98 protein-coding genes and 4 tRNA genes (1 of these 102 only partly in view) are annotated in these 115,343 nt (G+C 62.7%); 60 read left to right on the top strand and 42 right to left on the bottom strand.

What is annotated here, in order from left to right:
• From glmM to phoR, 8 genes are all read left to right on the top strand, one after another.
• Positions 1–531 carry the 3' end of a phosphoglucosamine mutase gene (glmM, locus tag BCA01S_RS08340; RefSeq protein WP_027776523.1) on the top strand. The gene continues 828 nt to the left of window position 1, outside the view, so 531 of the gene's 1,359 nt are visible here — the last part of the coding sequence; the start codon falls outside the window, past its left edge; the stop codon is at positions 529–531.
• A 339-nt stretch (positions 532–870) separates the two neighbouring features.
• Positions 871–1,902, top strand: coding sequence for a phosphate ABC transporter substrate-binding protein PstS (gene pstS / locus BCA01S_RS08345; protein ID WP_027776524.1), 1,032 nt, complete (start codon positions 871–873; stop codon positions 1,900–1,902).
• Between the two features lie 197 nt (positions 1,903–2,099).
• Positions 2,100–3,101, top strand: coding sequence for a phosphate ABC transporter permease PstC (gene pstC, locus BCA01S_RS08350; RefSeq protein ID WP_027776525.1), 1,002 nt, complete (start codon positions 2,100–2,102; stop codon positions 3,099–3,101).
• The gene (gene pstA / locus BCA01S_RS08355) at positions 3,098–3,994 is read left to right on the top strand and encodes a phosphate ABC transporter permease PstA (protein ID WP_027776526.1); all 897 of its coding nucleotides are present in this window, start codon (positions 3,098–3,100) and stop codon (positions 3,992–3,994) included. Before pstC ends, pstA begins: the two co-directional genes overlap by 4 nt.
• 17 nt (positions 3,995–4,011) lie before the next feature.
• Positions 4,012–4,860 (top strand): phosphate ABC transporter ATP-binding protein PstB, encoded by an 849-nt coding sequence (pstB, locus tag BCA01S_RS08360; protein WP_020069440.1) that lies wholly within the window; start codon positions 4,012–4,014, stop codon positions 4,858–4,860.
• A 29-nt stretch (positions 4,861–4,889) separates the two neighbouring features.
• Positions 4,890–5,594: a phosphate signaling complex protein PhoU gene (phoU, locus tag BCA01S_RS08365; protein ID WP_020069441.1), complete on the top strand. Its 705-nt coding sequence runs from the start codon at positions 4,890–4,892 to the stop codon at positions 5,592–5,594.
• Between the two features lie 26 nt (positions 5,595–5,620).
• Positions 5,621–6,322 (top strand): phosphate regulon transcriptional regulator PhoB, encoded by a 702-nt coding sequence (gene phoB / locus BCA01S_RS08370; RefSeq protein WP_006051991.1) that lies wholly within the window; start codon positions 5,621–5,623, stop codon positions 6,320–6,322.
• Between the two features lie 54 nt (positions 6,323–6,376).
• Positions 6,377–7,690: a phosphate regulon sensor histidine kinase PhoR gene (gene phoR / locus BCA01S_RS08375; RefSeq protein WP_027776527.1), complete on the top strand. Its 1,314-nt coding sequence runs from the start codon at positions 6,377–6,379 to the stop codon at positions 7,688–7,690.
• 93 nt (positions 7,691–7,783) lie between these two features.
• Here the strand turns inward: phoR and ppk1 are convergent, their stop codons facing one another.
• Positions 7,784–9,847, bottom strand: coding sequence for a polyphosphate kinase 1 (gene ppk1, locus BCA01S_RS08380; protein WP_027776528.1), 2,064 nt, complete (start codon positions 9,845–9,847; stop codon positions 7,784–7,786).
• Positions 9,848–10,145: 298 nt separating this feature from the next.
• On the opposite strand from ppk1, the gene ppx reads away from it, so the two are divergent.
• A complete protein-coding gene (gene ppx, locus BCA01S_RS08385; RefSeq protein ID WP_408255223.1) occupies positions 10,146–11,675 on the top strand; it encodes an exopolyphosphatase in 1,530 nt (509 codons plus the stop codon).
• Positions 11,676–11,788: 113 nt separating this feature from the next.
• On the opposite strand, the gene BCA01S_RS08390 is transcribed toward ppx, so the two are convergent.
• The 7 genes from BCA01S_RS08390 to BCA01S_RS08420 all read right to left on the bottom strand — a co-directional run bounded on the left by BCA01S_RS08390 (position 11,789) and on the right by BCA01S_RS08420 (position 16,480).
• Entirely contained in the window at positions 11,789–12,601 is an 813-nt protein-coding gene (locus tag BCA01S_RS08390) for a GNAT family N-acetyltransferase (RefSeq protein WP_027776530.1), read from the bottom strand.
• Between the two features lie 196 nt (positions 12,602–12,797).
• Positions 12,798–13,256: a phosphohistidine phosphatase SixA gene (gene sixA / locus BCA01S_RS08395; protein WP_027776531.1), complete on the bottom strand. Its 459-nt coding sequence runs from the start codon at positions 13,254–13,256 to the stop codon at positions 12,798–12,800.
• 315 nt (positions 13,257–13,571) lie between these two features.
• Positions 13,572–13,648 (bottom strand) — tRNA-Pro (locus BCA01S_RS08400).
• A 73-nt stretch (positions 13,649–13,721) separates the two neighbouring features.
• On the bottom strand, positions 13,722–13,880 hold the full coding sequence (locus BCA01S_RS36975; protein ID WP_020069447.1) for a DUF3309 family protein: 159 nt from the start codon (positions 13,878–13,880) through the stop codon (positions 13,722–13,724).
• Between the two features lie 387 nt (positions 13,881–14,267).
• Positions 14,268–14,444 carry a hypothetical protein gene (locus BCA01S_RS38455; protein WP_020069448.1) on the bottom strand — a complete coding sequence of 59 codons (177 nt, stop codon included), beginning with the start codon at positions 14,442–14,444 and terminating at the stop codon, positions 14,268–14,270.
• 378 nt (positions 14,445–14,822) lie between these two features.
• Complete coding sequence (locus BCA01S_RS08415; protein ID WP_027776532.1) at positions 14,823–16,175, bottom strand: MATE family efflux transporter; 1,353 nt, start codon at positions 16,173–16,175, stop codon at positions 14,823–14,825.
• On the bottom strand, positions 16,172–16,480 hold the full coding sequence (locus BCA01S_RS08420; protein WP_027776533.1) for a DUF2288 domain-containing protein: 309 nt from the start codon (positions 16,478–16,480) through the stop codon (positions 16,172–16,174). Before BCA01S_RS08420 ends, BCA01S_RS08415 begins: the two co-directional genes overlap by 4 nt.
• A gap of 113 nt (positions 16,481–16,593) precedes the next feature.
• Between BCA01S_RS08420 and BCA01S_RS08425 the strand changes: the two genes are divergently transcribed.
• Positions 16,594–17,334, top strand: a complete 741-nt coding sequence (locus BCA01S_RS08425) for a pentapeptide repeat-containing protein (protein ID WP_027776534.1) — start codon at positions 16,594–16,596, stop codon at positions 17,332–17,334.
• 835 nt (positions 17,335–18,169) lie between these two features.
• Here the strand turns inward: BCA01S_RS08425 and BCA01S_RS08430 are convergent.
• From BCA01S_RS08430 to BCA01S_RS08440, 3 genes are all read right to left on the bottom strand, one after another.
• Positions 18,170–18,496: a hypothetical protein gene (locus BCA01S_RS08430; RefSeq protein WP_027776535.1), complete on the bottom strand. Its 327-nt coding sequence runs from the start codon at positions 18,494–18,496 to the stop codon at positions 18,170–18,172.
• Positions 18,497–18,679: 183 nt separating this feature from the next.
• Positions 18,680–19,396 carry a peptidoglycan DD-metalloendopeptidase family protein gene (locus BCA01S_RS08435; protein WP_027776536.1) on the bottom strand — a complete coding sequence of 239 codons (717 nt, stop codon included), beginning with the start codon at positions 19,394–19,396 and terminating at the stop codon, positions 18,680–18,682.
• A gap of 172 nt (positions 19,397–19,568) precedes the next feature.
• Complete coding sequence (locus BCA01S_RS08440; RefSeq protein WP_027776537.1) at positions 19,569–20,477, bottom strand: aldose epimerase family protein; 909 nt, start codon at positions 20,475–20,477, stop codon at positions 19,569–19,571.
• 631 nt (positions 20,478–21,108) lie between these two features.
• Here BCA01S_RS08440 and BCA01S_RS08450 point away from each other — a divergent pair.
• Positions 21,109–21,939 (top strand): undecaprenyl-diphosphate phosphatase, encoded by an 831-nt coding sequence (locus tag BCA01S_RS08450; RefSeq protein WP_027776538.1) that lies wholly within the window; start codon positions 21,109–21,111, stop codon positions 21,937–21,939.
• A 68-nt stretch (positions 21,940–22,007) separates the two neighbouring features.
• Positions 22,008–22,084, top strand: a tRNA-Arg gene (locus BCA01S_RS08455).
• A gap of 74 nt (positions 22,085–22,158) precedes the next feature.
• On the opposite strand, the gene BCA01S_RS08460 is transcribed toward BCA01S_RS08455, so the two are convergent.
• Together BCA01S_RS08460 and BCA01S_RS08465 are read right to left on the bottom strand one after the other, a co-directional pair.
• The gene (locus tag BCA01S_RS08460) at positions 22,159–22,542 is read right to left on the bottom strand and encodes a DUF427 domain-containing protein (RefSeq protein WP_027776539.1); all 384 of its coding nucleotides are present in this window, start codon (positions 22,540–22,542) and stop codon (positions 22,159–22,161) included.
• A 235-nt stretch (positions 22,543–22,777) separates the two neighbouring features.
• Positions 22,778–24,355: an acid phosphatase gene (locus BCA01S_RS08465; RefSeq protein ID WP_027776540.1), complete on the bottom strand. Its 1,578-nt coding sequence runs from the start codon at positions 24,353–24,355 to the stop codon at positions 22,778–22,780.
• 306 nt (positions 24,356–24,661) lie between these two features.
• Between BCA01S_RS08465 and BCA01S_RS08470 the strand changes: the two genes are divergently transcribed.
• A complete protein-coding gene (locus BCA01S_RS08470) occupies positions 24,662–26,011 on the top strand; it encodes a cytochrome-c peroxidase (RefSeq protein ID WP_042318309.1) in 1,350 nt (449 codons plus the stop codon).
• Between the two features lie 72 nt (positions 26,012–26,083).
• Here BCA01S_RS08470 and BCA01S_RS08475 read toward each other — a convergent pair whose 3' ends face one another.
• Positions 26,084–26,323: a hypothetical protein gene (locus BCA01S_RS08475; protein WP_027776542.1), complete on the bottom strand. Its 240-nt coding sequence runs from the start codon at positions 26,321–26,323 to the stop codon at positions 26,084–26,086.
• 346 nt (positions 26,324–26,669) lie between these two features.
• Between BCA01S_RS08475 and BCA01S_RS08480 the strand changes: the two genes are divergently transcribed.
• Both BCA01S_RS08480 and BCA01S_RS08485 read left to right on the top strand, forming a co-directional pair.
• Positions 26,670–27,059 (top strand): RT0821/Lpp0805 family surface protein, encoded by a 390-nt coding sequence (locus BCA01S_RS08480; protein ID WP_027776543.1) that lies wholly within the window; start codon positions 26,670–26,672, stop codon positions 27,057–27,059.
• An 82-nt stretch (positions 27,060–27,141) separates the two neighbouring features.
• Positions 27,142–27,591, top strand: coding sequence for an NUDIX domain-containing protein (locus tag BCA01S_RS08485; RefSeq protein WP_027776544.1), 450 nt, complete (start codon positions 27,142–27,144; stop codon positions 27,589–27,591).
• Between the two features lie 193 nt (positions 27,592–27,784).
• Here the strand turns inward: BCA01S_RS08485 and BCA01S_RS08495 are convergent, their stop codons facing one another.
• The gene (locus BCA01S_RS08495; protein WP_027776545.1) at positions 27,785–29,494 is read right to left on the bottom strand and encodes a glutamine--tRNA ligase/YqeY domain fusion protein; all 1,710 of its coding nucleotides are present in this window, start codon (positions 29,492–29,494) and stop codon (positions 27,785–27,787) included.
• A gap of 478 nt (positions 29,495–29,972) precedes the next feature.
• Here BCA01S_RS08495 and ggt point away from each other — a divergent pair, with 478 nt between their 5' ends.
• Positions 29,973–31,745: a gamma-glutamyltransferase gene (gene ggt / locus BCA01S_RS08505; protein WP_027776547.1), complete on the top strand. Its 1,773-nt coding sequence runs from the start codon at positions 29,973–29,975 to the stop codon at positions 31,743–31,745.
• An 81-nt stretch (positions 31,746–31,826) separates the two neighbouring features.
• Entirely contained in the window at positions 31,827–32,387 is a 561-nt protein-coding gene (locus tag BCA01S_RS08510) for an RBBP9/YdeN family alpha/beta hydrolase (RefSeq protein WP_027776548.1), read from the top strand.
• A 40-nt stretch (positions 32,388–32,427) separates the two neighbouring features.
• On the opposite strand, the gene BCA01S_RS08515 is transcribed toward BCA01S_RS08510, so the two are convergent.
• On the bottom strand, positions 32,428–33,648 hold the full coding sequence (locus BCA01S_RS08515) for a CaiB/BaiF CoA transferase family protein (protein ID WP_027776549.1): 1,221 nt from the start codon (positions 33,646–33,648) through the stop codon (positions 32,428–32,430).
• 345 nt (positions 33,649–33,993) lie between these two features.
• Here BCA01S_RS08515 and alaS point away from each other — a divergent pair, with 345 nt between their 5' ends.
• Positions 33,994–36,618, top strand: a complete 2,625-nt coding sequence (alaS, locus tag BCA01S_RS08520) for an alanine--tRNA ligase (protein ID WP_027776550.1) — start codon at positions 33,994–33,996, stop codon at positions 36,616–36,618.
• 233 nt (positions 36,619–36,851) lie between these two features.
• Here alaS and BCA01S_RS08525 read toward each other — a convergent pair whose 3' ends face one another.
• Positions 36,852–37,859: a LysR family transcriptional regulator gene (locus BCA01S_RS08525; protein WP_027776551.1), complete on the bottom strand. Its 1,008-nt coding sequence runs from the start codon at positions 37,857–37,859 to the stop codon at positions 36,852–36,854.
• Between the two features lie 192 nt (positions 37,860–38,051).
• Here BCA01S_RS08525 and BCA01S_RS08530 point away from each other — a divergent pair, with 192 nt between their 5' ends.
• From BCA01S_RS08530 to BCA01S_RS08570, 9 genes are all read left to right on the top strand, one after another.
• Positions 38,052–39,629, top strand: a complete 1,578-nt coding sequence (locus BCA01S_RS08530; protein ID WP_027776552.1) for a YbfB/YjiJ family MFS transporter — start codon at positions 38,052–38,054, stop codon at positions 39,627–39,629.
• A gap of 255 nt (positions 39,630–39,884) precedes the next feature.
• Complete coding sequence (locus BCA01S_RS08535) at positions 39,885–40,916, top strand: threonine aldolase family protein (protein ID WP_027776553.1); 1,032 nt, start codon at positions 39,885–39,887, stop codon at positions 40,914–40,916.
• Between the two features lie 85 nt (positions 40,917–41,001).
• On the top strand, positions 41,002–41,532 hold the full coding sequence (locus BCA01S_RS08540) for an NUDIX domain-containing protein (protein ID WP_027776554.1): 531 nt from the start codon (positions 41,002–41,004) through the stop codon (positions 41,530–41,532).
• 129 nt (positions 41,533–41,661) lie between these two features.
• Complete coding sequence (locus tag BCA01S_RS08545; protein WP_027776555.1) at positions 41,662–42,117, top strand: acyl-CoA thioesterase; 456 nt, start codon at positions 41,662–41,664, stop codon at positions 42,115–42,117.
• Positions 42,118–42,121: 4 nt separating this feature from the next.
• Complete coding sequence (locus tag BCA01S_RS08550; RefSeq protein WP_027776556.1) at positions 42,122–43,060, top strand: branched-chain amino acid ABC transporter permease; 939 nt, start codon at positions 42,122–42,124, stop codon at positions 43,058–43,060.
• Positions 43,053–44,369 (top strand): branched-chain amino acid ABC transporter permease, encoded by a 1,317-nt coding sequence (locus BCA01S_RS08555; protein WP_027776557.1) that lies wholly within the window; start codon positions 43,053–43,055, stop codon positions 44,367–44,369. Before BCA01S_RS08550 ends, BCA01S_RS08555 begins: the two co-directional genes overlap by 8 nt.
• On the top strand, positions 44,366–45,118 hold the full coding sequence (locus BCA01S_RS08560) for an ABC transporter ATP-binding protein (RefSeq protein WP_027776558.1): 753 nt from the start codon (positions 44,366–44,368) through the stop codon (positions 45,116–45,118). Before BCA01S_RS08555 ends, BCA01S_RS08560 begins: the two co-directional genes overlap by 4 nt.
• Positions 45,115–45,828: an ABC transporter ATP-binding protein gene (locus BCA01S_RS08565; RefSeq protein ID WP_027776559.1), complete on the top strand. Its 714-nt coding sequence runs from the start codon at positions 45,115–45,117 to the stop codon at positions 45,826–45,828. Before BCA01S_RS08560 ends, BCA01S_RS08565 begins: the two co-directional genes overlap by 4 nt.
• 298 nt (positions 45,829–46,126) lie before the next feature.
• Positions 46,127–48,346, top strand: a complete 2,220-nt coding sequence (locus tag BCA01S_RS08570) for a hypothetical protein (protein WP_027776560.1) — start codon at positions 46,127–46,129, stop codon at positions 48,344–48,346.
• A gap of 106 nt (positions 48,347–48,452) precedes the next feature.
• On the opposite strand, the gene iolB is transcribed toward BCA01S_RS08570, so the two are convergent.
• From iolB to BCA01S_RS08605, 7 genes are all read right to left on the bottom strand, one after another.
• Positions 48,453–49,253 carry a 5-deoxy-glucuronate isomerase gene (gene iolB / locus BCA01S_RS08575; RefSeq protein ID WP_027776561.1) on the bottom strand — a complete coding sequence of 267 codons (801 nt, stop codon included), beginning with the start codon at positions 49,251–49,253 and terminating at the stop codon, positions 48,453–48,455.
• The gene (iolE, locus tag BCA01S_RS08580; RefSeq protein WP_027776562.1) at positions 49,250–50,200 is read right to left on the bottom strand and encodes a myo-inosose-2 dehydratase; all 951 of its coding nucleotides are present in this window, start codon (positions 50,198–50,200) and stop codon (positions 49,250–49,252) included. Before iolE ends, iolB begins: the two co-directional genes overlap by 4 nt.
• A gap of 10 nt (positions 50,201–50,210) precedes the next feature.
• On the bottom strand, positions 50,211–52,190 hold the full coding sequence (gene iolD, locus BCA01S_RS08585; RefSeq protein WP_027776563.1) for a 3D-(3,5/4)-trihydroxycyclohexane-1,2-dione acylhydrolase (decyclizing): 1,980 nt from the start codon (positions 52,188–52,190) through the stop codon (positions 50,211–50,213).
• On the bottom strand, positions 52,187–54,235 hold the full coding sequence (locus tag BCA01S_RS08590) for a bifunctional 5-dehydro-2-deoxygluconokinase/5-dehydro-2-deoxyphosphogluconate aldolase (RefSeq protein WP_027776564.1): 2,049 nt from the start codon (positions 54,233–54,235) through the stop codon (positions 52,187–52,189). The genes iolD and BCA01S_RS08590 overlap by 4 nt, the downstream gene beginning before the upstream one ends.
• 63 nt (positions 54,236–54,298) lie before the next feature.
• Positions 54,299–55,138 (bottom strand): ATP-binding cassette domain-containing protein, encoded by an 840-nt coding sequence (locus BCA01S_RS08595; RefSeq protein ID WP_110404913.1) that lies wholly within the window; start codon positions 55,136–55,138, stop codon positions 54,299–54,301.
• A 13-nt stretch (positions 55,139–55,151) separates the two neighbouring features.
• A complete protein-coding gene (locus BCA01S_RS08600; RefSeq protein WP_027776566.1) occupies positions 55,152–56,324 on the bottom strand; it encodes an ABC transporter permease in 1,173 nt (390 codons plus the stop codon).
• 140 nt (positions 56,325–56,464) lie between these two features.
• The gene (locus BCA01S_RS08605) at positions 56,465–57,511 is read right to left on the bottom strand and encodes a sugar ABC transporter substrate-binding protein (RefSeq protein ID WP_020069486.1); all 1,047 of its coding nucleotides are present in this window, start codon (positions 57,509–57,511) and stop codon (positions 56,465–56,467) included.
• A 277-nt stretch (positions 57,512–57,788) separates the two neighbouring features.
• Here BCA01S_RS08605 and BCA01S_RS08610 point away from each other — a divergent pair, with 277 nt between their 5' ends.
• From BCA01S_RS08610 to BCA01S_RS08625, 4 genes are all read left to right on the top strand, one after another.
• Positions 57,789–58,670 (top strand): MurR/RpiR family transcriptional regulator, encoded by an 882-nt coding sequence (locus BCA01S_RS08610; protein ID WP_027776567.1) that lies wholly within the window; start codon positions 57,789–57,791, stop codon positions 58,668–58,670.
• A complete protein-coding gene (iolG, locus tag BCA01S_RS08615; protein ID WP_027776568.1) occupies positions 58,663–59,682 on the top strand; it encodes an inositol 2-dehydrogenase in 1,020 nt (339 codons plus the stop codon). Before BCA01S_RS08610 ends, iolG begins: the two co-directional genes overlap by 8 nt.
• Complete coding sequence (locus BCA01S_RS08620; protein ID WP_027776569.1) at positions 59,679–60,725, top strand: Gfo/Idh/MocA family oxidoreductase; 1,047 nt, start codon at positions 59,679–59,681, stop codon at positions 60,723–60,725. The genes iolG and BCA01S_RS08620 overlap by 4 nt, the downstream gene beginning before the upstream one ends.
• 132 nt (positions 60,726–60,857) lie before the next feature.
• The gene (locus tag BCA01S_RS08625; RefSeq protein ID WP_027776570.1) at positions 60,858–61,085 is read left to right on the top strand and encodes a sulfurtransferase TusA family protein; all 228 of its coding nucleotides are present in this window, start codon (positions 60,858–60,860) and stop codon (positions 61,083–61,085) included.
• Positions 61,086–61,203: 118 nt separating this feature from the next.
• Here the strand turns inward: BCA01S_RS08625 and galU are convergent, their stop codons facing one another.
• Together galU and BCA01S_RS08635 are read right to left on the bottom strand one after the other, a co-directional pair.
• On the bottom strand, positions 61,204–62,085 hold the full coding sequence (gene galU / locus BCA01S_RS08630; protein WP_027776571.1) for a UTP--glucose-1-phosphate uridylyltransferase GalU: 882 nt from the start codon (positions 62,083–62,085) through the stop codon (positions 61,204–61,206).
• Between the two features lie 70 nt (positions 62,086–62,155).
• A complete protein-coding gene (locus BCA01S_RS08635; RefSeq protein ID WP_027776572.1) occupies positions 62,156–65,035 on the bottom strand; it encodes a valine--tRNA ligase in 2,880 nt (959 codons plus the stop codon).
• Between the two features lie 187 nt (positions 65,036–65,222).
• Here BCA01S_RS08635 and BCA01S_RS08640 point away from each other — a divergent pair, with 187 nt between their 5' ends.
• Both BCA01S_RS08640 and BCA01S_RS08645 read left to right on the top strand, forming a co-directional pair.
• A complete protein-coding gene (locus BCA01S_RS08640) occupies positions 65,223–67,586 on the top strand; it encodes a UvrD-helicase domain-containing protein (protein WP_020069494.1) in 2,364 nt (787 codons plus the stop codon).
• Positions 67,583–68,392, top strand: a complete 810-nt coding sequence (locus tag BCA01S_RS08645) for a 5'-methylthioadenosine/adenosylhomocysteine nucleosidase (protein ID WP_027776573.1) — start codon at positions 67,583–67,585, stop codon at positions 68,390–68,392. The genes BCA01S_RS08640 and BCA01S_RS08645 overlap by 4 nt, the downstream gene beginning before the upstream one ends.
• Before the next feature lie 29 nt (positions 68,393–68,421).
• On the opposite strand, the gene BCA01S_RS08650 is transcribed toward BCA01S_RS08645, so the two are convergent.
• Positions 68,422–70,329 (bottom strand): propionate--CoA ligase, encoded by a 1,908-nt coding sequence (locus tag BCA01S_RS08650; RefSeq protein WP_027776574.1) that lies wholly within the window; start codon positions 70,327–70,329, stop codon positions 68,422–68,424.
• A 201-nt stretch (positions 70,330–70,530) separates the two neighbouring features.
• Positions 70,531–71,808, bottom strand: coding sequence for an MFS transporter (locus BCA01S_RS08655; RefSeq protein WP_027776575.1), 1,278 nt, complete (start codon positions 71,806–71,808; stop codon positions 70,531–70,533).
• 505 nt (positions 71,809–72,313) lie between these two features.
• Between BCA01S_RS08655 and BCA01S_RS08660 the strand changes: the two genes are divergently transcribed.
• Positions 72,314–73,996, top strand: a complete 1,683-nt coding sequence (locus BCA01S_RS08660) for a methyl-accepting chemotaxis protein (RefSeq protein WP_027776576.1) — start codon at positions 72,314–72,316, stop codon at positions 73,994–73,996.
• 67 nt (positions 73,997–74,063) lie between these two features.
• Here BCA01S_RS08660 and BCA01S_RS08665 read toward each other — a convergent pair whose 3' ends face one another.
• Genes BCA01S_RS08665 through BCA01S_RS08680 form a run of 4 tightly spaced genes read right to left on the bottom strand, consistent with a single transcriptional unit; the run spans position 74,064 to position 79,008 of the window.
• The gene (locus BCA01S_RS08665) at positions 74,064–74,924 is read right to left on the bottom strand and encodes an efflux RND transporter periplasmic adaptor subunit (protein WP_027776577.1); all 861 of its coding nucleotides are present in this window, start codon (positions 74,922–74,924) and stop codon (positions 74,064–74,066) included.
• Positions 74,925–74,937: 13 nt separating this feature from the next.
• Positions 74,938–75,138 carry a DUF1656 domain-containing protein gene (locus tag BCA01S_RS08670; protein WP_020069500.1) on the bottom strand — a complete coding sequence of 67 codons (201 nt, stop codon included), beginning with the start codon at positions 75,136–75,138 and terminating at the stop codon, positions 74,938–74,940.
• The gene (locus BCA01S_RS08675) at positions 75,128–77,338 is read right to left on the bottom strand and encodes an FUSC family protein (protein WP_027776578.1); all 2,211 of its coding nucleotides are present in this window, start codon (positions 77,336–77,338) and stop codon (positions 75,128–75,130) included. Before BCA01S_RS08675 ends, BCA01S_RS08670 begins: the two co-directional genes overlap by 11 nt.
• An 11-nt stretch (positions 77,339–77,349) precedes the next feature.
• Positions 77,350–79,008 carry an efflux transporter outer membrane subunit gene (locus tag BCA01S_RS08680; RefSeq protein WP_027776579.1) on the bottom strand — a complete coding sequence of 553 codons (1,659 nt, stop codon included), beginning with the start codon at positions 79,006–79,008 and terminating at the stop codon, positions 77,350–77,352.
• Between the two features lie 154 nt (positions 79,009–79,162).
• Here BCA01S_RS08680 and BCA01S_RS08685 point away from each other — a divergent pair, with 154 nt between their 5' ends.
• Entirely contained in the window at positions 79,163–80,101 is a 939-nt protein-coding gene (locus BCA01S_RS08685) for a LysR family transcriptional regulator (RefSeq protein WP_027776580.1), read from the top strand.
• A gap of 188 nt (positions 80,102–80,289) precedes the next feature.
• Positions 80,290–80,448 (top strand): hypothetical protein, encoded by a 159-nt coding sequence (locus tag BCA01S_RS38460; protein WP_169740521.1) that lies wholly within the window; start codon positions 80,290–80,292, stop codon positions 80,446–80,448.
• A 68-nt stretch (positions 80,449–80,516) separates the two neighbouring features.
• Here the strand turns inward: BCA01S_RS38460 and BCA01S_RS08695 are convergent, their stop codons facing one another.
• The 4 genes from BCA01S_RS08695 to wrbA all read right to left on the bottom strand — a co-directional run bounded on the left by BCA01S_RS08695 (position 80,517) and on the right by wrbA (position 83,907).
• Positions 80,517–81,335, bottom strand: coding sequence for a metallophosphoesterase (locus BCA01S_RS08695; protein ID WP_027776581.1), 819 nt, complete (start codon positions 81,333–81,335; stop codon positions 80,517–80,519).
• Positions 81,336–81,402: 67 nt separating this feature from the next.
• Positions 81,403–82,827 carry an FAD-binding oxidoreductase gene (locus tag BCA01S_RS08700; protein WP_027776582.1) on the bottom strand — a complete coding sequence of 475 codons (1,425 nt, stop codon included), beginning with the start codon at positions 82,825–82,827 and terminating at the stop codon, positions 81,403–81,405.
• Between the two features lie 73 nt (positions 82,828–82,900).
• Positions 82,901–83,308, bottom strand: a complete 408-nt coding sequence (locus BCA01S_RS08705; RefSeq protein ID WP_027776583.1) for a DUF2069 domain-containing protein — start codon at positions 83,306–83,308, stop codon at positions 82,901–82,903.
• On the bottom strand, positions 83,305–83,907 hold the full coding sequence (gene wrbA, locus BCA01S_RS08710; protein ID WP_027776584.1) for an NAD(P)H:quinone oxidoreductase: 603 nt from the start codon (positions 83,905–83,907) through the stop codon (positions 83,305–83,307). The genes BCA01S_RS08705 and wrbA overlap by 4 nt, the downstream gene beginning before the upstream one ends.
• Positions 83,908–84,071: 164 nt before the next feature.
• Between wrbA and BCA01S_RS08715 the strand changes: the two genes are divergently transcribed.
• The gene (locus tag BCA01S_RS08715) at positions 84,072–85,385 is read left to right on the top strand and encodes a YihY family inner membrane protein (protein ID WP_084166827.1); all 1,314 of its coding nucleotides are present in this window, start codon (positions 84,072–84,074) and stop codon (positions 85,383–85,385) included.
• Positions 85,386–85,422: 37 nt separating this feature from the next.
• Here the strand turns inward: BCA01S_RS08715 and BCA01S_RS08720 are convergent, their stop codons facing one another.
• From BCA01S_RS08720 to BCA01S_RS08730, 3 genes are all read right to left on the bottom strand, one after another.
• Positions 85,423–85,743: an Mpo1-like protein gene (locus BCA01S_RS08720; protein ID WP_027776586.1), complete on the bottom strand. Its 321-nt coding sequence runs from the start codon at positions 85,741–85,743 to the stop codon at positions 85,423–85,425.
• A 237-nt stretch (positions 85,744–85,980) separates the two neighbouring features.
• The gene (locus BCA01S_RS08725; RefSeq protein WP_027776587.1) at positions 85,981–86,814 is read right to left on the bottom strand and encodes an alpha/beta fold hydrolase; all 834 of its coding nucleotides are present in this window, start codon (positions 86,812–86,814) and stop codon (positions 85,981–85,983) included.
• The gene (locus tag BCA01S_RS08730) at positions 86,811–88,190 is read right to left on the bottom strand and encodes an O-acetylhomoserine aminocarboxypropyltransferase (RefSeq protein WP_042318258.1); all 1,380 of its coding nucleotides are present in this window, start codon (positions 88,188–88,190) and stop codon (positions 86,811–86,813) included. The genes BCA01S_RS08725 and BCA01S_RS08730 overlap by 4 nt, the downstream gene beginning before the upstream one ends.
• Between BCA01S_RS08730 and BCA01S_RS37920 the strand changes: the two genes are divergently transcribed.
• From BCA01S_RS37920 to BCA01S_RS08750, 5 genes are all read left to right on the top strand, one after another.
• Positions 88,189–88,338 carry a hypothetical protein gene (locus BCA01S_RS37920; RefSeq protein WP_156955037.1) on the top strand — a complete coding sequence of 50 codons (150 nt, stop codon included), beginning with the start codon at positions 88,189–88,191 and terminating at the stop codon, positions 88,336–88,338. The two genes, BCA01S_RS08730 and BCA01S_RS37920, sit on opposite strands and share 2 nt — an antisense overlap.
• A gap of 93 nt (positions 88,339–88,431) precedes the next feature.
• Entirely contained in the window at positions 88,432–88,890 is a 459-nt protein-coding gene (locus tag BCA01S_RS08735; protein ID WP_020069514.1) for a CBS domain-containing protein, read from the top strand.
• Positions 88,891–89,082: 192 nt separating this feature from the next.
• Positions 89,083–91,074, top strand: coding sequence for an MFS transporter (locus BCA01S_RS08740; protein WP_027776589.1), 1,992 nt, complete (start codon positions 89,083–89,085; stop codon positions 91,072–91,074).
• Positions 91,075–91,176: 102 nt separating this feature from the next.
• A complete protein-coding gene (gene aroC, locus BCA01S_RS08745; RefSeq protein WP_027776590.1) occupies positions 91,177–92,277 on the top strand; it encodes a chorismate synthase in 1,101 nt (366 codons plus the stop codon).
• Positions 92,278–92,327: 50 nt separating this feature from the next.
• Entirely contained in the window at positions 92,328–93,803 is a 1,476-nt protein-coding gene (locus tag BCA01S_RS08750) for a tetratricopeptide repeat protein (protein WP_027776591.1), read from the top strand.
• Positions 93,804–93,884: 81 nt separating this feature from the next.
• On the opposite strand, the gene BCA01S_RS08755 is transcribed toward BCA01S_RS08750, so the two are convergent.
• On the bottom strand, positions 93,885–95,558 hold the full coding sequence (locus tag BCA01S_RS08755) for an electron transfer flavoprotein-ubiquinone oxidoreductase (RefSeq protein ID WP_027776592.1): 1,674 nt from the start codon (positions 95,556–95,558) through the stop codon (positions 93,885–93,887).
• Between the two features lie 187 nt (positions 95,559–95,745).
• Here BCA01S_RS08755 and BCA01S_RS08760 point away from each other — a divergent pair, with 187 nt between their 5' ends.
• Both BCA01S_RS08760 and BCA01S_RS08765 read left to right on the top strand, forming a co-directional pair.
• Complete coding sequence (locus BCA01S_RS08760; protein WP_027776593.1) at positions 95,746–96,522, top strand: SDR family oxidoreductase; 777 nt, start codon at positions 95,746–95,748, stop codon at positions 96,520–96,522.
• A 231-nt stretch (positions 96,523–96,753) separates the two neighbouring features.
• The gene (locus BCA01S_RS08765; RefSeq protein WP_027776594.1) at positions 96,754–97,197 is read left to right on the top strand and encodes an acyl-CoA thioesterase; all 444 of its coding nucleotides are present in this window, start codon (positions 96,754–96,756) and stop codon (positions 97,195–97,197) included.
• A 122-nt stretch (positions 97,198–97,319) separates the two neighbouring features.
• Here BCA01S_RS08765 and BCA01S_RS08770 read toward each other — a convergent pair whose 3' ends face one another.
• On the bottom strand, positions 97,320–97,865 hold the full coding sequence (locus BCA01S_RS08770; RefSeq protein ID WP_020069520.1) for a LuxR C-terminal-related transcriptional regulator: 546 nt from the start codon (positions 97,863–97,865) through the stop codon (positions 97,320–97,322).
• A 240-nt stretch (positions 97,866–98,105) separates the two neighbouring features.
• Here BCA01S_RS08770 and BCA01S_RS08775 point away from each other — a divergent pair, with 240 nt between their 5' ends.
• The 16 genes from BCA01S_RS08775 to BCA01S_RS08850 all read left to right on the top strand — a co-directional run bounded on the left by BCA01S_RS08775 (position 98,106) and on the right by BCA01S_RS08850 (position 113,601).
• On the top strand, positions 98,106–98,810 hold the full coding sequence (locus BCA01S_RS08775) for a CoA transferase subunit A (protein ID WP_020069521.1): 705 nt from the start codon (positions 98,106–98,108) through the stop codon (positions 98,808–98,810).
• Between the two features lie 2 nt (positions 98,811–98,812).
• On the top strand, positions 98,813–99,454 hold the full coding sequence (locus BCA01S_RS08780) for a CoA transferase subunit B (RefSeq protein ID WP_020069522.1): 642 nt from the start codon (positions 98,813–98,815) through the stop codon (positions 99,452–99,454).
• Between the two features lie 265 nt (positions 99,455–99,719).
• Positions 99,720–100,631: an alpha/beta fold hydrolase gene (locus BCA01S_RS08785; protein WP_027776595.1), complete on the top strand. Its 912-nt coding sequence runs from the start codon at positions 99,720–99,722 to the stop codon at positions 100,629–100,631.
• An 81-nt stretch (positions 100,632–100,712) separates the two neighbouring features.
• On the top strand, positions 100,713–101,066 hold the full coding sequence (locus tag BCA01S_RS08790) for a RidA family protein (protein ID WP_027776596.1): 354 nt from the start codon (positions 100,713–100,715) through the stop codon (positions 101,064–101,066).
• Between the two features lie 69 nt (positions 101,067–101,135).
• Positions 101,136–103,379 (top strand): RelA/SpoT family protein, encoded by a 2,244-nt coding sequence (locus BCA01S_RS08795; protein ID WP_027776597.1) that lies wholly within the window; start codon positions 101,136–101,138, stop codon positions 103,377–103,379.
• Between the two features lie 130 nt (positions 103,380–103,509).
• Positions 103,510–103,586: transfer RNA gene (locus BCA01S_RS08800), tRNA-Val, on the top strand.
• A gap of 251 nt (positions 103,587–103,837) precedes the next feature.
• Positions 103,838–105,745 (top strand): threonine--tRNA ligase, encoded by a 1,908-nt coding sequence (thrS, locus tag BCA01S_RS08805; RefSeq protein ID WP_027776598.1) that lies wholly within the window; start codon positions 103,838–103,840, stop codon positions 105,743–105,745.
• A gap of 49 nt (positions 105,746–105,794) precedes the next feature.
• Positions 105,795–106,319, top strand: coding sequence for a translation initiation factor IF-3 (gene infC / locus BCA01S_RS08810; RefSeq protein ID WP_074263967.1), 525 nt, complete (start codon positions 105,795–105,797; stop codon positions 106,317–106,319).
• A 246-nt stretch (positions 106,320–106,565) separates the two neighbouring features.
• Positions 106,566–106,763: a 50S ribosomal protein L35 gene (gene rpmI / locus BCA01S_RS08815; RefSeq protein ID WP_006052501.1), complete on the top strand. Its 198-nt coding sequence runs from the start codon at positions 106,566–106,568 to the stop codon at positions 106,761–106,763.
• Between the two features lie 29 nt (positions 106,764–106,792).
• On the top strand, positions 106,793–107,152 hold the full coding sequence (rplT, locus tag BCA01S_RS08820) for a 50S ribosomal protein L20 (protein WP_006052502.1): 360 nt from the start codon (positions 106,793–106,795) through the stop codon (positions 107,150–107,152).
• Between the two features lie 158 nt (positions 107,153–107,310).
• Positions 107,311–108,324: a phenylalanine--tRNA ligase subunit alpha gene (gene pheS, locus BCA01S_RS08825; protein WP_020069527.1), complete on the top strand. Its 1,014-nt coding sequence runs from the start codon at positions 107,311–107,313 to the stop codon at positions 108,322–108,324.
• Between the two features lie 191 nt (positions 108,325–108,515).
• Entirely contained in the window at positions 108,516–110,951 is a 2,436-nt protein-coding gene (gene pheT / locus BCA01S_RS08830) for a phenylalanine--tRNA ligase subunit beta (RefSeq protein WP_027776599.1), read from the top strand.
• Between the two features lie 69 nt (positions 110,952–111,020).
• A complete protein-coding gene (locus tag BCA01S_RS08835) occupies positions 111,021–111,431 on the top strand; it encodes an integration host factor subunit alpha (RefSeq protein ID WP_027776600.1) in 411 nt (136 codons plus the stop codon).
• 46 nt (positions 111,432–111,477) lie between these two features.
• A complete protein-coding gene (locus tag BCA01S_RS08840) occupies positions 111,478–111,891 on the top strand; it encodes a MerR family transcriptional regulator (RefSeq protein ID WP_027776601.1) in 414 nt (137 codons plus the stop codon).
• A gap of 61 nt (positions 111,892–111,952) precedes the next feature.
• Positions 111,953–112,029 (top strand) — tRNA-Pro (locus BCA01S_RS08845).
• 96 nt (positions 112,030–112,125) lie between these two features.
• Positions 112,126–113,601, top strand: a complete 1,476-nt coding sequence (locus tag BCA01S_RS08850) for a DUF6538 domain-containing protein (protein WP_027776602.1) — start codon at positions 112,126–112,128, stop codon at positions 113,599–113,601.
• 691 nt (positions 113,602–114,292) lie between these two features.
• Here BCA01S_RS08850 and BCA01S_RS08855 read toward each other — a convergent pair.
• Entirely contained in the window at positions 114,293–114,991 is a 699-nt protein-coding gene (locus BCA01S_RS08855) for a GIY-YIG nuclease family protein (protein ID WP_027776603.1), read from the bottom strand.
• Between the last annotated feature and the right edge of the window lie 352 nt (positions 114,992–115,343).

Below are 115,343 nucleotides of genomic sequence, written 5' to 3' on the forward strand. Positions count from 1 at the left end.
ATCGCGACCGACGGCAAGGTCGAAGGCGCGGTCGGCACGTTGATGACCAATATGGCGGTCGAAGTCGCGTTGCAGGCGGCAGGCGTCAAGTTCGTGCGCGCGGCAGTCGGCGACCGCTACGTGCTGGAACAGTTGCGGGAGCACGGCTGGCAGCTCGGCGCGGAAGGGTCGGGCCACATTCTGTCGCTCGACCGCCATTCCACTGGCGACGGCATCGTGTCGGCGCTGCTCGTGCTTGCCGCTATGAAGCGCAGCGACAAGACGCTGGCCGAACTGCTCGACGGCGTCACGCTGTTCCCGCAGAAGCTGATCAATGTGCGGATGAAACCGGACGCCGACTGGAAGAGCAGCGACGCGATCCGGCGCGCCATCGCCAGCGCTGAAGACGCGCTCAATGGCCGCGGGCGCGTGCTGATTCGCGCATCGGGCACCGAGCCGGTGCTGCGGGTCATGGTGGAAGCCGAACACGTCGACGATGCGCTTCGCCATGCCGAATCCATAGCTGCTGCGGTGAAGCAGGCGACGGCTTAAGCGGGCGTCTGAATGCGCGGGCGGGGCCGACCACAGACGGCCCCGCCCGCGCATGCTCGAGTTTCATTGCGGCGAGCTGATGCGCCCTCACGCATCGTTCAACCCCCACGCTCCACCCCACCCGCACGCAAACACCCACCCCATCTTTTTCGCCTACTCTATACAGGCACCGGGCAACGACGCCGCCCGCTCAGCGATTTACCCGCCGGAACGCCTTTCACCTTAGTAAACCCACTGTCACATACGTTTCACGGTCAGTCACGTTACTGTCACAAAGAGACCCTAAGCTTCGCGGTGTTCGTCTTACTCGCTCACACCGCTCACACCTTGGAGGTTTCGATGAAATTGATGCAAACCGTGTTCGCTGGCGTCGCTGGCGCGCTCTTCGCGATCGCAGCGCAAGCCGCAGACATCACCGGCGCGGGCAGCACCTTCGCAGCACCGATTTATACGAAGTGGGCCGACGCCTATCAGAAGTCCGGCGGCGGCAAGGTTAACTATCAGGGAATCGGTTCGTCGGGCGGCGTGAAGCAGATCGTTGCCAAGACCGTCGATTTCGCAGGCTCCGACGCCCCGCTGAAGGACGACGAACTCGCCAAGGACGGCCTGTTCCAGTTTCCGACGGTGGTCGGCGGCGTGGTGCCGGTCGTCAACGTGCCGGGCGTGAAGCCGGCTGAACTCGTCCTGTCGGGCGAAGTGCTCGGCGATATCTATCTGGGCAAGATCAAGAAGTGGAACGATCCCGCGATCGTTGCACTGAACCCGAAGGCGAAGCTGCCGGACACGGACATCGCCGTGGTTCGCCGCGCCGACGGTTCGGGTACCAGCTTCATCTGGACGAACTACCTGTCGAAGGTCAACACGGAATGGAAGTCGAAGGTCGGTGAAGGTTCGACGGTCAACTGGCCGACGGGTACGGGCGGCAAGGGCAACGACGGCGTCGCCGCTTTCGTGCAACGTCTGCCGGGCGCAATCGGCTACGTCGAATGGGCCTACGCCAAGCAGAACCACATGACCTACGTCGCGCTGAAGAATTCGACGGGCACGGTGGTCGAGCCGAAGACGGAAACGTTCAAGGCAGCGGCAGCAGGCGCGGACTGGTCGAAGTCGTTCTACCAGATTCTGACGAACGAGCCGGGCAAGAACGCATGGCCGATCGTCGGCGCGACGTTCGTGCTGTTGCACACGACGCAGGAAAAGGCACCGCAAGGCAGCGAGACGCTGAAGTTCTTCGACTGGGCATTCAAGAACGGCACGCAAGCCGCGAACGACCTCGACTACATTTCGCTGCCGGAATCGGTCGTGTCGGAAATCCGCACGCAGTGGAAGTCGAAGGTCAAGGACGCAGCGGGCAAGCCGCTCGCCGAGTAAGCGCTGCCCCAGAGGAAGTAGCGGGCAACGGCTGTACGTAACACATTGGCCGTCCTCGCGTGAGGACGGCCAATGGCATTGACCGGCACGTCCCGGCGACGTACCGGCACCAGGCAACACTAATCAGTTGGTACTCACGCATTACCGGCCGCGCGGCATACGTCGCACGGCAACTGGAAAAGGTCCATCAGGCTCTTATGTCCGATATCCAACTCGCTTCAGGCGCTCCGAGGGCGACGCCGCCCGGCAGCGCGTCGCAGCAGAAAGCGCCCAGCCGCGCCGGCGACGTGATCTTCGGCGGCCTTGCGCGCCTCGCCGCCATCGTCACGCTGTTGCTGCTCGGCGGCATCATCGTTTCGCTGATCGTCGCGTCGATGCCGTCGATCAGGCAATTCGGCCTCGGCTTCCTGTGGAGCGCGCAATGGGATCCGCCGAGCAAGCAGTTCGGCGCACTCGTGCCGATCTACGGCACGATCGCCACATCGATCATTGCACTCATCATCGCGGTGCCCGTCAGCTTCGGCATCGCACTTTTTCTGACGGAACTCTCGCCCGCGTGGCTGCGCCGGCCGCTCGGCATCGCGATCGAACTGCTCGCCGCGATTCCGTCGATCGTCTACGGCATGTGGGGCCTGCTCGTGTTCGCGCCGATCTTCGCGGCGTGGTTCGAGAAGCCGCTCGGCGCGGTGCTCGGCGGCATTCCGGTGATCGGCGCGCTGTTCCAGGGCGCGCCCATCGGCATCGGCATTCTGTGCGCGGGAGTGATTCTCGCGATCATGATCATTCCGTACATCGCTTCGGTGATGCGCGACGTGTTCGAGGTCACGCCGGTCCTGCTCAAGGAATCGGCTTACGGCATCGGCTGCACGACTTGGGAAGTAATGTGGAAGATCGTGCTGCCCTTCACGAAGAGCGGTGTGATCGGCGGCGTGATGCTCGGCCTCGGCCGCGCGCTCGGCGAGACCATGGCCGTGACCTTCGTCATCGGCAATACGAATCTGCTCGATAACGTGTCGCTCTTTTCGCCGGGCAACAGCATCACGTCGGCGCTCGCCAATGAATTCGCCGAAGCGGATCCGGGCCTGCATACGTCGGCACTGATGGAACTCGGCCTCATCCTGTTCGTGATTACATTCATCGTGCTGGCGATTTCGAAGATCATGCTGCTTCGTCTCGAGAAAGGGGAGGGCGCCAAATGAGCCGGTCCACCTTGAACATGCCGGGTTCGAACGACGCAGCCGCGCTCGAAAAAATGCGCGTGCGTCTGCAAGGACGCCGACGCATGAAGAACGCGATGGCGCTGACGTTGTCGCTCGCCGCGATGGCCTTCGGTCTGCTGTGGCTGATCTGGATTCTTTACACGACGCTGCGCCTCGGTCTCGGCGGTTTGTCGATCGAGCTGTTCACGCAGTCCACGCCGCCGCCGAACACCGATGGCGGCGGTCTCGCCAACGCGATCGTCGGCAGCTTGATGCTGGTTGTGCTCGCAACGTTCGTCGGCACGCCGATCGGCATTCTTGCAGGCGTGTATCTCGCGGAATACGGACAGAAAGGCTGGCTCGCGAGCGTCACCCGGTTCATCAACGACATTCTGTTGTCGGCGCCGTCGATCGTGGTCGGTCTGTTCGTCTACGCGCTCGTCGTCGCGAAGATGGGGCACTTCAGCGGCTGGGCCGGCGTATTCGCGCTCGCGCTGCTGCAGATTCCGATCGTGATCCGCACGACCGAAAACATGCTCAAACTCGTGCCGAACGCACTGCGTGAGGCGGCGTTCGCACTCGGCACGCCGAAGTGGAAGATGGTGTTGTCGATTACGCTGAAGGCATCCATTGCGGGCATCGTCACAGGCGTGCTGCTCGCCGTCGCGCGTATTGCCGGCGAAACGGCGCCGCTGCTTTTCACCGCGTTGTCGAATCAGTTCTTCTCGGCGGATCTGGGCCAGCCGGTCGCGAACCTGCCGGTCACGATCTACAAGTTTGCGATGAGCCCGTTCGCGCAGTGGCAATCGCTCGCGTGGGCCGGCGTCTTCCTGATCACGCTCGCGGTGCTGGGACTGAACATCCTCGCGCGCACGATCTTCACGAACAAGTAAGGGCGGAGTGTAATCCGATGAATATGGCAGAAACTCAACTCAATCCGATCTCGCGTCCCACTGCGCCCGCCGGTTTCGATCCCGCACAGGGCGGCCAGGAGCCGTCGCCGTCGCGCCCGAAGATCGAGGTCAACGACCTGAACTTCTTCTACGGCAAGTATCACGCGCTGAAGAACATCAATCTGCAGATTCCCGAAGGCAAGGTCACCGCGTTCATCGGCCCGTCGGGCTGCGGAAAGTCAACGTTGCTGCGTACGTTCAACAAGATGTACGCGCTCTATCCGGAGCAACGCGCCGAAGGCGAAATCCTGATGGACGGCGAAAACCTGCTGACCTCGAAGCGCGACATCTCGCTGCTGCGCGCGCGCATCGGCATGGTGTTCCAGAAGCCGACGCCGTTTCCCATGTCGATCTACGACAACATTGCGTTCGGCGTGAAGATGTTCGAAACGCTGCCGCGTTCGGAAATGGACGACCGCGTTGAATGGGCGCTCACGAAGGCCGCGTTGTGGAACGAAGTGAAGGACAAACTCGGCCAGAGCGGCTACGGTTTGTCCGGCGGCCAGCAGCAGCGTTTGTGCATTGCGCGCGGCATCGCGATCCGCCCGGAGGTGTTGTTGCTCGACGAACCGTGCTCGGCGCTCGACCCGATTTCGACGGGCCGTATCGAAGAACTGATCGCCGAACTGAAGAGCGACTACACGGTGGTGATCGTCACGCACAACATGCAACAGGCGGCCCGCTGTTCGGACTACACTGCCTACATGTACCTTGGCGAGCTGATCGAATTCGGCGACACGGAAAAGATCTTCATCAAGCCGGTCCGCAAGGAAACCGAAGACTACATTACGGGCCGCTTCGGCTAATCCGCCGGGCAAAAACAACGGAGTACGACATGTCCGACAAACACCTGTCCAGCCAGTTCGACGCCGACCTGAACCTGGTTTCCTCGAAGGTGCTCGAAATGGGCGGCCTCGTCGAATCGCAGATCGTCAAAGCGATGCAGGCGCTCAACGAGTTCGATCTCGACATCGCCGAGCAAGTGATCGCGGCAGAAGACCGCCTGAACACGATGGAAGTGGAGATCGACGAGGAATGCAGCAACATCATCGCGCGCCGTCAGCCGGCCGCACGTGATTTGCGCTTGCTGATCGCGATCTCCAAGACCATCACGAATCTGGAGCGTGCTGGCGACGAGGCCGAGAAAATCGCCAAACGCACCAAGCGTCTCATGGAAGACGGCGCATCGCGCACCATCAATATCGCCGAAATCAAATTGTCGGGCGAAATGGCGGTGTCGATCCTGCGCCGCGCGCTCGACGCGTTCGCGCGTCTCGACACGGTCGCCGCTGCGCAAATCGTGCGCGACGATAAAGCGATCGACGAGGAATTCCGCGCGTTCGTGCGTAAGCTGATTTCGTACATGACCGAAGATCCGCGCTCCATTTCGGTGGGCCTCGATTTTCTGTTCATCGCGAAAGCCATCGAGCGGATCGGCGACCATGCGAAGAACATCGCCGAGTTCATCATTTACATCGTGAAGGGTACGGACGTGCGGCACAAGTCGCGCGACGCGCTCGAACGCGAAGCACTCAGTTAATCCAGAGATAAGGACCAGAGGTGCCGATGCCCAGCAGCATTCTCGTCATTGAAGATGAGCCCGCGATTTCCGAACTGATTTCGGTCAATCTTCAACACGCCGGACACTGCCCGATTCGCGCGTACAACGCCGAGCAGGCGCAGAACCTGATCAGCGACGTATTGCCCGACCTCGTCCTGCTCGACTGGATGCTGCCGGGCAAGTCAGGTATTGCGTTCGCACGCGACCTGCGCAACAACGAACGTACCAAGCACATTCCGATCATCATGCTGACCGCGCGCGGCGATGAACAGGATAAGGTGCTCGGCCTCGAAATCGGCGCCGACGACTACGTCACCAAGCCGTTTTCCCCGAAAGAATTGATGGCGCGCATCAAGGCGGTTCTGCGCCGCCGCGCGCCGCAATTGACCGAAGACGTCGTCGCGATCAACGGATTGAAGCTCGATCCGGCAACGCATCGTGTCGCGGCGCACGCGGAAGGCAGCGAGATCAAACTCGATCTCGGCCCGACCGAATTCCGTTTGCTGCATTTCTTCATGACGCATCCCGAGCGTGTGCACAGCCGCACGCAACTGCTCGATCAGGTATGGGGCGACCACGTGTTCGTCGAAGAACGCACGGTGGACGTGCACATCAAGCGTCTGCGCGCGGCCCTCAAGCCGGCCGGCTGCGATGCTATGATCGAGACGGTCCGCGGCAGCGGCTACCGGCTGGCCAAAAGCGCTTGATCGCTTGATCAATGGGTAGCGGCGCGCTCGCCGCTCTCTTCGAACGTTTAGACCATGAACATCATCTGGGCGCGCTCCATCGTTTCGATCGTGCTGCTCGCCATACTGTGCGTGGTGGTCGGCGCATTGGTCAATGTGAAGGCAGCATTGATCCTCGCGGTCGTAATGCTGCTTCTGCAAAGCTTCTTCGGCACCTTTCATAAAGAGCGTTTGTGGCGTTTGCTCGACGCGCCGGTTTATGGCGAAGTGCCGAGCGCGCCCGGCATCTGGGGCGAAATCTATTACCGTTTGCACAAGCTCGCGAAGCGCTGGCATGCACAGGTTCGCCAGGTCGAGCAGCAGCATTCGCGTTTCATTCAGGCAATTCAGGCGTCGCCGAACGGCGTCGCAATGCTCGACGACCACGATCAGATTGAGTGGTGCAACGCCATTTCCGAAGTGCATTTCGGGCTCGATGCGAAGCGCGATTTGCGTCAACACATCACGCATCTGGTGCGCCAGCCGGACTTCGTGCGTTATCTGAACTCGCATCACTACGAAGAAATGCTGATCATGCGCGGCATGGGCGAGAAGCGGCAGAACGTGCTCTCCGTGCAAGTGTTCCCTTATGGCGAGAACCGCAAGCTCGTGCTGTCGCAAGACATTACCGAACTTGAGCGCACCGACGCGATGCGGCGCGACTTCGTCGCCAATGTGTCTCATGAACTGAAGACGCCGCTCACGGTGCTCTCCGGTTTTCTCGAGACGATGCGCGAGTTGCCGTTGGCCGAAACCGAGCGCGCGCGTTATCTGGAGTTGATGGAGCAGCAGGCGTCGCGCATGCGCCATATCGTGAACGATCTACTCGTGCTTGCCAAACTCGAAGGCGACAACAAGCCGCCGAGCGATCAGATGATCGATATGCGCGCCGTACTGCGGCATTTGCGCGACGACGCGCAAAGCCTGTCGAGCGATCACCATAAGATTACTTTTGACACCGACGAAGGGCTCACGGTGACCGGCGTCGAAACGGAAATTCTGAGCGCGTTAGGCAACCTGGTGACCAACGCCATTCGCTATACGCCCGACGGTGGCGCGATCAAGGTCAGCTGGCAGGCGCAAGGCGGCGCTGCGGTGTTCTCCGTGACGGATAGCGGCCTGGGTATTCCGGCCGCCGACATTCCGCGGCTAACCGAGCGCTTTTATCGCGTCGACCGCAGCCGCTCGCGCGACACGGGCGGCACGGGCCTCGGACTCGCGATCGTGAAGCACGTGCTGCAACGGCACGATGCGCAACTCGACGTGAAAAGCGAGGAAGGGCGCGGCAGCACTTTCACCGTGAGATTCCCGGTATATCGCACGACGCGGCGGCAACCGGCGCATGCGTGAGAAGCACTCGCTTCAAAGAAAAGCCCGCTGGAAAGCGGGCTTTTTTCATACACGTAACAGCCTTCACCCGCTCGACGCGGAGTGCGCCGGCCTTCACGGACAAAACTTCGTCAACAGACTCATTTGCGCATTGCGCGAGGACTTGCCGGGACGCCGCCGACGATAGTGCCCATCGCTTTGCATCAGCCACGCGGACTGATTGTCGCCGAGAAACGCCGACAGGCCTTCTGCAATCACACGCCGTTTGAGCCGCCGATTGTTGATGGGGAACGCGACTTCCACGCGGCGGAAGAAGTTGCGATCCATCCAGTCCGCGCTCGACAGATACACCTGCTCGCGGCCGTCGTCGTAGAAATAGTAGATGCGATGATGTTCGAGAAAGCGCCCGACAATCGAGCGCACCGTGATGTTTTCCGACAGGCCCGGCACGCCCGGCTGCAACGAACACACACCACGCACGATCAAGTCGATCTTCACGCCCGCCTGCGATGCTTCGTATAACTCTGCGATCACCGTGGGTTCGAGCAGCGCGTTCATCTTCGCCACAATGCGCGCTTTCTTGCCGGCGCGCGCATGCTCCGCTTCTGCGCGAATCGCCTCGACGAGTTTCGGATGCAGCGTGAACGGCGACTGCCATAACTCGTGCAGCTTCAGTTCGCCGCCAATGCCGGTCAGTTGCTGAAAAACGTGGTGCACGTCTTCGCAGATTTTCTGATCCGCGGTCATCAGGCCGAAGTCGGTGTAGAGGCGTGCAGTGCGCGGATGATAATTGCCGGTGCCCAGGTGCACGTAGCGCTTGAGCGTCATCTTGCCGCCCACCGTTGCGCGCCGCACGATCAGCATCATCTTTGCGTGGCACTTGTGGCCCACCACGCCGTACACCACATGCGCGCCGACAGCTTCGAGCTGCGAGGCCCAGTTGATGTTCGTCTCTTCGTCAAAGCGCGCAAGCAGTTCGACCACCACCGTCACTTCCTTGCCGTTGCGCGCGGCTTGCATGAGCGCGTCCATCAGCGGCGAGTCGGTGCCTGTGCGATAAATCGTCTGCTTGATGGCGACGACGTTTGGATCTTTCGCAGCCTGCAGCAGCAGTTCGAGAACCGGTTGAAAACTTTCGTACGGATGATGCAGCAGCACGTCGCCCTGATCGATCACGTCGAACATGCTCGCTGCGTTGGCGACGGCGGAAGGAATCGCGGGAATGTGAGGCACGAACTTAAGATCGGGCCGATCCACCATCTCCGGCAATTGCATCAGACGCACCAGATTGACGGGGCCGTCCGCGTAATAGCAGTCCTTGTTCGACAGGCCGCTCTCGTCGAGCAGGCGCCGCACGACATGCGCGGGTGTCTCCGCTGATACTTCGAGGCGTACCGCGTTACCCAGATGCCGCGCGGGAAGTTCGCCCTGTAGCGCGACGCGCAGATTAGTGATTTCGTCTTCGTCGACGAACAGTTCGCTGTTGCGCGTAATGCGAAACTGATTGCAACTGCGCACGACGAGGTTCGGAAACAGCTCGCCGACAAAGCGCTGCAATAGCGAACTCAACAGCACGAAACCATGCGGGTAGCCCGACAGTGCCTGCGGCATCCGCACGAGACGCGGCAACGCGCGCGGCGCCTGCACGATGCCCATCATCGCCTGACGGCCGAATGCGTCTTTGCCTTCGAGTTCAACGACGAAGTTCAGGCTCTTGTTCAGCACACGCGGAAACGGATGCGCCGGATCGAGGCCGATCGGCGTGAGCACGGGAAGGAGTTCGTCGAAGAAGTAGTTGCGCGCCCATTCGGTCTGCGCTTCGCTCCAGGCTTCGGTGCCGTGAAAGTAGATGCCTTCTGCTTCCAGCGCGGTGAACACGGTGTCGTGCAGCATCGTGTACTGCCGATGCACGAGCTTTTGCGCCCGCTCGACCACGAGGTCGTAGACATGCTGCAGCGACATGCCGTCGGGCGACAGCGCACCGGGGTTGTCGCGCATCTGCTCCTGCAGTCCGGCCATGCGGACTTCGAAAAATTCGTCGAGATTGCTACTGGTGATGCAGATGAAGCGCAGGCGTTCGAGCAAAGGGACGGCGGGGTCGGCGGCTTGCGCCAACACACGCTCGTTGAAACCAAGAATGCCCAGCTCGCGATTCAATAAGGGGTAGCGGATGGACATCGGCAGCGAGAATGGAATGTCAGATATGGAGGCAGAAAGACGCTCGGAAATTCTCACAGTATGATGACGTTGTTATGACATTCTCAATGTTATAAATTCTACGCTGTATTCCTCGCCTGTCGTCAATATGACGCGGTCCGTATGGGACCATGGGGCACCCCCATCTCCGCGAGGTGACATCGTGAGCTCCGGTACGCTTAGAATGGCGTCTTTGAACAGCGCGGCCGGCCGCAAGACGAAAGGAACCTCGCATGAGGGTCCCGCCTTGCTCACATCGACCGCTGCCGCGCTCGCGCGCATGGAGTCCGCATACCCGATGGTCAATACCCCACAACTCCTTGCTGCAGTCGACCTTGGTTCGAACAGCTTCCGGCTGATCGTCGGCCGGGTCGAGGAAACCGACGCGGGCAGCCAGATTTATCAGGTCGATGCATTGCGTGAGCCGGTGCGGCTCGCCGCCGGTCTGTCGCGCGACAAGATGCTCGATCGCGCGTCACAGGTCCGCGGCTGGGATGCACTGAAGCGCTTTGGCGAGCGGCTGCGCGATTTTCATCCCGACCACGTTCGCGCGGTCGCGACCAACACATTGCGTATCGCGAAGAATGCTGGCGAATTCCTAGGCGAAGCCCAAGCTGCGCTAGGCTTTCCGATCGAGGTGATTGCCGGCCGCGAGGAAGCGCGGCTGATTTACGCCGGGGCAGCACACTCCGTGCCCGCGAGCCCGGGCAAGAGGCTCGTGGTCGATATTGGCGGCGGCTCGACGGAGTTCATCATCGGCTCGCACTACACGCCGATCAAGATGGAAAGCCTGTATATCGGCTGCGTGAGCCATAGCCGGACGTTTTTCCCGTCAGGCAACGTCGACGAATACACGATGCGTCAGGCCGAGCTTGCAGCCGGCCGCGAAATCCAGATCATTTCGGCCGAATACAAGAAAACCGGCTGGGAACAGGCAATTGGCTCGTCGGGCACGGCGCGCGCCTTGGCCGAACTCGTCGAGGCAAACGGCTTTAACGATGCCGGCATCACGCACGGCATTTCGCGCGGGGGCCTCGAGCGTTTGAAGCGTGCGTTGATTAAGGCGGAGAACGTCAATCGTCTCAAGCTGATTGCGTTGAAGGGCGACCGGATTCCAGTGCTGGCGGGCGGCCTCTCGATCATGATCGCGGTGTTCGACGAACTGGGCGTCGATTACGTCGATACGACAGATGGCGCATTGAGACTCGGCGTTCTCTACGATCTGCTCGGCCGTTCGCAACACGAAGACATGCGCACGGTCACAGTGGAAGGCTTCATGCGCCGCTATGGCGTGGATCGTCCGCAGGCCGGACGCATCGGCGAACTGGCGGTGCGCTTTTACGATCAGTTCGCAGAGCCAGACGAAGAGCGCCGCCTGGAGAACCGCATGTTTCTCGGCTGGGCAGCGGCATTGCACGAAATCGGCTTGTCTATCTCGCACAGCGCCTATCACAAGCATTCGGCCTATATCGCGAGCAATGCAGACATGCCCGGCTTCTCGCGCACCGACCAGGCGCGGCTTGCGGCGCTCGTGCTCGGTCATGCAGGCAAGCTCGGCAAGCTGTCGCAAACGCGCGAAGTGGAGTGGCCGCTACTGTTCTGTTTGCGGCTCGCCGCACTGCTATGCCGCCGGCGGGCGGATGTCGGTCTGCCTGGCATCACGGTCGCGCAGGCCAACGGCGGGTATGAGGTGCGTTTGCCTAACGAGTGGGTCGCCAATAATCCGCTTACGGACTACAGCCTGATCCAGGAAGCCGCGGAGTGGGAAAAGGTTGGGATTCCGTATCGAGTCGTCTATACGGACGAGTGACGTGTCGACGTCTGGTTCTGTCATTACGTAGGCAGAGCATGCGGCACATGGAGAAAAGCCCGGTTTTCACCGGGCTTTTCCGTTTCTGCTTGTGCACGCGCGCTCAAGCGTTGTCAGCGCGGCAATGCATCGCCGAGGAAGTGGCGCGCATAGCGAGCGTTGATGTCCGACAGACGGAACAGTGTCAGAAAATCGGCGGTATTGAAGTCGGGATCCCATGCGGGTGCGCCGCAAATCTTCGCACCTAGTCGCAGATATCCTTTGACGAGCGGTGGCGGTGCGACATTCGCGCCGGTCTGCAATTCGTCGACGGGCAGCGGCGTGTGCGGGAATGCGCGATATTCCGGCGCTGTCAGCGCGCTATCGCGCAGCGAGCAATAGAGATTCGCTGCATAGTGCCCGCCGTCGACCATCGCGACGCTCGCGCAGCCGAGCATCGTCTCGTAACCGTTGTGCTTCATATAAGCCGCGAGTCCAGCCCATAGCGACATGATGACGGAGCCGCTGCGATAGTCGGCGTGTACACACGAGCGGCCGACTTCGACCATCTTCGCGCGCAGGTGAGTGAGACGCGAGACGTCGAACTCGCTTTCCGCGTACAGACGCCCGATGCGCGCCGCCTGGTGCGGCGGCAACGCGCGGTAGGTGCCAACCACTTTCAGTGTGTCGAGATCGCGCACCAGCAAGTGATCGCAGTACGAATCGAACGGATCGACGTCGAGTCCTGCGGGGCCGGTCAGGCGAGCGCCCATTTCGTCGGCGAACACGCGGTAACGCAGGCGCTGCGCCTCGCGAAGCTCTTCGTCGGTGCGAGCCCACGTGACTCGCAGCCGGTGCTGGGCGGTGACCGTCTCTTCGGCGCGGGGCAGGCGACGCGACTCGAAGATCGAAGCGAGGGGCAGGGTAGGCGTCGGCAGTTCTCGCATTGGGGCGTCCTGGTCGAAAAAAGGATGAGTCTTTTTTCGCCAATGTAGTAACGCCCGATGACGCTCGCATGGCAAAGCCATGACGATTGGATGACTGTATGAAAGCTGCGTGTGCCGCGTCTCTTGCCGGTTGGCGTTCCGTGTACGCGCCGCGCCGGGCTTGCGGACGTTGGCGGCGCGCAGTTCGCCGAGCGGATCAGACGAGTTCGGGCGTCATCGCTGCGTGCAACACCGCCTGGTCGTCGCCGTGGCGCTCGCGGCTGGCGATCCACCATAAGCCCGCTTTCTTGAGCGGCCAACTGGCGTCGCTGTTGGCAAGCAGCTTTGCGGCAACGTGGCCGAGCGTCGGCTGATGACCCACGATCACCACCGTTTCGGCGATGCCCTTCGGCCAGCCGGATGCGTTGAGCACGTCTTGCGCGCTTGCATTCGGCGCGAGCTCGCGCACGACACGGTACTGATCGCTCAACGTCTCGGCGGTCTGGATGGTCCGCACCGCGGGGCTGGCGAGGATCACGGCGTCGTCGGGCAGACGCGTGCGCAGCCATTTGGCGACGTGTTGCGCCTGCTTGCGGCCGCGAGTGGTGAGTGCGCGGGCGAGATCCGTGGCGGCATAGTCCTCGGCTTCGGCGTGACGCCAGAGAATCAGATTCATGCGTGGCTCCTCGAGTCTGGATGCGGGGTGTTGCAGTGCTTTGCACGGCGCGCTGCACGGTTCCAACGCCTGGGCGCGGCTTGAAGTCTAGCGGGGAGCTTGCTCCATGCGTACGGTCGGTGCTTTTCGACGTCGATTCATCCCGGTCACTTCGTCTATTACTGTGCCCTGGCTGAATCGCGCTTCGGATGCAATTGTTTTAGCAGATCGCGAGCCTGGTCTCGCGCTCGTCTGGGTTCATTCGGACGCAAAAAGCAAAAACCCGCGAAGCCGGAGGCGACGCGGGTTTTTGTGATGCCGTTGCTGCTTTTTTCGTGGTCGGAGCGAAAGGATTCGAACCTTCGACCCTCTGATCCCAAATCAGATGCGCTACCAGGCTGCGCTACGCTCCGACGAATCCGAGATTCTACGTGGCTTTAGGTGCCAGAGTCAATCGCGAATTGCGTCGGAGTGAAAATAGCCGCGTCATATGCGTCCCATGAGCAGCAACACGATGACGATAATCAGCACAACGCCGAGCAGGCCGGTCGGGCGGTAGCCCCAGCCGCTGCTGTACGGCCAGGTCGGCAACGCACCGATCAGCAGCAGAATGAGCACGATGAGAAGGATGGTTCCGATCGTCATTTGAGTTCTCCCTGTCCGGCCCCAACGAATGCCGGGCCGCATGGTTCGTTGATCCGACGCAAATTGCCCGGCGCGATGAGCGGCGTGCAACGTGCGCTGCTTGCAGCCAGCCAAGCAGCAATGCACGTGCCTAAGCTTGAACTGCCGGCTGTAGCCCTGCGCGCAACGTTAGAGAGAGGCAGTGCCTGACGACGCGGACAAAATGGGGTGCAACGAAGGCAGTCGGTGAGGTCGGCGAGCGAAGAAGAGCATGATAAGGCTCAGGCGTAACAGGGCCAGCCGTGGCGCAACAATCGCAACATGACCGAACCACGCACCTCGAACGACACGACGACGCCCCGCCCGCAACCGCGGGACAACCTGCAATGGAACGAGGCACAAAAACCTTCAGTGCCGGCGGCGCTTCCAGTGCGGCATGTGCACGTGCTGATGAGTCAGCCAGTGATGCAGCATGCCTTCGCCGTGTTCGCGTCGATATGTCTTCGATTCAAAAATCGAAAGTGCGAGCAGCACGGCGAGGCCTATTCCGAGTCCGACCAGACCGGCGACCGATTCAGCGTCCATGGCAGTCTCCTTTGACGTTCTGCTGTGACTTTATAGTAGGTCACGCATCCAGAAACGGCAGAGCAGACTGCGCGCGCCGCGTCATGGAACGAGCGTTGCGGGTAGACTCTCGCGCTCCGTAGCTCCGTAGCTCCGTAGCTCACGCCTTGCGTTCCTTCCCATAAGAGAGACTACCGTCCATGTTCCGTGTTTCGATGATTGTCTTGTTCCTGAGCGCCAGTGTCGTGGGCTGTGCAAATGAACCGTCCGGCCACCACGCGGCCCCGCCGCAGGATCCCGCCGATTATCATGGTGTGCCCACCGACACCCGCCCGCCCGCGATGGTGCCCGCGCCGGTAGCGCGTTGATCGCGAGCGGAAAACCGACGCGCCCTCGCCGCTACACCCCCACGCTCGCAACCACTTTCGTCAGATGACGCGCAAGCGTCACCCCGCGCGCGGCCATGAAGACCAGCATCGCGGCCCACAGACCATGGTTGCCGTACAGCATGAGCAGTGGCCACGAGGCGCCGACGAAAATCGCGAACGACAAGACCATCGACGTCATCAATTCTCGCGTGCGCGTCGCGCCGATAAACACGCCGTCGAGCACGTACCCGCCTACCGATACCACCGGCGAGAGCGCCGCCCAAGGCAGATAGCGCTCGGCCATGGCGCGCACGGCTGCCTGATCGGTCAGGCAGCCGACGATCCACGAACCCAGCCCCGCATACACGAGGGCGAAGCCGAGCGCGCCGAGCGCCGACCATAGCGCCGTAACCTTGATGGCCTGGACGAACCCGTGCCGGTCGCGCGCGCCGATTGCCGCGCCCACCAGCGCCTCAGCGGCGTGTGCGAAGCCGTCGAGTCCGTAAGCCATGAAGGTCTGAAAGTTCAGCAGCAGCGCGTTCGCTGCGAGCGTCGCGTCGCCCTGTTTCGCCCCGAGGTGCGCAAACCAGCCGAACGACAGCAGCAGGCACAGCGTGCGCAAAAAGATGTCGCGATTGAGAACGATCAGGCGTCGCAGCGCTGCGGCGTCGAAGAGCGCCTCCCGGTTGAGGGCGGGCAGGCCGCGCGACCTGCCGTGCCACAGCAGCGCGGCGCCGAGCACGAAGCCGAGCGCGTCGGCGGTGGCAGTGGCCGCGCCGATTCCCGCGACGCCCCAATTGAACACATACACAAACAGGAGCACCGCGACGATGTTCACGCCGTTGATAAACACTTGCGACAACAGCGCCAGACGCACGCGCTGCGTGCCGAGCAACCACCCCAGCACCACGTAGTTGCCGAGCGCGAGCGGCGCGGCCCAGATGCGCGCATGGCAGTAGAGGCGTGCGTTGCGCTGCACGGCGTCGCTTGCGCCGATGGCGCGCAAAGCGTAATCGATCAGCGGCACCTGAAGCGCGAGTATTGCGGCGCCGATCGCGGCCGCGAGCAATAGTGCTCGCACGACGTTATCGCGCAATGCCGCGTGGTCGCCCGCACCGTGCGCCTGTGCGACGAGGCCGGTCGTGCCCATGCGCAAAAAGCCGAAGCCCCAGAACACGAAGTTGAAGAAGAGTCCGCCAAGCGCGACGCCGCCGAGATACGCCGCTCCGTCCAGATGACCGGCGACGGCGGTATCCACGGCGCCGAGAATCGGCTGCGTCAGATTGGCGAGAACGATCGGAAATGCAAGCGCGAGCACGCGGCGATGCCAGCGCACCGGCAGCGCGGGCGCCGTATGTTCGGCCCCAGACGCCGCTTCGCTCAAAGGCGTTCCTGCACGCAAATCCACGGAGAAACGACCACGGCCCAAAGGTCAGGGTCGCGCGCGGCGAAGTCCGCGGCGGTTTCGGACTGCACTCGCTCGACAAGTCCCGCCGACAGCCATTGCGTGATCTGCGCGGTGTCGTCGCTGGCGATGGCTTCGGCCACGCTCACGAGATCGAGGTCGCTCGCGACGCGTAACAGCATGCCCCGCGCGAAGAAGCGTTCCAGTTCCGGCCAGCCGATTTTCGCTGTTTCGGCGAGGAGCTTGGCGTACAGGGGGCTATGGGCGGCGTCGTTGGAAGTCATCGTAAGCGGGTTCTGGCGGGGGTCGTTACTATAAACCATCGGCGCAAGCAGCCGGCGCGGCACGCATTCCGGTACGCTTAGGCCCTTCGCAATCCGTCCGATTCTGAACCTTCATGTCACTCGATTCAACCGCGCCGGCTCCGGGCGCGCCAGTTCACGAAGTGGCCAACGCCACGCTCGCTCGCGCCGACGTCGAGCAACTGATCGCGGCAAGCGCCGTCGCAAACAGGCAGGCAAGCGGCGCGCCGCTCGTCTTCAACGATTGCGATCTGGAAGGCGCCGATCTGTCGCGGCTCGACTTGCGCGGCGCGCAGTTCCAGCGCTGCGCGCTTGCCGAGGCTTCTTTTTTCGGCGCAACGCTTGCGCAGACACGCTGGGTTCGGTGCCGTGCTCGCCAGGCCGATTTTGCATCGGCGGATCTCGTGGATGCGGCATTCCAGTCGAGTGATCTGAACAACACGAACTGGCGGCGCGCCAAGCTCGCGTCCGCGTCGTTTCGCGGCTGCAAGCTGACCGGCGCGAACTTCGAGGCGTGCACGGCGCTGGGCCTGAGCTTCGTCGAAACGCTGCTGGTCGGCGCGCATTTGCGCGGCCTGTCGTTTCGTAAGGCCACGCTGCATCAGCTCGATTTCTCCGACGCCGACCTCGCGGGCGTCGATTTCCGCGAGGCGATTTTCGATGGCGGCAGTCTCAAGGACGCACACTTGAAGGGCGCGCGGTTCGACGGCGCCGATCTGCGCGAAGCTGACTTGAGCGGCGTGCGGCTGGTAGACGCGGCCCTCTTCAAAGGCGCGACGATTTCGCATCTACAGGCTGCGGTGCTCATCACCGAGCTGGGATTGCGAGTCATGTAAAGCCTTCGCGCACCCCGGCCGGATTATGACTTTCGGCCGACTTGTGCGGAACCGCACGAAGACTAACATCTGATTTATTCAACGCATGAAACCGGGATTTTAAGCGGCTTATTTGTCGGTGGATTTGAGGCGAGTTTAGAGTTTCGCCATTCGCGGATTCTCAAGAGGGGTTATTGGACGTGAGTAGGCACGCGGATTCCGATTATTTAATTGAATTGGTGCGGTGGCGCACCAAGCGTTTCTGACACCAGCCGTGCGCGAATAAGGCGAGCCGCCAGCGCTGTAAACGGAGGCGCGTTATTTGTCAGCCTTGTTGCGGTGAAGTGATCCGGAGCCTTGCTGCAAAATGGTTTGCGGGCGCATTAACACGCTTCAACCGCCAGCCTAATAACCTGCCGACTGCCGAGCCGGCCTGATTTATTAGGCGGTTATTGCCTATGGTTTGGGTTCACATGATGCGAAATCCGTGCGTCTCATCACATTGCCCTCGAAATTAAGATATTGCGCTTGTAAAACCGGGTTGTTAAATTTCGTTCTGGCGCATGGTGAACCGGTCCTTTGCCGATATGCGCCGAACCCCCGTTAGCCCGGCCTCGCGCCGGGCTTTTTTTTGGCAGACTTTTAATTGCCGTCACCGCGATTACACACGTTGCGCGGATCATAAAAGCTTACCTTTCCTTTCTTCGGTTATGAACTGGGTAATCATATTCGTTGCCGCGTGGCCAATTGCATTCGGAGTACTGCTGGCCTTCGCCGCACGCATCGAACCGCGGTCGGGGCGTTGGGTGCGCGGCCGGCCGCACTTCGTGCAACCCGGCAGCGCGGTGCGCATGCCTTACTGCTTGCAGCGAATCACCATCGAGCGGTTTTTCACGTTCGCCCCAAAAATTCCGCCGACGGAGCCGCCCGAAGTGGCGCCGTTATCGACGTCTTTCGATACGACGTCGTAGCCATAATTGCCGCAGACTTCGCCCGCGCGCTTGTAGCATTCGGCCCAGCTCGTGCTGGCGTCGCTGCCGCTGCAGTTGATCGCAAACCCGGTCTCGCCGCTTGGCAGATAAGTCATGGTCGTGGTGGTCGAGCAGCCGCTGAGGCTGCCTAATGTCAGCAGGCCCACGCCGATCGCTGCGGCCGTCGCCACGGACGCAAATGCGCTCTTCATTGCAGATTCCCTTACAGATGACATGAAAGACGTGGCACGAAACCACGCGTGTCGGATTGAGCGTTTATAGCACGCAGGGTTCCCCTGTCAGTCCGTGTAACGCGGTGCTCCGGATGCGCGGACTGTAGCTCCGCGCACCAGACGGCGCGCCAGCTGCAGGCTGTCGCCACGCCTACGCCACGTCTAACGCGGGGGCAGCGCACGCGACGGGTCGATCGAGCGGCCCTGATAGCGCAGCTCGAAGTGCAACATGACCCGATTGGTATCGGTGTCGCCCACCTCGGCGATTTTCTGGCCTTGCGCGACGGTTTCGCCTTCCTTCACGAACAGCACGCGGTTGTGCGCGTAGGCGGTCAAATACTCCGCGTTGTGTTTGAGAATCAGCAGATTGCCGTACCCGCGCAGCCCGTTGCCCGCGTAGACGACTGTGCCGGCCGCCGCCGCGACCACCGGCGTGCCCGCTGGAGCGGAAATGTCGATGCCCTTTGAATTGCCGCCGTCAAAGCCGCGAATGACATTGCCGTTGGTCGGCCACACGAGCGAGATCGACGAGGCTGGCGCGGAAGAGGGCGCGCTCTCGACCGGCGCGGAACGCGGCGCAGCCGAAGCACTCGCGCTCCCGTTGCCGCTGCTGCGCACGGCGCCGTTCGTCGAAGCCGCGCCGTTTGGCGGATCGACACGCAGTACTTGCCCGACCTCGATGCCGTCGGGGTTCGTCAGGTTGTTCCAGCGCACGATGCTTTGCACCGACTGGTGATGACTACGCGCGATCTTCGACAGTGTGTCGCCCCGTTCGACGCGATAAAAGCCCGGCCCCACCGGCGCCGACCCGCACGCGGCGATGAGCGCCACCAACGACACGCACGCGAGTCGTTTGATAATTCTTGTTGGTTCAGACATTGGACCTCGCAAAGCGCTGCCGCGCGCCGATCCCGATCACGCGGCAGGTAGATACAAAGCGTCCGATTCTAACGGTTTTGCGTTGCAGCATCGGAAAAACGGGCATTGGGCGCGCTCGGCACCTCGCGCAATGGAGCCGCGCGCGTTACCGCTGTGCCCGTTTGCGCCGCAATTAGTCGAGATTTCCGACGCTGATGCGCAGTGCGGCGATCTCGGTCTTGCCCGGATCGAGCCAGCGCAGCCCCATGCCGTTATGAATCGCGTCGGGCAGGCCAAGCCACGGTTCGACGCAGTAGAAGTCTGACTCCGCCGCTTCCGTCCATGTCGTCACCGCGTACCAGGGCACGGAGTTCGGCCGCTGCAGATCGATGGTGATGACGCGACCGAGGCCCGGCGCGATCAGCCGTACCGGTCGTTCCGGTGCGCCCTTGAGGCAGTGGAAGCGGTCATGAATGCGTGCTTCGTCGAGTGTGTAGCGCGCTTCGCCCGGCTCGGCCGCGCTGATCGAGCCGTCTGCCTGCTGGAAGCGCCGTTCGGTACGCGGCAATTCCAGCGACGTCTCGGCACGTTGCCGGTGCGGCAGCGTGAAGTAGAAGTGATGGCCGGCGTAATAGGGCAGCGGCGCATCGCCGGTGTTGGTGGTCGTCAGCGTGACTTCGAGCGTGTGCGCGTCGATCAGCGTGTAGGCCGCCTCGAAGCGGAAGCCGAACGGATAACCGCCGCGCGTTGCGTCGCTATCGGTGAGCACGAGGCGCAGGCCCGCGCCGTGCACGTCGGCGTGAGCGTCGAACGGGAGGTCGCGTGCGAAGCCGTGCATGGGCAGCTCGCGAACCGTGCCCTGCGCGTCTCGCCAGTAGCCGATCTTGCCGTCCACGCGATGGCGTCCGAGAAACGGGAACAGTAGCGGGTTGCCGCCGCGGATGCGCGCGGGCTGACTCCAGTCGGCATGCTCGGGCCAATGGATCACCTCTTCGCCGTCGATGATCCACGAAAGCAGACGGCCGCCGGCTTGCGGCGAGAAGCGGAGCACGGAGGCGTCCTGAGCGATCTCGAGAATGTCCTGCTGCGGTGAAAGAGGCATGGTCGATGGTGTGATGGAGTAAGTGGTAGACGCGCCGGACGCGACAGCCGATACCGGCGGAAACGACGATTTTGCTCTGCTTTACGCTACGGGGAAACCCTTCTCGGGAAATTGCGGGTGTCGCAAGCGGCCGATCGTTGCCGATAATCCGTCTCACTGCCCGGTGATGTCTACCGCCGGGCGAGATCGCTCAGGAGGGGTTATGGATCTCGCAATGGCAATGGGTGTCTCTCTCTTCGGCATGTTCACTGCAAGCACGGTCTACTTCTTTTACAAGCTCGAGCGCTGATCTGCGTGCTCGCCCGTTGTGGCTCGCCCGCTGCGAACGATGCGTCGCGTCGCCCATGCGAGCGGCTTGCACTTCGTAAGCTTGACGACTTCGCGAACGCGCTAATCCGCGTTTCGCCGTTAGACAATTGAAAGGGCTGCTGTCTCCCAGCGGCCCTTTTCGTTTGCGTTTCGCGTAGCAACCGTCTTATGTCGTGACGCAGCGCGTCAATATCTCCCCGAATGTGGCCCAAATGCTTGGCGCTGACTTGCCAGCCAGGCATAATCGGTGCGCCTTTTTAACGCGCCGGGTAATTCGTTGTGCGGCGCGCTGTCCCGACATCTTCCTTACAAGGACTGCCGCGTGAATCTGTCGTTTCTTATCTTCCTGAGCGTGCTGCAAGGCGTGACCGAACTTTTTCCGGTGAGCAGCCTCGGTCATACGCTGCTCGTGCCAGCATTGTTCGGCATGCATATCGATAAACACGCGCCGCAGTTGCTGCCGTTTCTCGTCGCCTTGCACCTCGGTACGGCCTTCGCGCTGCTGTGGTATTTCCGCGAGCGTTGGTGCGCACTCGTGCGCGGCTTCTTCGCGTCGTTCGGCGGCCGCCGTAACGACGATGCTCACATGATGTGGGCGCTCATCATCGGCACGATTCCGGCCGGGCTCGTCGGCCTGCTGCTCGAGAAGCGGCTCGAACGGATTTTCCACGACCTGCGCATCGTTGCGATTGCGTTGATCGTCAACGGCGTGCTGTTGTGGGTGGGCGATCGCCTGCAGCGCTCGCGCGCGCATCAGGCGCCGGAGAAAATGGGTTTCGGCCAGGCGTTCCTTGTCGGGCTCGCGCAGGTCGGCGCGCTGATTCCCGGCTTCTCGCGCAGCGGCCTCACGATGATCGCTGGCAATGCTGCTGGCCTCACGGCGGAGAAAGCCGCGGAGTTCTCGTTCCTGCTCGGCACGCCGATCATTTTCGCAGCCGGTTTGCTCGAGGTGCCGAAGCTTTTCCATGCACCGGGCCAACTCGCGGACGCACTGCTCGGCGGCGTGCTGACCGCCATCGCCGCGTATCTGAGCGTGCGTTTTCTGATGCGCTATTTCGAAGGCCGCGGACGTCTTGCTTCGTTCGGCGTGTACTGCGTGATCGCGGGCATCGTGTTCCTCGGCTGGTTTGCGCTGCATCCGCAGCCGGTCTGATAATGTGCGATGTGCCCGCCGCGTTCTGGCGGGCATGAGGCGATCGGTTATAATCCGGGCCGACCTTTGCGGCGGTAGCTCAATTGGATAGAGCACAGGTCTTCTAAACCTGAGGTTGTGAGTTCGATCCTCGCCCGCCGCGCCATTGCCCGCATGTCAAGAATCCCATCTACCGGATCCGGTGATGGGATTTTTTTATTGCCTTGCGTTTACCCGCCCTTACGACAGCGCTTGCACGTCGATTGAATCGACGCGGTCGGGATAGAACGCGAGATGTTGCGCTATCTCTTTCACGGCCGCATACGGCGACTCGTAGGTCCACACTGCATTGACGGCACGCTCCCCACCCGGCGTGATGCTGTAGTACGCACAATCGCCTTTATACGGACAGTAGGTCGTGTGCTCGGTGCGCACGAGCAGGTTCATGTCGGCGTCGTTGCGCGGAATGTAATACACCGCCGGATAAGACGCTTCGCGCAGCACGAGCGCCTTTTCCGTATCGGCGATCACGCGGCCCGCCACCGTCACGACAACGCGAGCCCGCGCGGGCTCGACGCTAATCGGATGATCGGCGCCGGGGACCTTGATGGTTCTTTCAGTCATGCTGTCGAACTCCTGATGATCGGGCGAAATGACGTCGACGCAAAACGTCGAGCGCTCTAGCGCAGCATACGCTCGTCGAGTGCGATCCGCCGTGCCGAAGGTCACCGGTCATGGGGCCCATGTCACGGCTTCGGGTCTATGCGTCGCGCCAATAAAAATGGGCAGCCGAAGCTGCCCGTCGAAAGCCGCGCCGCAAGGTCGGCTGTTGCTTACCGGTGCCGCTGCGCTGTCGCGCTTACTGCCTGACGTTCAGTGCGGCGGTCAGATCGCCCATCGGCTTGCCGCCGTTGGCGACGAGCGCCGAGTCGCGCGCCGCGATGCCCGGAAGCGTCGGCAGCGAGAAACGGTGCGCGATGAAGCGAAGGATCGAAGTCGTATCGTATTGCGTGTGATCGACGAAACCCTTCTTCGCGAACGGCGAGATGATGAGCGCCGGAATACGCGTGCCCGGACCCCAGCGATCCGCCTTGGGCGGCGCGACGTGATCCCAGAAGCCGCCGTTTTCGTCGTAAGTGACGACGACCAGCATGTTGTTCCACTGCGGGCTCTTCTGCAGATGCGAAATCACGTCCGCGATATGCTGGTCGCCCGACGCGACGTCGGTATAGCCCGGGTGTTCGTTCAGGTTGCCTTGCGGCTTGTAGAACGTCACTTGCGGCAGCGTGCCGCTGTCGATCGCCTTGATGAACTCCGAGCCGCCGAGGCCGCCGTCCAGCAGATGCTGGGAGCGGTTTGCCGTGCCCGGCGCGAGATCCGCGAAATAGTTGAATGGCTGATGATGCGGCTGGAAATTAGGCGCCGTCAGATTCGCGCCGTAAATCACGTTCGACGTGCCGTTCTGGGCGGCGCTCAACGCCGCGCCCCACGCGCCGCCGTACCATGCCCACGACACCTTCGCGTTGTTCAGCAGATCGCCGATGTGTTGCTGCGTCTGCGCGGGCAACGTGGTGGCTGCGCCCGGATCGGCGAGATTCGCGTCGCCGCCAGAGGCCGCCTTGTTGCCGCTCGGCTGATACGGCGGCTGCATCGTGTTGATCGCGTAGAAGTCAGGCGTGAGATTGCCGGACAGCACGAACTTCGGCGGCCCATTGAGCGACGAAGCCGGCGAATTGGACGCAACCTTGAGCGTCACGCCGTCGCTTTCGACGGCCGAAATTGAGCCGGCCGCCGGGCTCTTGTCCGCGTTCGGATAGGTCGGCGTGCACGCGCACACGAGCCACTGGTGATTGAGAAACGAGCCGCCGAATGCGCCCATGAAGAAGTTGTCGGCGAGCGTGTACTGCTGCGCGATTTTCCACAGCGGCAGCTTGTCCGCATTGAGCGTGTAATGGCCCATGACGAGGCCGCCCGAATCGGCCCATGCGGCGAACTTGTCGTTCTTGCCGCCGTCGATCTGCATCTGGTTCTCATAGAAGCGGTGATAGAGATCGCGCGTCGTCGCGGTGATCGGCGTGTTGAAACCGTTGGGGTCGTCGATCGCGAACGGGCTGTTCGGCAAGTTGGCCGTCATGGCCTGCGTGACGACCGGCGTCACGCCGGTTTGCGTGAGGCCGTTCCAGACCTGCGGCAGCGTCGCGAGCGTGGAGCCATCGCGATCCAACTGCTTCGCACTCGCCGCACTCACGTTCTGCAAACCGTTGGCGCCGGGGAAGTTGCCGTACAGGTTGTCGAAGCTGCGGTTTTCCGCGTAGATCACCACAACGGTCTTGATCGACGTGATGTCCGGTTGCGTAACCTCGTTGCCGCCGCATGCATAAAGGCTTAACGCTGCAGCGATCGCCAGCGGCGCCGCGCAGATCAGTTTCTTGTTCATCTTTGTAAGTTCTCTCTCTCGCGTTGGGGACGGGCCGCGTGCGTTTGATAGCTCGATGACCGCCCGCGAAAGTGTGGCGATGCAATTTGACAGAAAGATGTATTCATTACGAATTGCTTCGGCGAGGCGGCTCGCTGTGGGGCGAATGTCATTTGAACGTCATATCCATGAAATACGCTCGCGAACTTCATATCGCACATTCACATCATTCACATGCGGCTCGGTCTGACGGAGATCCGGAAAACAGTAGCGCCCGACGCGGCGCTGTCGCGCGCGAGGCCGGCGGTCAACCGCGGATGTCGCGCGATGGCGTTTTCATTCGTGGTTGCGGGAATGGCGGTGAGCATGAGTCTCGCTGGCTGCGATGCCGGCGCAACGGCCGCTGCTGCGGATGCGGGTGCCAGCGCGGCTCGTGCTTCGGTGGATTCCGCTGCGGCCGTCGTGCGGGTTGCGGCGCATGAGGTGACACATGAGGTGAAGCAACCCGCAGCTCAGCCGGCGACGTCGGGCGGCGGTCAATCGCGCGGACAAGTCTACGAGGCCGTGCGGCAGATGACTGCGCTCGGCAAGCAACTGTTCTTCGATCCGTCGCTATCCGGCTCGGGCAAGCTGGCGTGCGCGTCGTGCCACAGTCCGGACCACGCGTTTTCGCCGGCCAACTCGCTGTCCGTGCAACTGGGCGGCGGCGACATGCACCGCACCGGCATGCGCGCTGCGCCGACGCTCAAATATCTGCAATCGGTGCCTGCGTTCGCCGAGCACTATCACGAGTCCGACGACGAAGGCGACGAAAGCGTCGATGCCGGTCCAACCGGCGGCCTCACGTGGGACGGCCGCGTGGATCGCGGCAGCGACCAGGCGCGCATTCCATTGCTGTCGTCGTTCGAAATGGGCAGCTCGCCGGCCAAGGTGACCGCCGCGATCAAGGCTGCGCCGTATGCAGGCGCCTTCCGCGCCGCGTTCGGTGAACATATTTTCGATAGCGACGACGCGACGTTCAAAGCCGTGCTGCAAGCGCTCGAAACCTTCGAGCAGACGCCCGAAGTCTTCTACCCGTACACCAGCAAATACGACGCTTATCTGGCCGGAAAGACGCAACTCACAAAAGCCGAGCTGCACGGTTTGCAACTTTTCAACGACGAAAAGAAGGGCAACTGCGCGAGCTGTCACATCAGTCAGCGGACGCTGGACGGGGCGCCGCCGCAGTTCAGCGACTTCGGGCTGATTGCGATCGGCGTGCCGCGCAATCGCGCGTTGCCCGTGAACCGCGATCCGCGCTTCTACGATCTTGGCGCATGCGGCCCGGAGCGGGCCGACCTGGAGGGACGCGCGGAGTTCTGCGGCATCTTTCGCACGCCGACGTTGCGCAACGTTGCGTTGAAGAAGAGTTTCTTCCACAACGGTATCTATCATTCGCTCGAACAGGTACTGCACTTTTATGCCGAACGCGACACGAACCCGGAGAAGTTCTATCCGGTGTCGAAAGGGAAGGTGCAGAAGTTCGACGATCTGCCGCAGCGTTACTGGGCGAACCTGAATACGGAGCCGCCGTTCGACCGCAAGCCGGGCGACAAACCGGCGCTGAATGACGCGGAGATCAAGGACATCGTGGCGTTTCTGAATACGCTCACCGATGGCTATAAGACGGGGAGCTGACGAAGAAGCTTCGCGAGCGGCGCGCCGCCGGATGCGCGGCCGGCCCGCGGTGATCTCGCGGTAACAGGCGTTTCAGATAGACGCGCCGGCGGCGATGCAGAAACAGGCGGCGAGCAGCAGCGCAAAAGAGACGAGCACGCATGCGATGCCTACGCGCGTCACGATGTTCGGCCAGCGGGGACGGCGCAGTCCGTCGATCGGGATGATGGGCCGCGCGAGACCGGGATCGCATCGGATAGCGACCGGCACGAGCGCCACGCAAAGCAGCGCGAGTGCGACGGCAACGGTTTCCAGTGCAACGGTGAATTCCATGATTGGGCGTTTGAAGAGGTCAATGCGAAAGCGCAATACGGCCAATCTTAGGAAAGCGTGACGTCCGGCGATATGGGAGCCATCCTAAAAATGAGAGCGACTAAATCAGACTGACCAGGTGAGAGCGGCTGATTGAGAGCGACTACCGGTCGCGAGCTGTAGCCTCGCTTCGCGCATTGTTTCGGCGGGCGATTGTCGCGTGGACGGGGAACGAGTCGCCTCGGCGCAGCGCGCCAAAGCTGTCGCGACGGACATGCTATGCTTTTGGGGTCCAGATCAAGAGCGGCCATCAGTGCGCTCGATACCGCCCAAAAACGCAGTACAAACGTATCCGAGGAGCCCCTTCATGTCGATGCGAACCCGTGCACTCCGTCAACTGACCGCCGCCGGTCTCCTGCTTGGAGCGGCCATCGGCGCGCAAGCGGCGAATCTCGGTTTCCTCAATGACACGCCGATCAGCTACATGAAAGAGCGCGACGTCGAGTCGATCAAGCATGCGGTCTTCGCCGCACTCGACGAAAAGCACGACGGCGAAAGCACCAACTGGGTCAACGAAGGCACCCGCAACAGCGTGAAGATCGACGCGACCATTACGGTCGCGAGCACGTCGAAGGAAGGCGAGCGCACGTGTCGCGACCTCGGTGTCGTGCTCAGTGCAAAAGGGCAGTCCATGAACCTGCGCCCGCAGTTCTGCAAGCAGGGCGACGGCAAGTGGCAGTTGCAGAAGAAGCACTAAGCATGTGTTCAGTCGTGGAAATACCGGCGGGTCGTTTGCGAGCACGCACGGATGCCGTGAGTCAGACCGGATCGGAGCGGCGATGAGCCCGCGGATAGTCTCGTGCGGTATCGTGCTACTCGATCCCGAAGGCCGCGTGCTGCTCGCGCATGCCACCGAGACATCGCATTGGGACATTCCGAAAGGTCATGGCGAGGAAGGCGAGGCGCCGCACGTCACCGCGCTGCGCGAGATGGTCGAAGAGACCGGAGTCGCGATCGAGCCGGAGCGTCTGAAGGATTTGGGCCTGTTCGTCTACCGGCGCGACAAGGATCTGCATCTGTTCGCGGCGCGCGCCACCGCCGATGAACTCGACCTGAGCTCCTACACCTGCACGTCGCTGTTTCCGCGCCGCTCGGACGGTAAGCTGATTCCCGAGATGGATGCCTATCGTTGGACCGCGCCCGACGAAGCGGAAAAGTACGCGAGCCGCAGCCTCGCGCGGCTCTTTCAAACCACGCTTTCACTGACGGAATTGCACCGGTCGTTATAGCGGCGACGCAGCGCCGCACGCGCGCTAGCCGTGCATTGCGTCTGTCGGCTTCGCCGGTTCGACGCGAGAGAAGGCACGCACAAAGAAAAAGGCGTGCATCCAATGAAACGGATGCACGCCCTGGTCGATCACTGGTGCGCGACTAACGCCCTCTGAAGCGGCGACGCTTGCGGTTAGCCGTTGTCTTCGCCGCTTACGCCGGCTTGCCCCAACTGTCGCGCAAACTCACGATCCGGTTGAACACAGGCTTGCCCGGCTGCGAGTCCACGCGGTCCGCGACAAAGTAACCGTGACGCTCGAACTGATAGCGCTGTTCAGGCAACGTGCCGTGCGCGCCAGGTTCGAGGTAGGCGTTGACCACGCGCTTCGAGTCGGGATTCAGCGCTTCGAGGAAATCGCGGCCGCCTGCGTCCGGTTGCGGTTCCTTGAAAAGGCGGTCGTAAATTCGCACTTCCGCCGGGCACGCGGCTGCCGCGCTGACCCAGTGAATGTTGCCCTTGACCTTGTAGTTGTTCGCGCCTTCGGTGCCCGACCGGCTGTCCGGGAAGTAGTTGCAATGCACCGCGACGATGTTGCCGTTCTCGTCCTTCTCGGCACCCGTGCATTCGATCACGTAGCCGTAGCGCAGGCGCACCTTGTTGCCGGGGAAGAGGCGGAAATAGCCCTTGGGCGGCGTTTCGGTGAAGTCGTCGCGCTCGATCCACAGCTCGCGCGAAATCGGAAACTCGCGCATGCCCTGTTCAGGATGATGTGGATGCACCGGCGCGCTGCACGGCTCGGTGAGTCCCTCAGGGAAGTTGTCGATGATCAGTTTCAGCGGGTCGAGCACAGCGGCGATGCGCGGTGCCTTTTCGTCGAGATCGTCGCGCAGCGCGCCTTCGAACACGCTCATGTCGATCCAGGAATCGACCTTCGTGACGCCGATACGCTCGCAGAACAACTGGATGGACTCAGGCGTGAAGCCGCGCCGGCGCACGCCGACGATGGTCGGCATGCGCGGATCGTCCCAACCGTCCACGTGGCCTTCGTTCACGAGTTGCAGCAGCTTGCGCTTGCTGGTGATCGCGTAAGTCAGATTCAGACGCGAGAATTCGATTTGCTGAGGCAGCGGGCGCGTGAAAATACCCGCTTCGGCCAGCTCGTTCAGAATCCAGTCGTAGAGCGGACGGTGGTCTTCGAATTCGAGCGTGCACAGCGAATGCGTGATGTTTTCCAGTGCGTCCGAAATGCAATGCGTGTAGTCGTACATCGGATACACGCACCACTTGTCGCCCGTGCGGTAATGATGCGCGAAGCGGATCCGGTAAAGCACCGGATCGCGCATGTTGAAGTTCGGCGACGACATGTCGATCTTCGCGCGCAGCACGTGCTCGCCTTCCTTGAACTCGCCCGCCTTCATGCGGCGGAAAAGGTTCAGGTTTTCCTCAACTGAACGCTCCCGGAAGGGCGAGGGCGTGCCGACCTCGGTAGCCGAGCCGCGGTTCGCGCGCATTTCCTCGGCGGACTGGCTGTCGACATACGCCTTGCCGCGCTGAATGAGCAACTCGGCGAATTCGTACAGCTTGTCGTAGTAGTCACTCGCGTAGTAGAGGTGTTCCTTGTCGTCTTTCTGCCACTCGAAGCCGAGCCAGCGCACGGCGTCGATGATCGAGTCGACGTATTCGACGCTTTCCTTCTCCGGATTGGTGTCGTCAAAGCGCAGATGGCATACGCCGCCATAGCTGCGCGCCACGCCGAAGTTCAGGCAGATACTCTTGGCGTGACCGATGTGCAGATAGCCGTTCGGCTCGGGCGGAAAGCGCGTTTCGACGCGCTGGCCCCACTTGCCGGTACGGTTGTCGTCGTCAATGATGTTGCGGATGAAATTGGATGCCGCTGGCGCGTCGTTGCGTTCGGTATTCATGCGAGATGGTGAAAGTCTGTCGGGGGCGCGCAATACGCCCACTTATCCGACAATTCTACCTGACGAGGCACGATGCGGCAGGCGAGTGCGGTGCGCCGCCGACGCTCGAGCGGCTTTCATGGCGCGCCGCGCCGCGAGTTATGCCAGGACTTGCGCAGCAGTTCGGGCGCAGTTCGATGCGAAGACCGGCTGTAACAGGAGGTAAATCGTTTTGTTCAGCGCCGGGCAGCGACTTAGCATGCCGGTCGGCGCGGGTCTGCACGGGCGCAGGAAACGCGCGTTGCCTTGCAGGTCGGCGCCGTGCGCAGCCTCTGGCGGCAGCCTCAGCGCCCGCCGATCATTCAAGAACGGTGCCGCTAGCGCCGTGGCGGCGCATCCGGCCCGCGCTGCGCTCACGCAAGCCGCACGTTCCGTCTCGCCTTGCTCGGACTTTTTCTGTTCGTGCAACATGGTGCCCTTAGTTGCCGGAGTCTCTCGGATGCCAATCTTGACGCACGACGCGCCTCGCGCGCCCTTTGCCTTTACTTCGTTCGCGCGACCGATCGCGGCCGCAACGTTATCGGCTGCGTTCGCTGCGTGCATCGTCGCGCCCGCCGCGGTGCTCGCCAAAACGCCGCAGCCTAAGGCCGTGCTCGATGCATCCGCGGTGGCCGCGCCGGATCGCTACAGCGCCGACGCCGCGCAGCAAATCTTCGCCGCAGGCGGCAACGCAGTGGACGCCGCCGTGGCTATCGCCTTCACGCTGGCGGTCACGCGCCCGGATGCGGGGAACCTCGGCGGCGGTGGGTTCATGACGCTGTTCGTCGACGGCAAGCCGTATTTTCTCGACTACCGCGAGCGCGCGCCGCAACAGGCGACGCGTGACATGTATCTCGACGACAAAGGCAACGTCGTGCCAGGCATGAGTTCCATTGGCCATCGCGCGGTGGCTGTGCCGGGCAGCGTCGACGGTATGTGGCAGGCTCAGCAGCGTTTTGGAAAGCTCAAGTGGAAGCAGGTACTCGCGCCCGCTATCCGCTACGCCACTGAAGGCTTTCAGGTTGATCCCCGGCTCCAGCAACAGCGTGACGCGGCGGCGAAGCATCTTGCCGGCAAGACGAACTTCGACGCCTATTTCTCGGGCATGAAAGCAGGCGCCACTTATCGGCAGCCGGAACTGGCGCAAACGCTCACACGGATTGCGAGCGACGGCGGCCGTGAGTTCTACGAAGGGCGCACCGCCCATCTGCTCGCGCAGCAAATGTACGGGCATGGTTTCGTCACGAAGGGGGACCTGCTGCAATACAAGGCCGTGTGGCGTCAGCCACTCACTGCAAACTGGAACGGCTATCAGGTGCTGACGGCGCCGCCGCCGAGTTCGGGCGGCGTGGGGCTCATCCAGATGCTGAAAATGAAGGCCGATCTGAAGCAGGCTTTCGACGGGCTCGAAGTGAACTCTGCGCCGTATATCCATCTGGTCGCGCAGATCGAAGACCGCGTGTTCGCCGACCGCCAGCAGTACCTGGGCGACCCGGATTCGTACAAGCTACCGGTCGATAAACTCCTCGACGACGCCTACCTTAGCCAACGCGCAGCCGAGGTCAGTGCGGACGAAGTGCCAGGCGCGACGCCGGTCAAACCCGGCTTGGGCGACGCGGTACCCGAAAAAGCGCAAACCACGCATTTCTCGGTCGTGGACAAGTGGGGCAACGCGGTGTCAAACACCACGACGCTCGACGGCGAATTCGGCTCAGGTGTGGTGGTCGACGGCGCGGGTTTCCTGCTCAATGACGCGATGGACGACTTCGTGACGAAGGCCGGCGCCGCGGGCCAGTCTGGCTCGACGGCTGCCACGGCTGCCACGGGTGCGGAACTCAACACGGTGCTGGCGGGCCGCCGCCCGCTTTCGTCGATGACACCAACCATCCTGCTGAAGGACAACAAGGTGTCGCTCGTGATCGGAACGCCCGGAGGATCGCGCATTCTTACGTCGATCTTCCAGGTCATGACCGATCTCTACGACTTCAATATGCCGCCTGACGACGCGCTCGCCACGATGCGCTTTCATCATCAGTTACTGCCGCCCAAGACGATTTACTTCGAGCCGTACCGTCCAGTTACTGGCGAACTCGCCACCGCGCTGCAGGACTTGGGCTACACGCTGGAAGGGCAGTCGTTCAACGGCGACGTGCAGATGATCCGCATCGACGGCGCGACGCCCGAGCCGGCCGCCGATCCGCGTGGCATGGGAGTAGGACGTGTGATACGTTGAGCGCTCGACGGGTTGCAGCTGGCCACCGCTGATAGCGGTCGCCCGCGATTGCACGCTAAAACAAAATCTACGGGGAACACGATGAACGCACAACAGCCGGGCGTACTCGTATTGCCGGGTTACCAGAACTCCGGCGCAGGGCATTGGCAGACGCGCTGGGAGGCTCTCGATCCCGCATTCGCGAGGGTGCAGATGCCTGACTGGGATTATCCCGTGCGCGATGCCTGGTGCCGCGCGCTCGACTCAGCGGTGGCAGCCGCTGATGGTCCGGTCGTCTTCGCGGCCCACAGCCTCGGTTGCCTGACGGCCGCGTTCTGGGCCTCGCAGTACGCGAGCGTCGCCCAACTCGGCAAAATTGCGGGCGCGTTGCTGGTCGCCGTTCCCGATCCCGCTGGAACGAACTTCCCGCGGAACGCGAGCGGATTCGTGCCCGTGCCGACTGAGCGCTTGCCGTTTCGGAGCATCGTGGTTGCGAGTAGCAACGATCCGTACGGCGGCGTGCCGTTCTCGCAAGCCTGCGCAAACGCGTGGGGCAGCCGCTGGATCGACGTGGGTCCGCGCGGACATATCAATGCCGACAGCGGGCTCGGCGATTGGGACGAGGCGCGCGGCTGGCTGGCCTCGCTGCGCGCCTCGGATTGAGCGCGGGACGAGAGGCAGCCCGGGCGGAAGCGGGCATTTCTCAAATCACGGATTGCCCGCGTAACGCTGCGATCCGTCCGTCGCCGTAACCGAGCACGTCGCGCAAAACGCTTTCTGTATGCTCTCCGAGCGTCGGCGGATGCGTGAGCGCTTGTGGCGGCGTGCCCGTCATATTGATCGGATTACGCACCAGTTTGACGGTGCCGCCCGACGGATGCGGCAGATCGACCTGCATGCCGCGCGCCACCACCTGCTCGTTTTCGAACACCTCCGCAAGATCGTTGATCGGACCGCACGGCACGCCGGCTGCCTCGAGCGCCGCGATCCAGTCCTGCTTGCCCTTCAAGCGGACCATTTCTGCGAGGATCGGCACGAGCACGTCGCGATGCCGCACGCGCGCGGGATTGGTCGCGAAACGCTCGTCTTCGGCAAGTTCCGGGCGTTGGCCCACCTCGACGAACTTGCGGAACTGGCCGTCGTTGCCGACCGCGACGATGATCCAGCCGTCGCTCGTCTGGAACGTCTGGTACGGCACGATGTTCGGATGCGCGTTGCCCCAGCGGACGGGCGGCTGACCGCTCGCGAGGTAGTTCGAATTCATGTTGGCCAGCATGGCGACCTGCACGTCGAGCAATGCCATGTCGATATATTGGCCTTCCCCGGTGCGATCGCGGTGCGTGAGAGCCGTGAGCACGGCGATGGTCGAATACATGCCGGTCATGAGATCTGCAATCGCCACGCCGGCCTTTTGCGGACCGCCGCCAGGCTGGCCGTCGCGCTCGCCGGTGATACTCATGAATCCGCCGATCCCCTGCACGATGAAGTCGTAGCCCGCGCGCTGCGCATACGGTCCGGTCTGCCCGAATCCCGTTACGGAGCAGTAGATCAGATCGGGCTTCACTTCTTTCAGCGACGCGTAATCGAGGCCGTATTTCTTCAGCTGCCCGACCTTGTAGTTCTCCAGCACCACATCGCTTTGCGCGGCCAGTTCGCGAATGATCCTTTGACCTTCCGGCGACGCGATGTCGATGGTCACCGAGCGCTTGTTGCGGTTCGCGGCGAGATAATAGGCCGCCTCGCGCGTGTCCGCGCCCTCGGGCGTCTTGAGGTACGGAGGGCCCCAGTGGCGCGTGTCGTCACCCACGTCGGGGCGTTCGATCTTGATCACGTCTGCGCCGAAATCGGCAAGCGTCTGCGCGCACCAGGGGCCGGCGAGCACGCGGGTAAGATCCAGCACACGGATATGACTGAGAGCGCCCATGTTTGTCGATGTCTCCAATGTAAGCGGCCGGCGCGCAAGGCACCGTGTATGTGGGCAATCTTAAGCGATTCGCGCGCGCCGGCGCAGTCGGCCAAAAGTCATAAGACGAATGACGCGCAATTCTCGCGAGCGCTGCAGGAGCCACGCGAGAACTCGTGCGCGCCTCAACGCATCCCATGTCTCACACTACCCGGTGCGACCTGGCCGAACGGCTAACCACGCGGCGGCGCGCCGCGCGAGGCCGCCGATCCCGTATAATCAGTCGTTTAAGAAACAAACAGTTGGCGCATCTTCCGATGCCGCCGGTAAAAGTCTGGAAACAGTCAGGACCGTCCCCCGCACGCTATGAAAGCCGCCGAAATCCGCGAGAAATTCCTCAAGTTCTTCGAATCGAAGGGCCATACGATCGTTCGCTCGTCGAGCCTTGTGCCCGGCAACGACCCGACGCTGCTCTTCACCAATTCGGGAATGGTGCAGTTCAAAGATGTGTTCCTCGGCGCAGAGTCGCGTCCGTATTCGCGCGCCACTACCGCGCAGCGCAGCGTGCGCGCGGGCGGCAAGCACAACGATCTGGAAAACGTCGGCTATACCGCGCGCCACCATACGTTCTTCGAAATGCTCGGCAACTTCTCGTTCGGCGACTATTTCAAGCGTGACGCAATCCACTACGCGTGGGAACTGCTGACGCGCGTGTACCAGCTGCCGAAAGACAAGCTGTGGGTCACCGTCTATCACGAAGACGACGAAGCGCACGACATCTGGGCGAAAGAAGTCGGCGTGCCGGTAGAGCGCATCATCCGCATCGGCGACAACAAGGGCGCGCGTTACGCCTCGGACAACTTCTGGCAAATGGCGGACACCGGCCCGTGCGGCCCGTGTTCGGAAATTTTCTACGACCACGGCCCGGACGTGTGGGGCGGCCCGCCGGGATCGCCGGAAGAAGACGGCGACCGCTACATCGAGATCTGGAATCTCGTGTTCATGCAATTCAATCGCGACGCGCAAGGCAACATGGCGCCGTTGCCCAAGCAGTGCGTCGACACAGGCATGGGTCTGGAGCGTATCGCCGCGGTGTTGCAGCACGTGCACAGCAACTATGAGATCGACCTGTTCCAGGCGCTCATCCAGGCTGCCGCGCGCGAAACCGGCGTGAGCGATCTCACGAACAACTCGCTGAAGGTGATCGCCGATCATATTCGCGCGTGCTCGTTCCTCATCGTCGACGGCGTGATTCCCGGCAATGAAGGTCGCGGCTACGTGCTGCGCCGTATCGTGCGTCGCGCTATCCGTCATGGCTACAAGCTCGGCAAGAAGGGCTCGTTCTTCCATCGCATGGTGGCCGATCTCGTCGCGCAAATGGGCGGCGCGTATCCGGAACTGAAGGACGCACAACAGCGCGTGACCGACGTGCTGCGTCAGGAAGAAGAACGCTTTTTCGAGACCATCGAGCACGGCATGTCGATTCTCGAAAACGCGCTGGCCGACCTCGAAAAGAAGGGCGGCAAGACACTCGACGGCGAACTTGCGTTCAAGCTGCACGATACGTATGGCTTCCCGCTCGACCTGACCGCCGACGTATGTCGTGAGCGCGAAGTGACAGTAGACGAAGCAGCGTTCGACGAAGCCATGGCGCGTCAGCGCGAACAGGCTCGCGCAGCGGGCAAGTTCAAGATGGCGCATGGGCTCGAATATTCAGGCGCGAAGACCACGTTCCACGGCTACGAAGAAATAATCTTCGACGACGCCAAGGTGACCGCGCTTTATGTTGATGGTGCTTCGGTGCAGGAAGTCACGCACGGGCAGCAGGCCGTTGTCGTGCTGGATCACACGCCGTTCTACGCAGAGTCGGGCGGCCAGGTTGGCGATCAGGGCTTGCTCGCCAACGCGAGCGTGCGCTTTGCGGTATCCGACACGCTGAAAGTGCAGGCCGACGTGGTCGGTCATCACGGTACGCTCGAACAGGGCACGCTGAAGGTGGGCGACGTCGTCAAGGCTGAAATCGACGCGGTGCGCCGCGCACGCACGGCCCGCAACCACTCGGCCACGCACCTTATGCACAAGGCGTTGCGCGAAGTGCTCGGCTCGCACGTGCAGCAGAAAGGCTCGCTCGTCGATCCGGACAAGACGCGTTTCGACTTCGCGCACAACGCGCCAATGACAGACGAACAGATCCGCCGCGTCGAAGAGATCGTCAACGCCGAAGTGCTCGCGAACGCACCGGGCATCGTGCGAGTCATGCCGTTCGACGAAGCGGTGAAGGGTGGCGCCATGGCGCTGTTCGGCGAGAAATACGGCGACGAAGTGCGCGTGCTCGACCTGGGCTTTTCCCGCGAGTTGTGCGGCGGCACGCACGTGCAACGCACCGGCGACATCGGTCTCTTCAAGATCGTGATGGAAGGCGGTGTGGCGGCAGGGATTCGTCGCGTGGAAGCCATCACGGGCGACAACGCCGTGCGCTTCGTGCAGGACCTCGACGCGCGCATCAATGCCGCGGCGGCCGTGCTGAAAGCGCAACCGTCCGAACTGACGCAACGCATCACCCAGGTGCAGGATCAGGTGAAGCAGCTTGAGAAGGAACTGAGCGCGCTCAAGTCGAAGATGGCGTCGAGCCAGGGCGACGAACTTGCCGGTCAGGCGATCGAAGTGGCCGGCGTGCAGGTTCTGGCCGCCACGCTAGAAGGCGCAGATGTGAAGACGCTGCGCGAAACGGTGGACAAGCTCAAGGACAAGCTGAAGAGCGCGGCGATCGTGCTGGCTTCCGTCGAGGGCGGCAAGGTCAGCCTGATCGCCGGAGTCACCGCGGACGCGAGCAAGAAGGTCAAGGCGGGCGAGCTCGTCAACTTCGTCGCGCAGCAGGTGGGCGGCAAGGGCGGTGGCCGGCCGGATATGGCGCAGGCTGGCGGGACCGAGCCGGCAAATCTGCCCGCAGCGCTTGCTGGTGTGAAGGGGTGGGTCGAAGCACAGCTTTGATCGGGTTTCGATCCGGCCGTTATGGGCTGGATCGGGCCAAACCTCGCCGAAAGGATCTGAATTGGGTCACGCGGTGCGTCGGATTGTCGGCGTGGCGCGTGGCCCGATTTTTTTACTGCGTCGGCGTTCGGTTAGCGTTTCGGGTGAACCGTTCGGGAGCGAGACACGGCGGCGTGACGCGTCTACCGGCCAATTTCAGATCCTCGCTGTGCGTCCAGCGCCGCAGCGAAAAATCAAGCGACGCCAGCGCTCATGCCAGCGCGAACGCCTGGATCCGCACCCGCACCCGCACCCGCACCCGCACCCGCACCCGCACCCGCACCCGCACCCGCACCCGCACCCGCAGCTACCTCCACCGTGACACCCCCAGCGCTCTCCTGCGCGACCAGAGTCTGCTTAAGCGCGTTGAGGGCGGACGAAAAATGCCCACGTCGCCAGACGAGCAACGTCTCGATCACACCGATGTCGGGCAAGTCATGCACAGCAATGTTGCTCGCATCCGCTTGCAGTCCCAGCACGGAGCGGGGCGCGACCGCCACCCCGGCGCCGGCGGCCACGCAAGCCACGATCGCATGATAAGAGCCGAGTTCCAGCACCCGCGCCGGCCTCACGCCGTGCTCCATATACCATTTCTCGATGTAAGCCCGGTAGGCGCAGCCGCGTTCGAATGCAACGAGCGTCGATAGCGCGATGTCGCGCACTCCGCGAATGGGCCGATGGCCGCGCGGCGTCAGCATCACCAGTTCCTCCCTGAACACCGGCACAGTCTCGAACAAGTCGCCGAGCGCCGCCGCGTCCAGTGGTGTCGCCACGAGAGCGGCGTCCACTTCGAATTCGCGCACCCGTTCGATCAGCTTGCCGGTCGTACCGGTTTCCAGTTCGAGGGCGACGTCGGGCCATTGCTGGTGATAGCGGGCGAGCAACCCTGGAAGACGTGTTGCCGCGACACTTTCCATCGTGCCCAGACGCAGCCGGCCGCTCGGACGGTCAGCGCGCACCGCGTGGCGTGCTTCGTCTGCAAGAGCGAGCAGCCGTTCGGCGTACGGCAGGAGCGTCTCGCCGGCGGGCGTCAGCACGAGGCGCCGCCCGTCGCGGATGAAGAGATCCGCTCCGAGTTGCTCCTCAAGCTGTTTGATGCGCGTGGTGACATTCGATTGCACGCGATTGAGCTTCGCGGCGGCGCGGGTCACGCCGTTCTCGCGCACCACTGCCCGAAAAATCGTCAAGGCTGCCAGGTCCACGATTCTCTCCTCGCGATGGATGGTATCCAAATTATTCATTTTCCATGATCGAATCGTCAAGCTAATATGGATACAGCTTCTGCTCAGGCGCCGCCCGCATGCTGGGCGGCGATGGTGCCGACCACGCCGCAGCTCACGCGAGTTGCCGCGCGGCTTCCTGCATGTCGCGCGCTTTTCCTTCAACGGCCATCCATGAACAATCCTGCTTCCCAAGCCCAATTCATGTCCGCGGCACCCCATGCCGCCCGGCGCGCAGCGTTCGCCTGTATGGTGACGCTGGCCGTCGCGCTCGGAGTCGGGCGGTTTGCGTTCACGCCGCTGTTGCCGCTGATGCTGCACGGCGGCGGCGTGTTCGGTCAGCCGCCGATCGACATCCAGCACGGCGGCTGGCTGGCGTCATTCAATTACGCGGGCTACTTCGTCGGCGCATTGACGTGCGCGGCGTTGCGGGTCGAGCCCGCCCGGATGGTGCGCTCGGGCCTCGTGCTGACCGTTCTGTTGACACTGGCAATGGGCGTCACGAGTCAGTTCTGGGTGTGGGCTGTCGTGCGCTTCATCGCCGGGGCGGTGAGCGCCTGGACTTTCGTGTTTGCGTCGCAATGGGGCCTGCGGCGGCTCGCGGAACTCGGTCAGCCTGCATGGAGCGGCGTGATTTACACGGGACCGGGCGTGGGCATCGTCGGAACCGGCTTGCTGGTCAGCGCGGCGGGTGGTTATGGCGCGACGGTGGGTTGGATCGGCTTCGGCTTGATCTCGGCGGTTCTGGCGGTGGTGGTCTGGTCCGCGTTCGGCGCGCCGGCCGGTGCCAGTTCGGGTGCCGGGAGTGCGCGTCGCCGCTCCGCGCCTTTAGTCAATGCAAGGGCGATGGAAGAAGGGCCGGCTAGCGGACCGTTCACTGGAACTGTGGCGGGTGCCGCTCAACGCACCGGTCAACAACGCACATCGAGCTATGTCCCGGCGACGCGCGGCCCAACGGCGCCGCAGGGTCTGGCTGCCGCGAACTCCGGCGTAACCACAGCAAAGAGTTTTGCCACCGCCGCGCCTGACGCCATCAAAGCAAACGGCGCCGCCGCTGCAACCGCACATGCAACCGTAACGCCCGGTCCGGCCGCGGCGACGCCCGACGCCGCCGCGCGAAGCGACTATGGCCACGCAACTCGCCCGACCATGAGCGACGAGCGTCGCAGCCACCCCGCGGACGCCTTCTGGCTCGTCGTCCTTTACGGTGTGCCCGGCTTCGGCTACATCATTACCGCGACGTTTCTGCCAGTTATCGCGCGTCATGCGCTGCCCGGCTCGCCGTGGCCCGACCTGTTCTGGCCGATGTTCGGGGCTGCGCTGATCGTCGGTGCATTGCTGGCCGCGCGGCTGCCGCTGCACGTGGACAATCGCGTGTTGCTGGCCGGCAGTTACGTGTTGCAAGCCTGCGGTATCGCGCTCGGCATTGTCTGGCCGACGGCGGGCGGCTTCTCACTCGGAAGCATTCTGATCGGCGTGCCCTTTACTGCAATTACCTTGTTCGCGATGCGTGAGGCACGGCGTCTGCGCGGCGACGACGCGGCCGGCCTCATGGGCTATGCCACTGCCGCCTACGGCCTCGGCCAGATCATCGGACCGCTCGTGGCCGCGCCGATCGCCGCGCATACCGGCTCGTTTTCGCCGGCTCTTTGGCTGGCGGCCGGCGTGCTGTTGCTGGGGGCGGCCGGCCTCGTCGCCGTCGCGAAAATGCCTCGCGGGCGAGGGCGCATGCCGGAGTGCGGCTGCGGTTAACGCCGCGGTTGGACACCGGCGGAAAGTTTGCCGAACGTCGCGCAGCCCGGTGATGAGACAGCGGGCCGTCGCGTCGTTCGGTTGCGTACTCGTGCTTGGACACCCACGCAAAAACCTCGCGCTTGACCCCTACATTCGGACCGCACGAGCTCACCCCCAAAACCGCACCCCTCAAAAAACAAATCCCGCCCGCTGGCACTAAAATGACGGCTTTCCGTCATCCCCGCGCGTCTGTCGCCGGCCGCGCCGCTCACCATGCAACATTTCGCGTCCGACAACTACGCCGGCATCTGTCCCGAAGCGCTCCATGCGCTGATCGCCGCTAACAACAGCGGCCACGAACCGGCCTATGGCGACGACTCCTGGACCAATCAGGTATGCGACCGTCTGCGCGAACTGTTCGAGACCGATTGCGAAGTATTTTTCGTGTTCAACGGCACGGCGGCCAATTCGCTTGCGCTCGCGTCGCTTTGCCAGTCATACCACTCGGTGATCTGCCATGAACTCGCGCACATCGAAACCGACGAATGCGGCGGCCCCGAGTTCTTCTCTGGCGGCTCGAAGCTGCTCACGGCGCCCGGCATCGGCGGCAAACTCACGCCTGATGCGATCGAGGCGGTCGTCACGCGCCGCGCCGACATTCACTACCCGAAGCCCAAGGTCGTCACGCTCACGCAGTCGACCGAAGTCGGCACCGTCTACACGGTCGAGGAAGTGCGTGCGATCGCTGCGATCGCCAAGCGGCGTCATCTGAAGGTGCATATGGACGGCGCGCGTTTCGCGAATGCGGTCGCCGCGCTCGATGTGCATCCGTCCGAGATCACCTGGCGCGCGGGCGTCGACGTACTGTGTTTCGGTGGCACCAAGAACGGCTTGCCGGTGGGCGAAGCGGTGGTGTTCTTCGACCGCGCGCTCGCTGCCGACTTCGCCTACCGTCTGAAGCAGGCGGGCCAGCTTGCTTCCAAGATGCGCTTCATTTCTGCGCCGTGGCTCGGCCTGCTCGATAACGACGTGTGGCTGCGCAACGCGCGTCACGCGAACGCGATGGCGCAACTGCTGAAAACGCGGTTGCAGGAAATTCCGGGCGTCAGCATCATGTTCCCGCGCGAGTCGAACGCGGTCTTCGCGCAGTTGCCCGCGCAAGCCGCGAAGGCCATGCGCGCGCGCGGCTGGAAGTTCTACGAGTTCATCGGCGCGGGCGGCTGCCGGCTGATGTGCGCGTGGGACACGCAGCCCGAAACGGTCGAGCGTTTCGCAACCGAAGTCGGCGAGTTGTGCGCGGCGTAACAATGCGTCCGCCGTGTAAGCCGCCACGCCGAAATGCCGCCAGCGCGCCGCGCCGGCAAAGACCGAACCTCCAAGTCACCTCACCATGACCGAATACCGATTTTGTCCCCGCTGCGCGACGCCGTTGACGGAGCGCGTCGACGCCGAGCATGAAGGCGGGCGCATCCGCCAGACCTGTCCCGATGCCGGATGCGGCTACGTGCACTGGAACAATCCGCTGCCAGTGGTCGCGGCGATCGTCGAATACGAGGGCAAGATTCTGCTGGCGCGCAACGCCGCGTGGGCGGAGGGCGTCTTTGCGCTGATCACGGGCTTCCTCGAAAACGGCGAGACGCCGGAAGAGGGCATTGCGCGCGAGGTGCTTGAAGAGACGTCGTTGCATGCCCAGTCGGTCGAACTGATCGGCGTGTACGAATTCATTCGCAAGAACGAACTGATCATCGCGTATCACGTGAAGGCAAACGGCACGATCTCTCTGTCGCCGGAACTGCTCGAGTACCGGCTGGTCGAGCCGGCGAAGCTGCGGCCGTGGCGCGCCGGCACCGGGCAGGCGCTCGGGGAATGGATGCGGCGGCGCGGCCTGCCGTTCGAATTCGTCGACAAGCCGGGGCAATAGTCGTGAGCGGCCATGATCGCCAGTAACCTCGGCGAGACGGACAGCGCCGCGGCGACCACGGCAACGGCAGGTGCCGCCCCAAACCCAACCGCACTCCGACACCACCACTCAAGCGACCCAGCTACCCCAATGTCCAAGCCCGCCGCCGCGTCACGAAGCTCGTACCCGCATTTTCTCGCCATCACCACGCGCTGGATGGACAACGACGTCTACGGTCACGTGAACAATGTCGTCTATTACAGCTACTTCGATACGGTGGTGAACGAGTATCTTATCCGCGCCGGCGTGCTCGATCTGGAGCGCGGCGAAACGATCGGGCTGGTGGTCGAGACGCATTGCAACTACTTTGCGCCGCTCGTGTTTCCTGAGCGCGTCGAAGCAGGCTTGCGAGTGACGCGGCTCGGCACGTCGAGCGTGCGCTACGAAGTGGGACTCTTCAAGGAGGGCAGCGACGAAGCCGCCGCGCACGGCCACTTCGTGCACGTGTACGTGGATCGCGTCACTCGCCGTCCAGTGAGCCTGCCCGATGCACTGCGCGAGGCGCTCGAGCCGATCCGCGTTGGCATCGGCACAGCGGCGGATTAGGCACGTGCAGTCGTTAGCCATCAACCTGCTTAACGGGATCAGCTTCGGACTGCTGCTCTTCATGCTGTCGGCCGGGCTGACGTTGATCTTCAGCATGCTCGGCGTGCTGAACTTCGCGCATGCGAGCTTCTACATGCTTGGCGCCTACGTCGGTTATTCGGTGGCCGCGCGGGCCGGGTTCTGGAGCGCGCTCGTGATTGCGCCGCTCGTCGTCGGTTCGATCGGTGCTGCGTTGGAGCGCTGGCTGTTGCGCCGGGTGCGAAGTCATGGCCATCTGGCGGAATTGCTGCTGACGTTCGGCGCTGCCTATGTGCTCGGCGAACTCGTGAAGCTCGGCTGGGGTTTGAGTCCGCTCGGCGCGAGCGTGCCGGCCGCGCTGGACGGTCCGCTCTTCACGCTCTACGGCGCCACGTTCGCGCGTTATCGCGCGTTCATGATGCTCGTCTCTCTTGTGATGCTCGTCTCGCTGTACGCGGTGCTGCGCGTATCGAAGGCGGGCCTCATCGTGCGGGCCGCGCTGACGCACCCGAGCGCCGTCGAAGCTCTCGGCCACAACGTGCCGCGCGTCTTCACCGGCGTTTTCGCGGCGGGCACGGCGCTCGCCGCGCTGGCCGGCGTGATCGGCGCGCCGCTTTCCGTGATCGAACCGGCCATGGCCGAATCGCTCGGCTCGATTGTGTTCGTCGTCGTGGTGATAGGCGGGCTCGGATCGCTGGGTGGCGCGCTGGCTGCGTCGCTGCTGATCGGCTGTGTGCAGACACTGGCGGTGGCGAGCGACGTTTCGCTCGGCGACGTGCTCGCTACGTTCGACGCTTCGCTGCCGCGCGAATGGGACGCGCTGACGCTCGCGCAGCTTGCGCCGCTGATTCCGTACCTGCTGCTCGTCGGCATGCTGGCGCTGCGCCCGCGCGGACTCTTCGGCCGGCGCGACGATCATGCGTGAACTGCTCAAGCCGGAGCCCGCGCAAGCGTCGCCGGTAGCCGGGGCTCAGCGTTCTCACGCGATGTGGCGTCGCCTCGCACCGTGGCTCGCGCTCATTGTCCTTCTCACGGCACCGCCATTGATCTGGCGTCAAAGCTGGTTGCTCGTCTACCTTGCGCAGACCGCCACGATGATCGTTTTCGCGCTGTCGTACAACCTGTTGCTCGGAGAGACCGGACTGCTGTCGTTCGGACATGTCGCATATTCAGGCCTCGGGGCGCTGATTGCCGCGCAGGTTTTCAACCGCATCGGCGCACCGCTCGCGCTACTGCCGCTGGTGGGCGGCGCGGGCGCCGCGTCGTGCGGAGCGCTGCTCGGTTTCATTTCGACGCGTCGCGCCGGGACCGCTTTCGCCATGATCACGCTGGGCATCGGCGAACTCGTCGCGGCCGCCGCGTGGACCTTGCCCGACTGGTTCGGCGGCGAAGCGGGTGTTGCCATAGACCGCGCAAGTGGGCCCATGCTCGGCGCGTTTACGTTCGGCCCCGCGCGCGAGGCTTACACGCTGATCGCGCTATGGTGCCTGCTCGCGAGCGCCGCGATGTTCGCCCTGTCACGCACCTCGTTCATGCGGCTTGCCAACGCGGTGCGCGACAACCCGGCGCGCGCTGCGGCGATCGGCTGCTATCCGCGCCGCGTCCGCTATGGCGTCGTGGTCATGTCGGCGTTTTTTGCGGGCATCGCGGGCACACTTGCGCTGATCAACGTCGAACTGGTGTCGACCGACAGTGTGAGCATGGTGCGCTCGGGCTCGGTGCTGATCGCCACGGTAATTGGCGGCACGGGTGTCTTTTTCGGACCGGTCGCGGGTGCGGTCGTGCTCACGTTCTTCAGCGTGGCCGTGGCCAGCGTCACGCGTGCCTGGCTCTTTTATCTGGGCCTTTTCTTTATCGTGATCGTGGTTGCTGCGCCGGACGGACTCGCCGGCTTTATCCAGCGGCATACGTCGCGGCTCGCGCGTGACGGTTGGCGCACATGCCGCGCCGTCTACATCTGTGGCGCGGCTGCGATCCTGCTGTGGACAGTTGCCACGGTGCTCACGGTGCAATGGGCTTACGCCGTCCAGTTCGGTGCCGAGGAGGGCGCTGCGCTGCGTGTCGGCGGTACGTCTTCGTGGCTATCGTTCGTCGTTGCGTCGCCGTTGCGGCTCGGGCTTACGATTTTCGTGCTCGCAGCACTGGGCGCCTTGTCGGCTTTGTCCGCGTCGCGCGCGCAAACCCGCCTCGCGGCCCATGCACGCGCGATGAAAAACGCCGGAGGTCCGCAATGATCCCGGCGCTCGCGCTCTACGGCGTCGAGAAGCGCTTCGGCGCCACGCGCATCCTGCGCGGTGTGAATCTCGCGATCGAACCGGGTGAACGGCACGCGTTGATCGGCCCCAATGGCGCGGGCAAATCCACGCTCTTCAATCTCATTGCCGGCGCCGCGCGGCCGGACGCCGGGCGCATCGATCTCTTCGGTGCTCAGATCACACGCCTTGCGCCGGCGGCGATTGCGCGCCGTGGCCTCGCGCGCAGTTTCCAGAACACGAGCGTATTTGCAAGGTTGAGCGTGTACGACAATTTGCGCTGCGCGGCGATGCTCGCCGAGCGCGATCGCACACGGTGGTGGCAGCGATTCTCTGGCGCACCGGAGGTCGATGCACGCGCGGCGCAGATGCTCGAAGCAGTTGGCCTCCACGCGCGCGCGCATGTTCTGGCCGGCGCGTTGAGCTACGCCGAGCAGCGCGCGCTCGACCTCGGCATAGCGCTCGCCGGCGGCGCGCATACGTTGTTGCTCGACGAGCCGACTGCCGGCATGAACCGCGCGGAGGCGGCGCGCGCAATCGAACTGATCCGCGAGACCACGGCGGGACGCACGCTGCTGATGGTCGAGCACGACATGGACGCGGTGTTCGCCATCGCCGATCGCATTTCAGTGCTCGTGCAAGGGCGTATTATCGCGACCGGCACGCCTGCGGCGATTCGCGCGGACGCCGCAGTGCGCGCAGCTTATCTCGGCGAAGGGTTCGACCCATGACATCCTTGCTCGAGATTCGCGGTCTGAATGCATGGTACGGGCCGAGCCAGGCGTTGCACGGCGTGAACTTGCAGATCGGCGCGGGCGAAGTGCTCGCGCTCGTCGGGCGCAATGGTTCGGGACGCTCGACGCTCGCGCGTTCGATCATGGGCCTCGTGCATGCCGAAGGCGAGTTGCGCTTCGCGGGCCACTCACTTGCCGGATTGCGCACCTTTGAAATCGCGCGGCTCGGCATCGGCTATGTGCCCGAGCATCGCGATGTGTTTCCCTCGCTGAGCGTCGGCGAAAACCTCGAACTCGGCGTAGCCCCGCGCAATCGCGGGCGCACGCCGCGCTTCAGTATAGACGACGCCTACTCGCTTTTCCCCGTGCTGCGCGAGCGCCGGCGCACGCGCGCGGGTGCGCTGTCGGGCGGCGAGCAGCAGATGCTGAGCCTCGCCCGCGCGCTGTTAGGCGATCCCGATCTGCTGCTGGTCGACGAGCCCGGCGAGGGCCTCGCGGGCTTCGTGATGCAGCAGGTCGCTCAATGCCTGCGCGTGCTGCGCGAGCGCGGCATGGCGATGTTGCTGATCGAGCAGCGACTCGTGATCGCGCAGGACATTGCGAGCCGCGTCGCGGTGATGGGTCATGGCGAGATCGTGTTCGACGGCGAACTTCACGCGTTCCTGCAGCGCCCGGACGTCATGCGTGAATGGCTCGGGGTGGGTTGAACCCTTTGCCTGCGTGCGGTTGTCTACCTCGCGTGTGCTTTTGTCGAATGCCAATCTTTCCGCGCGCTAGAGAGAGCGGCGTTATTAGCGTTTGAATCTCCGTTCCGACTATGCCGCTTACCCCGAGCCCGCACGGCTTTGCGTCGACTCGTCAAAGCGATTCAAACGCTTGATCGTTTGGTGAGCGTACTCCAGAAATCTTGTCGGCAGCACGCGTACAAATGAAGACAATCACGTGAAAGACGCGCGACGTCGGCGTGAGCGTTGAAGACGCGTCGCGGATTCAGGAGGAGACATCATGAACGAGACAGGCGCGGTCGCCGCAGTGCTGGCCGCCGCTCTGCTGATGTGCGCTTGTGCCGACGCCAGCTCGTTGGCGAACCAGGCGGCGAACCAGGCGGCGTCGGCGACCATGCAGGCGTCGCAGGACAAAACGGGCTACAACTCACAAGCCGCGCTCCCGTCGCGACCTGCCATCGAGAGCGCGAAGGCCAAACAGCTCGCCATCGAGCAAAGCATCGCCGCGCGCGTGCCGGCGGCGAGCGGCCTCAGCACGAAGCGCAGCCGCGCGCTTACGCTGCGCGACTCGGGCATCGACGGTTCGCTGATGTTCGCGCGCGACGTCGACTTTCGCGTGACGGGCGACATCGGCTTCATGATTCACGACATGGCCGCGACGCTGGTGCCGTCGCGGCCAGGAGAGCCGATCGTATTCGACGACCCGACTAGCCTGAGCATCGACGTTCATCGCGGCGAGGTGACGCTCGACAGTGCAAAGCTCACCGCGATCTTCAACCGTTATCTGTTCCAGTACCGTGGCTCGCCGCTGCGCAACATGCGCGTCGTGCCGCAAGACGATGGCAGCTTGCGCATCACCGGCGAGATGCGTCGCGATACGTGGGTGCCGATCGTGTTGTCGGGTTCTCTGTCCATGCGCAGTGCCGGCGAACTCGTGTTCCATGCCGATCACGTCGAAGTCGCAGGCGTGGCAGCCGACAGCTTGATGCAGGCCGCGCATGTCAGGATGGCCGATCTGTTGAAGGTCGATACGCCGATTGCGCGGCTCGACGGCGACGACGTCGTCATGCAGGTCGCGAAACTGACGCCGCCGCCCGCGCTGCGTCTGACGATAACGAAGCTCGACACGAGCGCGGCGGGCGTGCGCTTCATGCTCGACGACGGCTCGGTGCAGAAGATCGACTGGCCTGCGAACATGCCCGCGCGCGGCATGCTGATGGAAGGCGGGGACGTCAAATTCATGCGCTCGATGCCGATGAACATCGACATGGCGCTCACGCCTATCGACGCGGACGCGCCGTTCGTGCTCGATCTGTACCACTATCGCGACCAGATGGCCGCGGGATATTTCACCTTCGACGAAGCGGGCGCGCTTGCCGTCCACCTGCCTTCGTACACGACGCTTGCGAGTGCCGCGAAAGATCCGTCGCTGCTGATCGGCAGCGCGAGCGCGCGCGTTAACGACAGCTTGATTCGCGCGCAGCAGGCCTCGCTCGCTCAGGCGCGACTCGAGTGGCGACGCGTGCCGCAGGAGTCGCAAAGCGCGTCGGCGGCGCGTGCTGTTCCTGTCAGCATGCAGAGGGCGTTTTCTCGTGCCAGGGAGGGGACTCGAACCCCTACACTTGGTGACGAACGTCATTCATCCGGCCATGCACCGTTGATCCATATCGAAAACGTCGACTTCTATGTGGCGGGTCGCATCGGCTTTCATGTGCGCTCGCTCGACGCGCAGATGATCCCGAAGACACCGGGCGAGCCTGTCGACCTCGACGATCCGGGACAGTACGACATCCGCATCATCGGCGGGGAAGTGGTCGAGCCGTGGCCGGCCATGGCGGCGCTCTTCAACGACTACCTGCTCGATTACGAGCCGCGTTCGCTGAATGATCTGCAGTTGACGCCGGTGGACGGCAAGCTCGAAGTCACGGGCGGCATCAAGTTGTGGAATCACTTTCCCGGCGTGTGGCTGCCCACGACGATGAGCGGCACCATCGTCGCGAGAGACGAGCGGCATCTCGTGTATGAGCCTTCGTCGGTGAAAGTGCTTGGCATACCGCAGGCTGGGCTGCTGCGCGCACTCGACATTCCGCTTGCTTCACTAACGCCATTTGCGCGCAAAGGCGTCGCGCTCGAAGGCAACGAACTCGTGTTCGATCAGTACGCGGTGTTTCCGCCGCCCGTCTTGCAGGGGCGTCTTGCAAGCGCGACCGTGACCGACGAAGGTGTCCTACTGAAGTTCAAGCGCGAGACCGGCATCGCGCCCGCGCGGCCGACGGCAAACGTGGTCAACGCGGCGAAAAGTTATGTGTGGATAGAATCCGGCGACGTGAAGATGTTCAATTCGCTCGTCACGAATGCGCGGACGTTCATTAAGGACAGTTCGAATACCGGCGCGATGAAGTTCGATTTATACGGCTATCGCAGGGACGTTTCGAAGGGCACGGTGAAAATGGACACCAACGGAGGGCTCGAAGTGGATCTCGCCGCGCGAGGTAAATGATCGGGCTTTGGCATCGCGGGAGTCGCGTGGTGGTGTTGCGTGGTATTACGCGAAGTTGCCTCGCTCTTCGCGCGAGGCAACTTCGGGCGAGGCAACTTCGCGCGGCTCAATCTTCCTTGTTGATGATCCACTCGTGCGCCGGGTCGTTGCGGAAATGCCAGACACGTTGAGCACCAGCCATGACATTCAGATAATACGAGTCGTAGCCATACGGCACGACGACCGGATGATAGCCACGCGGCACCATCACGACATCGTGGTCTTCGACGGCCATTGATTCGTCGATGTCGCGCATATCGGTGTACACGCGTTGAAACGCAAAGCCTTGCGGCGGATTCAACCGATGGTAGTACGTCTCTTCGAGCGAACTCTCGTGAGGCACGTTATCGGTGTCGTGCTTGTGCGGCGGATAGCTCGACGCGTGTCCGCCCGGCGTTCTCACTTCAACCACCAGCAGCGATTCCGCAGGCTCTGTTTGCGGAAGAATGTCGCATACGTATCGCGTATTAAGACCCTTCCCGCGCGTCGAGCGCTTCATCGAAGACGGCTCGATCAGACGTGCGGGCAGCTCGCCCTTCGCAGGCGCGCTCGCTACGCCGACCTCTGCATCGCGGCATGCGCGTACCGTGGCCCGCACGCCCGGCGGCAAATAGACCGCGTAAGGCGCGGCGTCTTCGAATACGCTGTCGCGCGAACCGAGCGAACTCCATCGGGTGTCCGCAGTTTCAATATCCACTGCGCCCGTGAGCACGACAATGCACACTTCGCGCGACGGCTCCATCACGTGCACGACTTCACTCGTGCCAAGACGGTAAGCAGCAAAACCGACGTAGCGCCAGCACGCCGATGCCGGAGTAACTCGCGCGATTGTCTGGCCTTCGCGCTGCGCCTTCACTAATAGAGTCATGCTGCCTCCTGCGTGGTGCCATGGCTGTCGCCCCGAGTGTCGGCAGACGTCGTGTCGAGCGGGGCATCGACCAACGCACGCAATGTTTGATAGCCTTTCTGCGCATACTCGAACGACGGCGCCACGACCGGGTCCTGTTCCGCCTCCACGACGAGCCAGCCCGAATAGCCATGCCGCTTCAGGCGCGCGATGATCGACGGGAAATCGACTGCGCCGTCGCCCGGCACGGTGAAAGCGCCGGCGATCACCGCGTCGAGAAAGCTCCAGTTGCGATTGCGCGCGAGTTTCATGACGGCAGGGCGCACGTCCTTGCAATGCACATGACACACCCGGCCGATGTGTTTGTCGAGCACGACGAGCGGATCGCCGCCTGCGAAGGTGATGTGCCCCGCGTCGAACAGCAGGCCGACTGCGTCGCTCGTGCGCGACATCAGCTGATCGACGTCGGCCGGCGTTTCGACATAAGCCCCCATATGATGATGGTACGCAAGCCGCACGCCGCGGCTTAGCGTATAGCGCGCGAATTCGTCGACGCGTGCGGCGTAGGCGGCCCACTGTGCGTCGCTGAAAAAGCGCGGCCGTTGATATAGAGGTCTTGGCGCGCCCTGAATAGAATCTGCCACTTCGCCATACACCATGACCGTCGCACCGTTTCGCGCGAGCAGTTCGAGATGCGGGCCGATCTCGGCGATTTCCCCTTCGACGCTGCGCTGCGCGAGACGTCCTGAGTACCAGCCGGACACGAGCGCGAGATCGTATTGCGCGAGCAGCGTCTTCAATGCCTGCGGTTCACGCGGAAACTTGTTGCCGAGTTCGAACCCTTGGTAACCGATCTCGCGTCCTTCGGTCAGCGCTAATTCGAGCGGCGTCTCGCCGCCGAGCGAAGGCAGATCGTCGTTCATCCACGACAACGGGTTGATGCCGATGCGTACGTTGAAAGCTGTCATGCGAGCGTCCTCAATCGTTGGCCTGGTCGTTGCTGTTGCTGCCACTGTTCTCTGCCGAAGCGGGCGGTTTGCCGCGCGCCGAGATCTGCGCGTCGTAGTTCGCTCGCGCTTCGCGCACGCTCGCCCGCGGCGAGACTTCGGGCACCGCGACTTCCCACCACCAGCCGCCGTCGCTCGTCGTCCGGGCCGGATCGGTGTCGATGCTGATCACGTAGGTCCTGTCCGCCGAGCGCGCGCGTTGCAGCGCGGCTTCCAGTTCCGCCACATTCGCCACGTGTTCCGCCCGCGCACCGAGGGCGCGCGCGTGCGCGGCGAAGTCGATCTGCGGCGCGCCGAGCGGGCCCTGCATGCTGTCTTCGAGCAGGTTGTTGAACGGCGCACCGCCGCACGCCTGTTGCAGGCGATTGATGCATCCGTACCCGCGATTGTCGAGCACTACGACAATGAGCTTCGCGCCGAGCATCACTGACGTGGCGATCTCGCTGTTCATCATCAGATAGCTGCCGTCGCCTACCATCACGATCACTTCACGCTCGGGCCGCGCAAGCTTCACGCCGAGTCCGCCGGCGATTTCGTAGCCCATGCACGAGTAGCCGTATTCGACGTGATAGGCGCCTGGCGTTCCGGCGCGCCACAGCTTGTGCAATTCTCCGGGCAAGGTGCCGGCCGCGCACACGACGATGTCGTTCGCCGGTGAATTCGTGCTTGAACGTTGCACGGCGCCGATCACATCGCCTTCATAAGGCAGCACGGACTCTCGTTGCGGCGCGTGAGTAAGCGTATGCACCGTATCGCGCCAACTCGCGGCCAGTTCGTGGGCGCGCGAGGTCCACGCGCGATCCGCTTGCCAGTCTTGCAGACGTTCGGCGAGTGCGTCGAGCGCGAGACGCGCGTCCGCCTCGACGACTTGCGCGCGGTGCTTGAGGGCGTCGAACGCATTCGCATTGATGCCGATCACGTCCGCCTGTGTGAACAGCGTATTCGAGCCAGTTGTGAAGTCCTGCAAGCGCGTGCCGAGCGCGAGCACGCAGTCGGCATCGCGCGCGAGCGCGTTGGCCGCGGGCGAGCCGGTCACGCCCAGCGAGCCGACGTTCAGTGGATCGTCCCACGCAAGCGAGCTTTTGCCGGCTTGCGTCTCCGCAACCGGAATGCCGTGCGCGGCAGCAAAACGTTGCAACGCATCCGTCGCACGGCCGTAGAGCACGCCGCCCCCCGCAACGATCAGCGGACGCTTCGCGCGCTGCAAACGTGCGATAGCAGCGTCTATTTCGTCGACACGCGGTGCGGGCGCATAGAACGTGACGATGCGCGGCGCAAAGAAGTCGGCAGGAAAGTCCCACGCCTGCGCCTGCACGTCTTGCGGCAACGCAAGCGTGACCGGCCCGCACGACGCGGCGTCGGTGAGCACGCGCAGCGCGCGGGGCAGTGCACTCAGCAGTTGCGCGGGATGCACGATGCGGTCGAAGTAGCGCGACACGGGTTTGAACGCGTCGTTCGCGGAAACGCCGCCATCGCGGGAATCTTCAACCTGTTGCAGGACCGGGTCGGGCGCTCGCGACACGAAGATGTCGCCCGGCAACAGCAGCACCGGCAAACGGTTCACGTGCGCGAGCGCGGCGGCCGTCAGCAGATTGGTAGCGCCTGGTCCGATCGACGTGGTGACCGCCATCATGCGCCGGCGAAAGTGCGCCTTTGCATAGGCGATCGCACTGTGCGCCATCGCCTGTTCGTTGTGGGCGCGCAGCGTCGGCAGCTCGTCGCGATGCTGATACAGCGCTTCGCCCATGCCGGCGACGTTGCCGTGTCCGAAGATCGCGAACACGCCGCCGAAAAGCGGTTCTGTTCCCAAGCCGTCTTCAGTGGCGACGCGTTGTGCGGCGAGATAGCGCACGAGCGCTTGCGCGGTGGTCAGCCGGATGGTGGTCCCTGAGACTACGGCGCCCGCCGATACCGCTTCGTCGTGTCCATGATGTAACTCGCGCTGATTCATGCCGCCTGCTCCTGATGAACACTATTGCTAGCGCCTCGTTCGGCGGCGGCGGTGTCGCGCGCCGCGCGCCACGATGCGATTAGCGTTTCGAACGTGCGGCGCACGCGCGCGACCAATTCGTCGTCGCCGATCTCTCCTGCGAGCCACGCATGACTCGGCTCGTGGAAGATCGTGCGGCCAACTGTGAAACCGCGACACGTCGACGAGCGCGCCGCCGCGCGAAAGCCCTCGTTCAACTGCTCGACGCCCGCCGACAAACCGAGCAGCACGACGCCCCGGCAATATGGATCGCGTTCGGCGATCAGCGCGTCGATGTTGCGCCATTGCGCGGCGTCCATCGGTTCGAGCTTCCACCACTCTGGATAGATGCCGATGTTATAGAGCCGCTTCAACGCGCGATACACGATATCCGGACCCTGCGGCAAGTTCGCATGCTTCGGCGGGATCACTTCGAGCAGCAACTCGTGGCCGCTTGCTTGCGTCGCGTCGTATAGCGCGCGCAATTGGGCTTCCTGTTCGAGGCGCTGTTCGACGGGTTCGTCGGGGTGGAATTGCACGAGGCACTTCGCGACGTGTTCCTGCGGCCACGACACAAGCGTCGTGCCGACCGAGCGGCCATGGTCGAACACGAGCGGCACCGAGCCGGGCAGCTCGACCGGGCGGCCGATCCACCAGCCGCGGCCTGTTGCCGCGTTCAGCGCGTCCTGGCCATAGCGGCTGTCGATCAGTACGCCGATGCGGCCTTGCAGGCCCAAGGCGCTTTCGGTCTGCGCGACCGCGTCGACGAACAGGCCCTTGAGCTGGGCGATTCGCGCTTCGCTTGCGCCGCTCTGCTGCGCGAGTTCGAAGAACTGATTCCGATGATCGAACGCGAAGCCGAGCACTTCGTCCCACTGCTTGCGCGCGGGCGTCACGCGATGCAGGCGCGCCAATGTCGCGTCGCGGTCGGGGCGGCGCATACGCTCGGGATCGGCCTTCGCCTCGCGCAGGAAGTAGTCGAGTTCAGCGAGCGTCGGCATGGCCGGCGCGCACGCGTGGCGCGAGACGACGAGTGCGCCGCTTGCATTGGCCGCACGCGCGCAGGCGTCGAGCGGTTGATCGCGCAGCCATCCGGAGAGAAAACCGGACGCGAAGGCGTCGCCGGCACCGAGCACGTTCAGCACTTCGACTTCCACGCCGCCGTGCACCGGCGCGTCGTCGAGCGAGGCGGGCACTTCGCCGTCGATGATCTGGCAGCCCATCGGCCCGCGCTTGAGCACGAGCGTGGCCGGAGTAACCGCGCGCACCATCGCCAGTGCGTCGACGAGATCGCTTTTGCCGCCCGCAATCCGAAATTCCTCCTCGGTGCCGATCACGAGATCGAACAACGGCAGGATGCGCTGCAAATGCGCGGTGACGCCCTCGCTCGCGACAAAGCGCGTTTCGCCGTCCGCCTTACCCGTGAGGCCCCACAACACGGGGCGGTAATCGATGTCGAGAACGGTGCAAACCTGGTGGCGCCGCGCGTAATCGAGCGCGCGGCGGCTCGTGCGGTTCACCTGTTCGGTCGAGAAGTGGGTGCCGGTAATCAGCAGCGCTTTTGACGACGCGATAAAGGCCTCGTCGAAATCCACTTCGTCCACGGCCATGTCCGCGCAATTCTCGCGATAGAAGATCAGTGGAAATGTATCGCGATCTTTCAGGCCAAGCAGCACGAGCGCGGTCAGGCGTTCAGGATCCACGCGCACGTGGCTCACGTCGCAGCCTTCCTTCGTCAACGTCTCGGTGAGAAAGCGGCCCATGTGATCGTTGCCCACGCGTGCAAGCATTGCCGACGCAAGTCCGAGCCGCGCGCAGCCGAACGCAATGTTCGCCGACGACCCGCCGAGATACTTCGCGAAGCTCGACACGTCTTCGAGCCGCGCGCCGACCTGCTGCGCGTACAGGTCGACAGCGAGCCGGCCAAGACACACGATGTCGCGGCTGCGGCCCGGCGCGAAGCGGCTGCCGGCGGTTCCGCCCGGTTGCTGCGCCGGCGTGCCGCTGAATGTACTGGATTGAGCCATGAATGTCCCTGAATGACGGAGCGCGGCGAGCGGTGCCACGGCAGCAGCCGCCGCGCGAATGAATCAGATCGTTGCGCCTTCGAGTTCGCCTATCATTTTCTGCATCTCGGCACCGCCCGCCATCATGTCGAGCACTTCGTCCTTGCTGATCGTCTCTTTTGTGAACGTGCCGAGCGATTTGCCGCGATTGAGCAACGTGAACGAGTCGCCGATCGGATACGCGTGATGCACGTTGTGCGTGATGAAGATCACCGAGATGCCTTTCGCGCGCGCCTTGTGGATCAGCTTCAGCACATTGAAGCTCTGCTTGACGCCGAGCGCGGCGGTCGGCTCGTCGAGGATCAGCACACGTGCGCCGAAATGGATGGCGCGCGCAATCGCAAGGCACTGTTTTTCACCGCCTGACATCGTGCCGATCGGCTGATGCGGATCGCGCACGTTGATGCCCATTTCTGCGAGCTTGTCGCGGGCTGTTGTCGCGCTCGTTTCGAGGTCCATCACGTTCAGGAACCCGAAGAGTTTCTTTTGCGGCTCGCGTCCCATGAAAAAATTACGCGCGACGGAGAGCAACGGCACCAGCGCGAGATCCTGATAGACGGTCGCAATGCCGAGATCCAGCGCGTCTTTAGGCGACTCGAACAGCACCGGCTTGCCGTCGACGAGATACTGGCCCGACGACGGTTGATGTACGCCCGCCAGAGTCTTGATCAGCGTCGACTTGCCTGCGCCGTTGTCGCCGAGCAGGCAATGAACTTCGCCGCGTTTCAGGCGCAACGTCACGCCGCTTAGCGCGATTACTTTTCCAAAGTACTTGTTGACGTTCTCGAGAGCGAGGATCACGTCGTCCTGCGGCGCGGCGCTCGGCAGGTTCATTTCGTTCGTCACGTTGTTCGTATCGGACATGTGCGTCTCCTCGTTACGATTGCGCGACGCGACGGCGCACATAGTGATTGAACAGCACGGCGATGAGCAGCATCACGCCGAGGAACACGCGGAACCAGTCGGAACTCACATTCGTATAGGTGATGCCGATTTGCACCACGCCGAAAATCAGCGCGCCGAAACATGCGCCGATCACCGAGCCATAGCCGCCCGTCAACAATGTCCCGCCGATGACGGCCGCGATGATCGCCTCGAACTCCTTCTGCAAACCGCGGTCGGCCGCAGCGGAGCCGATGTCGCACACTTGCAGCACCGCGAACAGGCACGAGCAGAACGCGGTCAGCACGAAGAGCAGGATTTTTACGCGACGCACTGGAATGCCGACGTTTTTTGCCGCGTTGGCGTCGCCACCCACTGCGAGAATCCAGTTGCCCGCGCGCGTTTTCGCGAGGACGAATGCGCAGATCGCGGCGAGACCGAACCACCACAAAATCACTTTCGGAATGCCGGGCACGAGCGCGTGACCGTTATCGAGCAGGGTGCCGACGCCGTGATGCGCGAGCATCGTGAAGAGACCCTGCAGCGCAACGCCGTGAAAGAGGGTGTTGGCGAGCCAGTCTTGTTGTGCAAGATCGCCCACGCCGGAAACGATGGTGCGGTCCGCGAACATGATCGACAGCGCAAGCGTGAGGCCGCGCAGAATAAAGAGGAACGCGAGCGTGACGATGAACGACGGCAGGCGCGTGCGCATCACGAGATAGCCGTTGAGCGCCCCCAGCAGCATCGAGCCGACGAATGCGAAGAGAATCGCAAGCGAGATCGGCCAGTGAAAATACACGGTGGGAATCGCGACCATCATGCCGGCAAAGCCGATCATCGAGCCGATCGACAGATCGAACTCACCGGCGATCATCAGGAGACACGCGCCCACGGAAAGAATCCCGAGATAAGCGGACACCTGCGACCAGTTCATCACGCCGTCGAGATTGAACATGCCGGAGCCGCCGGCAGTCAACGCGAAAACTAGAAACACCAGCACCGCGCCGGAGATCGCGGCGAACTCGGGGCGGTTCAGCAAATGACCGAACCACGATTCCTTGCGCACGCGCTCGTCGCGCCCGTCCGTTTCGGGGCGCGACGCGGCGTTATGCGAAGCGGCGCTATTCGAGTCGACGCGCGGTGGAAAGTGCTTGCCGGCTACACCCATGATGTCTCCTTGGAGCCGGCTGTGTGTCCGGGCAAGCGGGAATGCGTTGCGGGAACGACAGCCGGTGAAATGCGCGCTGGCAGCGAAGCTGCCCGGCGGGAGCGTTGCCCGCCGCGCGCGTGACTAGCTAGAGAAAAGAATCAGCGGTACTGCCCTGCGTATTTGATGACCTTGTCGAGGTTTTCTTTCGTGATGAAGCCCGGACCGGAGCGAATGTTCTTCGGGCCATACGAAGGCGCCAGGCCGTAAGTGGCAAGCCGTGCCTTGAACTTAGGATTCGCTTCGAGAATCTGGCGAATCTTCGCGGGGTCGGTGGTGTGCTCTTTCTTCACGATGGCCAGCACGGCGACCGGAATGTAGCCCTGCAGATACGGCTGCTGATCGATCGCAAACTGGATCGTGCCGTTCTGGATCGCCTTCGCGATGTCGTCGGAGAAGTCGAAGGTGCAGAAGTAGATCTTGCCGTTCAGGCCCATTTGCTGCACTGCTTTGAGCGTGGCCGAAGCCGGCGTCGGTCCGAGCGTGAGAATCGCGCCGGTGTTCGGATGGTTGCGCAAATAGGCGCTGACTTTCGATTGAATCTCGGTCGGGTCCTGGCCGGAATCGATCGTGGACGACTTGTAGTCGACGCCAAGCGCCTCGGCGAAACCGCGGCAACGGTCGAACGAAACGGTGTTGGTCGCGAGGTGATTCACGCACAGGAACGACTTCACGCCGGCTGCTTTCGCCTTTTCGCCTGCTGCCTTGCCGGCGACATATTCCGGCTGGCCGATATGCATGATCGCGCCGAGTTGCGCGCTTTGTTCCTCGGTGCCCGAGTTGATCGTGACGAGCGGGATCTTCTTGGCGGTGACTTTGTTGATGGAGCTTTTCAGCACGTCGTAATCGGCGATGGTGACGATCACACCGTCGTAGTTGCGCGCTGCGGCCTGTTCGACGAGACGCGCCATGTCGGCGATGTCACCGTTCGGCGGATTGCGATAGTCGGTCTCGACGTTGAAGTCCTCGTCGGCCTGCTTGATGGCGTTTTTAATCGTGTTCCACCACGAATCGGAGTCCGGCGCGTGGCTGATCAGCACGAAATGAGCGTCAGCCGCGCGGGCGGCCGAAGCCGCTCCGAATCCCGTCGCCAACGTCAAAGCCGTCACCAGAATCCTGAGCGTAGCCTTGCCCTTGCAAAGTCTCATGTCTCCACCTTTCTCGGTCTGTCGTTATTGAAGGAGCGTGTGGCGCACGGTACGCAGCGCGGCACCGGAGGTGTCGCACGATCGCCGAAGCACCATCGCTCACGACCAAGATTAGGTCATCTTCGAATGGCTTGCAATGGAAATTTCACCGTAGATAAAAATGGAAAATACGTTCCATTTATGCGGTGTGCTGCCTATAATCGGCAACGTCAGCAGCCTCTGTGGCGCCGGTCCGAAAGCGCCTGCCGCAGTGCAGTAAAGCCCCGAAGAGAGAACCATGGCGGAAGAGAGCACCGAAGAATTGCCGAGCGTCGAAGAATTGATGCAGCGCATCGCCGATAACTATGAGGCGCTGCCGCGTCAGTTGAAGAATGTCGCGACGTATATCGAGCAACATCGTTCGAGCGTGATGGTGGATCGCACGAGCGACATCGCCGCAAGCTGCGGCGTGCATCCGTCGGCGGTCGTGCGATTTGCGCAGCGCTTTGGTTTCTCCGGCTTCTCCGATTTGCAGGCGGTGTTTCGTCAGGCGTATACAGGCCAGGGTGCGTCGTCGCCGAGCTATCAGCAACGCATTCGCAAGCTCATTGACGAGAAGCCCGGTGCGTTGTCCGGCGGCGCGGTCGCGCGCGAGTTCATCGCGGCTTCGCGCGGCGGGCTCGAAGAACTCGAAGCGGGGCTCGACGACAAGCAGTTCGACGCCGCCGTGAAGATGCTGCAACAGGCGGACAACATCTATGTGATCGGCGTGCGGCGCTCGTTTCCGGTGGCGAGCTACATCGTCTATGCGTTGCAGCACACGCCCAAGCGCGTGCACCTCGTCTCGGGTTTCGGCGGCATGTACCGCGAGCAGATTCGCAGCGTGAAAAAGGGCGACGTGGTGATTGCGATCAGTTTCGCGCCTTATGCGAAGGAAACGCAGTATTGCCTGCGGGTCGCGCATCATCATCAGGCGAAGACGCTGGTCATTACGGACAGCCAACTATCTCCGCTCGCGCGTTACTCGAGTACCCAGCTGTATGTGAAAGAGGGCAGCGCGTTCGCGTTCCGCTCGCTGACCAGCACGATCTGCCTGTGCCAGGCGCTCTTCATCGCGCTTGCGTACAAGCTCGAATTAAACGTAGAAGAATCGAAAGACACTGGAGGATACGATGACTGACGCAGCAAAACCGATCGACGTCGCAGTGTTCGGCGCGGGCCGTATCGGCAAGATTCACGCGGCCAATCTCGCGCGGCAACCGGGCGTGCGGCTGAAATATGTGGTCGATGTGAATAGCGAAGCGGCCGCGGCGCTGGCTGCCGCGCATGGCGCCAAGGTGGCCGATATCGACGGCGCAATGGGCGACGCGTCCGTCGGCGCCACGGTGATCTGTTCGAGCACCGACACGCATGCCGATCTGATCATGAAGTCGGCCGCTCAGAAAAAACATGTGTTCTGCGAGAAGCCGGTCGACCTGACGCTGGAGCGCGCGCGGGCTTGTGCTGATGCCGTTGAGCGCGCGGGCGTGGTGTGCATGATCGGCTTTCAGCGCCGCTTCGATCCGACGTTCTCCGCGTTGAAGGCGCGCCTCGACGCGGGCGAGATCGGCACGCCGGAAATGCTGGTGGTGACGAGCCGGGATCCAGGCGCGCCGCCGGTCGACTACATCCGCCATTCGGGCGGCATCTTCAAGGACATGCTGATTCACGACTTCGACATCTTCCGCTGGATTCTCGGCGACGAAGCGGACACGCTGCACGCCACCGGCAGTTGTCTGAGCGACCCGGCAATCGCGGAGGCGGGCGACATTGATTCGACCGCGGTGACGATCCGCACGAAGCGCGGCCGCCTGTGCCAGATCAACACCGCGCGCCGCGCCGCCTACGGCTACGACCAGCGCTTTGAAGTGCTCGGCAGCGCGGGCATGCTGCAGGCGGGCAACGTGCGGCCTACGGAAGTCACGGCTTACTCCAGGTCGCAGGTGTCGAGCGACGTACCCGAAGCGTTTTTCCTCGAACGTTATCGGGCCGCTTATGCGCTCGAAATCGCGCATTTCTTCGAGGCGGTCACGCAGGGCAAGCCGGTGCGCACCACGGTGGCCGACGGTTTGAAAGCGCTGGAACTCGCCGAGGCCGCCACGCGCTCATGGCGTGAGGGGCGTGCAGTGAAGCTCGGCGAGGCCGCGCAATGAGTGCGGCGGCGTCAACGCGGCGGTTGCGTCTCGGCGTGGTCGGCCTCGGGCGGCTCGGCAAACGTCACGCTGAGAACCTTGCGTATCGCGTGCCGGGCGCTGAACTGGTTGCTGCTTGCAGCCCGCTCGAAGAAGAGCGGGCGTGGGCGGGCGACGCTTTGCCGTCGCCGCGCCTTTACGATGACTACGCGCGGCTGCTGGACGACAAAGACGTGGACGCCGTGTGGCTCGTTACGCCGTCGTCGCTGCACGCGCAGCAGATCGTCGACGCTTTGCAGGCCGGTAAGCACGTGTTCTGCGAAAAGCCTTTGTCGCTCGATCTGGCCGAGTGTGAGCGCGTGCTGCACGAGGCTGCGCAGTACCCGCATCTACAGGCGACGATTGGCTTCATGCGGCGTTTCGATCCCAGCTACAAGGACGCCTTCGACAAAATCGAAGCGGGCGCGATCGGGCGGCCGTTCCTTGTGCGCTCGCAAACCACCGACAAGGACGATACCGACGGCTTCTTCGTGCGCTTCGCGGCAACTTCCGGCGGCATTTTCCTCGACTGCACGGTGCACGACATCGACGTCGCGCGCTGGCTGCTTGGAAAGCCGCGCGCAAAGCGCGTGTTCGCGGCCGGCGCCGTCGCGTTGCACGAAGGCCTGCGTGAATTCGGCGATGTGGATAACGGCGTGGCGATCTGCGAATTCGAGGACGGCAAGCTCGCCATGTTCTATGCGTCGCGGACCCAGGCACACGGCAACGACACGCACAGCGAGGTGATCGGCACGGCAGGCGGACTGACCATTGGCCATAATCCGCGCGCTAACCGCGTCGAGATATACGACGCGACGGGCATTCGCAACGAGTGCACGCGGAGCTTCTTCGATCGCTTCGAAGAAGCGTTTCTGCACGAGGCACGCGCGTTCGTGGCGTCGGTGCAGGGCGGGGCGGGATCGACCGTGCAAGCGGGCGCGACGCTCGCCGACGCGCTGGAAGCGACCCGCATCGGCAATGCGCTGCGGCAGTCGCTGCAAAGCGGGCAGGCAGTGACGCTGTAGCGTCGATATGGCTGGTTGGGCCGCGAGGTGCACGGTGCCTGCGCCGGCAAGGCGGCGAAGGCTGCGGTAGAATTTGACCCTCTGTCCGGCGTCACGAACGACGCCTTGTCCCGAAGGTCATCGTCGATGCAAATTCAGATTCACAAGGAAGTCGATGCGCGCGGGCTGATGTGCCCGCTGCCCATTTTGCGCGCCAAGAAGGCGCTCGCCGATATGGAAAGCGGTCAAATCCTCAAGGTGCTCGCCACCGATCCCGGCTCGCAGCGCGATTTCGCCGCGTTCGCGAAGCAGACCGGCAATGAAATCGTCGAGAGTTCGGCGCACGACAAGGTCTTTACGTTTCTGATGAAGCGCCGCTGAAGCGCACACATTCAGACGCACGCTCCAATACAAAAGGCGCTGCGCCCGCGAAAGCGGGGCACAGCGCCTTTTTGACTTTTTGGGAGATGCCTCGCGATTCGAGGCATCTCGCAGAGGCTTAGCCTTCGAGAACCGGCGAACGGGTACGCAGATATTCGTCGAAATCCGCGGCCACTTCGGGGTGGCGCAGCGCGAACTCGACCGTTGCCTTCAGATAACCGAGCTTGCTGCCGCAGTCGAAACGCGTGCCATGGTACTTGTACGCGAGAACCTGTTCGTCGGCGAGCAACGACTGGATCGCGTCCGTGAGCTGCAGTTCGCCGCCGGCGCCCGGCTTGATCGAGCGGATGTGGTCGAAAATACGCGGTTTGAGCACGTAGCGGCCCACCACGCCGAGATTGGACGGTGCGACGCTCGGTTCTGGCTTTTCGACGATGCCCGACATCTTGATGATCGAGTCTTCCCATTCCTTGCCGTCGACAATACCGTACGACTTGGTTTCCTGCGCCGGGATCTCTTCGACGCCGATTACCGAGCTGTGATAGTGGTCGAACACCTCGATCATTTGCGTCATGACAGGCGGCGTGCCGTACAGCAAGTCGTCAGCCAGAATCACGGCGAACGGGTTGTCGCCCACCAGCTTCTCCGCGCACAGCACGGCGTGACCGAGGCCGAGCGCTTCGGGCTGACGCACGTAGAAGCAGTCCACATGGCTCGGCTTGATGCTGCGCACGAGTTCGAGGAGCTTGTCCTTGCCGCGCGCTTCCAGCTCGGCCTCGATTTCATACGATTTATCGAAGTGATCTTCAATCGCCCGTTTGCTGCGGCCCGTGACGAAGATCATTTCGGTGATGCCGGCCGCCATGGCTTCTTCCACCGCGTACTGAATCAGCGGCTTGTCGACGATCGGCAGCATTTCCTTCGGGCTTGCCTTCGTGGCAGGGAGGAACCGGGTGCCAAGACCTGCTACCGGAAATACTGCCTTTGTAACTTTTAGCATGTGATTACCCTGAGTCCTCTGGTTTAGCTATCTGTCCGTGCCCGCCGCACGGGCGGGCGTGGAGCGTCGATCAGGCCGGCAAGCGCGCGAGCTGCGCTTTCAGCTTGCCGACAGTCGCTTCGAATTCCGCCAGCCTTTTCTGCTCCTGCTCGACGACTGCGGGCGGCGCCTTGGCGACAAAACTTTCGTTCTGCAGTTTAGCGTTGCACTTGACGACTTCCGTGCTCAACCGCGCAATCTCTTTCGACAACCGCTCGCGCTCGACCGCGACGTCGATTTCCACCTTCAGCACGAGCTTGTCACTGCCTACAATAGCAATTGGCGCGCCATCTGCTTGCGCGTCGAGCGCGGCTTCGTCGGCAATGATCTGCACTTCCGACAAACGGGCCAATGCCTGGGCGTACGGAGCGAAGGTGCGCAGACGCTCCGCGTTGCCGGTAGCGAGCAACGGCACCTTGACCGCCGGCGACAGATTCATTTCGCCGCGCAGATTCCGGCACGCATCGATCACTGCTTTCAGGTCGGCCGCCCATTGCTCCGCGTCTTCGTCGAGCTTCGACATCTCGGCAACGGGGTACGGCTGCACCATGATGGACGCTTCGCCCTCGGCCTTGCCCGCGGGATAACGCCCGGCCAACGGCGCAACTTTTTGCCACAACGCCTCGGTGATGAACGGAATCACCGGGTGCGCGAGGCGCAACACCGTCTCGAGCACGCGCAGCAGGGTGCGCCGTGTGGCGCGCTGCTGGTTCGGCTGACCCGTCTGGATCTGAACCTTGGCGAGTTCGAGATACCAGTCACAGTATTCGTCCCAAACGAACTTGTATAGGGCGTTGGCCACATTGTCGAAGCGATAGTCGGCGAAACCCCTGGCGATCTCGGTTTCCACGCGCTGCAGGCGGGACACGATCCAGCGATCCGCCGACGAGAAGTTCAGGTGACCGTCCGGACCGCACTCGCCGCACTGTTCCGGCTTGCCGAAACCGCAATCGTGACCTTCGCAATTCATCAGCACGAAGCGGGTGGCGTTCCACAGCTTGTTGCAGAAATTGCGGTAGCCCTCGCAGCGTGCGAGATCGAAGTTGACGTTGCGCCCGAGCGTGGCCATAGACGCCATCGTGAAGCGCAGCGCGTCGGTGCCGAACGCGGGAATGCCGTCGGGAAATTCCTTGCGGGTTTTCTTTTCGATCGACGCGGCCTGCTTCGGGTTCATGAGGCCGGTGGTCCGTTTGGCGACGAGGGCGTCAAGGCCGATGCCGTCGACGATATCGATCGGATCGAGCGTATTGCCCTTGCTCTTCGACATTTTCTGGCCTTCGGCGTCGCGCACGAGACCGTGCACGTAGACCGTGTCGAATGGCACCTTGCCCGTGAAGTGCGTGGTCATCATGACCATGCGCGCGACCCAGAAGAAGATGATGTCGAAGCCCGTAACCAGCACCGACGACGGCAGAAAGTGCTTCAGTTCCTGCGTTTCGTTCGGCCAACCGAGCGACGAGAACGGCACGAGCGCGGACGAAAACCACGTGTCGAGCACGTCTTCGTCGCGTTTGAGCGGGCCCGCGTAGCCGGCTTCTGCCGCTTTTGCGCGCGCGCCTTCCTCGGTCTTCGCGACGAAAATCTCGCCATTTTCGCCGTACCATGCTGGAATCTGATGACCCCACCAGAGCTGGCGCGAGATGCACCAGTCCTGGATGTTCTCGAGCCACTGGTAGTACGTGGTGGTCCAGTTCTCCGGCACGAATCGGATTTCGCCGTTGCGAACGACGTCGAGCGCGGTTTCGGCGATCGATTTGCCCGGATTGAACGTGCCTTCAGGCGCCGGTTTGCTCATCGCGACGAACCACTGGTCGGTCAGCATCGGCTCGATTACGACGCCGGTGCGGTCGCCGCGCGGCACCATCAGCTTGTGCGGCTTGACCGATTCGAGCGCGCCGAGCGCTTCGAGGTCGGCGACGACCTGCTTGCGGGCTTCGAAACGGTCGAGGCCACGGTATTTTTCCGGCGCGTTGTCGTTGATCTTCGCGTCGAGCGTGAGGATCTCGATTTGCGGCAGCTTGTGGCGCAGGCCGACCTGATAGTCGTTGAAGTCGTGCGCGGGCGTGACCTTGACAACGCCCGTGCCGAATTCGCGGTCAACGTAGTCGTCGGTGATGATCGGCACTTCGCGGCCCGACAGCGGCAGCGTGACGGTCTTGCCGATCAGATGCGCGTAGCGCTCGTCTTCCGGATGGACCATCACCGCGGTGTCGCCGAGCATGGTTTCGGGCCGCGTGGTCGCGACCGTCAGATGGCCGGAGCCGTCGGTGAGCGGATACTGGATGTGCCACAGGTGGCCGTTTTCTTCTTCGCTGACCACTTCGAGATCGGAAACGGCGGTGAGCAGCACCGGGTCCCAGTTGACGAGGCGTTTGCCGCGATAGATCAGGCCCTGTTCATAAAGGCGCACGAACACGTCGCGCACGGCGGCCGACATCTTGTCGTCCATCGTGAAGTATTCGCGCGACCAGTCGATCGACGCGCCGAGGCGGCGCACCTGGTTCGTGATGGTCGAGCCGGATTCCTGCTTCCATTCCCAGACGCGTTCGACGAATTTTTCGCGCCCGAGATCGTGGCGCGACACGCCTTTCGCGTCCAGTTGCCGTTCGACGACAATCTGCGTGGCGATACCCGCGTGGTCGGTGCCCGGCACCCACAGCGTGTTGTCGCCGAGCATGCGGTGATAGCGGGCGAGGCCGTCCATGATGGTCTGGTTGAACGCGTGGCCCATGTGAAGGGTGCCCGTGACGTTCGGCGGCGGCAACTGGATCGAGAAGTCTTTCCTGTTCCCGTCGAACGAGGGCGCCGCGTAGGCGCGCTTTTCCCATTCGGGGCCCCAGTGGGCTTCGATAGTGTGCGGCTCGAAGCTTTTGGCAAGGGTAGAGGAGGTGTCGCTCGGGGTGTCGCTCATGGGTCGATCGGCTGGTAAATGCGGAGAATGTTCGATTATAAAGGGCGCCGGGGCGCGGCTCTGGTTTTGGGGTTTTTGCTTTTGAGGATTCGAACCTGCGAGAACGGAACGCCCCGCCCGCCGGGCAAAAAAAGCAAGCCCGCGCCGGGGCATATAATGACGAACACCCCGCCGTCCCTCCGAAAAAATGCCCGATCTGCTAGCCAATCTCAACCCCGAACAACACGCCGCCGTCACGCTCCCCAACGAGCCCGCGCTCATTCTCGCCGGCGCGGGCAGCGGCAAAACCCGCGTGCTCATCACGCGCATCGCGTGGCTCATCCAGCACGGGCTTGCGTCGCCCGCCACCATTCTGGCCGTGACCTTCACCAACAAGGCCGCGCGCGAAATGATGTCGCGCCTGTCGGCGCTTTTGCCCATCGACACGCGCGGCATGTGGATCGGCACCTTTCACGGCCTGTGCAACCGCATGCTGCGCGCGCATCATCGCGACGCCGGCCTGCCCGCCACCTTCCAGATTCTCGACACCGCCGACCAGTTGTCCGCGATCAAGCGTCTGATGAAGGGCCTGAACATCGACGACGAAAAATACCCGGCAAAGAACCTCCAGTACTTCATCAACAACGCGAAGGAACAAGGACTGCGCCCGAAAGACGTCGACGCCACCGACAATTTCAACCGCAAATTCGTCGAACTGTACGAAGCGTATGACCAGCAGTGTCAGCGCGAAGGCGTCGTCGACTTTCCGGAACTGCTGTTGCGCTGCTATGAACTGCTCGCGCACAATCCGCCGCTGCGCGCGCACTATCAGGCGCGCTTCAAACACATCCTCGTCGACGAGTTTCAGGACACGAACAAGCTGCAATACGCGTGGCTGAAGCTGCTCGCGGGCCAGACCAATTCGATCTTCGCGGTCGGCGACGACGACCAGTCGATCTACGCGTTCCGCGGCGCCAACGTCGGCAACATGCGCGACTTCGAGCACGAGTTCAATGTCCGGCACCTGATCAAGCTCGAACAGAATTACCGCTCGCACGGTCATATTCTCGACGCGGCCAATCAGTTGATCGCGAACAATTCGCGGCGTCTCGGCAAGAATCTGCGCACCGACGCCGGTCATGGTGAACCGGTCCGTGTTTATGAATCCGCGACGGATTCGCAGGAAGCCGGCTGGATCGTCGAGGAGATCAAGGCGCTGATCAGCACCGGCACGTCGCGCAGCGAAATCGCGATTCTCTACCGCAGCAATGCGCAGTCGCGCACGATCGAGCACACGCTCGTCAATGCGGGCATCGCGTATCGCGTGTATGGCGGCTTGCGCTTTTTCGAGCGTCAGGAAGTCAAGCACGCGCTCGCGTATCTGCGTCTGATCGACAATCCGAACGACGACACAGCGTTCGCGCGCGTCGTCAATTTCCCCACGCGCGGCATCGGCGCGCGCTCGATCGAACAACTCGCGGACGCGGCGCGACTGTATAACTGCTCGATGGCCGCGGCGATCCCGTATGTCGCCGGCAAGGCGGGCTCCAGTCTTGCGAGCTTCGCGAACCTGATCGGCAAGATGCGCGCGGAAACGCAGCAGATGAGCTTGCCGGAGACCGTCGAGTACGTCGTCCGTGCAAGCGGTCTCGCGGACTTCTATCAGAACGAGCGCGAAGGTCAGGACCGGCTCGAGAACTTGCAGGAACTCGTCAACGCGGCCGCCGCGTTCGTCAGCGAAGAGGGCTACGGCATGGACACGCCCGCGCGCTCCATTCCGCTGCGTCCGGGAGCCACCGCCGCGCCCGAACTGGCAGTCGCGACCGACGACCCGAACACCGTAGTGCTCGACGCGCCCGGCATCGCCGACCCCGCGCAAAACCCGGACACGATGACGCCGCTCGCCGGCTTTCTGTCGCACGCGTCGCTCGAAGCGGGCGACAACCAGGCGCAAGCCGGCCAGGAAGCCGTGCAACTCATGACGGTGCACGCGGCCAAGGGCCTCGAATTCACGGCCGTGTTCATCACGGGTCTCGAAGAGGGGCTGTTTCCGCATGAGAACAGCGCAATGGAGTCGGACGGGCTCGAGGAAGAACGCCGGCTGATGTACGTGGCCATCACGCGCGCGAAGGAGCGTCTGTACTTGTCGTTCGCGCAAAGCCGGATGCTGCACGGCCAGACACGCTACAACATTCGCTCGCGTTTCTTCGACGAATTGCCGCAGGAGACGCTCAAGTGGCTCACGCCGAAAGTCGAGGCAGGCGCGCGCTGGGGCGGCCGCTCGGACAATGCGGGTTATGGGCGAGACTGGTTCGCCCGGCCCGACCGCCAGCAGGGCTACGGCGGCGGGGCGTCCACGGCAGCCGCGCCGTTGCCGGCGTTCGCTAACGAGCAGCGCGCAGCGGAGGCGGGCTTCCGCGTCGGCCAGCAGGTGTTTCACACCAAGTTCGGCGAAGGCACGATCACTGCGTTGGAAGGCGGCGGGGCCGACGCGAAGGCGCAAGTCAAGTTCAAGCGCCACGGCGAGAAGTGGCTCGCGCTCGCGGTCGCGAAACTGCAGGCGGTCGAATGAGCGCCGCAAGCCAAGGCCATGACGCAGCGCTGGCCGCATCGTCGTCGAAGAGACCGCTCGGCATCCTCGCGGCTTTGCCGCAAGAACTCGGCGACCTGATCGATGCGATGCGCGCGGAATCCGGCGTGCGCACCGTCACGCACGGCCGGCGCGACTATCACGTCGGCACCGTCCATGGCGCGCCGTGCGTCGTAACGCTCGCGCGCGTCGGCAAGGTCGCGGCGGCGGCAACGGTCAGCGCATTGATCCATGCATTCGACGTCGAGGCTGTCGTGTTCACTGGCGTCGCCGGCGGTGTGGGCGCGGAGGTGCGAGTTGGCGACATCGTCGTCGCCAATGCGTTGTTGCAACACGATCTGGACGCGTCGCCGCTCTTTCCGCGTTTCGAAGTGCCGTTGCTAGGCATGTCGCGCTTTGCCGCCGACGCCACGTTGGCCGCGCAGCTCGCCGCTGCGTGTGAGCGTTTTGTCTCGGAGGAAGGCGCTGCGTCGGCGGCGCGTTTCGGCACGATGCGGCCGCGCGTGCATCGCGGGCTGATTATCAGCGGCGATCAGTTCGTGGCGAGCGCGGCGGGCGTCAAGGCTCTGCGCGAGGCGTTGCCGGACGCGCTTGCCGTCGAGATGGAAGGCGCGGCGATCGCGCAGGTCTGTCACGAATACGGTGTGCCGTGCGCAGTTGTGCGCACTATCTCCGATACCGCTGACGATCACGCGCCGGCGTCGTTCGTCTCGTTTCTCACCGAGATCGCGAGCGCTTATTCAAACGCGATCCTCGCGCGCTTTCTGCTAGCGCGCAGCGCGGGTTGAGTCGAAGCGGGCCGACAGAAACCTGGTTTTCACCCGTTGCGCGCCGACTCGCCCAGCCCCTCGCGCACCTGCTGCAACGCGGCCGGGTCTTCGATAGTCGGCAGTTCGCCCGGCTCGCGCCCTTCTGCGAGTGCGGCGATAGCCCGACGCAGCAACTTGCCCGAGCGCGTCTTCGGCAGCATCGAAACGATCACGACGCGCGACGGCCGCGCAATCGCGCCGAGTTGCCGGTCGACCGTCGCCGTGAGTTCGCCTTCCAGCTTCGTGCGCGCGTCGGCATCTGCGTAAGCCTGTGCGTCGCGCAGCACGACGAAAGCCATCGCCGCCTGACCCTTCAACGGGTCGGCGACGCCGACCACCGCGACTTCTGCAACGGCCGCGTGACTCGACAACGCTTCCTCGATCTCGCGCGTGCCGAGCCGGTGCCCCGCGACGTTGATCACGTCGTCGGTGCGGCCGAGGATCGTCACGTAACCGTCTTCGTCCTGAATGCCCCAGTCGAAGGTCGAATACACCTGCTGGTCCGGAAAGCTCGACCAGTACGTACTGACAAAGCGCTTGTCGTCCCCCCAGACCGTCGACATGCAGCCCGGCGGCAACGGGTAATTCAGCGTCAGCACGCCTTTTTCGCCGGGCGGGCACGGCTCGCCCGTCAGCTCATTGCGCAACGTCAGATTGAATCCGGCCGACGGTACACCCGGCGAGCCGAGCTTGGTCGGCAGCGCTTCGACGCCGCGCGGAATCGCGAGCATCGGCCAGCCGGTTTCCGTTTGCCAGTAGTTGTCGATCACCGGCTTGCCGAGCGCGCCGGCAATCCATGAGGCGGTTGGTTCGTCGAGCGGCTCGCCGGCAAGGAACAGCGTGCGCAGGCTCGACAGGTCGGCGTTTTCGAGCAGCGCCGGGTCCTGTTTCTTCAGCACGCGCAGCGCGGTCGGCGCGGTGAACATCAGATTGATCTTGTGCTGTTCGACGAGGCGCCACCAGATGCCGCCGTCGGGGCGGATCGGCGTGCCTTCGTACATCACCGTGGTCAGCCCCGCGATCAGCGGCGCGTAGACGATATAGCTGTGGCCGACCACCCAGCCGACATCCGACGCGGTGAACATCGTGTCGCCTGCCTTGCCTTCGAAGATGTATTCCATCGACGCCGCCAGCGCCACCGCGTAGCCGCCCACATCGCGTTGCACGCCTTTGGGCTTGCCGGTCGTACCCGACGTGTACAGCACATACGAAGGCTCGCTTGACTCGAGCCATTCGCAGGGCACGTGCGCGTCGAAGAACTGTTCGCGCAGCGGTTCGTAATCGACCAGATAAGTTGCGTTGAGCCGCTCCGGCGCGAGTTGCCGGTCGATCAGCAGCACGCGCGCCGTCTTGTGTGTTGCGCGCGCGATAGCTTCGTCGACGAGCGGCGTGTAGTCGATCACCTTGCCGCCGCGCGCGCCGGCGTCGGCGGTCACGATCAGGACCGGCCTGGCGTCGTCGATGCGCGCGGCCAGGTTGGGCGCGGCGAACCCGCCGAACACGACCGAGTGGATCGCGCCGAGCCGCGCGCAGGCGAGCATTGCGAAGAGCGCTTCGGGGATCATCGGCAGATAGAGCAGCACGACGTCGCCGCGCTTCACGCCAAGCGAGCGCATGACTGCGGCCATCCGGTTGATTTCGGCATATAGCTCGGTGTACGTGAAACGCCGCTCGATGCCGGTTTCCGTCGACACATACACCAGCGCATTTTGCTCCGCACGCTCGACGAGGTGCCGGTCCACCGCGTTATGACAGAGGTTCGTGCGCCCGCCGACGAACCACCGCGCGAACGGCGGATTCGAGCGGTCGAGCACGGTGTCGAACGGCGTTTCCCAATGAATGCGCCGCGCCTCGTCGCGCCAGAATGCCTCGGGGTTCTCGATCGAACGGCGGTGGAAGTCGCGGTAGCGGGTCATCTGCGGCGATCCTTCGGATGCTGGGTGACGAACAGGTGGAGAGGCCGTGCGCTGCGGCCACGTTGGGCGGCGCCGGAGCGAGGCGTGTGGCACAAGCATAGAGTACGCGCGGCTCGCCGGACAACGGGGGTTCACCATGAGCGGCGCGCGCAAAAGAAAAAGGCGCCGCAGCGCCTTTTGTCATCCGTCGACAGCAGGCTTTTACGCCTTCGCGCGCTTGCCTTCCACGTTCGGCAGAAACACCGTCAGCACGCCGATCAACGGCAGGAACGAACAGATTTTGTACACATACCCAATGCTGGTCGCGTCGGCCAGTTCACCGAGCACCGCCGCGCCGATACCGCCCATGCCGAACGCGAAGCCGAAGAAGAGCCCGGCGACCATGCCGACCTTGCCCGGAATGAGCTCCTGCGCATACACGAGAATCGCGGAGAACGCCGAGGCCAGCACGACGCCGATGATCACCGTCAGCACGCCGGTCCAGAACAGATTCGCGTAGGGCAGCAGCAGCGTGAACGGCGCGACGCCGAGAATCGACACCCAGATCACGTATTTGCGGCCGATCCGGTCGCCGATCGGACCGCCGATCACCGTGCCCGCGGCCACCGCAGCGAGGAACACGAACAGGTGAATCTGCGCGGCCTGCACCGGCAAATGGAAGCGGTCGATCAGATAGAACGTGAAATAGCTGTTGATGCTCGCGAGGTAGAAATACTTCGAGAAGACCAGCAGGATCAGCACGCCCATTGCGAACATGACCTGGTTGCGCGACAGCGTCGCATGACCGGTCTGGCTGCGCGCCTTCTTGACCGACGGATGCTGCTTGTACCAGCGCCCGATCTGCGTAAGCACGACGATCGCGACGAGCGCCGCCACTGAAAACCACGCGATGCTGCGCTGGCCGTGCGGAATCACGATCAGCGCGGCAAGCAGCGGTCCGAGCGACGAACCCGCATTGCCGCCCACTTGGAAGAGCGATTGCGCAAGTCCGTGACGGCCGCCCGACGCCATGCGCGCGACCCGCGACGACTCGGGATGAAACACCGACGAGCCGCAGCCGACGAGCGCCGCCGCCACCAGCAACACGCCGAAATTGGGCGCCATCGACATGAGCAGCAGGCCGGCCAGCGTGAAGCCCATGCCGACGGGCAGCGAGTACGGCTTCGGATGCTTGTCGGTATAGATGCCGACGAGCGGCTGCAGCAGCGACGCGGTGATCTGATAGGTCAGCGTGATCAGACCGATCTGGCCGAACGACAGCGAGAAGTTGTCCTTCAGCATCGGGTAGATGGCGAGGATCAACGACTGGATCATGTCGTTGAGCAGATGCGAAAAACTGATCGCGCCGAGCACGGAATAAACCGTGCGCTGTACGGTCGCGGCCGGCTGCGCGGTCGAGCCCGTCGAGTTGGGAGTGGCGGTGGTGCCGGTTACGGCTGACGCGCCGGCAAGTGCGCGTTTATCGAGGCTGGTTTCCATACGCTTGGACAAAGGAAAAGAAAGGGGCAATTCCTGGCTGGCGAGATCGAGATCGTCGTGCTACGCCGCGCTTCGTCGCACTTTGTCGTTTCGGCATTCCGACGCGGCGTCGCGGGCGGCCAGCTATTTGTCGCAGTTTAATGTGGCTCGACCGAATTGTAAGGACAAGTTTTGTCGCGAATGAGACAGCGGGCTCGGCGGTCCAGGCCCTCCGACGCGCAGCGGTGGGGCGTTTCACGCACCGTCGCAGTGCCCGGTCGCAAGCGGCTGGCACGCCAGTAAGCGTGTGGCAAGCCTGCCGATAAAAGCGCTGTGGGATTTTTGGCCATGTATAAACGGGCGCGGACGCGCGCTCACAAAGCTGCGCGTCGAGGACCGGGCGATCACGATCGGCTTTTTACGAACCGCACTAAAGATCGCGGACGTCGATGCCGTAGACCCGGAGAGATAAGAAGCAATGCCGGAACAGACCTTTGCGGCAGTTCTAAACGTGGGGACGGGGAATATGAAAGCAGTTTCGTTGGGCAGCCGGACAGGCGCGGGTTTTGTTCCGGATGGAAAAGCAGCGGCGTCGCCGTCGCGCGGCAAGGGTGGAAACGGCGGCCGCTCGCGAGCGGTAAGTCTGAAGGGGCTGTCGGTCAAGACGATGTTGCGTCTCGCGTTCGCCGTGCTGCTGATCGGCACGCTGGCGATCGGCGTATTCTCCCTCACCCAGATCAGCCGCCTGAATGCGTCGGCCCAATCCATCTACGATCAAGGCCACGTTGCGAGCCGCGCTGCGGAAGAGGCCCGCGGCCACATGTTGCGCGCGAGCCGCGCGCAAAAAATGCTGTTGACGGCGACAACTGCTAAAGAACGCGACGAACTGGGCGCCGACATCGAAAAGGGCTTGAACGGCCTTTCCAGCGAGTTGGGGACGCTGCAATTGTACGTCGACAAATCCGACGCGAAGGCCGTCGAGCATCAGAAGAAATTTTCCGCCGCTGTGACGGTGTGGAGCGCGCATCTGCGCGACTTCGTGACGCTCGTGAAGGCGCAGCCGCTCGACCTGTCGCAGATGAACTGGCAGGTCGGCACGCAAGACGTGTCGCTGCTGGTCGAAACCGGCAAGCTCGAAAAACTCGTCGACGAAATGGTCACGGAGCGCGGCACGGCCGCGAAGGCGACGATCGACGCCTCCCGTTTCATTTACCAATCTTCGTTTGTCATGCTCGCCGTCATGACGATCGGGCTGATCGTGCTGGCCGCCGGCATCAGCGAGTGGGTCGTGCGGCGTCTCGCGCGCCAGCTCGGAGGCGAGCCGGCGTACGCGAAGGAGATCGCGAGCCGGATCGCGGCGGGCGATCTGTCGAACCACATCACACTAGGACGCAAGGACAAGTCGAGCGTGCTGTACGCGCTGTCCGACATGCAAAGCGGTCTTGCGACGACCGTGTCCGACATTGCATCGAGCGCGGACGCGATTGCCACCGCTTCGGGCGAAATTTCGATGGGCAATCTCGATTTGTCGCAGCGTACCGAGCAGCAGGCGATGGCGCTGGAGCGTACCGCGACCAGCATGGAGCAGTTGACGTCGACGGTCCGGCAAAACGCCGATAACGCGAAGCAGGCGAGCACGCTCGCAAATAACGCGTCGGAGATCGCGGAGAAGGGTGGCGAAGTGGTGAGCCGCGTCGTCGCGACGATGAACGAGATCAACGACAGCGCGCGCAGCATCGGCGACATCATCGGCGTAATCGAGGGGATCGCGTTTCAGACGAATATTCTGGCGCTGAATGCGGCAGTCGAGGCGGCGCGCGCCGGCGAGGAAGGGCGCGGATTTTCGGTGGTCGCAGCGGAAGTGCGCAACCTCGCGCAGAGGAGCGCCGCTGCGGCGAAGGAGATCAAAGGGCTGATCAGCACGTCGGTCGAGCGCGTGAGCAACGGTTCGACGCTCGCTCAGGACGCGGGGCAAACCATGGACGAAGTCGTCAAGGCGGTGAAGCGCGTGACCGACATCATGGGCGAGATTTCGGCGGCTTCTTCTGAGCAGAGCGCAGGTATCGAGGAGATCAATCTCGCCGTCGCGCAGATGGATTCGGGCACGCAGCAAAACGCGGCGCTCGTCGAACAGGCGACTGCCGCAGCAAGATCGCTCGACGATCAGGCTCACGGCCTCAAGCAGATGGTGGGCAAGTTCAGGTTGTGAGGCCCCGGACAGGATAGGCCGATTGATATGGCAGCGCGCCCGGCACGAACCGTGCGCGCTGCGCCGCTCAACTCTGCTTGACCACCACCGTGCAAGTAATTCCCGCCGCGAGCATCACACCGTCAGGCACCGAATCGATCCTCACGCGCACCGGCACGCGCTGCGCGAGCCTGACCCAGTTGAATGTCGGGTTCACATCGGCGAGCAATTCGCGGCTTTGCGGATTGTCTCGATCGTAAATGCCGCGCGAGATGCTCTCCACATGGCCTTCGAGCGTGCCGCCGCTCATCAGCCGGACCTCGGCCTTGTCGCCGATATGCACATGCGGCAGCTTGGTTTCCTCGAAGTAGCCATAGACCCAGAACGAGTGACTGTCGACAATGGCGAGCTTCGCCGCGCCGGCTGTCGCATAGTCGCCGCGAAACACATTCAGATTCGTCACGTAGCCGTCGACCGGCGACACAACCCGCGTGCGCGCCAGATTGAGCTTCGCGGCATCTAGCGCGGCGAGCGCCTGCTGATAGGCAGCCTCGGCGGCCGACGCCGTATGCGTCGCGTTTTCCTGGTTTTCTTTCGACACCACGAGCGAATCCATATCCGCGCGGCGCTTTGCGTCGTCGCGCCTCATCTGCAATTCGGCCTTGCGCGCGGCCACTGCGGCCTGTGCCTGTTCGACGGCGATCTGGTAGTGAGACGGATCAATCTGCATGAGCAGATCGCCTTTCCTCACCAGTTGATTGTCTTTCACCGGCAGATCGACGACGGCGCCTGAAACGTCCGGCGCGACGTTCACGATCTCGGCGCGCACGCGTCCGTCGCGCGTCCACGGTTCATCCATGTAGTGAACCCACAGCACGCGTCCCAACAGGACCGCGACGGTAAAGATTATGGCTGTCGCGACGAAGCCAACAAGATTTCGAATGGTCATGTTTCGACTCTGATCAACGGTAAACGGCGAGACCCAGCACGCCGCACACACACACGAGCAGGCTGGCCCGGAATAAGGACGGGTGCCATACCACGCGATACACGCCCGTGTAGGCGATGACGCGATCCAGCACCCAGGTGAGCACGGCGCCCGCAATGAACAGCAGAACGATCGTCGGCACGTAGGCGTCGAAAACGGCAATGTCACGCGGCATGCGGAACTCCTTCTGACGCGTCGGCTCGTGCGCTCATCAACGGTTCCAGCGGCGATTGCGGATCGAGCAACGCGGTACGAATGAAATGCAGCTGACTCAGAATGCGCTGCAACTGATGGCGCTCTTCGCGCGGCGGCGCGAACTCTGCAAGCAGCAACTGGACGGCGCGGATCGCGTTTGCGGTGGCGTCGAGTGCGCGCTCGAAGCGCTCCGCACGCGGCCGCTCGAACAGAACGCTCAGCGCATCGCACACTGCGTGCAGCGAGACCCGCCACGGCATCGTCTTCGCATAGCGCGGGTCGGCGGGCAGCATCGCCACTTCGCGTCGCAGATCGATGACAGCGTTGCCCACTTCGAGCACCGAGAAGAGCCAGCGCAACGTGTCGCGCCTTGCCGACGGGTCGTCCTGCGCGAGCGCGTTGATCTGGAACATCAGATCTCGTGCGCCGCTCTCGAAGCGCGAGCGCACGCGACCGAGGCGTGCACGGCTCGCCAGCGCGACCTGGCGCCGCAGATCCACGAGCAGCCGGTTGCGCAGCCACGGCGTGGACGGCGGCAGCAGCACGGCGAACGCGACCGACGACACGAGCATCGACAGCACGAGCGCGATCGCATCGTTGATAAAGGCGCTCGGGTCGTAGTGCATCACGTTGTCCGGACCGGCAAGAAAGCAGAAGAAGATGCAGTAGCCGACGCCCCAGCCTGCGAGAGCGGGCCGCGTGGTCATGAAAACGCCGAACAGCAGGAACGGCGCGAGCGCCGCGCACAGCAGCGGAAATCCGTCGATGCGCGGAAATACGCCGTACACGGCCAGCATGCCCATCACCGAGGCGACGAGCGTGCCCGCCGCCATCTGGAACACACTGCGTTTCGGATCCGGCGACGACGAAGCCAGCGCGCAAACCGCCGCCGCGTTCAACGTCAACGTCGAACCGCTCGGCCACGCGGTGGCGATCCAGAACGCGCCGAGCACCATCATCACGAGAGCGGCGCGCAGGCCGGCGACGCCCGCGGCGATCGCGTTCGTCTTGGGCTGATAACGCTCGACCCAGCGCTCGCGCTCATGCGTGTCGACGGCAAGCGACGCGTAAGTGGCGGCGTATGCATGCAGATCGTCGATAAAGCGGTACAGCAGTTCCGCGCCCGTGTCGAAGTCGAGCAGCGGCGCATTGGGATGCGCTTCGAGCGCGGCGCGCGTCGCGCGCACGCGGCGCGGCAGTTCGGCCTTGTACGCGTCGAGTTGCGCGGCGGCGTGGGCGGCGTCGGCCGCGCTCAACACGGGTTCGCCGGACTTCGCGAGCAACGGTGCGATTTCCTTGAAGTACGGCTCGAGCGCGTCGATGGCGATGGCCGCGCCGTGCGTGCCGGCGTCGCGCAGTCGGTTCATCAACTGATGCAGCGCGTGAAAGCGCGTCGATGCGGTCATGAACTCGCTGTTCAGCCGGGCGAGACGACCGCCGCGCATCCGCGAATCCGGTCCTTCGAACACGGCGACGCTGCGCGCCGCCTCGAACCCGACGATGTCCGCGACGAAGCGCGCATTGGTCGCTTCGATCTGCGCGCGGTCATTGCGGCCGGCGAGCGACGCCGACACGTATTCGACGAACGCGGAAAAACGCGCTCGCACCGTGCTGCGCATCTGCAAGCCGGTGAACTGCGGGAAGACGAGGCCGCTCACGGCGCCCGCGCAGACAATGCCCAATACGACTTCGGCGACGCGCGTGAGCGCGCTCAGAAATGCGCCGTCGGGATGTTGGGAAGCAGGAATGCCGATCAGCGCGGCCGTGTATCCGGCGAGGACGAATCCGTAGGACCTGAAGTTGCGGTTACGCGCGGCGCCTGCTGTGCAGATGCCGACCCAGATCGCCGTCGTGACGATGAACATCTCCGGCTGTTGCGCGAACAGTCCGATCAACGCAAGCATCACGACGAGGCCGACCAGCGTGCCGCAAATCCGGTAGAAGCTTTTCGCGAACACCATGCCGCTTTGCGGCTGCATCACGATGAAGACGGTGGTCATCGCGGTGCGCGGTTGGGGCAGGTCGAGCTTCATTGCGATACCGAGCGCGAGGAAGCACGCGGCGAGCGCCTTGAACAGATAGATCCACGTGAGGCCGTCGGTGCGCGCCCAGTCGGCGGCGGCCGAGTACCACACGGCGAACGACGAAGCCCGCGGAGCGCATGAAGAGGAGGCTGACATGGCGGGTTTCCTTATTCGGCAGCCGACGCGGCGTTGCCGGTGTCCGCATGGCTGAGCGCCGCCGCGCGCTTCCGCGTAGTGTTCGCTGCGGGGTCTGCGTTGCGCTCGCCCGCCGTGCCCATCGCGGCAGGCGCAACCGCTGCTTTTACGGCAGTCGCGTGCGACGGTTGCACGGCGGCCTTGCCCTTACCATGCTCTGGCAGAGTCTGGTCCGCTTGCGGACCGTTGGCCGGATCGTCGATCCCGCCGCCCAGAGCCGTGACCAGCGACGCATGCACGCCGAGCCGCTCGGCCTGAATCCTGGCCACGCCTTCCTGAGCCCGAAGCAACTGATTCTGCGCGATCAGCACGTTGAGATAGTCGGTCAAACCGCGTCGATAACCTTCACGCGAGAGTTCGTAGTTTTTGCGCGCAGCGGCGACCGAACGGTCGGCGTCTTGCGCCTGGGTCGCGAGCGAACGCATGCGGATGACCTGATCCGAGATGTCCTTCAGCGCGCCGACGATCGACTGGTTGTAGCGCTCCACCGCCTCGTCGTAATCGGCCGACGCTGCGCCGAGCTGCGAGCGCAGCCGGCCGCCGTCGAAAATCGGCAGCGACAGCGCCGGTCCGGCGCTCCAGCTATGCGAAGGATTCTTCAGGAACTGGAACAGCGGCCCCATTGCCGCATAACCGCCGATCGACGCGAGCAGATCGATATCCGGATAGAACTCGGCTTTCGCGACGTCGATGCCGCGCGCCTGTGCCGCGACTGTCCAGCGCGCGGCAACCACGTCCGGCCGATGCCCGATCAACTCCGCGGGCAGGGCGCTCGGCAAGCCGGCAGGCGCGCCGAGCGACAAGACCGGCCGCTGGATCGAGTCGCCCGCGCCGGGACCCTTGCCGGCCAGCGCGGCGAGTTGATTGCGGCTCAACGCAATGTTTTCTTCGATCGAGTCGATCTGGCGTTCGTATTCCGGCAGCGGCGTTTCGGCCTGGCTTACTTCGAGCTGCGTGCCGATGCCGCCTTTCAGGCGCCGGCGGGCCAGGTCGGCGATTTGCTGCTGTTGTTGCAAGGTGGCGCGAGCGATGTCGAGGAGCGCGTAATCCAGCGACATCTCGATGTAAGTGCGCACCACGTTGGCCTGGAGTTCGAGTTGGGCGGCGCGGGCATCGGCGGCGCTGGCATGCGCGGCGTCCAGAGCGCGTTCGGCGGCGTTCTTGTCCTTGCCCCACAGATCGAGGTGATAGGACAGCGCGAGCGTGCCGGTGTTGTTCCACGACTGCTCGCCCGCGAGCGGCCCGGGACCGTAGTAGAGGTTGTCGGCCCACTTCTGACGTTGGATCGACAGATGGCCGTTCACTTGCGGCGACATTGCCGAGCGCGCGACGCCCGCCATCGACATGGCCTGGCGCACGCGCGCCTGAGCGGCGGCGAGGCTCGGATTGTTCGCCTGTGCGGCCTCGATCCATGCGTCGAGTTGCGGGTCGTTGTAGGCGCGCCACCAGTCGGCGGCAGGCCATTGCGCGTCGGCGTTCGCCGCGCGAATGGCGTTGCCGGCGTCGAGCGACGCCGCGTCTGTGCCGCTCGCCTGGGGGGCGATGCCTCCGGTATTTGCGCAGCCGGCGATTGTTAATAGGATCGTAAGAACCGCAGATGCGGCGATCCTTGTTAGTACCGGAGACTGCACGATTCCTCCAAAAGTCGCTATAGAAGCAAGGTGTCAATTATATTTTTGGATCGATTGCCGAATAACCGGTAAAAATGCAAGGCATTCTTACGGACGTTGAGATAATCGCCCTTGCAAACCGTGTAACAATCGCTGCGGATTCTCAAGGAAAGGTATGGATACGCTTCAAAACATGCGCGTATTTGTCCGCGTCGTCGAAGCGGGCAGTTTCACGGGTGCCGCGCAGCACCTGAACACGACGACTGCATATGCGTCGCGCGCGGTGTCCGATCTGGAAGCGCATCTGCGCACGCGCCTGTTGAACCGCACCACGCGCCGCATTGCGCTCACAGAGGCCGGCGAGCGTTATCTGCAGCGCTGCGAGCAGATCCTTGCGTATGTCGATCAGGCTGAGGCCGAGGCGAGCGACGCGCACGCGCGTCCGTCGGGCAAGCTGAAAGTCCACGCAATGACGAGCTTCGGCCAGCACTACGTCGTGCCGGCCGTGGGCCGCTATCAGGAACGGTATCCAGAAGTGCATATCGAGCTGACGCTCGCGCAGCGCATGCCGGATCTGCTCGACGAGGGCTTCGACGTGTCGCTTACGCTCGCGACCGGCTTGCCCGATTCGGGACTGGTGTCACAGCGGCTCGGCAGCGCGTTCAGCATTACGTGCGCGTCGCCGGCCTATCTGGAGAAGCATGGGGTGCCGCAAACTCCCGGCGACCTCGCGCGCCACACGTGCCTGCAGATGGTCACGCCGGTGTTTCCGCCCGACAAGTGGGCCTTCGACGGCCCGAACGGCGAGGAAACCGTTACGCTCGGCCCGGCCACTTTCCAGGTGAACGTGGCGGAGGCAATGGCTGTCGCGGTGGCGAGCGGCATGGGCGTCGGGCTGATTCCGATCTACTCGGCAATCAGCGGTTTGCGGAACGGCTCGCTGGTGTGGCTGCTGCCGGAATACACGTCGCAGGCAATGAATCTCTATGCGTTGTATCCGTCGCGCCAATATCTGGACGCCAAGATCCGAACATGGATCGAGCATCTGCGCGAGGAGCTTCCGGCGACGCTTGCGGCCGATCAGGAGGAGTTGCGGCAGTTTGCGCGGACGTGAGGCCGGCGCCGCATTGGCGCCCGCAGCACCCGAATAACGCCCTGTTACATCGGCGCCGCGCCGCAACATTTCCTTACTTCTGGGCGGAAATCGATTTGTTACCGTGTCGATGACGCTGCTGCTCGAGCCGGCACGTTCATTTCGCCGCCACGATTCGGCAATCGCAATCACTGAAGGACGAGGATTCCATGGATACGCACCTGATGATCGGCGTGGCCGTCATGTTTGGATTAATCGGCATTGCCGCATCTCGCGACCTTCTGCGCCGCCTGCGCGAACAGCAGTCGCAACTTGTACCCATCAAGATCGAGCGTCCGGAAACGCGCAAGCAGCGAGGCGGGCGGTAATCGTTCAAGCGTGCGTTCGAGCTTGCAGCCGTGGCCGCGCGAGCTGAACCGCTGGCTCTGCCGCCGGGCTATATCTCGACGACCTTGTCCCACGCAAATTGCGGATTTTCCCACTGCCCGCTGCGCCGGTCGAAATAGCCTCGCGGATTGCAAACCACGCGCGTGCCGTTGATTGTGTAGTCGAACGGCGTATGCGTGTGCCCGTGAATCCATAGTGCAACCGGCGTGCGGACGAGTTCCGGCAAGTGGTTGACGAATCCGGCGGACACGCGGTCGTGAGCGTAGCGCTCGGCAAGACTCAACCGATGCGGCGCGTGATGCGTGACCACGATCGTCTGGCCGGCAAATGGTTTTGCGAGTTCGTGCTCGAGCCATGCGCGCGCCTGGCGGTGCAGCGCGAGCGAGTCGCCGGGCGTGAAGTCGCGCGCTGAGTCCTCGGCATATTCCTGCGAATTTTGCGGCCAGTTCATCTGGATCAGTCCGCGAAAGTCGAGCATGGCGCGCCGCGACGCCTCTATCGATTCTTCAAGCGCTGCGCTGTCTGCGCCGAACAGCGCAAAATCCGTCCACAACGTCGTGCCCAGCACGCGCCAGCGGCCGTGCGGATCAACGAGCGCGGCGTTGTTCAGCACGTGCACGTTGTCGACCTGCGCGGCGGCATCGTGAAGTGCGCTTTCCAACGCTCCGAACTCGCCGTCGTAGTACTCGTGATTGCCGGGCACGTAGACCACGGGCACCGCGCCGTCGAAAGCCTGTGCGGCCCAGCGCGGCCCCGCCGCATGATTGTGAATGTCTCCGGCCAGCACGACGAGATCCGCCTGCGCGTGCGGAATCAGTTCAGGCTCGTCGTTTTCCAGATGCAGGTCGGACAGCACGCGAATTTTCACGGATAGGGCTCCTGCGAGTGATCCGCGTCGACATGCGCGGGCCAGGCTTCGGCGTGAAGTTTCAGCTTTAGTTCGAGCGTAGCACCTTGCCCGGGTTCATCAGGTTCAGCGGATCGAGTGCGCGTTTGACAGCTCGCATCAATTGGACCTCGACGTCCGGCTTGTAGTGCATCGCCTCGTCGATTTTCAATTGACCGAGCCCGTGTTCCGCGCTGATGCTGCCGCGATGCCGATGCACGCTGTCATACACCACGCGATTGATCGGGCTTTGGTACTGCGCGAGGAACGCCTTTGCGTCGACGCCCTCCGGCGCCTGCACGTTGTAGTGCAGGTTGCCGTCGCCGAGATGGCCGAATGTCACCATGCGCGCGCCCGGCGCCGCCTGCTCGATCGCCGCGTCGGTTTCTTCGATGAAATGACCGATGCGCGAAATCGGCACGGCAATGTCGTGCTTGATGTTCAGACCTTCCTCGGCCTGCGCGAGCGGAATATGTTCGCGCAAGTTCCAGAACGCGCGCGATTGCGCGAGACTCTCGGCGACCACCGCGTCTTGCACCATGCCGTCTTCGAGCGCCTGTTCCATCAGACGCTCGAACAGTGCGCGCGCGTGCTCCTCGCTTTCGCTGTCCGACAGTTCCAGCAGCACGATTTGCGCGTGCGGTTCCGCGAACGGATAGCGCATCTGCTCGAAGTGCCGGCCAACGAGCCGCAGGCAGAAGTCCGACATGAGTTCGAAACCGGTCAGAAGCGGCCCGGCGACGCTTTGTGTGAGCGACAGAAAGTCGAGTGCGGCATGCGGCGACGCAAGCGCGGCGAGTGCCGTTACGCGCGCCGCTGGCTGCGGATGCAGCTTCAGCACGGCTGCGGTGATGATGCCGAGCGTGCCCTCGGCGCCGATGAACAGATCGCGCAGATCGTAGCCGGTGTTGTCCTTGCGCAGTCCGCGCAGACCATCCCACAACTCGCCTTGCGGCGTGACCACTTCGAGGCCGAGGCATAGCTCGCGCGTGTTGCCGTAGCGCAGAACGCCGGTGCCGCCCGCGTTGGTCGCAAGATTGCCGCCGATCGTGCAGCTGCCCTCGGCGGCGAGGCTCAACGGGAAGAGACGTCCGGCTTCTTCCGCGCGCTTTTGCACTTCAGCGAGTATCACGCCCGCTTCGACGGTAATCGTGTTGTTGTGCGGGTCGATGTCGCGTACGCGATTCAGACGCCGCAAGCTGACGACCGCCTGCGCACCGCTCGAATCGGGCGTGGCGCCGCCGGCGAGACCCGTGTTGCCGCCTTGCGGCACCAGCGCGATGCCGTGTTCGACGGCCAGCTTGACGAGCGCGGCGACTTCATCGGACGTGGCCGGGCAGAGCACTGCGCAGGCCGCGCCGGTGTAGCGGCGGCGCCAGTCGGTGAGGTAGGGCGCCGTGTCGTGTGCGTCGGTCAACACATGGGCGGCGCCGATGGCGTCGCGGCAGGCAGTGAGGAAGGCGGTTTGGGTCATGTCGGTCGATCAGCGGGTTTGGACTGCGTGATGTGGCGAGTGGCGTTCATATGACCGCGGAGGCGCGTGAAATTCATGTGTCCGCGCTTGCAGGATGTTCGCGGCGCAGCTTCGCGGCGCGCTTTGCCGCCCGTTTGAATGGCGCAATATAGGCCAGCGTGCAGACAAAAAAGACCAGGGTTAGCACGGCTTCGAGCCAGCCGAGCCGCGCGCTCAAGCCACGGTCGCTCCAGCCGCGCACGACGCCTTCGGCAAAGTACAGCAGGATCAACATCGACGCCCATTGCAGCGTGTAGAGCCGCTGGCGCCACACGCCGGGCAGCGCCAGCAGCAGCGGCAACGCCTTAAGCACCAGCGCCGAGCCGCCCGGACGCAGCGGCGCCAGCCACCATTCCCATGCGATCGACAACGCGATTAGTGCAACGAGGGCGGCGGTTGCGCCTGACGCGGCGCCGCGTCTTTGCGGCGTTGGATCATTCACGGGCGTTCGCTCATGGATGCCGCCGTGCGCGCAACGCGTGCGCCGAGCGCAATGGCGAGAGTTTTCTCGTCCGCGGAAATGCCTTGTCCGGCACTGCCCGCGCGTGCGAAGTGCGATGCGCCGTATGGTGTGCCGCCGGTTTGCGTAGTGCTCAGTGCGCTCTCCGTGTACGGGATGCCGACGATCAGCATGCCGTGGTGAAGCAGCGGCAGCATCATGGATAACAGCGTGGACTCCTGGCCGCCGTGCAGACTGCCGGTTGACGTAAATACGCAGGCCGGCTTGCCGGAGAGTGCGCCGGAAAGCCACTGCGGCGTCGTGCCGTCGAGAAAGTACTTCAGCGAAGCGGCCATATTGCCGAAGCGTGTCGGCGAGCCGAGCGCGAGGCCCGCACATTCCTCCAGGTCGCGCAGTTCGACGTACGGTGGTCCTTCAGCGGGAATGTCGGGTTGGGTCGCTTCGCAGACGGTCGAGACTGCCGGCACCGTCCGAACGCGCGCCTGCATGCCGGGGACGCTGTCGACGCCGTGCGCGATCGCCAGCGCGAGTTCGCGCGTGGCGCCGTGACGGCTGTAATAGAGCACGAGAATGTCTTTCATAAGCCTCATCGGTGAACGGGTATTATAGGGCTTGGGTCCGCTCTACAGGCCGTTCCCAGCGATTCACAGCCATTGGTAGCCATTCGGCCAGGCTCGCGCCAGGAACTCCGCGCAGTTCTGCAATGCGGCCCTGAAACACGGTTCGACGAAGCAAGGAGGCAGGTTTGTTGTCCAGGGTGCGTTTCGATCTCGACACGCTCAAGCGGCTCGCGCAGTTCGCCGCGAAGCGCAGCAGCGAGGACCGTATTCCGCAGGTGGCCGGCAGTCTCACCTTCACGACCATGCTCGCGCTGGTGCCGCTCGCCACCGTCGCGTTTGCGCTCTTCACCGCGTTTCCGCTCTTCAGTTCGTTCCAGGAGTCGCTGCAGTTCTTCCTCGCGGATCACCTGATGCCCGCACAGCTGAACAGCCAGATTTTCAAGTATCTGAACCAGTTCGCCGCGAAGGCGAAAGGTTTGACCACCATCGGCATGGTGCTGCTGTTTCTGACGGCGGTCATGACCATGATGACGATCGAATCCGCGTTCAATGTGATCTGGCGTGTGCGCAAGGCGCGGCCTATCGCGCAGCGCATCCTCGTGTACTGGGCGATCATCACGCTGGGTCCGATTCTGATTGGCGTGAGCCTCTCCATCTCGTCGTATCTGTTCACGCAGTCAATGACCTTCAGCGCCGCCCAGCGCATCACGCCGGTTATCGAGTGGGCGCTCACGGGTGCGGCATTGCCGTTGACGGCGCTCGCGTTCACGATTCTCTACGTGTATCTGCCGAATTGCCGCGTGGAATGGCGCGATGCGGTGATCGGCGGCGTCACCGCGGCAATCGCCTTCGAGCTTTCCAAGCGCGGCTTTGGCTATTACGTGCGCCGCATTCCCACTTACACCGCGGTGTACGGCGCATTCGCGGCGGTGCCGCTCTTCCTGCTGTGGATGTACCTGTGCTGGTTCATCACGCTGGCGGGCGCGATGATCGCGTCGGCGTTGCCTGCAATCCGGATCGGCCAGTTTCATCGCCCGACTTTCGAGGGCAGCAATCTCTTTGATTCTCTCGAACTGCTTGCACGGCTTTGCGAAGCGCGCGACGCCGGCAAGCGCGGCTACACGGTGCCCGAGCTTTCGCGAATGCTCCGCCGCGATATGGACACCACCATCAATCTGCTGCAACGGCTCGAACAGATCGGATGGATCGCGCAACTGGAGGAAGACGGCTCGCGCCCGCACTTCCTGCTGCTGGCGAACCCGGCGCAGATCACCGTTCAGCAGGTCTACGACCTCTTTGTGATAGATCGCGCAGAGCTCGAGTATCAGCTTCAGCTTGCTTCGACTCGCGTGGACGGCGCCACGCTGCTCGCCGCGCTCGAGAACGACAAGCTCAAAGTGACGCTCGCGACGCTGCTCGCGGCGCGTGCCGCGGCGCGCGAGTCGGAAGCCGAAGAGAACGAGCGCGGCGCGTCCTCCATGCCGCATCAGGCGGCGTAGGCTCCCCGCGAGGCGGCGGAGCTATGTTGCGCCTGGTCTACAACGAGATCTTGCCTACGCAGATGTCCTTGAACATCACCCAGTCACCCATCAGGCTATAAAGCGGATGACGAAACGTTGCCGGCCGGTTCTTCTCGAAGAAAAAATGTCCGACCCAGGCGAATCCGTAGCCGCAGATCACGGCGGCGGGCAGCCATAGCCAGTCGCCGGTGGCAAGCGCCATGGCGAGACAGCCGATGACCCCGAGCGATCCCACGAAATGCAGCCGCCGCGAGACCTGGTTGCGATGCTCGCTCAGATAGTACGGGTAGAACTCCGCGAAGTTCGCGAAGTGGTCGGTGTGCGCGGTATGAGCCATAACGCCTCCGGATTGCTGCGCTGCGAGTGCACGCCCGCCGCTGCGAACGCTCTTTTGCTGAGCGCGCCTGCATGCCCGCGGCGCCTCGACGAGGACACGCTCGAACCATTGTGCGGCTATCGTGTGACTCGCGCAACCTGGCCGTTCGGACGATGGCGCCGGCGTTTCATAGCCGCTATCTTGAGAACTCGTCACCGCTTGCAAAACGGGAGCGACCGGCACGAAATTGCGCAGCGACTAGCCCGCGTCGCGTGGCGGCGTACGAGCGAAGCTGAACAACGCGTCGAGCGTCGCGTCTGGCTGTTCGGTCATCAGTGCGTGACCGGCGTCGAGCGTCACCGTATCTACCGGTGCGCCTGCTTGCAAAAGCGCATCGGCCAACGCCTTGGCGGCTCGCGGCGGCGTCATCGCATCGCGCCGGCCGACGACGAGGCGCGTGGCGCAGCAAATCTGCGCGGCTCGCGCGAGGCCGTCGGCGTACGTATTGCACGCGGTGAAGTCGGTGTGAAAGAGATTCGCTTCACCCTTTGCGGAAACACGCTCCATCAACCGCTGGTTCATGCCGTGCAGCCAGAAGCCGGGTCCGGGGCACGAAGGCTTCGCGGCGAGCGTCGAGTGCGACCATTGGTTGACCATGCCGATCGCTTCGGGCTCGCGGTGCAGGGCGGCCTCCAGCAAGGTGTCGGATACCGCCATTGGCAAAGCGGTGGCGAGCAGAGCGAGGTGAGTGGTTCGTTCGGGGTACCGGCCCGCGAAGTCGAGCGCGACGAGCGAGCCCATGCTGTGGCCGGCTACGAATGCGCGCTGCACGCCCGCGGCGTCGAGCAATGCGGCGAGCCAGTCGGCCATCGCCGTGACCGTGCGTAGCGCCGGGCCGGCGCTGCGGCAGTGACCAGGCAGATCCACAGCGAGCACGCCGAAGCCGTGATGCGCGAAGTAGCGTGTCTGCAGCGCCCATACGCTATGGTCGTGCTCCGCACCGTGGATGAAGACGGCGGTCGGCAGACTGGCGTCGAACGGTTTGCCGCCGGTGTAGGCGTAAGCGGCTTTGCCTTGAACGTCGACAATCATGCGGACTCCTTGCCGGGACGTGTAGCCGCGGAACCCGAGCCACGGGGCTCGGTGGAACCAGATTGCCTGCTTCGCGGCGCCGCTGGGCCAGACGCTTTCTGCGCGGCCTTCAGCCCGCGTTTCAGGTCGTCGATGAGGTCGTCGGGGTCCTCGAGGCCGATCGACAACCGGATCGTGCCTTCAGCAATGCCGGCTGCGGCTAGCGCGGCGGCGTCCATGCGAAAGTGAGTCGTGGAAGCAGGATGGATCACCAGCGAGCGCGCGTCGCCGACGTTCGCGAGGTGCGAGAACAGCGAGAGTGCTTCGATAAAGCTGCGGCCGGCGGCGCGGTCGCCGCGCAGATTGAAGCTGAATACGGCGCCCGCGCCACGCGGTAGCAGCCGCTTCGCAAGCGCGTGGTCGGGATGCGTCGGCAACTCCGGATACGCGACGGCTTCGACCGCCGCATGACCGGCCAGGAACTCGACCACGCGGCGTGTGTTGGCCACGTGCCGCTCCATCCGCAAGGGTAACGTTTCGATGCCTTGCAGAAGCTGCCATGCGGCTTGCGGATGCAGGCACGCGCCGAAGTCGCGCAAGCCCTCGCGGCGAGCGCGCAGCAGGAAGGGAGCGGCGGTGCTTTCCTCGCTGAATATCATGCCGTGAAAACCTTCGTAAGGCTCGGTGAATTCCGGGAAGCGCCCGGAAGCGTCGAAGTCGAACGTGCCGCCGTCTACCAGCACGCCGCCGATCGTCGTGCCGTGGCCGCCCAGGAACTTGGTGGCCGAGTGATAGACGAAGTCGGCGCCGTGCTCGAAAGGCTTCAGCAGGTATGGCGTGGTGAACGTCGAATCGACGAGAAGCGGCACGCGGTGCTCGTGGGCGATCTGCGCGACGGTTGCGACGTCAAGCACGTCGAGGCCCGGATTGCCGAGCGTTTCGCCGAACAGCAGGCGCGTGTTGGGACGCAGAGCCGCGCGCCATGCGTCGATATCGCCGGATTTGACGAAGGTGGTCTCGATGCCGAAGCGGCGCAACGTGTAATGCAGCAGGTTGTGCGAGCCGCCGTATAGCGCGCTCGAGGCCACGATGTGCGAGCCCGCGCCCATTAGCGTGACGATCGCCAGATGCAAGGCGGCCTGGCCGCTTGCCGTGCCGATTGCGCCCGCGCCGTTTTCAAGCGCGGCAACGCGCTCCTCGAATACGGCCACGGTGGGATTCGAAATGCGCGAGTAGACGTGGCCCGCGCGCTCCATGTTGAAGAGCGCAGCCGCGTGGTCCGAGTCGCGAAACGAGAACGACGCGGTCTGATAGATCGGTGTGGCTCGCGCACCGGTGGCGGGGTCGGGAGCGGCGCCGGCGTGCAGCGCAAGCGTATCGAAACGGTTGGCGGACATGCTGGTCGGCGAGGCCACGGACAGCCTCGCGAAAGGTGAAAGTGGCGGCCATCGTATCACCGGCATGAACTGCTTCAAGCGCGGTTTTCCCGATGCACCTGCGCGCCGCAAGGCCTTTGCAGCGCGGCGTAAGCCCGGCGCGCCTTGATGGGCGGGCCGCTTTCCTTTTATGGGCCTTTCCGCTAGGATCGAAAGTCATTGATGCATCACCATGCCTAGCGGGTATTTCGGGAGACAGATCATGCGAGTCAGCGACATTCTTAAAGTCAAAGGCAACACCCTTTTCACGGTCACGCCAGACGCCACGCTGCACGACGCAGTCAACACCATGGCCGAGCACGACATCGGCTCGCTCGTCGTCATGGAGTACGGCGACCTGGTCGGCATGCTGACATTCCGCGAGATTATTCTTACGCTCAGCGAGAACGGCGGAAGCGTGGGCACGTCGACAATCCGCAAGGTCATGGACGATCATCCGCTCACCTGCACACCCGAAACGGACGTCAACGAAGTGCGCCGCATGATGCTCGAGCATCATGTGCGCTACCTGCCGGTCATGGAGAGCCGCACGCTGATGGGCGTTATTTCTTTCTACGACGTCGCGAAGGCGGTGGTCGAGGAACAGGGCTTCGAAAACCGCATGCTGAAGGCGTACATCCGCGACTGGCCGGAAGAGCAGGGGCAGCAGCCGGCGCGCTAATGCGCGGCGGCCCGATCGCGGAGCCGCTGGTATTGCCGCGTGGGTGGCCGGCCAGGGCGCCGCGGCGCTTGGGAGGTCCAGTAAAGGCGTGCGCGAGAGCGCGCGCTTTTTTTGTGCGCGCCGTCACGGTTCTTCGTGTGGCCTTCAGCCGCTTTTCCTGGTGCCTGCTACTGAATCTGTTTAGCGAACTTCATGAGTCAAAGCCCGCTGCCCCCAACGCCTCCTACGCCACCCGCGCCACCCGCGCCACCCGCGTCTGCGTCGGCCGCCGCCCACCGTGCCGCGCGCCAGCATAGTCAGCACGAATCGCAGTTCAAGCTGCTGGGCCAGCGCCGCTTTGCGCCGTTTTTCTGGACGCAGTTCCTCGGCGCGATGAACGACAACGTGTTCAAGATAGGTTTCACGTCGCTCGTCACGTTTCAGGCGGCGCGGTTCTCAGGCGTCGACCCGAAGACCGCCGCGTTCATGATCTCGGCGATCTTCATCTTGCCTTTCGTGTTGCTGTCGGCCACTTCCGGACAGATCGCCGACAAGTACGACAAGGCGATGCTCACGCGTTTCGTGAAGAGCTTCGAGATCGTCGTCATGTTGATCGGCGGCGCGGGCTTCCTGCAGCACAGCGCGCCGCTGCTGTATCTGTGCACGTTTCTTATGGGCGTCCATTCGACTCTATTCGGGCCGGTCAAATATTCATATCTGCCGCAACATCTGTCGAGCGAGGAACTGGTCGGCGGCAACGGCATGGTCGAGATGGGCACCTTCGTCGCGATCCTGGTCGGCACGATTATCGGCGGCGCGGGCGCGGGTTTCGTCGAACATGGCGCGCTGGTTCTGGCTTGTGCCTGCGTCGCCATTGCGCTCGCTGGGCGCGTCGTATCGAGTTTCGTGCCGGTAACAGCGGCGCCGCAGCCGGATTTGCGCATTAACTGGAATCCGGTCAGCGAGACCTGGCGTAACCTCAAGCTCGCGCGCGAAAACCGCACGGTGTTTCTGAGCCTGCTCGGTATATCGTGGCTGTGGTTCGTGGGCGCGACGTTTCTGTCGTCGTTCTTCGGCTTTGCAAAAGACGTGCTGTCGGCCAACCCGGACGTCGTGACGGTGCTGCTCGGCACCTTCTCCGTTGGTATCGGCCTTGGCTCGCTGCTGTGCGAGAAGCTGTCGAAGCGGCGCATCGAGATCGGCCTCGTGCCGCTCGGCTCGATCGGCATGAGCGTGTTTGCCATCGACCTGTTTTTCGCGAGCCACGCGCTGCCGGCCGCCGGTCATCTGCTGAGCGTCGGCGAGTTCCTCGTGCGCGCCGCGCATTGGCGCGTGCTCGCCGATCTGTTTCTACTTGCCATGTTCGGCGGTTTCTACAGCGTGCCGCTTTATGCACTGATCCAGAGCCGCAGCCAGCCGAGTCACCGGGCGCGCATCATCGCCGCGAACAATATTCTCAATTCGCTGTTCATGATCGTCTCGGCGTTGATGGCGGTCGGCCTCACCTCGGCGGGCTTCAGCATTCCGGCCATTTTTCTCGTAACCGCGCTGCTCAATATCGTGGTGGCGACCTACATCTATTCGCTCGTGCCCGAGTTCCTGTTGCGATTCATCGCATGGTTGCTCGTGCACACGTTCTACCGGATTCGCCTCGTGCACGCGGAGCGGATTCCGGAAGAGGGCGCGGCCGTGCTCGTGTGCAATCACGTGAGCTTCGTGGATGCGGTCGTGATCATGGCCGAGAGTCCACGGCCGATTCGCTTTGTCATGGACTACCACATCTTCAAAAATCCGTTCGCAGGCTGGGTCTTCCGTCATGCGAAGGCGATTCCCATAGCACCCGCGCATCAGGACCCGCAGGTGCTGGCGCGCGCGTACGAGCGTTGCGCACAGGCGCTTGCCGACGGCGAACTGGTGTGCATCTTTCCCGAAGGCAAGCTCACCCGGACGGGCGACATGAATGAGTTCCGTCGCGGTGTCACGGAAATCATCGCGCGCACACCGGCGCCGGTCGTTCCAATGGCGTTGCGTGGCCTGTGGGGCAGCGTGTTTTCACGCGCCGACGACGCACGCTGGCCACGCCCCGTGCAAAAGGGCGTGATGAGCCGGCTGACTTTGGCGGTAGGCGAGCCTATCGAGCCGGCGCTGGCCACGCCCGAGTTGCTTCAGAGAATCGTCACGGACTTGCGCGGGGCGCGGAAGTAGCTGCGGCCTTGTCCTGAAGTCATAAGCCGGCGCGCGGCGTCGTCCCGGGCGGCAAGGGGCTGGCATAATAGCGGCTTCCCCGCATTCCTTTGGACGACGCCCATGTCCGGCAACACGCTCGGTACGCTTTTTACTGTCACGACCTTCGGCGAATCGCACGGCCCGGCTATCGGCTGTGTGATCGACGGTTGCCCGCCGGGAATGGCGCTGACCGAAGCCGACATCCAGCTCGAACTCGACCGCCGCAAGCCGGGCACGTCGCGCCACGTCACGCAGCGTCAGGAAGAGGACAAGGTCGAGATTCTGTCGGGCGTGTTCGAGGGAACCACCACGGGTGCACCCATTGCGCTGCTGATTCGCAATACGGACCAGCGCAGTAAAGACTACGGCAACATCGTGGACACGTTTCGTCCCGGCCACGCCGACTACACGTATTGGCAGAAGTACGGTATTCGCGACTACCGCGGCGGCGGCCGTTCGTCGGCGCGTTTAACAGCGCCTACGGTCGCGGCCGGTGCCGTTGCGAAGAAATGGTTGCGCGAGAAATTCGGCACTGAAATTCGTGGCTACATGGCTGCGCTTGGCGAGATCGACGTGCCGTTCGTCGACTGGGCGCATGTGCGCGAGAACCCGTTCTTCGTGCCGAACGCGGACATCGTGCCGCAGCTCGAAGCGTATATGGACGCACTGCGCAAAGAGGGCGACTCGATTGGCGCACGCATCAACGTGGTGGCTTCGGGTGTGCCCGTCGGTCTCGGCGAGCCGTTGTTCGACCGGCTGGACGCGGACATCGCTCACGCCATGATGGGTATCAACGCGGTGAAGGGCGTTGAGATCGGCGCAGGGTTCGCGAGCGTCGCGCAGCGCGGGTCCGTGCATGGCGACGAACTCACCCCCGACGGCTTTGTCGGCAATAACGCGGGCGGTGTGCTTGGCGGTATTTCCACATGCCAGGACATTACCGTGTCGATTGCCATCAAGCCGACGTCGAGCATTCGTACTCCGCGCCGCTCAATCGACAAAGCGGGGCAACCGGCAATTGTCGAGACGTTTGGGCGGCATGACCCGTGCGTCGGCATTCGCGCTACGCCTATCGCGGAATCCATGCTTGCGCTGGTGCTGATCGACCATGCGTTGCGCCATCGCGCGCAATGTGGCGACGTTTCGGTGAGTACGCCGAAGATCCCAGCAAGCGCGCCGTAAAGGGCGCGGTTCGCGCATTTCAATCGCATTGCGCGAACTGCGCTTTTCGCATGAACCAGCTATCCAGCCAGCCGGCGGACAACATTCTCCCGACGTTGCGGGCACGCGCCGCGGTTCCGCACGCGGTCGCGCATGACTGTCTCGCGTTCGGCCAGACGCTGCTGCAACACGCGGGCGGCGACAAAGCGCTGCAACGCGAAGCCCTCGGGGCGCTCGTGCGCGCGTATCGAGCCGATCCAGCCTGTGAGCCGACGCTCCTCCACACTATTGCGCAGACGGCCTTCGTCGTGCGCGATTGGGCGCTGGTCGAGTCCGCCACGGCACTGCTGCTCTCACAGAACCCCGCCGATGCCAACGCATTGATCTGGCGGTCCGCCGCCGTCCAACATCGTAACGATTTCGCGACTGCCGAGAATTTGCTGCGTGAAGCGGTGCGCCTCGTGCCGGGCAATCCGATCGCGCTTCATAAGCTGGCGTTGTGCATCAAGGAGCAGGCGCGTTTTGCGGAAGCCGAAGCGCTCCTTCATGAGGTGCTCGCGTTGTCCGCGGATAACGCGCATGCGTTGTTCGATTTGTCCGAACTCCAAATCCGCAGCGGGCGTTTCGCCGAGGGCTGGGCCCTCTACGAGTCGCGCCTTGCGTTCGCCGGCGATTTGAACAACGCGCAGCACGCGCTCGCCGCGATCAGCGCACCGTGGCAAGGAGAGTCGCTGGCGGGCAAGACGCTCGTCGTGTACGGGGAGCAAGGCAACGGCGACTGCCTGTGGGCGGTGCGCTTTCTGCCGCTGCTCGCCGAGCGTGCGCGGCGTGAGGGCGGTCGGGTGATCTTCGGTCACGACGGGCCGTTGCGGCATCTGTTCGAACGGACGCTGCCTGCCGACCTGCGGCTTGAAACAAGCCTGGAAACGCAGCCCGATTTTCATTGCGGGTTGATGAGCGTGCCCTTGCGTCTAGGCATTGTCGAGGCGACCGGTTGGGGCGCGCCCTATCTGAGCGCGGACCCGCAACGTCTGCAACCGTGGCAGCGGTGGGTGCAAGCCTGCGTCGACGGCAAGCCCGGTAATCGCAAAGTGGCACTCGTGTGGAATGGCAATCCGGACCATATCCGCGATGCGCGGCGTTCGGTGCCAATCGAGCAACTGGAGCCATTGTTGAACGTGGCCGGTGTCACCTACTTCGCGCTGTCGCCTGGACGTGGCGAGACGGTAGCGCGATGGCGTGCAATGGGCTTCGACGTCGTCGATCCTACTCAGTACTTTGAAGCCGGGTTCGACGATGTCGCCGCGCTGCTGGCGAATCTCGATCTGGTGGTGACGATCGACAGTGGGCCCGCCCATCTGGCCGGCGCGCTCGGCGTACCGACTTGCCTAATGATCGATCACGTATCGGCGTGGTTCTGGGGAGTGGGGGCGCCGGTTACGCCCTGGTACGACTCGATCGAACTATTCCGGCAACCGGCGGTGGGCGCCTGGGCACCGGTGGTGGCTCGGGTGCGTGCGCGCATCGAAGGAATGGTGCGCGGCTGAGCGGTTGCCCTGGGGTGGCCTTCACGGCTTGCCTTCGCAACGCAGAGATCGTCTGCCTATGTTGCGAAGGCGAAGCGCCGTTCACATGTTCGGATAGTTCGGCCCGCCGCCGCCTTCAGGTGTCACCCACACGATGTTCTGGGTCGGGTCCTTGATATCGCAGGTCTTGCAGTGCACGCAGTTCTGCGCGTTGATTACCAGCCGCTCGCTGCCGTCGTCGTTTTTCACGAACTCATAAACGGCCGCCGGGCAGTAACGCGACTCCGGGCCCGCATACGTCTGCCAGTTCACGTTCACCGGCACCGTGGGGTCTTTGAGCGTCAAGTGAGCCGGCTGATTTTCTTCGTGATTCGTGTTCGATATGAACACTGAAGACAACCGGTCGAAGGTCAGCTTGCCGTCCGGCTTCGGATATGTGATCGGCGTGCATTGCGACGCGGGCTTGAGCATCTCATGATCGGAATGCTGATGGTGCAGCGTCCAAGGTACATTCCCGCCGAGCAGCTTCTGCTCGATGCCGACCATCAACGTGCCGAGGTACAGGCCCTTGCTCATCCACTGCTTGAAGTTGCGGGCCTTGTAGAGCTCCGTGTGCAGCCACGAAGTCTTGAACGACTCGGGATAAGCCGTGAGCTCGTCGCTCGTGCGGCCTGCCTGCACGGCTTCAAAGGCGGCGTCGGCGGCGAGCATGCCAGTCTTGATCGCGGCATGCGAACCCTTGATCCGCGATGCGTTCAGGAAGCCCGCGTCGTCGCCGACCAATGCGCCGCCGGGGAACACGAGCTTCGGCAGCGACATCAGGCCGCCCGCAGTGATTGCCCGCGCGCCATACGACACGCGCTTGCCGCCTTCCAGAAAATGACGGATCGCGGGATGCGTCTTGTAGCGCTGGAATTCCTCGAACGGCGAGAGATACGGATTCGTATAACCGAGCCCGACCACAAAGCCGACCACCACCTGGTTGTTGTCCATGTGATAGAGGAACGAGCCGCCGTACGTGTCCGTCTGCAAAGGCCAGCCGGCCGTGTGCATGACGAGCCCCGGCTTGTGTTTTGACGGATCGATCTCCCACAATTCCTTGATGCCGATGCCGTAGACCTGCGGATCGACGCCGTCGCGCAACCGGAACTTCTCGTTCAGCTGACGCCCGAGATGCCCGCGCGCGCCTTCGCAGAAAAGGGTGTATTTCGCGTGCAGTTCCATGCCGAGCTGGAAGTTTTCAGTCGGCTGGCCGTCCTTGCCGATGCCGAGATTGCCCGTGGCGACGCCTTTCACCGAACCGTCGTCGTTGTAGAGCACCTCCGCAGCCGGAAAGCCTGGGAAAATCTCCACGCCGAGCGCTTCGGCCTGCTGGCCCAGCCAACGCGTGACGTTGGCGAGGCTGATCACGTAGTTGCCGTGGTTCTTGAAGTTATCGGGCAGCGCCCAGTTCGGCACGCTCTTCGCGCCGGTTTCCGAGAGGAACAGGAATCGGTCTTCGGTGACTTCGACGTCCAGCGGCGCGCCTTTTTCTTTCCAGTCGGGAATCAGTTCATTCAACGCGCGCGGGTCCATGACCGCGCCCGAGAGGATGTGCGCCCCGATCTCCGAGCCTTTTTCCAGCACGCAGACGCCAAGCTCGACGCCCTTGTCGGCCGCCAGCTGCTTCAGGCGGATCGCCGCGGACAAGCCAGCCGGGCCGCCGCCGACGATCACGACGTCGTATTCCATCGACTCGCGCGGGCCGTACTGCTCAATGAGACTTGCGGGGGTCATTGATGCTCCTCTTACCGTTAGAATGCTTTTTTCGGGATCGTATTGTGGGCGATGGTCTCTTGCACCGCAACCCGATCAGCAGAGATTAGCACGAGCGTTCTATTTGTATGCTACGGTATTGACCCGAGAATGGGTCGGACCGCGACCGACAACCGTATTCGTAACTACAACCGAACAAGGAACGACAATGGGCCGTTCGATCAATCTGGAAGGCAAAGTCGCGCTCATCACAGGCGCCTCGAGCGGGTTGGGAAAGCGCTTTGCTCAGGTGCTGTCGGAGGCGGGCGCCAAAGTCGTGCTGGCGAGCCGGCGAACCGAGCGCCTGAAGGAACTGCGCGCCGAAATCGAGGCGTCGGGCGGCGCGGCGCACGTCGTTTCGCTGGATGTGACCGATTATCAGAGCATCAAGTCCGCGGTCGCGCACGCGGAGACCGAGGCGGGTACCATCGACATTCTGGTGAACAACTCGGGCGTGTCGACTACACAGAAGCTGTCCGAAGTCACGCCAGCCGACTTCGAATATGTGTTCGACACCAACACCCGCGGCGCGTTCTTCGTCGCGCAGGAAGTGGCCAAGCGCATGATCATGCGCGGCAACAACGCGCAGAAGCCGTCGTACCGGATCATCAATATTGCGTCGATGGCCGGCTTGCGCGTATTGCCCCAGATCGGCCTTTATTCGATGAGCAAGGCAGCAGTCGTTCACATGACGAAAGCCATGGCGCTCGAATGGGGCAAGCACGGCATCAATGTGAACGCGATCTGCCCGGGCTATATCGACACGGAGATCAATCATCATCACTGGTCGACCGAGCAGGGGCAAAAGCTCGTGTCCATGCTGCCGCGCCATCGCGTCGGCAAGCCTGACGACCTGGACGGGCTGCTGCTATTGCTGGCGGCGGACGAATCGCAGTTCATCAACGGCTCGGTAATCGCCGCCGACGACGGCTTCGGTCTGGCCTGAGCGCCGGCTTATGAGTTGACGCGCGATCACCGGGATTCGGCGCGAGGTGCGCCTGGCATTGTCCCGGCGCGCCAGGCGATTAACGCAGTTTCGAAGAAGCTCTTTTACGCGCGCGGGCCTTCTGCCGACGAAACGTCTGCGCTAAGGTGCAGGCATCGGCCTGATTGGCCACCGTTTTACCCGACTCGATCTTTGAGCAATCTTTTGAGAAGTAAGAAGAGCAGAAGCACGATGAGCGATTTTCACGCAGTTTTCGAGATGTCGATGCCTATCCGTTGGGGCGACATGGACGCATTCGGCCATGTGAACAACACGGTCTACTTCCGCTACATGGAGCAGGTGCGTATCTCCTGGTTCGAGCAGCTCGGCCTCGCCGGCAGCAATGCGGATGGACAGGGACCGGTGATCGTGAACGCGTCGATGGAGTTTCTCAAGCAATTGCATTATCCCGGCGACGTGATCGGCCGCATGAGCGTGGCGACGCCCGGCCGCAGCAGTTTCGACACGGGTTTCGAACTCGTGCGTGCAGACGATCCCAGCACCGCCTATGCGCGCGGCGCCGCCCGCTGCGTGTGGATCGACTACGCGGCCGGCAAGTCGGTGCCGGTTCCTGATTTGTTGCGCGAGACCATCGAGCGCGCCGCCCTGGTGAAAGCGGCTGAGCCGGCCGCATAAGTTCGCCGTTTATTGCTGCATGACCGCGCAGCGCGAGGCCTCAACTCGGAGACCTCGCGTTATCGTTTCACCTCTTACCTCGACTTCGCGCAAAGCGGTGTCGCGCGCCGCGGCTGCGGCAGTCAATGCCCGAGCAGACGCTGCAACAGTTCGGTAGCGTTACCCGTATCGTATTTGCGCATCAAGCGGGCGCGATAAACGTCGACGGTGCGTGGGCTGATTTCCAACGCCCGTCCAATCTGTTTGCTGGTTTTGCCCGTCACCAGTTGGGCGGCGATTTCCCGCTCGCGAGGCGTCAATTCGACCGCCACGCGTCGCGTCGCGCTCAGATCCTCGAAAGTCCAGACGCCCGCCGCGTGCGGGTCGGTGCGCCGCTGCGCGCGGCCCGTCACATGACACCAGAACAGCTCGCCGTTGGCGCGCTTCATGATGCGGTCGTCGGCATAGCTGCCTTGAGCGGTCATGATGGGTGGAATCCGTGCGCCGATCCGCTCGAATTCGTCCGCCGACGGATACAGAATCTGGAACGACTGCCCAAGTAGCGCCTCGCGCGGACAGCCGAAGATGGACGCCAGTTCGTCATTGCAGTCTTCGATAATGCGCTCACGCGACAGCACGAGCCCGATCGGCGCGAGATGAAAAGCGGTTTGGTAATCCAGTGCGGGCATGGGCTGGCGGCAAGTACTTATGTATTTTTGCGTATTGTGCCGTATGGCGCACGCAGCGTACTCTTTCGGGCACATGAGAACGCGGTGAGGCGTCCGTGGCGGCGTTTGCGCGAAGCGTGAAACAGGCTTCGCGCACGGCACCCGCCGGATGACTAGAATGACGTGTCGGGCCGCGCCTGAGCGCGTCACACGAGCCGCAAGAAAACGGTTTCAGGTTTCCATAAAGGAAGGGACATACTGATGAACAAAGTCTATCCAGGCGCCGCCGAGGCGCTGAAAGACATCGTCAAGGACGGTCAGACGTTCGCCGTCGGCGGCTTCGGGTTGTGCGGCATTCCTGAAGCGCTGATCGCTGCGCTGCGCGACACCAAGGTGCAAAACATTACCTGCATCAGCAACAACGCGGGTGTGGACGGGTTCGGCCTCGGTCTGCTGCTCGAAACGCGCCAGATCAAGAAGATGATCTCGTCGTATGTCGGGGAAAACAAGGAGTTCGAGCGCCAGTATCTGGCCGGCGAACTCGAACTCGAATTCACGCCGCAGGGCACGCTTGCCGAGAAACTGCGCGCAGGCGGCTCGGGCATCCCCGCGTTCTTCACGAATACCGGCTACGGCACGCTGATCGCCGAAGGCAAGGAAACCCGCCAGTTCGGCGAAAACCACTACGTGCTCGAACATTCGCTGACCGCGGACGTCGCGCTCGTGAAGGCATGGAAGGCCGACAAGTCGGGCAACCTGATCTATCGCCGCACGGCCCGCAACTTCAATCCGATGTGCGCGATGGCCGGCAAGATCACTGTCGCGGAAGTCGAGGAAATCGTCGAGGTAGGCGAACTCGATCCGGACGCGATTCATACGCCTGGCATCTTCGTTCAGCGCATCGTGCTCAATGCGCATCCGGAAAAACGCATCGAACAACGCGTCGTCCGCGCGAAAGGAGACTGATCATGGCATGGACTCGTGACGAAATGGCCGCGCGCGCGGCGAAGGAATTGCAGGACGGTTTTTATGTGAACCTCGGCATCGGCTTGCCGACGCTGGTGGCGAACCACGTGCCGCCGGGTGTCGAAGTGTGGCTGCAGTCGGAAAACGGCCTGCTCGGCATTGGCCCGTCGCCGACCGAAGACGAAGTGGACGCCGACCTCATCAACGCGGGCAAGCAAACCGTGACCACGCTGCCGGGCTCGTCGATTTTTTCGTCGGCGGATTCGTTCGCGATGATTCGCGGCGGCCACATCAACCTGGCCATTCTGGGCGCCATGCAGATCAGCAAGAAGGGCGACCTCGCGAACTGGATGATCCCCGGCAAGATGATTAAGGGCATGGGCGGCGCAATGGATCTGGTGGCCGGCGTCAAGCGCGTGGTCGTGCTGATGGAGCACGTCGCGAAGGGCGATCAGCACAAGATCCTCGAAGAATGCACGCTGCCGTTGACGGGCGTGGGCGTGGTCGATCAGATCATCACCGACCTCGGCGTGATCGAAGTCACCGACGACGGCCTGAAGGTGACTGAACTGGCGCCTGGCGTGAGCGTCGACGAGATCAAGGCGAAGACGGGCGCACCGCTCGATGTGAGCGCGGTGAGCTAATCACGATTGTCGGGTCTGCTGCCGGGCTGACGCATGTGCGTCGGCCAGGGCGGCGGGAAATGCGGGCGAGGCGGGAGTCTCGTCCGCTTTTCTTTTTGCGGCTCGCAGTTTGCGGCGTTCGTCCTATGCCTTCTGGCCGATCCTTGTCACGCGGCAAAGCGGTTTACAATCGTTCGAAGCAATCACTTGAAGATTCGTCGCCTGTTATTGCGCCGCGTTACGGTGCACGCGGGCCACATTCGCAGCGCTTTTGCAAGGACCACAGATGACCGTAACGACAGCTTTCGCCGGCGAGCGGCCCGCGCCGCGCCAACGTTATGTGCAGTGCGCGAGCGCCGCGGGCCTGCATCGCATTGCCTACACTGAGTGGGGCCATCCGGACAATCCGCGGGTGCTGTTGTGCGTGCATGGCTTGACGCGCTCGGGGCGTGACTTCGACCGGTTAGCGGCGCAGTTCGCCGGTACCTACCGTGTGGTCTGTCCTGATGTGGTGGGCCGGGGCTTGTCTTCGTGGCTCGGCAACCCAAACTTGTACAGCGTGCCGCAATATGTTGCCGACATGGTGACGCTCATTGCGCGGCTGAATGTGGAAACGGTCGACTGGTTCGGCACGTCAATGGGCGGGCTGATCGGGCTCGGCCTCGCGGGTCTCGCGGACACGCCTATCCGCAAGCTGTTGCTGAACGACGTCGGTCCGCATCTGGAGCCGGAGGCCGTCAAGCGTATCGGCGATTATCTCGGCAAGCCGGTGCGCTTCGACTCGCTGCGACAAGGTATCGATCACGCGGCGTTCCTCGCGCGCAGCTTCGGTCCGCTCACGGCGGAAGAATGGCGTGAGATCAATACGCCGCTGATTCGCGAAGAGAATGGCACATGGCTGTTCCGCTACGATCCGCGCATTGCGCAGCCCTTTGCCGCGACCACGGAAGAAACCGCGAAGCTGGGCGAGGCCGCGCTATGGCATTCGCTTACGTCGTTCCACGGGCCAGTGCTGGTGGTGAGAGGCGAGCTTTCCGATCTGCTGTCGCGTGAAACAGTCGCCAGGATGGTCGAGACGGGGCGTGCGGTGTCGAGCGTCGAGATCAGCGGTGTGGGGCACGCGCCGGCGTTTCTTTCGGCGGATCAGATCGACATTGCGAAGCGGTTCTTTATCGGCAATGGCGGCGACGCGTCATAATATGCAGTTGCGCGTGGCGCTCTAACGCGTCATGCATGGCGCATCCCAATCAATCTTCTTCTACCTACTTCAGGATTCTTCATGGCAGTCATTCGTCACCATGTCGGCAAGCGTCTTTCCGAAATTGCCGTGCACAACGGCACGGTTTACCTTGCTGGCCAGATCGCCGAAGACGCGGACCAGGACATCACGGGGCAAACACGCGAAGTGCTCGGCCATATCGACCGCCTGCTAGCCGAGGCAAACAGCGATAAATCGCATTTGTTGTCCGTGCAGATCTACATTTCGGACATGGAGCATTTCGCCGGCATGAACGCGGTGTGGGACGAGTGGGTAGCGCAAGGCGCGACGCCGCCGCGCGCGACCGTCGAGGCGAAGCTCGCCAACCCGAAGTGCCTCGTTGAAATCGTCGTGGTCGCGGCGCAGCGGAGCTGAGCGAAGCAAAACCAGGCAGTTGCTGTTGAAATTCCGTTGATTTGCCAGGGCCCGGTGGGCCGCCGCACCATGAATACCGACACCGCTACGAGCACGCCGAATCCTCTTCCGTCTTTCGACGAAGCTATGGCATTCGTGCGTCAGCATGCCGGCGAGGTGCGGCTGTCGTCGGGCGAGTCTCTCGCGGATCATGCAGCGGGCACCGCGTCGATCATGCGTACGCTCAATGTCGATCCGCCGGCCGTGCTGGCGGCGGCGTTGTTTGCATTGACGCCGCATTTGCAAGATCCCGAGCGCGTGATCGCCGACAACTTCGGCGAGGAAGTCGCGCAACTCGTCGGCGACGTGCGCAAGTTGCTGCGCCTCGGCACCGTGAGCTTGCGCGCTGCACAGAACGCCATGCCCGAAGCGGGGCGTGATGCGCAGGCCGCGCGGCGCGCGCAGGTCGAGGCGCTGCGCAAGATGCTGCTCGCGTTCGCACAGGATATTCGCGTAGTGCTGATACGGCTCGCGTCGCGCCTGCAGTCGCTGCGTTATTACGCGGCGGCGAAGCTCACGCCGTCGCCGGATGTGGCGCGCGAAACGCTCGATATCTATGCGCCGCTCGCGAACCGCCTCGGCATCTGGCAACTGAAGTGGGAACTCGAAGACCTTGCGTTCCGCTTCGAAGAGCCGGTGACTTATAAGCGCATCGCGAAGTTGCTGGATGAAAAGCGCGTTGAACGCGAAAGTTATGTTGCGCAGGCCATTGAACGCCTGCAGCAGGAACTTGCCGCCGCGAACATTCGCGCAGAAGTAAGCGGCAGGCCAAAGCATATCTATAGCATCTGGCGCAAGATGCGCGGCAAGGAACTCGACTTCGCCGAACTGTACGACGTGCGCGCGTTTCGCGTAATCGTGCCGGACATCAAGGATTGCTACACGGTGCTCGGCATTGTGCACAACCTGTGGCAGCCGGTGCCGAGAGAGTTCGACGATTACATCTCGCGGCCAAAGCCGAATGGCTATAAGTCGCTGCATACGGTCGTGATCGGCGACGACGGCCGTGCGTTCGAAGTGCAGATCCGCACGCACGACATGCATCAGTTCGCCGAGTACGGCGTGGCCGCGCATTGGCGCTACAAGGAAGCCGGCACGCGTGGGTACGGCGGCCAGTTCGCCGCCAATGAGAAGTACGACGAGAAGATCGCGTGGTTGCGTCAATTGCTCGCCTGGAAAGACGACGTGTCCGAAGGCGAGCACGGCGAGAAGCGCGCGGCGCAGCCGTGGGAGCAATTACGCCAGGCCACGCTCGACGACGACCACATCTACGTGCTCACGCCGCAGGCGCGCGTGATCGCGTTGCCGCACGGTGCGACGCCGGTGGATTTCGCGTATCACCTGCATAGCGAGTTGGGGCATCGGTGTCGCGGAGCGCGCGTCGACGGGGCGATGGTGCCGCTGAACACCCAGTTGCAGAACGGCCAGACCGTGGAAATCGTCGCGGTGAAAGAAGGTGGGCCGTCGCGTGACTGGCTCAATCCACAACTCGGTTATCTGCATAGTCCGCGTGCGCGCCAGAAAGTGCGCGCCTGGTTTAATGCCGTCGAGTTGCAGGAGCACATTGCGAGCGGCCGCGCAATGGTCGAAAAGACCTTGCAGCGCGAGGGCAAGACCTCGGTGAATCTGGATCAACTCGCGGCCAAACTCGGCTTCAAGACTACCGACGACTTGTTCTCGGTCGTCGGCAAGGAAGAGTTCAGTCTGCGACTCGTCGAGCAGGCGCTGCACGATGCGCCGCCGCCGGAACCAGTGGTCGAAGTACCCGAGCAATTCGAGAAGCGCAGTAGTGGCGCGAGCGTGGCGCGCGGTGCGTCGACGGGCGTGCTGGTGGTCGGTGTCGACGCATTGCTCACGCAGCTCGCTCGGTGCTGCCGTCCGGCGCCGCCTGACGACATCTCCGGGTTCGTGACGCGCGGCAAGGGCATGTCGATTCACCGCAGCGACTGCCCGACGTTTTTGCGCATGGCCGAACGCGCGCCGGAGCGTGTGTTGCAAACGGCGTGGTCAGCCGACGTAATGAGCGGTCGCGGTCAATCGGTGTATCCGGTCGATCTCTCGATCGACGCTACGGACCGCCAGGGTTTGCTGCGCGATATCTCCGAAGTGTTCGCGCGAGAAAAAATGAATGTGATCGGTGTGAAGACACAAACCCGCCGCAATGCCGCGTTCATGCAGTTCACCGTCGAGGTGTCGAGTGCTGCGCAAATTCAGCGCGCCTGCACGCTGCTCGGCGAAGTGACGGGTGTCGTGCGGGCGTCGCGCAAAGGCTGACGCACTGATGAGTTAATGCGCGCACTTGCTCATGCGCAAGCGAGTGAGTGATGTGGGTAAGAGCAATTTAAAGTCGGTGCATAAAAGTACTTGCCAAGCCGTGGGGGGCTCCATATAATCTCGTTTCTTCAGGCTCGTAGCTCAGCTGGTTAGAGCACCACCTTGACATGGTGGGGGTCGTTGGTTCGAGTCCAATCGAGCCTACCAACGAAAGAGAAATTCCGGTGCTGCCGGGGTTTCGCAAACTGCAGTAAGCGCCTGTGGCGCAAAAGGCGAATACGGTTATGACACCGCGAACGTTGACCGAAACCACTTCGGAGCGACGCTAGTCGAGGACCACTTTCGCCAGTGTAGTTTGCAGGAAATGTGAATGCGGCCCCTCGAAAGCGGGGCCGCATTTTTTTTGGCTTGTTTGATTGATGTATATGCCGCCGCCGGTCGGCACCACGGAGAACGCAATGGTTTCGATACGTCTGCCTGACGGTTCTGTTCGACAGTACGAGCATCCGGTGACCGTCGCCGAAGTGGCCGCGTCGATCGGCCCCGGCCTCGCCAAGGCCGCGCTCGGCGGCAAGATCGACGGTGAACTGGTCGATACGTCCGCGCTGATCGACCACGACGCGGCGCTTGCCATCGTCACCGAAAAAGACGCAGACGGTCTGGACATCATTCGTCACTCTGCGGCGCACCTGCTTGCGTACGCAGTGAAGGATCTCTATCCGGACGCGCAAGTCACGATCGGTCCGGTCATCGACAACGGCTTCTATTACGACTTTGCGTACAGCCGTCCCTTCACGCCGGAGGATCTGGAGAAGATCGAAAAGCGCATGCAGGAACTCGCGAAGAAAGACGAGCCCGTTTCGCGCCGCGTCGTGTCGCGCGACGAAGCGGTGGACTACTTCAAGAGCATCGGCGAAAAGTACAAGGCTGAGATCATCGAATCGATTCCGGCTACGGACGAAATCAAGCTGTACTCGCACGGCGGCTTCACCGACCTGTGCCGCGGTCCGCACGTGCCGTCCACCGGCAAGCTGAAGGTCTTCAAGCTGATGAAGGTGGCCGGCGCCTACTGGCGCGGGGATTCGAAGAACGAGCAATTGCAGCGTATCTACGGCACGGCGTGGACGAAGAAGGAAGATCAGGACGCGTATCTGCACATGCTCGAAGAGGCGGAGAAGCGCGATCACCGTAAGCTCGGCAAGCAACTCGACCTGTTTCACATGCAGGACGAGTCGCCGGGCATGGTGTTCTGGCATCCGCGCGGCTGGACGCTGTGGCAGCAGGTCGAGCAGTACATGCGCCGCCGTGTGAACGACGCGGGCTACCTCGAGATCAAGACGCCGATGATCATGGACCGGTCGTTGTGGGAAGCGTCGGGTCACTGGCAGAACTATCGTGAAAACATGTTCACGACGGAATCGGAAAAGCGCGATTACGCGATCAAGCCGATGAACTGCCCCGGCCACGTTCAGGTGTTCAACCACGGTTTGCGCTCGTATCGCGATCTGCCGCTGCGTTACGCCGAATTCGGCTCGTGCCACCGCAATGAATCGTCGGGCGCGTTGCATGGATTGATGCGCGTGCGTGGTTTTGTGCAGGACGACGCGCATATTTTCTGTACTGAAGACCAGTTCATCAGCGAGTCGATCGCCTTCAACACGCTGGCCATGAGCGTGTACAAAGACTTCGGCTTTGATAACGTCGAGATCAAGCTTTCATTGCGGCCCGACGCACGTGCCGGCACCGACGAGACTTGGGACCGCGCGGAGCAGGGCTTGCGCGAAGCGTTGACGGCTTGCGGCGTGACGTGGGAGGAACTGCCGGGCGAAGGGGCGTTCTACGGTCCCAAAGTGGAATATCACATCAAGGACGCTCTCGGCCGCTCGTGGCAGTGCGGCACGTTGCAGCTCGACATGGTGTTGCCGGAGCGACTGGGCGCGGAGTACGTCGCGGAAGACAACAGCCGTCGCCGTCCTATCATGCTGCACCGGGCAATCGTCGGATCAATGGAGCGTTTTCTCGGCATTCTGATCGAGCACCATGCTGGTGCAATGCCTGCGTGGCTCGCCCCAATGCAGGTAGTGGTGATGAATATCGCCGAAAGTCAGGCCGAATACGCCCAGTCTCTGGCCCAATCGTTGCAAAAACAAGGGGTTAGAGTAGAGGCCGATTTGCGCAACGAGAAGATTAGCTATAAAATACGTGAGCACACGCTCGAGAAGGTGCCGTACCTGCTTGTGGTCGGCGACAAGGAGCGTGAAGCCCAAACGGTAGCCGTGCGTGCCCGTGGTGGTGTCGACCTTGGCGTGATGCCTGTCGATTCTTTCATTGAGCGTCTGCGCCAGAACGTGCAGTCGTTCAACTGAGCCACTTGGCAGCGCGGCTCGTTTTTTTAATTTTTAGAGGAAACGTAACATCGCTACTGATAAGTCTGCGCACCGCATCAACGGTGAAATTACGGCACCCGAGGTGCGTCTGGTCGGAGTCGAGAACGAACCGCTCGGCATCGTGAAACTTGCTGATGCGTTCCGCATGTCGGAACAGCAAGACGTGGATCTGGTGGAAATCGCGCCGCAAGCGGTTCCGCCGGTCTGCCGTTTGATGGACTACGGCAAGTTCAAGTACTCGGAAGCGAAGAAGCAGCACGAGGCCAAGCTCAAGCAGAAGATCGTTCAGGTCAAGGAAGTCAAATTCCGTCCGGGCACTGACGACGGTGACTACAACGTCAAACTGCGCAACCTCATTCGCTTTCTCGACGACGGCGACAAGACGAAAATCACGTTGCGTTTCCGTGGCCGCGAAATGGCTCACCAGGAAATCGGTATGCGCATGCTGGAACGCCTGCGCACGGACCTCGACGAAGTCGGTCAGGTCGAGCAAATGCCGAAAATGGAAGGGCGCCAGATGATCATGGTGCTCGCTCCGAAGAAAAAGAAGTAAGCGGTCAGGGCGGCGACGCGCCATGTGGCGCGTGTTCTGGTTGTGAAAAGTCGAACGATGTCGCGCTGGGTGTCCGGTGCGGCATCAGCAGGTTTCGAGACGGCGCTTATGCGAATGCGCGCTGTTTCCGAAAAGCGGCTGCCGGCGGTTTCGGCGGTCTGCATACCAAGTGGAATGGGTTTCGAAGGGCGGGTAATGGCCATCTGGCCGACCGCACACCCATATCCATCTAATAATGGAGTTGTCATGCCGAAGATGAAGACCAAGAAGAGTGCTGCGAAGCGCTTCGTGGTGCGTCCGGGCGGTACCGTCAAGCGCGGTCAAGCCTTCAAGCGCCACATTCTTACCAAGAAGACCACCAAGAACAAACGCCATCTGCGCGGTTCGACGGCAGTTCATGATTCCGATCTGAACTCCGTGCGCGCAATGCTGCCGTTCGCTTAACCCTTAACCGAAACTCATAGGAGCGAAACATGCCTCGAGTAAAACGTGGGGTTACCGCACGGGCCCGTCACAAGAAGATCATCAAGCTGGCCAAGGGTTACCGCGGCCGTCGCAATAACGTCTATCGCATCGCCAAGCAGGCGGTCATGCGCGCAGGCCAGTACGCCTATCGCGATCGCCGCAATAAGAAGCGTGTGTTCCGTGCATTGTGGATCACGCGTATCAACGCTGCGGTGCGTCAGCACGACATGACGTACAGCGTGTTCATCAACGGCCTGAAGAAGGCTTCGATCGAACTGGACCGCAAGGTGCTGGCCGACATGGCTGTGTTCGACAAGGCTGCTTTTGCTGCGATCGTTCAGCAGGTGAAAGCCGCCGTTGCAGCCTGATTGCGCTTCTGGCAATTAACACTGCGTGGTTCGTTGCAGCGAACATCCGGTAGTCTCGGTGACGCTGCAACAAAAACGGGGCTCCTCACCGAGCCCCGTTTTTGTTGGTAGAACCAGTTTTGCATCGATTGAACACTGACGTTGAAATGATGGGATCAATGGACCTGGACCAGATTGTCGCGGACGCGCAAAAAGCCTTCGCAGAAGCCTCCGACGTCACCACCCTCGAGAACGAGAAAGCGCGCTTTCTCGGCAAGTCGGGTGTGCTGACGGAACTGCTGAAGGGCCTTGGCAAACTCGATCCCGAAACGCGCAAGACCGAAGGCGCACGGATCAACCTCGTCAAGCAACAGGTTGAAGCCGCGCTGACGGCTCGCCGCCAGGCGCTGGCCGACGCGTTGCTGAATCAGCGCCTCGCCGCCGAAGCGATCGACGTCACCCTGCCTGGCCGCGGCGCCAATACGGGCAGCCTGCACCCGGTCATGCGGACGTGGGAGCGCGTCGAACAGATTTTCGGCAGCATCGGATTCGACGTGGCCGACGGCCCCGAAATCGAAACCGATTGGTACAACTTCACCTCGTTGAACAGCCCGGAAAACCATCCGGCGCGCTCAATGCAGGACACTTTTTACGTCGACGGCAAAGATGCCGACGGCCGCCAGCTGCTGCTGCGCACGCATACGAGCCCGATGCAGGTGCGTTACGCGCGTACCAACAAGCCGCCCATCAAGGTGATCGTGCCGGGTCGGACCTACCGTGTGGACAGCGACGCGACTCACTCGCCGATGTTCAATCAGGTCGAAGGCCTGTGGATCGACGAGAACATCAGCTTTGCGGACTTGAAGGGCGTCTATACGGACTTCCTCAAGAAATTCTTCGAACGCGACGATATTCTGGTGCGTTTCCGTCCGTCGTATTTCCCGTTCACCGAACCGTCGGCCGAGATCGACATGCTGTTCGAAACGGGCAAAAACGCGGGCAAGTGGCTCGAGATTTCGGGCTCAGGCCAGGTGCATCCTACCGTGATCCGCAACATGGGCCTCGACCCGGAGCGCTACATTGGCTTCGCTTTCGGCAGCGGCCTCGAACGCCTCACCATGTTGCGCTACGGCGTGCAAGACCTGCGTCTGTTCTTCGAAAACGACCTGCGTTTCTTGCGTCAATTCGCTTGAACGAACGCATTGCGCGACAAGCATAGAGCGCGGCCACGCACAGAGTGCATGCCGCCACAGCGTCCCGGCAGTGACAGGCAGTGACTCGCTGTAACTCATGGCAACTGGCAACTGGCAATTGCGCCGCACGCCGAGTTGCGTGATGTATCTGCCTTACGCGGACCTAACCCGATCAGAACGTACAGAGAACCATGCAATTCCCGGAATCCTGGCTGAGAACCTTTGTCGATCCGCAACTGACGACGGACGAGCTGTCGCACGCATTGACGATGGCGGGTCTCGAAGTTGAAGACTTGCGACCCGCTGCGCCACCGACCTCGAAGATCGTGGTCGGTCAGGTGCTGGAGGTCGTCAAGCACCCGGATGCGGACAAGCTGAACGTCTGCCAGGTTAACGCCGGCACGGGCGCCACGCTCAATATCGTCTGCGGTGCGCCGAACGTAGCGCCAGGCATCAAGGTGCCGGTTGCGCTGGTTGGCGCGCAACTGCCGCCGGCCGAAGAGGGCGGCGCGCCGTTCGCGATCAAGCTCTCGAAGCTGCGTGGCGTGGAAAGTCAGGGCATGCTTTGCTCGGCGCGCGAACTGAAGCTCTCAGAAGATCATAGCGGCCTCCTCATCCTGCCGGAAGATACGCCGATCGGCCAGGACATCCGCGAAACGCTCAAACTCGACGACACCATTTTCGAAATCAAGCTGACGCCGAACAAGGCAGATTGCTTGTCGGTGTTCGGCGTGGCGCGCGAAACCTCGGCGATCACCGGCGCACCGTTGCGTCCGCTCGAGATCAAGCCGGTCCAGGTCAAGCTCGACGAGACGCTGCCCGTCAAGATCTCGGCGCCCGATCTTTGCGGCCGTTTCTCGGGTCGTGTCATCCGCGGTGTGAATGCGCGTGCGAAATCGCCGCAATGGATGGTCGAACGTCTTGAGCGTTCAGGTCAGCGCAGCATCTCCGCGCTCGTGGATATTTCCAATTACGTGATGCTCGAGCTGGGCCGTCCATCGCACGTGTTCGATCTGGACAAGATCCACGGCGGTATGGACGTGCGTTGGGGCCGTAAGGGCGAAACGCTCAAGCTGCTGAACGGCAACACCGTCGAGGTTGACGAAACGGTCGGCGTGATCGCCGACGAGCAACACATTGAAAGCCTCGCGGGCATCATGGGCGGCGACAGCACGGCCGTCACGCTCGACACGACCAACATCTACCTTGAAGCCGCATTCTGGTGGCCCGATAGCATTCGCGGCCGCTCGCGCAAGTACAACTTCTCGACCGATGCGGGCCATCGTTTCGAGCGCGGCGTCGATTACGCGACCACCGTCGAGCACATCGAGCGGATCACCCAACTGATCCTCGACATTTGCGGCGGCGAAGCGGGTCCTGTGGACGACCAGGTCGTCAATGTGCCGCAGCGCGAGCCCGTGAAGATGCGCGTGTCCCGCGCGAACCGCATCATCGGCATCGCGATCGGCGCAGAGGAAATCGCGCAGATCTTTACGCGTCTCGGCCTTGCGTTCGAACGCGACGGCGACACGTTCTCGGTCATGCCGCCGTCGTACCGTTTCGATATCGAGATCGAAGAAGACCTGATCGAAGAAGTCGCGCGTATCTACGGCTTCGAGAAGATTCCGGCGCGACCGCCTATCGCTAAGAGCGAAATGCGCGCGACCAACGAAACGCGCCGCTCAATCCACGCAATCCGACACGCGCTTGCCGCTCGCGATTACGCTGAAACGGTCAACTTCAGTTTCGTGGATGCCGAATGGGAGCAGGACTTCGCCGGCAATGACAAGCCTGTGCGTCTGCTGAATCCGATTGCGAGCCAGTTGTCGGTCATGCGGACCACGCTGATCGGCAGCCTGATTCATGTGCTGCGCACCAACCTGAACCGCCGTGCTGCCGACCGCGTTCGCGTGTTCGAAGCTGGCCGCGTGTTCCTGCACGATCCGTCGATCAAGGCCGGGGAGCTCACGGTCGAAGGCTTCGCTCAGCCGAAGATGATCGGCGGCCTCGCGTACGGTCCCGCGCTTGAGGAGCAGTGGGGCGCGCCGTCGCGTACCGTCGACTATTTCGACGTGAAGGCCGACGTCGAGGCGTTGCTCGCGCCGGCAGTCGCGCGTTTCGTGAAAGCGGAGCATCCCGCGCTGCATCCGGGGCGCAGCGCTCGCATCGAAATGAATGGCCGCGCGATTGGGTGGATTGGCGAACTGCATCCACGCTGGATGCAAAAATATGATTTACCGAATGCGCCGATTCTGTTTGAAGTCGAAGCGGACGCATTAATGCAACGCGTATTGCCCACACCGTCGGAAGTGTCTAAATTCCCGCCGGTGCGTCGCGATATCGCGGTAGTTGTCGATCAGAAAATCGAGGCGCAGGCGCTGCTGGACGAGCTCCAGAAGGCTCAGTCGGAGCCCGCCTGCAAGACCGTCCAGAAGGTTGTGCTTTTCGACGAATTCCGTCCAAAATCAAACACTTCCGGTGGCTTGGGGGCTCACGAGAAAAGCCTTGCGTTCCGTGTTACCTTGCAAGATACTGGCGGGACCCTTCAGGACGAAACGGTCGATCTGGCCATTCAGACTCTGGTGGAACGTCTGGCTCGAGTATATGGCGCACGGTTGCGCGGATAACCCGCATTTAACAATTGCGCGGCTGTTTCCGCATCCTTTGTTTTCTGCATGACGCGCCATTTGATAGATATGAATGAAATGAACTCGAGTGATTTCGAAGCCCTTCTTACGGCGCAACGCAGCGCCATGATTCGAGAAATTCCGACATCACCCGCCGTCGTTTCAAGTGAAACGCCGACGCTCACCAAAGCGGAACTTGCCGAGTTGCTGTTCGACAATGTCGGGCTCAACAAGCGGGAAGCGAAAGACATGGTGGAGGCGTTTTTCGAGGTGATCCGGGATGCGCTGGAGAGCGGCGACAGTGTGAAGCTGTCGGGCTTCGGCAACTTCCAGTTGCGCGACAAACCGCAGCGTCCCGGCAGAAACCCGAAAACCGGCGAGGCAATTCCCATTGCCGCGCGCCGCGTTGTGACGTTCCATGCAAGTCAAAAGCTGAAGGCTCTGGTCGAGAACGGCGCTGAAGCGAGCTTCACGCGCTGATCGACTGGCGCGTTCCTGCGCAACCCACCACGACGGCTAACTGACGATGACAGCGACGATGGAAAAAGTCGTCTTGCCTCCGATTCCGGCGAAACGCTACTTCACGATTGGTGAGGTCAGCGAACTATGCGGCGTCAAACCGCATGTGTTGCGCTATTGGGAGCAGGAGTTTACGCAGTTGCGGCCTGTCAAGCGACGCGGCAATCGTCGGTACTATCAGCATCACGAGGTGCTGTTGATCCGGCGGATTCGTGAGTTGCTGTACGAGCAGGGCTTCACGATCAACGGTGCACGCAATCGCCTGGATTCACATGGCGGCGGTGCGCACAATGCGCCGGCTGAAATGGGCGAGCAGGTCGAGGGCTTCGTTCCTCCGGAGACGACAGCAACCGCGAGCGCCGTCGACGTCGAGCAGTTGCGCAAAGAACTGCTGAACGTTATCGATCTGCTGAATCGCTAGTCGCTTTATCGATGCGAACGGTTCTATTCGAATGAAGTGTCTGTTATAATTTTGTGCTGTTCGGGGCGTAGCGCAGCCTGGTAGCGTACCTGCATGGGGTGCAGGTGGTCGGAGGTTCAAATCCTCTCGCCCCGACCAATATACCGTGTTGATTTCATTCGCAAATCAACCAAATCAATGGCTTACGAAGCAGGTGTGGCCGGTGTAACATCCACCCGCACTCTTCGTTAAGCCATGACCAACTACCGTTCCAAGCGCGGCAACTGCTACTACTTCCGCCGCAAAATTCCTCTCGAACTGCAAACGCATTTCGGCGGCCGCAAAGAAGTCGTTAAAGCCCTCGGTACGTCCGACCCAAGCACGGCAGATGCGTTGTGCCGCGAGCATGCGGTCGTGTACGACACGTTATTCGAGAACGCCCGGCGGTCCACCAGGGCGACGGAAAGCGCGCGTGCTTCTGTAGACGCAGCGCAGCGCGGCGCTATTGCCGAGCAACGGGACGATTGGGAACGGGCTCAACTTGCCCATATCGAGGAAGCTGACCGGCTTTCCTATCAAACCGAAGAACAAGAGTTCGCGGAGCATGACCGCCAAGAGTCTCGCTTTGAGGCGTTAGTGTGGGAAGAGCAACAGCGGCTCAAAGCTCGGATCGAGGCACAGCGCCGCCTTGGTGGGCAGCATGCCGGCGTGACACAAACGCCGGGCGTCGGCACACTCCCGCAGAAAGTTGCGCGCGCAACTGAAACTCAGGGCAAAACTCTGCGTGACGTGATCCCCTCATGGACTCGTCGTACTAGCGCCGACCCTAGCACGGTAAAACGCGCGCAGAAGGCGCTAACCCTGTTTGAAGAGGCGGTCGGTAAAGTCCCATTGCGCGAACTCAGGAAAGCCCACGGGGCACAGTTTGTCGCATTTCTGCTTGACGATAGGAGGGGGTTCACAGCAAAGACCGCAGGTAATCACGCTTCGTACATCTCCGCGTTGCTCAACGTGGGGGTCAAAGATGATTGGATCGACCGCAACCCGTTAGACCGCACTTTTGATAAAACGGTCGGGGCACAGAAACGCGTGCCATGGTCCGAGGCAGAATTGAAGCTCTTATACGGCCACCCGTTGTTCTCGAAACGAATGAACGACGTACCTGAATGGCAGGGGGTAAGGCCTACGGACGGGCGCGCGTTGCTGCTGATCTTGCAACATACAGGCGCGCGTATCGGTGAAATAGCACAGCTTCGACGGTGTGATTTCCAAGTGCAGGCCGGTATCACCACGATTCGAATTACCGACGAAGCGGGGGCGATCAAGACGGCCGAGTCTGAGCGTACAGTACCGTTGGCCGACAATCTATTGGCCGACGAATGGTTCAGTGCGTGGCTTGCGAGAATCATGGATGGCACGCGTAATGATGCCGCTGCATTTCCATCAATGGCCGGACGTGCGCGCGGGCCTGCGGACACTTCCGTGCAATGGTTCCGGCAGTTTCGTAAAGCGGCTGGCTTGCCGCCGGGCACGCTGAACGGGTCACACAAATTCCGCCATTGGATACGGACGGCGATGAACGCACTGGACGTGGCTGAAGCCACGCAAGACGCAATCACCGGCCATGCGGTAGGCGGGTCGACCGGCAAGAAGGTCTACACACACGTTCCGGTGCCCATCATGCATGCCGCGTTGAACCGGCTGGCATTCCCCACGCTGTTTTCGGTCTAGTCGGGTGCCCGTAGCCGTTGAAAATTCGGTCTATGGGCGGCTTGTGGGAATCGGCTCGCGGTCCCTATGCATCTCCGCTTGGTCTCGGCAACGACCTCGCGCATCCCCGGCAACGCGGTTTCTGACGTGTCGTCCAGCCACGAAAGCTTAGGAAGCCATCGCACAGTCCGACGTACCGTTAGCACTTCTGCGACCACTCGACACAATAGCCAGTGCTCCCCTGCCTACCTCCGAGGGGAGCGCTTCGCCGAACTGGTCTACCAAATCCGCAACGCATTCGCGCACGGTATTTCATAGCCTCGTTGGGAAATTCAGGGCATAGCCCGCCGGCGTCCGTATCTGGTCGACCGAGTAGGCGATACCGCTAGCATCGTGGCGGATCTCACGCATTTACGAGGGCGCGTGTTCAAGTATGCCGACATGAAGGGGATTGACACGCTTCATCGGCTGCGAGAATTTGGTCGACGTTATTTGGGGTTACCCGGACGGTGCTGCCGTCCCGTGCCATCAAGATTCAGAGGTTCGTCGGTAGTCGACATCTCGTGGATGGCATTGGCCCTGCCAACCGCCGGTAGCCGGGCCACACCGGTCAGACGCCTTTCTCCGAAACAGTCAGTCAGCGAATTTCGATTGGCGAACTGGAGTGCCGGTAAGAAGCCGTTGACGACCTCACCCAAGCGACCCCAAGCGGTCATTCGACACTGACGCCTGCATCGTCAACATTCGCTGCACAGCTACATGCGTTCTGCACGGGCTTATCGCAGGCAGACACATGGACGCGCACCGCTTCCTCACGAACGGCCGCAGGGGCCTCCCGGTTAACGAGCAGGAAGCCGCGACGCAAGAATGAATCGATCCATTTCAGTTCCGCGGCCTCGCCCTCTTCCGCGTTCTGCCGATAGTCAATCTCGACAAGTTGAACTGACTCCCCAGCATTTGCGATGGCAGTCAGTATCGCGCGCCGCTCAAGGTTCGTGTAACTCGAATGATGCTTCGCCAGTCGACTTGCCGGGTCATTCGTGATTCCGATGTAGAACGGTATTCGGTTGAGGGGATTGACCAGGAGATAAACAGTCTTGAAGTGGTCCCGCTCCCGAGTACCTACGAGCCCAGTTGAAGTCTCAAGTTTACCCGGTTCCCACGATGGCAGTTTTGGGTTCAAGGCCGTATCACCGTCTCGTTCTCTTCGGAGATTATCTTCGTGAAGCAGGACCATGTAGTCGGAACCGAGCCCGGGATTCCACTTTGGCTTGGCCAGCCGCGACAGGATAGCGGTAGGGGTGCGCTCAAGGGTGTCACTGATGAACTTCGTGGAATGGTTGTGCGGCGGCTGCCACATTTGCCACAGCAATGTCTCTTCCTGTTCAGTCCACGATCTGGATTTAGCCATTTCACTCCTTGTGCTACGCGAGAGACGTGATCTGCCCGCTGTTCGCCAAGGCACCGATCGCCCCGGAGTTTTTCAGGCGGGCCGTGCCGGTAAGCGCGCTAGTGTTGGTCGGCAAATGCTGCGAATCTCGATTCTAAACTCTGACAGCCGCGTCACTAGCGGCTAGAATGGAGCCGTCGTTGGTGATGGCCTTGCCAGTGCCGCTCACCTGGACGGCGTCGCCATTCGTACTCCTGAAATTGCGCCGGTATCCAGAAGGTCGAACGCCCTTTGAGGGGCAACAGAACCGGACGTGTCGGATCGGATTCGGCCAACATCTGCCATTCACGTGAAGCGAGCAGAAGGACACTCG

The organism is Paraburkholderia caledonica NBRC 102488 (assembly GCF_000685095.1).
Lineage (GTDB): Bacteria > Pseudomonadota > Gammaproteobacteria > Burkholderiales > Burkholderiaceae > Paraburkholderia > Paraburkholderia caledonica.

Excerpts from the sequence above, each read along its gene's own strand:
- pstS (WP_027776524.1), top strand. The coding sequence starts at position 871 with ATGAAATTGATGCAAACCGTGTTCGCTGGCGTCGCTGGCGCGCTCTTC.
- pstC (WP_027776525.1), top strand. The coding sequence starts at position 2,100 with ATGTCCGATATCCAACTCGCTTCAGGCGCTCCGAGGGCGACGCCGCCC.
- pstA (WP_027776526.1), top strand. The coding sequence starts at position 3,098 with ATGAGCCGGTCCACCTTGAACATGCCGGGTTCGAACGACGCAGCCGCG.
- pstB (WP_020069440.1), top strand. The coding sequence starts at position 4,012 with ATGAATATGGCAGAAACTCAACTCAATCCGATCTCGCGTCCCACTGCG.
- phoU (WP_020069441.1), top strand. The coding sequence starts at position 4,890 with ATGTCCGACAAACACCTGTCCAGCCAGTTCGACGCCGACCTGAACCTG.
- phoB (WP_006051991.1), top strand. The coding sequence starts at position 5,621 with ATGCCCAGCAGCATTCTCGTCATTGAAGATGAGCCCGCGATTTCCGAA.
- phoR (WP_027776527.1), top strand. The coding sequence starts at position 6,377 with ATGAACATCATCTGGGCGCGCTCCATCGTTTCGATCGTGCTGCTCGCC.
- ppk1 (WP_027776528.1), bottom strand. The coding sequence starts at position 9,847 with ATGTCCATCCGCTACCCCTTATTGAATCGCGAGCTGGGCATTCTTGGT.
- ppx (WP_408255223.1), top strand. The coding sequence starts at position 10,146 with ATGGAGTCCGCATACCCGATGGTCAATACCCCACAACTCCTTGCTGCA.
- BCA01S_RS08390 (WP_027776530.1), bottom strand. The coding sequence starts at position 12,601 with ATGCGAGAACTGCCGACGCCTACCCTGCCCCTCGCTTCGATCTTCGAG.
- sixA (WP_027776531.1), bottom strand. The coding sequence starts at position 13,256 with ATGAATCTGATTCTCTGGCGTCACGCCGAAGCCGAGGACTATGCCGCC.
- BCA01S_RS36975 (WP_020069447.1), bottom strand. The coding sequence starts at position 13,880 with ATGACGATCGGAACCATCCTTCTCATCGTGCTCATTCTGCTGCTGATC.
- BCA01S_RS38455 (WP_020069448.1), bottom strand. The coding sequence starts at position 14,444 with ATGGACGCTGAATCGGTCGCCGGTCTGGTCGGACTCGGAATAGGCCTC.
- BCA01S_RS08420 (WP_027776533.1), bottom strand. The coding sequence starts at position 16,480 with ATGACTTCCAACGACGCCGCCCATAGCCCCCTGTACGCCAAGCTCCTC.
- BCA01S_RS08425 (WP_027776534.1), top strand. The coding sequence starts at position 16,594 with ATGTCACTCGATTCAACCGCGCCGGCTCCGGGCGCGCCAGTTCACGAA.
- BCA01S_RS08430 (WP_027776535.1), bottom strand. The coding sequence starts at position 18,496 with ATGAAGAGCGCATTTGCGTCCGTGGCGACGGCCGCAGCGATCGGCGTG.
- BCA01S_RS08435 (WP_027776536.1), bottom strand. The coding sequence starts at position 19,396 with ATGTCTGAACCAACAAGAATTATCAAACGACTCGCGTGCGTGTCGTTG.
- BCA01S_RS08440 (WP_027776537.1), bottom strand. The coding sequence starts at position 20,477 with ATGCCTCTTTCACCGCAGCAGGACATTCTCGAGATCGCTCAGGACGCC.
- BCA01S_RS08460 (WP_027776539.1), bottom strand. The coding sequence starts at position 22,542 with ATGACTGAAAGAACCATCAAGGTCCCCGGCGCCGATCATCCGATTAGC.
- BCA01S_RS08465 (WP_027776540.1), bottom strand. The coding sequence starts at position 24,355 with ATGAACAAGAAACTGATCTGCGCGGCGCCGCTGGCGATCGCTGCAGCG.
- BCA01S_RS08470 (WP_042318309.1), top strand. The coding sequence starts at position 24,662 with ATGGCGTTTTCATTCGTGGTTGCGGGAATGGCGGTGAGCATGAGTCTC.
- BCA01S_RS08475 (WP_027776542.1), bottom strand. The coding sequence starts at position 26,323 with ATGGAATTCACCGTTGCACTGGAAACCGTTGCCGTCGCACTCGCGCTG.
- BCA01S_RS08480 (WP_027776543.1), top strand. The coding sequence starts at position 26,670 with ATGTCGATGCGAACCCGTGCACTCCGTCAACTGACCGCCGCCGGTCTC.
- BCA01S_RS08485 (WP_027776544.1), top strand. The coding sequence starts at position 27,142 with ATGAGCCCGCGGATAGTCTCGTGCGGTATCGTGCTACTCGATCCCGAA.
- BCA01S_RS08495 (WP_027776545.1), bottom strand. The coding sequence starts at position 29,494 with ATGAATACCGAACGCAACGACGCGCCAGCGGCATCCAATTTCATCCGC.
- ggt (WP_027776547.1), top strand. The coding sequence starts at position 29,973 with ATGCCAATCTTGACGCACGACGCGCCTCGCGCGCCCTTTGCCTTTACT.
- BCA01S_RS08510 (WP_027776548.1), top strand. The coding sequence starts at position 31,827 with ATGAACGCACAACAGCCGGGCGTACTCGTATTGCCGGGTTACCAGAAC.
- BCA01S_RS08515 (WP_027776549.1), bottom strand. The coding sequence starts at position 33,648 with ATGGGCGCTCTCAGTCATATCCGTGTGCTGGATCTTACCCGCGTGCTC.
- alaS (WP_027776550.1), top strand. The coding sequence starts at position 33,994 with ATGAAAGCCGCCGAAATCCGCGAGAAATTCCTCAAGTTCTTCGAATCG.
- BCA01S_RS08530 (WP_027776552.1), top strand. The coding sequence starts at position 38,052 with ATGAACAATCCTGCTTCCCAAGCCCAATTCATGTCCGCGGCACCCCAT.
- BCA01S_RS08535 (WP_027776553.1), top strand. The coding sequence starts at position 39,885 with ATGCAACATTTCGCGTCCGACAACTACGCCGGCATCTGTCCCGAAGCG.
- BCA01S_RS08540 (WP_027776554.1), top strand. The coding sequence starts at position 41,002 with ATGACCGAATACCGATTTTGTCCCCGCTGCGCGACGCCGTTGACGGAG.
- BCA01S_RS08545 (WP_027776555.1), top strand. The coding sequence starts at position 41,662 with ATGTCCAAGCCCGCCGCCGCGTCACGAAGCTCGTACCCGCATTTTCTC.
- BCA01S_RS08555 (WP_027776557.1), top strand. The coding sequence starts at position 43,053 with ATGCGTGAACTGCTCAAGCCGGAGCCCGCGCAAGCGTCGCCGGTAGCC.
- BCA01S_RS08560 (WP_027776558.1), top strand. The coding sequence starts at position 44,366 with ATGATCCCGGCGCTCGCGCTCTACGGCGTCGAGAAGCGCTTCGGCGCC.
- BCA01S_RS08565 (WP_027776559.1), top strand. The coding sequence starts at position 45,115 with ATGACATCCTTGCTCGAGATTCGCGGTCTGAATGCATGGTACGGGCCG.
- BCA01S_RS08570 (WP_027776560.1), top strand. The coding sequence starts at position 46,127 with ATGAACGAGACAGGCGCGGTCGCCGCAGTGCTGGCCGCCGCTCTGCTG.
- iolB (WP_027776561.1), bottom strand. The coding sequence starts at position 49,253 with ATGACTCTATTAGTGAAGGCGCAGCGCGAAGGCCAGACAATCGCGCGA.
- iolE (WP_027776562.1), bottom strand. The coding sequence starts at position 50,200 with ATGACAGCTTTCAACGTACGCATCGGCATCAACCCGTTGTCGTGGATG.
- iolD (WP_027776563.1), bottom strand. The coding sequence starts at position 52,190 with ATGAATCAGCGCGAGTTACATCATGGACACGACGAAGCGGTATCGGCG.
- BCA01S_RS08590 (WP_027776564.1), bottom strand. The coding sequence starts at position 54,235 with ATGGCTCAATCCAGTACATTCAGCGGCACGCCGGCGCAGCAACCGGGC.
- BCA01S_RS08595 (WP_110404913.1), bottom strand. The coding sequence starts at position 55,138 with ATGTCCGATACGAACAACGTGACGAACGAAATGAACCTGCCGAGCGCC.
- BCA01S_RS08600 (WP_027776566.1), bottom strand. The coding sequence starts at position 56,324 with ATGGGTGTAGCCGGCAAGCACTTTCCACCGCGCGTCGACTCGAATAGC.
- BCA01S_RS08605 (WP_020069486.1), bottom strand. The coding sequence starts at position 57,511 with ATGAGACTTTGCAAGGGCAAGGCTACGCTCAGGATTCTGGTGACGGCT.
- BCA01S_RS08610 (WP_027776567.1), top strand. The coding sequence starts at position 57,789 with ATGGCGGAAGAGAGCACCGAAGAATTGCCGAGCGTCGAAGAATTGATG.
- iolG (WP_027776568.1), top strand. The coding sequence starts at position 58,663 with ATGACTGACGCAGCAAAACCGATCGACGTCGCAGTGTTCGGCGCGGGC.
- BCA01S_RS08620 (WP_027776569.1), top strand. The coding sequence starts at position 59,679 with ATGAGTGCGGCGGCGTCAACGCGGCGGTTGCGTCTCGGCGTGGTCGGC.
- galU (WP_027776571.1), bottom strand. The coding sequence starts at position 62,085 with ATGCTAAAAGTTACAAAGGCAGTATTTCCGGTAGCAGGTCTTGGCACC.
- BCA01S_RS08635 (WP_027776572.1), bottom strand. The coding sequence starts at position 65,035 with ATGAGCGACACCCCGAGCGACACCTCCTCTACCCTTGCCAAAAGCTTC.
- BCA01S_RS08640 (WP_020069494.1), top strand. The coding sequence starts at position 65,223 with ATGCCCGATCTGCTAGCCAATCTCAACCCCGAACAACACGCCGCCGTC.
- BCA01S_RS08645 (WP_027776573.1), top strand. The coding sequence starts at position 67,583 with ATGAGCGCCGCAAGCCAAGGCCATGACGCAGCGCTGGCCGCATCGTCG.
- BCA01S_RS08650 (WP_027776574.1), bottom strand. The coding sequence starts at position 70,329 with ATGACCCGCTACCGCGACTTCCACCGCCGTTCGATCGAGAACCCCGAG.
- BCA01S_RS08655 (WP_027776575.1), bottom strand. The coding sequence starts at position 71,808 with ATGGAAACCAGCCTCGATAAACGCGCACTTGCCGGCGCGTCAGCCGTA.
- BCA01S_RS08660 (WP_027776576.1), top strand. The coding sequence starts at position 72,314 with ATGAAAGCAGTTTCGTTGGGCAGCCGGACAGGCGCGGGTTTTGTTCCG.
- BCA01S_RS08665 (WP_027776577.1), bottom strand. The coding sequence starts at position 74,924 with ATGACCATTCGAAATCTTGTTGGCTTCGTCGCGACAGCCATAATCTTT.
- BCA01S_RS08670 (WP_020069500.1), bottom strand. The coding sequence starts at position 75,138 with ATGCCGCGTGACATTGCCGTTTTCGACGCCTACGTGCCGACGATCGTT.
- BCA01S_RS08675 (WP_027776578.1), bottom strand. The coding sequence starts at position 77,338 with ATGTCAGCCTCCTCTTCATGCGCTCCGCGGGCTTCGTCGTTCGCCGTG.
- BCA01S_RS08685 (WP_027776580.1), top strand. The coding sequence starts at position 79,163 with ATGGATACGCTTCAAAACATGCGCGTATTTGTCCGCGTCGTCGAAGCG.
- BCA01S_RS38460 (WP_169740521.1), top strand. The coding sequence starts at position 80,290 with ATGGATACGCACCTGATGATCGGCGTGGCCGTCATGTTTGGATTAATC.
- BCA01S_RS08700 (WP_027776582.1), bottom strand. The coding sequence starts at position 82,827 with ATGACCCAAACCGCCTTCCTCACTGCCTGCCGCGACGCCATCGGCGCC.
- wrbA (WP_027776584.1), bottom strand. The coding sequence starts at position 83,907 with ATGAAAGACATTCTCGTGCTCTATTACAGCCGTCACGGCGCCACGCGC.
- BCA01S_RS08720 (WP_027776586.1), bottom strand. The coding sequence starts at position 85,743 with ATGGCTCATACCGCGCACACCGACCACTTCGCGAACTTCGCGGAGTTC.
- BCA01S_RS08725 (WP_027776587.1), bottom strand. The coding sequence starts at position 86,814 with ATGATTGTCGACGTTCAAGGCAAAGCCGCTTACGCCTACACCGGCGGC.
- BCA01S_RS37920 (WP_156955037.1), top strand. The coding sequence starts at position 88,189 with ATGCTGGTCGGCGAGGCCACGGACAGCCTCGCGAAAGGTGAAAGTGGC.
- BCA01S_RS08730 (WP_042318258.1), bottom strand. The coding sequence starts at position 88,190 with ATGTCCGCCAACCGTTTCGATACGCTTGCGCTGCACGCCGGCGCCGCT.
- BCA01S_RS08735 (WP_020069514.1), top strand. The coding sequence starts at position 88,432 with ATGCGAGTCAGCGACATTCTTAAAGTCAAAGGCAACACCCTTTTCACG.
- BCA01S_RS08740 (WP_027776589.1), top strand. The coding sequence starts at position 89,083 with ATGAGTCAAAGCCCGCTGCCCCCAACGCCTCCTACGCCACCCGCGCCA.
- aroC (WP_027776590.1), top strand. The coding sequence starts at position 91,177 with ATGTCCGGCAACACGCTCGGTACGCTTTTTACTGTCACGACCTTCGGC.
- BCA01S_RS08750 (WP_027776591.1), top strand. The coding sequence starts at position 92,328 with ATGAACCAGCTATCCAGCCAGCCGGCGGACAACATTCTCCCGACGTTG.
- BCA01S_RS08755 (WP_027776592.1), bottom strand. The coding sequence starts at position 95,558 with ATGACCCCCGCAAGTCTCATTGAGCAGTACGGCCCGCGCGAGTCGATG.
- BCA01S_RS08760 (WP_027776593.1), top strand. The coding sequence starts at position 95,746 with ATGGGCCGTTCGATCAATCTGGAAGGCAAAGTCGCGCTCATCACAGGC.
- BCA01S_RS08765 (WP_027776594.1), top strand. The coding sequence starts at position 96,754 with ATGAGCGATTTTCACGCAGTTTTCGAGATGTCGATGCCTATCCGTTGG.
- BCA01S_RS08770 (WP_020069520.1), bottom strand. The coding sequence starts at position 97,865 with ATGCCCGCACTGGATTACCAAACCGCTTTTCATCTCGCGCCGATCGGG.
- BCA01S_RS08775 (WP_020069521.1), top strand. The coding sequence starts at position 98,106 with ATGAACAAAGTCTATCCAGGCGCCGCCGAGGCGCTGAAAGACATCGTC.
- BCA01S_RS08780 (WP_020069522.1), top strand. The coding sequence starts at position 98,813 with ATGGCATGGACTCGTGACGAAATGGCCGCGCGCGCGGCGAAGGAATTG.
- BCA01S_RS08785 (WP_027776595.1), top strand. The coding sequence starts at position 99,720 with ATGACCGTAACGACAGCTTTCGCCGGCGAGCGGCCCGCGCCGCGCCAA.
- BCA01S_RS08790 (WP_027776596.1), top strand. The coding sequence starts at position 100,713 with ATGGCAGTCATTCGTCACCATGTCGGCAAGCGTCTTTCCGAAATTGCC.
- BCA01S_RS08795 (WP_027776597.1), top strand. The coding sequence starts at position 101,136 with ATGAATACCGACACCGCTACGAGCACGCCGAATCCTCTTCCGTCTTTC.
- thrS (WP_027776598.1), top strand. The coding sequence starts at position 103,838 with ATGGTTTCGATACGTCTGCCTGACGGTTCTGTTCGACAGTACGAGCAT.
- rpmI (WP_006052501.1), top strand. The coding sequence starts at position 106,566 with ATGCCGAAGATGAAGACCAAGAAGAGTGCTGCGAAGCGCTTCGTGGTG.
- rplT (WP_006052502.1), top strand. The coding sequence starts at position 106,793 with ATGCCTCGAGTAAAACGTGGGGTTACCGCACGGGCCCGTCACAAGAAG.
- pheS (WP_020069527.1), top strand. The coding sequence starts at position 107,311 with ATGGACCTGGACCAGATTGTCGCGGACGCGCAAAAAGCCTTCGCAGAA.
- pheT (WP_027776599.1), top strand. The coding sequence starts at position 108,516 with ATGCAATTCCCGGAATCCTGGCTGAGAACCTTTGTCGATCCGCAACTG.
- BCA01S_RS08835 (WP_027776600.1), top strand. The coding sequence starts at position 111,021 with ATGAATGAAATGAACTCGAGTGATTTCGAAGCCCTTCTTACGGCGCAA.
- BCA01S_RS08840 (WP_027776601.1), top strand. The coding sequence starts at position 111,478 with ATGACAGCGACGATGGAAAAAGTCGTCTTGCCTCCGATTCCGGCGAAA.
- BCA01S_RS08850 (WP_027776602.1), top strand. The coding sequence starts at position 112,126 with ATGACCAACTACCGTTCCAAGCGCGGCAACTGCTACTACTTCCGCCGC.
- BCA01S_RS08855 (WP_027776603.1), bottom strand. The coding sequence starts at position 114,991 with ATGGCTAAATCCAGATCGTGGACTGAACAGGAAGAGACATTGCTGTGG.